The sequence below is a fragment of the Saccharothrix sp. genome (assembly GCF_031180885.1).
In the GTDB taxonomy this organism is placed as follows: domain Bacteria; phylum Actinomycetota; class Actinomycetes; order Mycobacteriales; family Pseudonocardiaceae; genus Actinosynnema.
On record NZ_JAPSLK010000031.1, the window covers coordinates 1 to 97,095 of the forward strand.

90 protein-coding genes, 4 pseudogenes and 1 riboswitch are annotated in these 97,095 nt (G+C 71.3%); of the genes and pseudogenes, 36 read left to right on the plus strand and 58 right to left on the minus strand.

The genetic code is table 11. The features are described from left to right. From RIN75_RS28070 to RIN75_RS28090, 5 genes are all read left to right on the plus strand, one after another. Window positions 1–1,220, plus strand: a 1,220-nt coding sequence (locus RIN75_RS28070; RefSeq protein ID WP_309115038.1) for a GTP-binding protein, incomplete at its 5' end; no start/stop codon positions are given. Between the two features lie 22 nt (window positions 1,221–1,242). Next, window positions 1,243–2,322 carry an ABC transporter substrate-binding protein gene (locus RIN75_RS28075; RefSeq protein ID WP_309115039.1) on the plus strand — a complete coding sequence of 360 codons (1,080 nt, stop codon included), beginning with the start codon at window positions 1,243–1,245 and terminating at the stop codon, window positions 2,320–2,322. A gap of 21 nt (window positions 2,323–2,343) precedes the next feature. Continuing rightward, complete coding sequence (locus RIN75_RS28080) at window positions 2,344–3,129, plus strand: ABC transporter ATP-binding protein (protein ID WP_309115040.1); 786 nt, start codon at window positions 2,344–2,346, stop codon at window positions 3,127–3,129. Further along, a complete protein-coding gene (locus tag RIN75_RS28085) occupies window positions 3,110–3,988 on the plus strand; it encodes an ABC transporter permease (protein ID WP_309115041.1) in 879 nt (292 codons plus the stop codon). The genes RIN75_RS28080 and RIN75_RS28085 overlap by 20 nt, the downstream gene beginning before the upstream one ends. Then, complete coding sequence (locus RIN75_RS28090; protein WP_309115042.1) at window positions 3,985–4,716, plus strand: sirohydrochlorin chelatase; 732 nt, start codon at window positions 3,985–3,987, stop codon at window positions 4,714–4,716. Before RIN75_RS28085 ends, RIN75_RS28090 begins: the two co-directional genes overlap by 4 nt. On the opposite strand, the gene RIN75_RS28095 is transcribed toward RIN75_RS28090, so the two are convergent. Both RIN75_RS28095 and RIN75_RS28100 read right to left on the minus strand, forming a co-directional pair. After that, entirely contained in the window at window positions 4,713–5,141 is a 429-nt protein-coding gene (locus RIN75_RS28095; protein ID WP_309115043.1) for a MarR family transcriptional regulator, read from the minus strand. The genes RIN75_RS28090 and RIN75_RS28095 overlap by 4 nt on opposite strands. Before the next feature lie 29 nt (window positions 5,142–5,170). Then, window positions 5,171–5,794: a type 1 glutamine amidotransferase family protein gene (locus tag RIN75_RS28100; protein WP_309115044.1), complete on the minus strand. Its 624-nt coding sequence runs from the start codon at window positions 5,792–5,794 to the stop codon at window positions 5,171–5,173. Between the two features lie 62 nt (window positions 5,795–5,856). Between RIN75_RS28100 and RIN75_RS28105 the strand changes: the two genes are divergently transcribed. Then, on the plus strand, window positions 5,857–6,633 hold the full coding sequence (locus tag RIN75_RS28105; RefSeq protein ID WP_309115045.1) for an enoyl-CoA hydratase family protein: 777 nt from the start codon (window positions 5,857–5,859) through the stop codon (window positions 6,631–6,633). Here the strand turns inward: RIN75_RS28105 and RIN75_RS28110 are convergent. Genes RIN75_RS28110 through RIN75_RS28120 form a run of 3 tightly spaced genes read right to left on the minus strand, consistent with a single transcriptional unit; the run spans window position 6,630 to window position 7,589 of the window. Next, the gene (locus RIN75_RS28110) at window positions 6,630–6,890 is read right to left on the minus strand and encodes a barstar family protein (RefSeq protein ID WP_375296036.1); all 261 of its coding nucleotides are present in this window, start codon (window positions 6,888–6,890) and stop codon (window positions 6,630–6,632) included. The two genes, RIN75_RS28105 and RIN75_RS28110, sit on opposite strands and share 4 nt — an antisense overlap. Next, entirely contained in the window at window positions 6,887–7,354 is a 468-nt protein-coding gene (locus RIN75_RS28115; RefSeq protein WP_309115046.1) for a ribonuclease domain-containing protein, read from the minus strand. Before RIN75_RS28115 ends, RIN75_RS28110 begins: the two co-directional genes overlap by 4 nt. A gap of 10 nt (window positions 7,355–7,364) precedes the next feature. Then, window positions 7,365–7,589 (minus strand): hypothetical protein, encoded by a 225-nt coding sequence (locus tag RIN75_RS28120; protein WP_375296039.1) that lies wholly within the window; start codon window positions 7,587–7,589, stop codon window positions 7,365–7,367. 72 nt (window positions 7,590–7,661) lie between these two features. On the opposite strand from RIN75_RS28120, the gene RIN75_RS28125 reads away from it, so the two are divergent. After that, entirely contained in the window at window positions 7,662–8,627 is a 966-nt protein-coding gene (locus RIN75_RS28125; protein WP_309115048.1) for a zinc-binding dehydrogenase, read from the plus strand. 4 nt (window positions 8,628–8,631) lie between these two features. Here RIN75_RS28125 and RIN75_RS28130 read toward each other — a convergent pair whose 3' ends face one another. Further along, complete coding sequence (locus RIN75_RS28130) at window positions 8,632–9,483, minus strand: LysR family transcriptional regulator (protein ID WP_309115049.1); 852 nt, start codon at window positions 9,481–9,483, stop codon at window positions 8,632–8,634. A gap of 149 nt (window positions 9,484–9,632) precedes the next feature. Here RIN75_RS28130 and RIN75_RS28135 point away from each other — a divergent pair. Beyond that, window positions 9,633–9,911: pseudogene (locus tag RIN75_RS28135) on the plus strand (EamA family transporter); the annotation flags it as partial. Window positions 9,912–10,057: 146 nt separating this feature from the next. Here RIN75_RS28135 and RIN75_RS28140 read toward each other — a convergent pair. Next, a complete protein-coding gene (locus RIN75_RS28140; protein ID WP_309115123.1) occupies window positions 10,058–10,192 on the minus strand; it encodes a hypothetical protein in 135 nt (44 codons plus the stop codon). A gap of 92 nt (window positions 10,193–10,284) precedes the next feature. Between RIN75_RS28140 and RIN75_RS28145 the strand changes: the two genes are divergently transcribed. Further along, window positions 10,285–11,727: an amino acid permease gene (locus RIN75_RS28145; RefSeq protein ID WP_309115050.1), complete on the plus strand. Its 1,443-nt coding sequence runs from the start codon at window positions 10,285–10,287 to the stop codon at window positions 11,725–11,727. Here RIN75_RS28145 and RIN75_RS28150 read toward each other — a convergent pair whose 3' ends face one another. Together RIN75_RS28150 and RIN75_RS28155 are read right to left on the minus strand one after the other, a co-directional pair. Beyond that, window positions 11,728–13,359 (minus strand): DUF885 domain-containing protein, encoded by a 1,632-nt coding sequence (locus tag RIN75_RS28150; protein ID WP_309115051.1) that lies wholly within the window; start codon window positions 13,357–13,359, stop codon window positions 11,728–11,730. It lies immediately after the preceding gene. Between the two features lie 26 nt (window positions 13,360–13,385). After that, entirely contained in the window at window positions 13,386–14,423 is a 1,038-nt protein-coding gene (locus tag RIN75_RS28155) for a nitronate monooxygenase (protein ID WP_309115052.1), read from the minus strand. A 120-nt stretch (window positions 14,424–14,543) separates the two neighbouring features. Between RIN75_RS28155 and RIN75_RS28160 the strand changes: the two genes are divergently transcribed. Further along, window positions 14,544–16,145 carry an alkaline phosphatase D family protein gene (locus tag RIN75_RS28160; RefSeq protein ID WP_375296037.1) on the plus strand — a complete coding sequence of 534 codons (1,602 nt, stop codon included), beginning with the start codon at window positions 14,544–14,546 and terminating at the stop codon, window positions 16,143–16,145. Window positions 16,146–16,184: 39 nt separating this feature from the next. Here RIN75_RS28160 and RIN75_RS28165 read toward each other — a convergent pair whose 3' ends face one another. After that, window positions 16,185–17,663, minus strand: a complete 1,479-nt coding sequence (locus RIN75_RS28165; protein WP_309115054.1) for a carbohydrate binding domain-containing protein — start codon at window positions 17,661–17,663, stop codon at window positions 16,185–16,187. A 101-nt stretch (window positions 17,664–17,764) separates the two neighbouring features. On the opposite strand from RIN75_RS28165, the gene RIN75_RS28170 reads away from it, so the two are divergent. Together RIN75_RS28170 and RIN75_RS28175 are read left to right on the plus strand one after the other, a co-directional pair. Then, a complete protein-coding gene (locus RIN75_RS28170; protein WP_309115055.1) occupies window positions 17,765–18,205 on the plus strand; it encodes an HD domain-containing protein in 441 nt (146 codons plus the stop codon). 100 nt (window positions 18,206–18,305) lie between these two features. Continuing rightward, window positions 18,306–18,527, plus strand: coding sequence for a hypothetical protein (locus RIN75_RS28175; RefSeq protein ID WP_309115056.1), 222 nt, complete (start codon window positions 18,306–18,308; stop codon window positions 18,525–18,527). A gap of 51 nt (window positions 18,528–18,578) precedes the next feature. On the opposite strand, the pseudogene RIN75_RS44245 reads toward RIN75_RS28175, so the two are convergent. Together RIN75_RS44245 and lepA are read right to left on the minus strand one after the other, a co-directional pair. Next, window positions 18,579–19,117 (minus strand): annotated as a pseudogene (locus RIN75_RS44245) (Uma2 family endonuclease). Window positions 19,118–19,245: 128 nt separating this feature from the next. After that, on the minus strand, window positions 19,246–21,087 hold the full coding sequence (lepA, locus tag RIN75_RS28185) for a translation elongation factor 4 (protein ID WP_309115058.1): 1,842 nt from the start codon (window positions 21,085–21,087) through the stop codon (window positions 19,246–19,248). 105 nt (window positions 21,088–21,192) lie between these two features. On the opposite strand from lepA, the gene RIN75_RS28190 reads away from it, so the two are divergent. Continuing rightward, window positions 21,193–21,627, plus strand: coding sequence for a type II toxin-antitoxin system PemK/MazF family toxin (locus RIN75_RS28190; RefSeq protein ID WP_309115059.1), 435 nt, complete (start codon window positions 21,193–21,195; stop codon window positions 21,625–21,627). 10 nt (window positions 21,628–21,637) lie between these two features. On the opposite strand, the gene RIN75_RS28195 is transcribed toward RIN75_RS28190, so the two are convergent. The 3 genes from RIN75_RS28195 to RIN75_RS28205 are packed head-to-tail and all read right to left on the minus strand — an operon-like array spanning window position 21,638 to window position 25,073. Next, window positions 21,638–22,480 (minus strand): transglutaminase family protein, encoded by an 843-nt coding sequence (locus tag RIN75_RS28195; RefSeq protein WP_309115117.1) that lies wholly within the window; start codon window positions 22,478–22,480, stop codon window positions 21,638–21,640. A gap of 2 nt (window positions 22,481–22,482) precedes the next feature. After that, the gene (locus tag RIN75_RS28200) at window positions 22,483–23,427 is read right to left on the minus strand and encodes an alpha-E domain-containing protein (RefSeq protein WP_309115060.1); all 945 of its coding nucleotides are present in this window, start codon (window positions 23,425–23,427) and stop codon (window positions 22,483–22,485) included. Next, on the minus strand, window positions 23,427–25,073 hold the full coding sequence (locus RIN75_RS28205; RefSeq protein WP_309115061.1) for a circularly permuted type 2 ATP-grasp protein: 1,647 nt from the start codon (window positions 25,071–25,073) through the stop codon (window positions 23,427–23,429). Before RIN75_RS28205 ends, RIN75_RS28200 begins: the two co-directional genes overlap by 1 nt. Window positions 25,074–25,195: 122 nt before the next feature. Between RIN75_RS28205 and RIN75_RS28210 the strand changes: the two genes are divergently transcribed. After that, entirely contained in the window at window positions 25,196–25,792 is a 597-nt protein-coding gene (locus RIN75_RS28210) for a methyltransferase domain-containing protein (protein ID WP_309115062.1), read from the plus strand. Here RIN75_RS28210 and RIN75_RS28215 read toward each other — a convergent pair. After that, window positions 25,769–26,137, minus strand: coding sequence for a VOC family protein (locus RIN75_RS28215; RefSeq protein ID WP_309115118.1), 369 nt, complete (start codon window positions 26,135–26,137; stop codon window positions 25,769–25,771). The two genes, RIN75_RS28210 and RIN75_RS28215, sit on opposite strands and share 24 nt — an antisense overlap. A 267-nt stretch (window positions 26,138–26,404) precedes the next feature. Continuing rightward, a complete protein-coding gene (locus tag RIN75_RS28220) occupies window positions 26,405–27,496 on the minus strand; it encodes a winged helix DNA-binding domain-containing protein (RefSeq protein WP_309115063.1) in 1,092 nt (363 codons plus the stop codon). Window positions 27,497–27,616: 120 nt separating this feature from the next. Between RIN75_RS28220 and RIN75_RS28225 the strand changes: the two genes are divergently transcribed. From RIN75_RS28225 to RIN75_RS28235, 3 genes are all read left to right on the plus strand, one after another. Next, window positions 27,617–28,540 carry an SPFH domain-containing protein gene (locus RIN75_RS28225; protein WP_309115064.1) on the plus strand — a complete coding sequence of 308 codons (924 nt, stop codon included), beginning with the start codon at window positions 27,617–27,619 and terminating at the stop codon, window positions 28,538–28,540. Between the two features lies 1 nt (window position 28,541). After that, a complete protein-coding gene (locus RIN75_RS28230) occupies window positions 28,542–28,796 on the plus strand; it encodes a hypothetical protein (RefSeq protein WP_309115065.1) in 255 nt (84 codons plus the stop codon). Window positions 28,797–29,025: 229 nt separating this feature from the next. Next, window positions 29,026–29,805: a VOC family protein gene (locus tag RIN75_RS28235; protein ID WP_309115066.1), complete on the plus strand. Its 780-nt coding sequence runs from the start codon at window positions 29,026–29,028 to the stop codon at window positions 29,803–29,805. Here RIN75_RS28235 and RIN75_RS28240 read toward each other — a convergent pair. After that, window positions 29,774–30,574: a TSUP family transporter gene (locus RIN75_RS28240; RefSeq protein ID WP_309115067.1), complete on the minus strand. Its 801-nt coding sequence runs from the start codon at window positions 30,572–30,574 to the stop codon at window positions 29,774–29,776. The genes RIN75_RS28235 and RIN75_RS28240 overlap by 32 nt on opposite strands. Window positions 30,575–30,790: 216 nt before the next feature. On the opposite strand from RIN75_RS28240, the gene rpsT reads away from it, so the two are divergent. Further along, the gene (gene rpsT, locus RIN75_RS28245; RefSeq protein ID WP_121222256.1) at window positions 30,791–31,051 is read left to right on the plus strand and encodes a 30S ribosomal protein S20; all 261 of its coding nucleotides are present in this window, start codon (window positions 30,791–30,793) and stop codon (window positions 31,049–31,051) included. 378 nt (window positions 31,052–31,429) lie between these two features. Here rpsT and holA read toward each other — a convergent pair whose 3' ends face one another. Continuing rightward, on the minus strand, window positions 31,430–32,410 hold the full coding sequence (gene holA / locus RIN75_RS28250; protein WP_309115068.1) for a DNA polymerase III subunit delta: 981 nt from the start codon (window positions 32,408–32,410) through the stop codon (window positions 31,430–31,432). 97 nt (window positions 32,411–32,507) lie between these two features. Continuing rightward, window positions 32,508–32,625, plus strand: a riboswitch (SAM riboswitch). 11 nt (window positions 32,626–32,636) lie between these two features. Between holA and thrC the strand changes: the two genes are divergently transcribed. Then, complete coding sequence (thrC, locus tag RIN75_RS28255; RefSeq protein ID WP_309115069.1) at window positions 32,637–33,899, plus strand: threonine synthase; 1,263 nt, start codon at window positions 32,637–32,639, stop codon at window positions 33,897–33,899. Between the two features lie 296 nt (window positions 33,900–34,195). Here the strand turns inward: thrC and RIN75_RS28260 are convergent, their stop codons facing one another. The 10 genes from RIN75_RS28260 to RIN75_RS28305 form a co-directional block, all read right to left on the minus strand. After that, complete coding sequence (locus RIN75_RS28260) at window positions 34,196–34,651, minus strand: hypothetical protein (protein WP_309115070.1); 456 nt, start codon at window positions 34,649–34,651, stop codon at window positions 34,196–34,198. A 12-nt stretch (window positions 34,652–34,663) separates the two neighbouring features. Continuing rightward, a complete protein-coding gene (locus tag RIN75_RS28265) occupies window positions 34,664–36,955 on the minus strand; it encodes a DNA internalization-related competence protein ComEC/Rec2 (RefSeq protein WP_309115071.1) in 2,292 nt (763 codons plus the stop codon). A 203-nt stretch (window positions 36,956–37,158) separates the two neighbouring features. After that, a complete protein-coding gene (locus tag RIN75_RS28270) occupies window positions 37,159–37,869 on the minus strand; it encodes a ComEA family DNA-binding protein (RefSeq protein ID WP_309115072.1) in 711 nt (236 codons plus the stop codon). Window positions 37,870–37,955: 86 nt separating this feature from the next. Beyond that, window positions 37,956–38,798: a DegV family protein gene (locus tag RIN75_RS28275; protein WP_309115073.1), complete on the minus strand. Its 843-nt coding sequence runs from the start codon at window positions 38,796–38,798 to the stop codon at window positions 37,956–37,958. A gap of 11 nt (window positions 38,799–38,809) precedes the next feature. Next, window positions 38,810–39,541, minus strand: a complete 732-nt coding sequence (octT, locus tag RIN75_RS28280) for a diglucosylglycerate octanoyltransferase (RefSeq protein ID WP_309115074.1) — start codon at window positions 39,539–39,541, stop codon at window positions 38,810–38,812. Beyond that, window positions 39,538–40,152 carry a histidine phosphatase family protein gene (locus RIN75_RS28285; RefSeq protein WP_309115075.1) on the minus strand — a complete coding sequence of 205 codons (615 nt, stop codon included), beginning with the start codon at window positions 40,150–40,152 and terminating at the stop codon, window positions 39,538–39,540. Before RIN75_RS28285 ends, octT begins: the two co-directional genes overlap by 4 nt. Continuing rightward, entirely contained in the window at window positions 40,149–40,541 is a 393-nt protein-coding gene (gene rsfS / locus RIN75_RS28290) for a ribosome silencing factor (protein ID WP_121222264.1), read from the minus strand. The genes RIN75_RS28285 and rsfS overlap by 4 nt, the downstream gene beginning before the upstream one ends. 70 nt (window positions 40,542–40,611) lie before the next feature. After that, window positions 40,612–41,205: a nicotinate-nucleotide adenylyltransferase gene (gene nadD, locus RIN75_RS28295; RefSeq protein WP_309115076.1), complete on the minus strand. Its 594-nt coding sequence runs from the start codon at window positions 41,203–41,205 to the stop codon at window positions 40,612–40,614. Window positions 41,206–41,433: 228 nt separating this feature from the next. Then, complete coding sequence (locus tag RIN75_RS28300) at window positions 41,434–41,652, minus strand: ferredoxin (RefSeq protein ID WP_309115077.1); 219 nt, start codon at window positions 41,650–41,652, stop codon at window positions 41,434–41,436. A 120-nt stretch (window positions 41,653–41,772) separates the two neighbouring features. Next, the gene (locus RIN75_RS28305) at window positions 41,773–43,038 is read right to left on the minus strand and encodes a glutamate-5-semialdehyde dehydrogenase (protein ID WP_309115078.1); all 1,266 of its coding nucleotides are present in this window, start codon (window positions 43,036–43,038) and stop codon (window positions 41,773–41,775) included. A 99-nt stretch (window positions 43,039–43,137) separates the two neighbouring features. Between RIN75_RS28305 and RIN75_RS28310 the strand changes: the two genes are divergently transcribed. From RIN75_RS28310 to RIN75_RS28320, 3 genes are all read left to right on the plus strand, one after another. After that, window positions 43,138–45,231, plus strand: a complete 2,094-nt coding sequence (locus tag RIN75_RS28310; RefSeq protein WP_309115119.1) for a RecQ family ATP-dependent DNA helicase — start codon at window positions 43,138–43,140, stop codon at window positions 45,229–45,231. Beyond that, window positions 45,231–45,755, plus strand: coding sequence for a GNAT family protein (locus RIN75_RS28315; protein WP_309115079.1), 525 nt, complete (start codon window positions 45,231–45,233; stop codon window positions 45,753–45,755). Before RIN75_RS28310 ends, RIN75_RS28315 begins: the two co-directional genes overlap by 1 nt. A gap of 98 nt (window positions 45,756–45,853) precedes the next feature. Next, the gene (locus RIN75_RS28320; RefSeq protein ID WP_309115080.1) at window positions 45,854–47,128 is read left to right on the plus strand and encodes an MFS transporter; all 1,275 of its coding nucleotides are present in this window, start codon (window positions 45,854–45,856) and stop codon (window positions 47,126–47,128) included. 389 nt (window positions 47,129–47,517) lie between these two features. On the opposite strand, the gene proB is transcribed toward RIN75_RS28320, so the two are convergent. From proB to RIN75_RS28350, 6 genes are all read right to left on the minus strand, one after another. Then, on the minus strand, window positions 47,518–48,633 hold the full coding sequence (proB, locus tag RIN75_RS28325) for a glutamate 5-kinase (protein WP_309115120.1): 1,116 nt from the start codon (window positions 48,631–48,633) through the stop codon (window positions 47,518–47,520). Between the two features lie 11 nt (window positions 48,634–48,644). Then, window positions 48,645–50,102, minus strand: coding sequence for a GTPase ObgE (obgE, locus tag RIN75_RS28330; RefSeq protein ID WP_309115081.1), 1,458 nt, complete (start codon window positions 50,100–50,102; stop codon window positions 48,645–48,647). 104 nt (window positions 50,103–50,206) lie between these two features. After that, on the minus strand, window positions 50,207–50,470 hold the full coding sequence (rpmA, locus tag RIN75_RS28335) for a 50S ribosomal protein L27 (RefSeq protein WP_309115082.1): 264 nt from the start codon (window positions 50,468–50,470) through the stop codon (window positions 50,207–50,209). 14 nt (window positions 50,471–50,484) lie between these two features. Then, the gene (gene rplU / locus RIN75_RS28340) at window positions 50,485–50,799 is read right to left on the minus strand and encodes a 50S ribosomal protein L21 (protein WP_121222273.1); all 315 of its coding nucleotides are present in this window, start codon (window positions 50,797–50,799) and stop codon (window positions 50,485–50,487) included. 285 nt (window positions 50,800–51,084) lie between these two features. Beyond that, window positions 51,085–54,228: a translation initiation factor IF-2 N-terminal domain-containing protein gene (locus tag RIN75_RS28345; protein WP_309115083.1), complete on the minus strand. Its 3,144-nt coding sequence runs from the start codon at window positions 54,226–54,228 to the stop codon at window positions 51,085–51,087. A gap of 174 nt (window positions 54,229–54,402) precedes the next feature. Then, window positions 54,403–55,173: a TIGR03936 family radical SAM-associated protein gene (locus tag RIN75_RS28350; RefSeq protein ID WP_309115121.1), complete on the minus strand. Its 771-nt coding sequence runs from the start codon at window positions 55,171–55,173 to the stop codon at window positions 54,403–54,405. Between the two features lie 222 nt (window positions 55,174–55,395). On the opposite strand from RIN75_RS28350, the gene RIN75_RS28355 reads away from it, so the two are divergent. Next, window positions 55,396–56,904, plus strand: coding sequence for a S8 family serine peptidase (locus RIN75_RS28355; protein WP_309115084.1), 1,509 nt, complete (start codon window positions 55,396–55,398; stop codon window positions 56,902–56,904). Here RIN75_RS28355 and RIN75_RS28360 read toward each other — a convergent pair. Next, complete coding sequence (locus RIN75_RS28360; RefSeq protein ID WP_309115085.1) at window positions 56,901–59,567, minus strand: LuxR C-terminal-related transcriptional regulator; 2,667 nt, start codon at window positions 59,565–59,567, stop codon at window positions 56,901–56,903. The two genes, RIN75_RS28355 and RIN75_RS28360, sit on opposite strands and share 4 nt — an antisense overlap. Before the next feature lie 263 nt (window positions 59,568–59,830). After that, the gene (locus tag RIN75_RS28365; protein WP_309115086.1) at window positions 59,831–60,376 is read right to left on the minus strand and encodes a sigma-70 family RNA polymerase sigma factor; all 546 of its coding nucleotides are present in this window, start codon (window positions 60,374–60,376) and stop codon (window positions 59,831–59,833) included. A 271-nt stretch (window positions 60,377–60,647) separates the two neighbouring features. Between RIN75_RS28365 and RIN75_RS28370 the strand changes: the two genes are divergently transcribed. Continuing rightward, a complete protein-coding gene (locus RIN75_RS28370; RefSeq protein WP_309115087.1) occupies window positions 60,648–61,469 on the plus strand; it encodes a ferredoxin in 822 nt (273 codons plus the stop codon). Here RIN75_RS28370 and RIN75_RS28375 read toward each other — a convergent pair. From RIN75_RS28375 to RIN75_RS28395, 5 genes are read right to left on the minus strand one after another with little or no spacing between them, the layout of a single operon-like run. Then, window positions 61,456–63,420, minus strand: coding sequence for a TIGR03960 family B12-binding radical SAM protein (locus tag RIN75_RS28375; RefSeq protein ID WP_309115088.1), 1,965 nt, complete (start codon window positions 63,418–63,420; stop codon window positions 61,456–61,458). The two genes, RIN75_RS28370 and RIN75_RS28375, sit on opposite strands and share 14 nt — an antisense overlap. 31 nt (window positions 63,421–63,451) lie before the next feature. Then, window positions 63,452–63,862: a DoxX family protein gene (locus tag RIN75_RS28380; RefSeq protein WP_309115089.1), complete on the minus strand. Its 411-nt coding sequence runs from the start codon at window positions 63,860–63,862 to the stop codon at window positions 63,452–63,454. A 45-nt stretch (window positions 63,863–63,907) separates the two neighbouring features. After that, window positions 63,908–64,729: an ABC transporter permease gene (locus RIN75_RS28385; RefSeq protein WP_309115090.1), complete on the minus strand. Its 822-nt coding sequence runs from the start codon at window positions 64,727–64,729 to the stop codon at window positions 63,908–63,910. Window position 64,730: 1 nt separating this feature from the next. Beyond that, entirely contained in the window at window positions 64,731–65,486 is a 756-nt protein-coding gene (locus tag RIN75_RS28390; protein WP_309115091.1) for an ABC transporter permease, read from the minus strand. After that, window positions 65,486–66,403, minus strand: coding sequence for an ABC transporter ATP-binding protein (locus tag RIN75_RS28395; RefSeq protein ID WP_375296038.1), 918 nt, complete (start codon window positions 66,401–66,403; stop codon window positions 65,486–65,488). The genes RIN75_RS28390 and RIN75_RS28395 overlap by 1 nt, the downstream gene beginning before the upstream one ends. 57 nt (window positions 66,404–66,460) lie before the next feature. Between RIN75_RS28395 and RIN75_RS28400 the strand changes: the two genes are divergently transcribed. Then, complete coding sequence (locus RIN75_RS28400; protein WP_309115093.1) at window positions 66,461–67,057, plus strand: N-acetyltransferase; 597 nt, start codon at window positions 66,461–66,463, stop codon at window positions 67,055–67,057. Window positions 67,058–67,109: 52 nt separating this feature from the next. Here the strand turns inward: RIN75_RS28400 and ndk are convergent, their stop codons facing one another. Continuing rightward, window positions 67,110–67,520: a nucleoside-diphosphate kinase gene (gene ndk / locus RIN75_RS28405; protein WP_309115094.1), complete on the minus strand. Its 411-nt coding sequence runs from the start codon at window positions 67,518–67,520 to the stop codon at window positions 67,110–67,112. A gap of 71 nt (window positions 67,521–67,591) precedes the next feature. Between ndk and RIN75_RS28410 the strand changes: the two genes are divergently transcribed. Beyond that, complete coding sequence (locus RIN75_RS28410; protein WP_309115095.1) at window positions 67,592–67,735, plus strand: hypothetical protein; 144 nt, start codon at window positions 67,592–67,594, stop codon at window positions 67,733–67,735. A gap of 101 nt (window positions 67,736–67,836) precedes the next feature. On the opposite strand, the gene pulA is transcribed toward RIN75_RS28410, so the two are convergent. Continuing rightward, a complete protein-coding gene (gene pulA, locus RIN75_RS28415) occupies window positions 67,837–73,356 on the minus strand; it encodes a pullulanase-type alpha-1,6-glucosidase (RefSeq protein ID WP_309115096.1) in 5,520 nt (1,839 codons plus the stop codon). 253 nt (window positions 73,357–73,609) lie between these two features. Next, window positions 73,610–74,380: pseudogene (locus tag RIN75_RS28420) on the minus strand (alkaline phosphatase D family protein); the annotation flags it as partial. Window positions 74,381–74,454: 74 nt separating this feature from the next. Here RIN75_RS28420 and RIN75_RS28425 point away from each other — a divergent pair. From RIN75_RS28425 to RIN75_RS28440, 4 genes are read left to right on the plus strand one after another with little or no spacing between them, the layout of a single operon-like run. Further along, window positions 74,455–74,955 carry a YbaB/EbfC family nucleoid-associated protein gene (locus tag RIN75_RS28425; RefSeq protein WP_309115097.1) on the plus strand — a complete coding sequence of 167 codons (501 nt, stop codon included), beginning with the start codon at window positions 74,455–74,457 and terminating at the stop codon, window positions 74,953–74,955. Window positions 74,956–74,966: 11 nt separating this feature from the next. Next, the gene (locus RIN75_RS28430) at window positions 74,967–75,269 is read left to right on the plus strand and encodes a type VII secretion target (protein WP_309115098.1); all 303 of its coding nucleotides are present in this window, start codon (window positions 74,967–74,969) and stop codon (window positions 75,267–75,269) included. Then, window positions 75,266–76,543, plus strand: a complete 1,278-nt coding sequence (locus RIN75_RS28435; protein WP_309115099.1) for a WXG100 family type VII secretion target — start codon at window positions 75,266–75,268, stop codon at window positions 76,541–76,543. The genes RIN75_RS28430 and RIN75_RS28435 overlap by 4 nt, the downstream gene beginning before the upstream one ends. Before the next feature lie 5 nt (window positions 76,544–76,548). After that, window positions 76,549–76,779 (plus strand): hypothetical protein, encoded by a 231-nt coding sequence (locus tag RIN75_RS28440; protein ID WP_309115100.1) that lies wholly within the window; start codon window positions 76,549–76,551, stop codon window positions 76,777–76,779. A 69-nt stretch (window positions 76,780–76,848) separates the two neighbouring features. Here RIN75_RS28440 and RIN75_RS28445 read toward each other — a convergent pair. The 5 genes and pseudogenes from RIN75_RS28445 to RIN75_RS28465 form a co-directional block, all read right to left on the minus strand. Continuing rightward, window positions 76,849–77,157 (minus strand): annotated as a pseudogene (locus tag RIN75_RS28445) (alkaline phosphatase D family protein); the annotation flags it as partial. 219 nt (window positions 77,158–77,376) lie between these two features. Then, entirely contained in the window at window positions 77,377–78,216 is an 840-nt protein-coding gene (locus RIN75_RS28450; protein ID WP_309115101.1) for a hypothetical protein, read from the minus strand. Further along, window positions 78,213–78,596: a DUF4233 domain-containing protein gene (locus RIN75_RS28455; protein WP_309115102.1), complete on the minus strand. Its 384-nt coding sequence runs from the start codon at window positions 78,594–78,596 to the stop codon at window positions 78,213–78,215. The genes RIN75_RS28450 and RIN75_RS28455 overlap by 4 nt, the downstream gene beginning before the upstream one ends. Further along, entirely contained in the window at window positions 78,593–79,951 is a 1,359-nt protein-coding gene (locus tag RIN75_RS28460) for a folylpolyglutamate synthase/dihydrofolate synthase family protein (protein WP_309115103.1), read from the minus strand. The genes RIN75_RS28455 and RIN75_RS28460 overlap by 4 nt, the downstream gene beginning before the upstream one ends. Beyond that, window positions 79,948–82,578, minus strand: a complete 2,631-nt coding sequence (locus tag RIN75_RS28465) for a valine--tRNA ligase (RefSeq protein WP_309115104.1) — start codon at window positions 82,576–82,578, stop codon at window positions 79,948–79,950. Before RIN75_RS28465 ends, RIN75_RS28460 begins: the two co-directional genes overlap by 4 nt. A 140-nt stretch (window positions 82,579–82,718) precedes the next feature. Between RIN75_RS28465 and RIN75_RS28470 the strand changes: the two genes are divergently transcribed. Together RIN75_RS28470 and RIN75_RS28475 are read left to right on the plus strand one after the other, a co-directional pair. Beyond that, entirely contained in the window at window positions 82,719–83,690 is a 972-nt protein-coding gene (locus RIN75_RS28470) for a hypothetical protein (RefSeq protein WP_309115105.1), read from the plus strand. Between the two features lie 346 nt (window positions 83,691–84,036). Beyond that, complete coding sequence (locus RIN75_RS28475) at window positions 84,037–86,328, plus strand: FdhF/YdeP family oxidoreductase (protein WP_309115106.1); 2,292 nt, start codon at window positions 84,037–84,039, stop codon at window positions 86,326–86,328. Window positions 86,329–86,335: 7 nt separating this feature from the next. Here the strand turns inward: RIN75_RS28475 and RIN75_RS28480 are convergent, their stop codons facing one another. Continuing rightward, window positions 86,336–86,524 (minus strand): hypothetical protein, encoded by a 189-nt coding sequence (locus tag RIN75_RS28480; protein WP_309115107.1) that lies wholly within the window; start codon window positions 86,522–86,524, stop codon window positions 86,336–86,338. A gap of 10 nt (window positions 86,525–86,534) precedes the next feature. Then, entirely contained in the window at window positions 86,535–87,101 is a 567-nt protein-coding gene (locus RIN75_RS28485; RefSeq protein WP_309115108.1) for a helix-turn-helix domain-containing protein, read from the minus strand. Between the two features lie 108 nt (window positions 87,102–87,209). Here RIN75_RS28485 and RIN75_RS28490 point away from each other — a divergent pair, with 108 nt between their 5' ends. Then, window positions 87,210–87,725 carry a hypothetical protein gene (locus tag RIN75_RS28490; protein ID WP_309115109.1) on the plus strand — a complete coding sequence of 172 codons (516 nt, stop codon included), beginning with the start codon at window positions 87,210–87,212 and terminating at the stop codon, window positions 87,723–87,725. On the opposite strand, the gene RIN75_RS28495 is transcribed toward RIN75_RS28490, so the two are convergent. Next, window positions 87,722–89,236, minus strand: coding sequence for an NAD(P)/FAD-dependent oxidoreductase (locus RIN75_RS28495; RefSeq protein WP_309115110.1), 1,515 nt, complete (start codon window positions 89,234–89,236; stop codon window positions 87,722–87,724). The two genes, RIN75_RS28490 and RIN75_RS28495, sit on opposite strands and share 4 nt — an antisense overlap. Before the next feature lie 110 nt (window positions 89,237–89,346). Continuing rightward, a complete protein-coding gene (locus tag RIN75_RS28500; RefSeq protein WP_309115111.1) occupies window positions 89,347–90,669 on the minus strand; it encodes an OFA family MFS transporter in 1,323 nt (440 codons plus the stop codon). 67 nt (window positions 90,670–90,736) lie between these two features. Between RIN75_RS28500 and fdhD the strand changes: the two genes are divergently transcribed. Genes fdhD through RIN75_RS28515 form a run of 3 tightly spaced genes read left to right on the plus strand, consistent with a single transcriptional unit; the run spans window position 90,737 to window position 93,769 of the window. Next, window positions 90,737–91,657, plus strand: coding sequence for a formate dehydrogenase accessory sulfurtransferase FdhD (gene fdhD / locus RIN75_RS28505; RefSeq protein WP_309115112.1), 921 nt, complete (start codon window positions 90,737–90,739; stop codon window positions 91,655–91,657). A gap of 44 nt (window positions 91,658–91,701) precedes the next feature. Next, a complete protein-coding gene (locus RIN75_RS28510; protein ID WP_309115113.1) occupies window positions 91,702–92,850 on the plus strand; it encodes a CaiB/BaiF CoA-transferase family protein in 1,149 nt (382 codons plus the stop codon). A gap of 58 nt (window positions 92,851–92,908) precedes the next feature. Beyond that, window positions 92,909–93,769 (plus strand): alpha/beta hydrolase-fold protein, encoded by an 861-nt coding sequence (locus tag RIN75_RS28515; protein WP_309115114.1) that lies wholly within the window; start codon window positions 92,909–92,911, stop codon window positions 93,767–93,769. A gap of 4 nt (window positions 93,770–93,773) precedes the next feature. Here the strand turns inward: RIN75_RS28515 and RIN75_RS28520 are convergent, their stop codons facing one another. The 4 genes from RIN75_RS28520 to RIN75_RS28535 form a co-directional block, all read right to left on the minus strand. Next, the gene (locus tag RIN75_RS28520; protein WP_309115115.1) at window positions 93,774–94,361 is read right to left on the minus strand and encodes an alpha/beta hydrolase; all 588 of its coding nucleotides are present in this window, start codon (window positions 94,359–94,361) and stop codon (window positions 93,774–93,776) included. Continuing rightward, complete coding sequence (clpX, locus tag RIN75_RS28525; RefSeq protein ID WP_309115116.1) at window positions 94,358–95,638, minus strand: ATP-dependent Clp protease ATP-binding subunit ClpX; 1,281 nt, start codon at window positions 95,636–95,638, stop codon at window positions 94,358–94,360. The genes RIN75_RS28520 and clpX overlap by 4 nt, the downstream gene beginning before the upstream one ends. 206 nt (window positions 95,639–95,844) lie before the next feature. After that, window positions 95,845–96,471, minus strand: a complete 627-nt coding sequence (locus RIN75_RS28530) for an ATP-dependent Clp protease proteolytic subunit (protein ID WP_121222304.1) — start codon at window positions 96,469–96,471, stop codon at window positions 95,845–95,847. 31 nt (window positions 96,472–96,502) lie between these two features. Next, entirely contained in the window at window positions 96,503–97,081 is a 579-nt protein-coding gene (locus tag RIN75_RS28535) for an ATP-dependent Clp protease proteolytic subunit (protein WP_309115122.1), read from the minus strand. Between the last annotated feature and the right edge of the window lie 14 nt (window positions 97,082–97,095).

Sequence of the window (97,095 nt, forward strand, 5' to 3'; positions counted from 1 at the left end):
ACCGGGCCAGCGCCGACCGCGGCCTGACCACCCCGGACCTGTCCCTGTTGGTCGACGGCCTGCGCTCCGAGCGCGAGCAGGGCATCACGATCGACGTGGCCTACCGCTACTTCGCCACCCCGAAGCGTTCTTTCGTGCTGGCGGACACGCCCGGGCATGTCCAGTACACGCGTAATACGGTGACCGGAGCGTCCACGGCGCAACTGGGTGTGCTCCTGGTGGACGCGCGCAAGGGTGTGGTGGAGCAGACGCGCCGCCACGCCGCCGTGCTCGCGCTGCTGGGGGTGCCGCGCTTGGTCCTCGCGGTGAACAAGATCGACCTGGTCGACTACGACGAGGTCACGTTCTCCCGCATCGCCAAGGAGTTCACCGCGCACGCCACCGCCCTCGGCTTCCCCGAGGACGCCGTGGTGGAGATCCCGGTGTCCGCGCTGGCCGGCGACAACGTGGTGGAGCGGTCCGACAAGACGCCCTGGTACGACGGGCCGACCCTGTTGGAGCACCTGGAGACCGTCCCGGTCGAGCCGGACCCGCACGACGCGCCGTTCCGGTTCCCGGTGCAGTACGTCATCCGGCCGCGCACCGCCGAGTACCCGGACTACCGGGGCTACGCCGGTCAGGTCGCGGCGGGCACGGTCCGCGTCGGCGACGAGATCACCGTCCTGCCCAGCGGGCTGCGCAGCACCGTCGAGAAGATCGACACCGCCGACGGTCCGCTGGACGAGGCCGCCGCCGGCCAGTCCGTGACCCTGCTGCTCGCGCACGACCTGGACATCTCGCGCGGCGACCTGATCACGGCCGGCGACGCGCCGCGGGTCACCGACGAGTTCGAGGCCACCGTGTGCTGGCTGGCCGAGAAGGCGCTCACGCCGGGCGCGCGGGTGCTGGTGAAGCACGGCACGCGCACCGTCCAGGCGATCGTCACCGAACTGCGCAACCGGTTCGACGAGCAGAAGCTCGCGAGCACCGCGAGCCCGGGCTCGCTGGGCCTCAACGAGATCGGCCAGGTCTCGGTCCGCACGGCCGAGCCGGTCCCCGTCGACGACTACACGCGGGACCGCCGCACCGGCGCGTTCCTGGTCATCGACGCGTCGGACGGCAGCACGCTGGCCGCGGGCCTGGTCGGTGCGCCGCTGCCGGAGCTGGACGGCGTGGACAGCTGTACGGAGGGCGGGAGCACCGCCCAGGACAGCCACGCCCTCGTCTCCCCCGGACCCTGACCCAGAAAGGCCACACGCCACCGTGAGCAGCAAACGCGGGATCCTGACCAAGTCACTGGCCGCACTGACCGCTTTCCTGGCACTGACCGCCTGCTCACGGGCGGACCGCGGCAACGACGCCGCCACCACCGGGGACCAGGGTCCCGCCGCCGAGCTGCGGCTGGGCTACTTCCCGAACGTCACCCACGCCGCCGCCCTGGTCGGCGTGGAGCAGGGCCTGTTCACCAAGGAACTGGGCGGCACCAAGCTGACCACCCAGACCTTCAACGCCGGTCCCGAGGCGGTCAACGCGCTGCTCGGCGGCTCGCTGGACGCCACGTTCATCGGGTCCGGCCCGGCGATCAACGCCTACGCGAAGTCGGGCGGCGAGGCCGTGCGGCTGATCGCCGGCGCCACGTCCGGTGGGGCGCAGCTGGTCGTGAAGCCGGAGATCGCCTCGGTGAACGACCTCAAGGGCAAGGTCGTCACCACGCCCCAGCTGGGCAACACGCAGGACATCGCGTTGAAGAAGTGGCTGTCCGACCAGAAGATCGGCATCGGCGCGGGTGCCGACCAGGTCAACGTCACCAACACGGAGAACGCGCCGTCGCTCGACCTGTTCAAGAAGGGCGACGTGCAGGGCGCGTGGGCGCCGGAGCCGTGGTCGTCGCGGCTGGTGCTGGACGCGGGCGCGAAGGTGCTGCTGGACGAGAAGACCCAGTGGGAGGGCGGCGAGTTCCCGACCACCGTGCTGCTGGTGCGCACCCAGTTCCTCAGGGAGCACCCGCAGACCGTCGAGGCGCTGCTCAAGGGCCACCTGGCGGCCACGGACTTCGCGCTCAACAACAAGCCGGACGCCAAGAAGGTCGTCAACGACGCCCTGAAGAAGCTGACCGGCAAGTCGCTGGGCGAGCCGGTGCTGGACCGGGCGTTCGACAACATCGAGCTGACGCTGGACCCGCAGGCCAAGACGTTCCCGCGGCTGGCGGAGGACGCGGTCACCGCGGGCGTCGCCAAGGAGGCCGCGGACGTCGCCGGGCTCGCGGACTTCACGCTGCTGAACAAGGTGCTCGCGGCGGCCGGCAAGCCGACCGTGGACACCGCCGGGCTGGACAAGAAGTAACTCGGGGAAGGCAGGCACACCATGACCGCCACGCTTGAGTCCGCCGTTCCGTCCTCTGTGGACGCAGCTGTGACCCTGTCCGCGGTGCGCAAGACGTTCGGGCACGGACCGAACGCGGTCACGGCGCTCGACGGCGTCGACCTGCGGGTCGCGCCGGGCGAGTTCGTGTGCCTGCTGGGCGCGTCCGGGTGCGGCAAGTCGACCTTGCTCAACCTGGTCGCCGGGCTGGACGCGCCCACCTCGGGCTCCATCGCGCTGACCACCTCGCGGCCCGCCGTGATGTTCCAGGAGGCGGCCCTGATGCCGTGGCTGACCGCCGCGCGCAACGTGGAGCTGCCGCTGCGGCTGGCCGGGGTCAAGCGCGGCGCGCGCCGGGAGAAGGCCGGTGAGCTGCTGGAACTGGTGCGGCTGTCGGAGGCCGGGCACAAGCGCCCGCACGAGCTGTCCGGCGGTATGCGCCAGCGCGTGGCCCTGGCGCGGGCCCTGGCCTCGACGCTGGGCAGCGCCGAGGAGGGCACGCCCGGCCTGCTGCTGATGGACGAGCCGTTCGCGGCGCTGGACGCCATCACCCGGGACGTGCTCCAAGCGGAGCTGGTGCGGGTGTGGCGGGAGACCGGGACGGCGATCGTGTTCGTCACCCACGACGTGCGCGAGGCCGTGCGGCTGGGCCAGCGGGTCGTCCTGCTGTCCTCGCGGCCCGGTCGCGTCGTGCGCGAGTGGTCCACAGTGGACGGTGACGAGCCCGCGCTGGTGCAGGACATCACGAGCCGGCTGCGAGAGGTGATCAGTGGCCACGCCGCAGCTTGACAACGACCTGGCGGCGGTCGGCGCGGGCCTGGACGCGCTCGACGCGCCGTCGCAGGAGCAGCGCCCGTCGCTGGGCAGGCGGTTCGTCCGCACGGCCCTGCCGCCGCTGATCGCGTTCGCGCTGCTGCTGGGCGTGTGGCAGGCGCTGTGGGCGGCGGCGTTCTGGCCGGAGTACCAGCTGCCCTCGCCGGCGTCGGTGTGGGCGGCGGTGGCCGAGGCGGTGGAGACCGGGCGCGCGTTCGACGTGCTGTGGACGTCGGTGCACCGCGCGGTGCTCGGCTTCCTGACGGCGGTGCTGATCGCGACCCCGTTGGGGTTGTTGATCGCCAAGGTGCGCGTGGTGCGGGCGGCGATCGGGTCGCTGCTGACCGGTTTGCAGTCGCTGCCGTCGGTGGCGTGGGTGCCGGCGGGCATCCTGTGGTTCGGCGCCACCCCGTCCACGATCTACTTCGTGGTGCTGATGGGTTCCGTGCCGTCGATCGCCAATGGTCTGGTGTCGGGCGTCGACCAGATCCCGCCGCTGCTGCCGCGCGTCGGGCAGGCGCTGGGGGCGGGTCGGTTGGCGGCGGCCCGGCACATCCTGCTGCCTGCGGCCTTGCCGGGCTACCTGGCCGGGTTGAAGCAGGGGTGGGCGTTCTCGTGGCGGTCGCTGATGGCGGCGGAGATCATCGCCACCTCGCCGCAACTGGGTGAGGGTCTGGGGCAGTACCTGCACAACGGGTCTTCGTTGAACGACATCTCGATGGTGATCGCGGCGATCTTCCTGATCCTGCTGGTCGGCATCGGGATCGAGCTGCTGGTGTTCCGGCCGTTGGAGCGGGCGGTGCTGCGGGCACGCGGCCTGTCGGGTGCGCTGTGACCGCTTTGGTGGCCGTGGCGCACGGCAGTCGTGATCCGCGTTCGGCGGCGACCGTGCACGCGTTGTTGGACGTGGTGCGGGCTTTGCGGCCGTCGCTGGACGTGCGGGCGTCGTTCCTGGACCTGTCCGCGCCCCGGTTGGGTGACGTGCTGCACGCGGTGCGCGGGGACGGGCACCGTTCGACGGTGGTCGTGCCGTTGTTGCTGGGCAAGGCTTTTCACGCGCGGGTGGACGTGCCCGGGGCGGTGGCCGAGGCCCGGCTGCCTTCGCTGGACGTGACGATCGCGGACGTGCTGGGGCCTTCGCCGTTGCTGGAGTCGGCGGCGTTGCGGCGGTTGGCGTCGATCGGCGTGCAGTCCCATGACCGGACTTTGGGTGTGGTGCTGGCGGGTGCCGGGTCTTCGCACGAGCCCGCGAACGCGGCGGTGCGTTCTATTGCCGCGCGGTGGGCTTCGGGGGCCGGTTGGGCGGGCGTGGAGGCGGCTTTCGCGTCGATGGCTGCGCCGGACGTGCCGGCGGCGGTTGAGCGGCTGAAGGCCCGGGGCGCGCGGCGGATCGCGATGGCTTCGTGGTTCCTGGCCCCGGGCTTCCTGCCGGACCGGGTCGCGCGGTTGGCCGAGACGGACCTGGTCGCCCCGCCGCTGGGCGCGGACCCGGAGGTGGCGGAACTGATCCTCCACCGCTACGAGGCCGCGCTCGCCGCCGACCTTTTGACGCGATCCGCCTAGACCCGGGGTGGGTTCTCGTCGACCGCTTCGACCAGTTGGCGCATGACCTTCAGGGTCGTCTTCAGCTCGTCCAGGTCCACCTGGGCCGACACCTTGTTGGTGAACGCGTGCTGGGCCGCGCGCAGGCTTTCGACGGCCTCGTAGCCGGCCTTGGTCGGCCGGAAGAGCTTGGCGCGGCGGTGGGCCGGGTTGGGCAGGTATTCCGCCAGGCCCTTCTCGACCAGCAGGTCGGCGATGCGTTGCACGCTCTGCCGCGCCAGGCTCATCTCGCGGGCGATCCCCGCGACCGGCAGGGGCTCCTTCAGGACCGCGCCCAGGACCTGCCACCACGCCGCCGTCAGGCCGACCGGTTTGGTCATCACCTCGGCGGCGTCGAGGAAAGCGCCGTAGAGGCGGAAGGTGCGCATGATGACTTCCGTCAGCACGTCTCCCGCCTCCGTGCGCGGTTCCACGGTCACGACACCGCCGCCATGAGCTTGCCGAACCACTGCGGGTCGCCCGTGCTGAACAGGCCGTACCAGGCCTCCAGCACCGCCGGCTCGTAGACGTCCAGCTCGGCGAGGATTTCGCGGGCGAACTCCAGGGCGCTGTGCGCGCCGGCCGTGATCAGGCCGCCCTCGCGGACCGCGCGGACGTTGCGGTAGTGCTCGGCGCCGGCGTAGGTCTCGACGGACTGGAGTTCTTCCGGCATGTTGCCGGTGTGCGGGCGGTCGTCGAGCAGGCCCTCGGCGGCCAGGCCGACCGTCGCGCCGCAGATCGCCGCCACCGGCACGCCCGCGTCCAGCCAGCGCCGCGCGGCCTTCGCGAACTCGGCGTTGGCGCCCTCGGCCCACGAGTCGGCGCCGGGCAGGAGAAGAAGCGCGCTGTCGGCCGGGTCGATGTCGGCCAGCGCCAGGTCGGGCGTGATGGTCAGGCCGCCGATGCTGGTGATCGGGTCGCGGGTGAGGCCGACCGTGCGGACCCGGTAGCGGCCGGGCTCCTTCTGGAACGCCGGGTCGTTGATGCGCGCCGTGGCGTAGCCGAACTCCCAGTCGGCGAGCGCGGGATAGAGGGCGAGGTGGACCGTCTTCGTCGTCATGACAGCATCCTGTCATGTTGACAGCGTCCTGTCAATTGGGCGTCCTGGTTAGAGTGCGCCCCATGGCAGACGAGCTGGTCCACTACGAGGTGCGGCGTGGCATCGCGACGATCACGCTGGACTCCCCGCACAATCGCAACGCCCTGTCCGCGCAGCTGCGCGCCGAGCTGACCGGGCACCTGAAGGCGGCCATCGCCGACGACGCCGTCCGGGTCGTCGTCCTGACCCACACCGGGCCGGTGTTCTGCTCGGGCATGGACCTCAAGGAAGCCGGCGGGGCGAGCGCGTCCCAGCAGGGGGTCAACGAGTTCCCCGCGATCCTCGAACAGCTGTGGACCAGCCCGAAGCCGGTCGTCGCGCGGCTGGCGGGGCCCGCGCGGGCCGGTGGTGTGGGGATCGTGGCGGCGTGCGACATCGCGGTGGCGGTGGAGTCGGCGACGTTCGCGTTCAGCGAGGTCCGGATCGGTGTGGTGCCGGCGGTGATCTCGGTGACGGTCCTGCCTCGGCTGTTGCCGCGCGCGGCGCACGAGCTGTTCCTGACCGGCGAGACCTTTGACGCGGGGCGCGCCGTGGCGGTCGGGCTGATCAACTCGACGGTTGCCGCCGACGAGCTGGATGCAGAGGTCACCCGCTACACCGACATGCTTGCCCTCGGTGCACCTAACGCCCTCGCCGCCACGAAACGGATGTTGCAGCAGGAGCGGTCGAGCAACCTGGGTGAGGTGTTCGCGGACATGCTGGAGCTGTCGGCCAGGCACTTCGGTGGACCTGAGGGGCAGGAAGGCATCGCGGCGTTCGTGCAGAAGCGCAAGCCGAGCTGGGTGCCGTCCGAGGACTAGCGTTCCCACCGAAAAGTGCGTGGGCCGTCGGCGGTGGCGGATTCGGCGTCGGCCAGGACGGCTGCGACCGAGGCGTCACCGCCGGTCCACACCAGGACGTGCTCGCCTTCCGGCAGCCAGGACAGGTCGGTCAGGCAGTCGTACAGGGCGTCGAGGTTCTGGCCGTAGTAGTCCGGGAACTCCATCGCCTCGCCGATGGCGGCCAAAGCCGCGCTCTTGGTCCGCGCACCGGGGCGCGCCACGTGCCGGTGGATCATCCGGTCACGTCCACGACGACGAACGACTCGTAGTGGTCACCCGTGTAGTAGACCTCCCGCTCGCGCCCCGTCACCAGTCGGCGGGCGCCGCGGTCGTCACTGCCCGGGGTCGGCACCGTGTACTCGCGGTAGTAGTCGCCGGACTTCGCGGGCAGGCGCTTCTCGCGGTTCTGGAAGGTCGTGCCGTCGTTGCGCGGGTACGGGAACGGGCCGCCGCGTTCGATCAGCTCCCACGTCGCCTTGGCCTCGCCGGGCAGGCTGGTCAGGGCCTTGACCGGCAGCCCGGAGGCGGCCCCCGGCACCTGGGCGGGCTTGCCCGACGCCGTGCCGGACGCGGCCGACCCGGTGGTCGTGGTGGTGGGCGAGGGCTCGGTGGAGCCGCCGAGGTCCTTCGCGAGGTAGCCGATCACGACCAGCGCGATCAGGCCCACCAGCGCGACGGTGAGGCGCCGTGCGGGAGTCACGGTGGTCAGCCTACGAAGGCGTGCCCGCGTCCACCTTCTCGGGCTCGGTCGCCGCGGGCACCTTGGGCACCGGGTTGAACCGGCCCGCGGCCTGGTCAACGACCCGGTCGATCAGCCGCGCCACGCCCAGTGCCGCGGGCAGCAGAACGGCCATGACCAGCGCGAACTGGAACGGGAACGGGAGTTGGGCGAGCCACAGCTCGACCCCGTCCCACCACTGCGCGAAGGCTTCCAGCACGCCACCGAGCCTACTGCCGTGACGTGGTTCACCGCACAGGACTCCCTACCTCTGGGTAAGTTCGCCCCCATGTTCGCCGTCTACGCAGCCGAGCCGAGCCCGCAGGACCCCCTCGCCGCACTGCGCGTGGGTGACCGCCCCGATCCCGAGGTGCCGGCCGGCTGGGTCCGCGTCGGCGTGAAGGCCGCCAGCCTGAACATGCACGACCTGTGGACGTTGCGCGGTGTCGGCATCAAGGCGGACAAGTTCCCGATGATCCTGGGCTGCGACGGCGCGGGCGTGCTCGACGACGGCACCGAGGTCGTCCTGCACTCCGTCATCGGCGACCCGAACTGGACCGGTGACGAGACCCTCGACCCGGGCCGCACCCTCCTGACCGAGAAGTACCAGGGCACCTTCGCCGACTACGTGGTCGTCCCGGCCCGCAACGCCCTCAAGAAGCCGGAGGGCCTGTCCTTCGAAGAGGCCGCGTGCATGGGCACGGCGTGGCTGACGGCCTACCGGATGCTGTTCGTGAAGTCCGGCCTGCGCCCCGGCCAGACCATGCTGGTCCAGGGCGCGTCCGGTGGCGTCGCCACGGCGCTCATCCAGCTGGGCCGCGCGGCCGGTTACCGCGTGTGGGTGACGGGTCGGAGCGAGGAGAAGCGCGCCCTGGCCGAGCAGCTGGGTGCGCACGCCACCTTCGAGTCCGGCGCACGCCTGCCCGATCGGGTGGACGCGGTCTTCGAGACGGTGGGCAAGGCGACCTGGTCGCACTCCATGAAGGCGCTCAAGCCGGGCGGCATCGTGGTCATCTCGGGTGCGACCAGCGGCGACGCCACCGCGGCCGAACTCCAGCGCCTGTTCTTCCTCCAGCTCCGGGTGGTCGGTTCGACCATGGGCACGCGCGAGGAGCTGGGCGACCTGCTGGCGTTCTGCGCCCTCAACGGCCTGCGCCCGCAGATCGGCACGACCCTGCCGATGGACCAGGCCGAGCAGGGCTTCAAGGCCATGCTGGACGGCGAGACGGCGGGGAAGATCGTCTTCACCCGGTGACGGTTCACCCGGCGGTCACGGAGCCGACCAAGGCTTTGACCGCCGGGTGCCACTCCTTTCCCGGCGGGCCGCTGATCACCAGGCGGCGAACCACGCGTCGGCGCAGCGGGACCAGCACCAGGCCCGGTGGCAGCATGGCGGAGATCAGGCCGGGCACGATGGTGATGCCCACGCCGGCCCGCACCATCGCCAGCAACGTCCCCAGCTCGCGGACCCGGTGCACCGGCTTGAACGGCAATCCCTGGTGGGCCTGCCGCACGTGCCGCTCGCAGCCCCCGCACGACAGCAGGAACGGGTCGTCGGCCAGCTCCGCCACGTCCACGTCCGCCTCACCGGCCAACGGGTGGTCGTCGCGCAGCAACGCGTGGAACGCGTCCTCCCCCACCTCGACGCCGGGCCCCGGGGGCGGGTCGACGACCACCGCCACCTCGACGGTCCCGTTCGCCAGCCAGTCGGCGACCTCGTCGTCCTCGCCCTCGAAGACCCGGATGCGCACGTGCGGGAACTCCGCCTTCCACCGGGACAGCAGCTCGGGCAGCAACCCCTGGCACACCGTGGGCGGCGCGGCGAGCTTGATCGTGCCGCGCGCCAGGCCGCCCCGCCGCGCGGCCAGGTCGGTGATCGCGCTGGACGCCGCGACCGCGCTGCGCGCGTGGCCCAGCAGTTCGGCGCCGAAGGCGGTGGGCGTCGGCCGGCCCTGGCGGTGCAGGACCGGGTGGCCCAGGGTGCGTTCGAGCGCGGCGACGGCGTGGGAGACTGCGGACTGGGTGATGCCCAGGGTGTCGGCGGCGGCGCCGAAGCCGCCCTCGTCGACGACCGCCAGGAACGCTCGGAGCTGCGCGAAGTTCAGTGCCATGAGCGTCCCTCATGTCCCGGTTGCGTGGTGCTTGTTGGACTCATCCTCTTCGTTGACGTGATTGTGCTCCCGTGCAGTCGACTTGGGTGGGAAAGTTCGCACTCCTGTCCGCCATCTGGGGCGCGAGTTTCGCCTTGATCAAGCTTTCGGTGGACGCCGGCGTGCCACCCGTCTGGGTGGCGTTCGGCCGGTGCTTCTTCGGGGCGCTCGCGTTGGCGCTGGTGTGCCTGGCCACCCGGACGCCCCTGCCGCGCGACCGCCGCACCCGGGGACACGCGCTGGTGGTCGCCACACTGCTCAACGCGGTGCCGTTCACGTTGCCGGCGTTCGGCGAGACGCTGGTGACGTCGGTGCTGGCCGGTGTCTTCAACGCCACCATGCCGTTGACCACGCTGGTGTTCGTGCTGCTCGTCGTGCCGTCCGAGAAGGTCACCGGGGCGCGGCTCGCGGGACTCGCGATCGGGTTCTCCGGTGTGCTGGTGGTGCTGGGCGTCTGGGACGGGGTCGGCGGCGACGTGCTCGTCGGCGGGTTGGCGTGCCTCGGGGCGACGACCCGCTACGGCACGGGGTACGCCTACACGCGGCGGTTCTTCTCCGGTGGGTCGCAGTCGGCCAGTGCGCTGTCGGCGGTGCGGATCATCTGCGCGGCGGGTGAGCTGGCGGTCGCCGCGCCGGTGATCGGCGGGTGCACAATGGTGAGATCGCACAAAGAGTGCACGTCAAGTGGTGCGATCGAACAAACCCCGGTGACAGTTGACGCGCGTACGGTTCGCCGCACAACACCACCGAGGGAGCAAAGGCATGACCTCCGTGCAGGGCGGCTTCGGCCAGGGCTCCGGCGTGTTCCGCCGCAAGCCCATCGAGCAGATCACCGAAGAGAAGACCGGACTCACCCGGACCCTGGGCCTCTGGCAGCTCACCGCGATCGGCATCGGCGGCATCATCGGAGCGGGCATCTTCTCGCTCGCGGGCGCCGTGGCCAACAAGACCGCAGGCCCGGCGGTGCTCATCTCGTTCCTCATCGCGGGCATCGCCAGCGCCGCGGCGGCCTTCTCCTACGCCGAGTTCGCGGGCCTGATCCCCAAGGCGGGCTCCGCCTACACCTACGGCTACGCGGTGCTCGGCGAGATCGTCGGCTGGTTCATCGGCTGGGACCTGCTGCTGGAGTACACGGCGATCGTGGCGGTGGTCGCGATCGGCATCTCGGGCTACTTCAACGAGTTGCTCAACCTGCTCGGCCTCGACCTGCCCGTCTGGATGCTCGGCGCACCCGGCACGGAAACCGGTGACCTCGCCGCGGGCAGCTACAAGGTCAACCTGTTCGCGGTCGTGCTGTGCCTGCTCATCGCCTGGATCCTCAACCTGGGCATGAAGAACGCCGCCCGCTTCGAGACCGCCCTGGTCTACCTCAAGGTCGGCATCGTCCTGCTGGTGATCATCGTCGGCGCGTTCCACATCAACACCGGCAACTACAACCCGTTCTTCCCGTTCGGCATCGCGGGCGCCATGACCGGCGCGGCCACGGTCTTCTTCGCCGTCTTCGGCTACGACGCGATGTCCACCGCCGCCGAGGAGTCCAAGGACTCGCAGCGGCACATGCCCAAGGCGATCATCTACTCGCTGGCCATCTCGATGGTGCTGTACGTGCTGGCCTGCCTCGTCCTGACCGGCATGGTCAACTACAAGGACGTCGACACCGAGAGCGCGTTCGCCACGGCGTTCGCCGACGTCGGCCTGCCCGCGCTGGGCATCATCATCTCCGTGGGCGCGGTCCTGGGCATCACCACCGTGCTGTTCACGTTCCTCATGGGCGCGGCGCGCGTCGGCTACTCGATGTCCCGCGACGGCCTGCTGCCGAAGTGGTTCGCCAAGACGCACCCGGTCAAGCACGTCCCGACGCGCACCACGTGGGTGCTGGGCATCGCCTCCGCCGTCATCGCGGGCTTCCTGCCCATCGCCGAGGCCGCCGAGCTGACCAACATCGGCATCCTGCTGGCGTTCGTGGTGGTCTGCGTCGCGGTGATCGTGCTGCGGTACAAGCAGCCCGACCTGCCGCGCACGTTCAAGACGCCGGGCATGCCGATCGTGCCGATCATCGGCGTCGTGTTCTCGATCTGGCTGATCACCTTCCTCGCGCCGGAGACGTGGCTGCGCTTCGCCGCCTGGTTCGCCCTCGGCCTGATCATCTACTTCGCTTACAGCAAGCGGAACTCCGCCATGGAGAAGAACCGCACCGAGAGCTGATCAGGGACCGACGTGGTCGACCCACCGGTCGACCACGTCGGCGAGCACGGCCATCGGCAGCGGACCGCCGCCGATCACCAGGTCGTGGAAGGCCCTGATGTCGAAGCGGTCGCCCAGGCGCCGCTCCGCGTCCCCGCGCAGGCGTTGGATCTCCAGTCGTCCCACCATGTACGACAACGCCTGCGCGGGGTTCTCGATGTAGCGGTCCACTTCTGAGTGGATGTCCACGTCCGGCATGACCGCGTTGTCCCGCAGGAAGTCCACCGCCCGCTGCCGGGTCCAGCCCAGGGCGTGCAGGCCGGTGTCCACCACGAGCCGCGCGGCGCGCAGCGAGTCGCCCGCCAGCATCCCCAGGCGGGCCACGTCGTCGCTGTAGAGGCCCATCTCGTCGGCCAGCCGCTCGGCGTAGAGCGCCCAGCCCTCCAGGTATGCCTCGATGGAGGCGAACCGGCGCAGCGTCGGCAGGTCGGTGCGGCCCTGGGCGAGCGAGATCTGGAAGTGGTGTCCGGGCACGCCCTCGTGGAACGCGGTGGACTCGGCGCTGAACCGGTCGCGTTCGGTGGCCTGGAAGGTGTTCACGTAGTAGACGCCCGGGCGCGAGCCGTCCAGCGCCGGGTCCATGTAGAAGGCCAGCGGGGCGTTCGGCGCGTCCGCCTCGGGCACCGCCCGCACCTCGCACCCGTCGGCGGGCACCGTGCCGAACCAGTCCGGCGCGACGCGTTCCGCGCGCTCGATGGTCGCCTTGGCCAGCGCGGTCATCTCCTCGGCGCTGGTCCAGCGCATCGCGGGGTCGGCCAGCAGTCGCGCCCGGACCTCCCGTGCGGGCAGCGGGCCGAAGACCCGTGCGCCGATCTCCTCGTACTCGCGGTCCAGCGCCTTGATCAGGTCCAGACCGATGCGGTGCAGTTCCTCCGGTGTGTGCGCGGTCGTCGTGTAGAGGGGGACGAGTTGCGCGTAGATCTCCGCACCGCCCTCCAACGCGCACAATCCCGGTTCGTCTTCCGAACGGCCGCGCGGGGCGATCTCCGCGCGCAGGAAGTCCCGGTAGCGCTCGAACGCGGGCCGGACCTCGGCGGTCAGCAGGGCGGCGCACTCGTCGTAGAGGTCGGTGGCGCGCAACGGGTCCGCGAGCGGGTCGACGGGGTCGGCGAGGTGCCGGTCCAGCCGTGCGGCGGCGGCCTCCACCAGGTGCGCGACGGGGCGCTTCGGGGAGTCGCGCTGGCGGCGGGCGAGGGCGTCGAGGTAGGCGGGGAAGGCGGCCAGGCGGGTCAGGTAGTGGCGGGCGGCCTGCGCGTCCACGGGCCGGACCAGCGGCAGGGCGGTCAGCAGCAGCGGGATGGGGGCGTTGAGGCCTTCGGCGTGGGTGTGCTCGACCAGCCCGGCGCGCGCCCGGCCCGCGACCGCGTCGGCCTGCTGCGCCACCACCGCGCGGGTCACCGGGTCGTCGTCACCCCCGGACCGCGCCCGGCGCGCGATGTCCTCGGCGCGGCGGGCGATGTCGGCGGCGGCCTCCGCGCTCGGGTCGGGCAGCCGGTCGTCCCACCCGGGCACCCCGCGCAGGGTCGCCTCGACCGGGTCGGCGTCGAAGGCGACGGTCAGCAGCTCGTCGGACAGCTCGCGGGCAGTCGTCATCGGGCCATTCTGACCGCAAACCCTTGCTACAGCGGCGGAATCCGCATTGCGGCGGAGTCCAGCGCGGCCCGTGCCTCCGCGCGGAGGCGCTGAACCAGCTCCGCCGCCGGGGCCGGTCGGACCAGCGCGTAGGTCTGCCCGGCCCACAACGACATCAGCTCCGGGTCGCCGGTCGCGCGGACGGGTTTGGTCAGGTGGTGCACGTCCGGGTAGGCGGCCGGGGCGTGCGGCGAGTTCTCGACGAGGAACCGGTTCACCAGCCCGCGCGCCGGACGTCCGCTGAACGCCCTGGTCAGCGCGGTGCGCCGGGTGCCGGCGGCGAGGGCCTCGCGGTACGCGGCGGCGGTGCCCGCCTCCGGGCAGGACAGGAACGCGGTGCCCAGCTGGGCCGCGACCGCTCCCGCGGCGAGCACGGCGGCCACGTCCGCGCCGTGCACGATCCCGCCCGCGGCGATCAGCGGAAGGTCCACCCGGGCCGAGACCAGGCGGAGTGCGGCCAGTAGCCCGAACAGCTCGCCGCCACCCGGGGACACGCCGTCGTCGGTGAACGTGCCGCGGTGCCCGCCGGCGTCGCAACCCTGCACGCACAACGCGTCCACGCCGACCGCCGCCGCCTGCCGGGCCTCCGCCGGGGTGGTCACCGTGGCGACGACCGTCGAGCCGGCCGCGTGCAGCCGGTGCACGTCGTGCGGCTCGGGCAGGCCGAAGGTGAAGGAGACGACCGGCACCCGCATCGCCATGACCAGCTCCAGCTTGGCCGCGTACGAGTCGTCGTCCCAGCGCGGTTCGCCGGGCTCGGCGGGCGCCTGCGCGCGGACCCGGTCCCGGTACGCACTGAGGTCCACAGTGGACTTGACGCCGGGCACGAACAGGTTGATGCCGAACGGCTTGTCCGTCAGCGCCATGGTCTCCTTGATCTGGGTGGCCACGGCTTCCAGGCTCTGGTACCCGGCCGCGAGGAACCCCAGACCACCCGCGCGACCCACCTCCGCGACCAGTTCGGGGGTGGACGCGCCACCCGCCATGGGCGCGGCGATCACGGGCACTTCCAGTCGGTCCAGCATGACAACGACGATAACCCGCCATTTGGCGGAATACCCGCGACGCGGCACGTGATCCGCACGGCGAACTCCGGGTGAACTCCCCCGCCCGGTGGTTCCGCACCGCCCGTCGACGCCCCTGGAATGGACGCCGTGCCGCACACACACCCCCGCCGGGACGCCCTGAGACTGGGCGCCATCGCCGGCGCCGCCCTGCTGACCGCCCCCGCCCTGCCCGCCTTCGCGGCCACCGCGCACTTCCGCCACGGCGTGGCGTCCGGCGACCCCCTGCCCGACCGGGTCGTCCTGTGGACCCGCGTCACCCCCACCGACGACGCCCTGCCCGGCTCAGGTGTCGGCCCGACCGTGACGGTGTCCCACGAGGTCGCCGAGGACGCCGCGTTCACCCGGGTCGTGGTGCGCGGCAGCACCACCACCGGCCCCGACCGCGACCACACCGTGAAGCTCGACGTGGCCGGCCTCCAGCCCGGCCGGCACTACTTCTACCGGTTCGCCCTGGACGGCCAGACCTCCCCGGTCGGCCGCACCAAGACCGCGCCCGCCGCCGGCGCTGCCGTCGCAGGTCTGCGGTTCGGCGTGGTGTCGTGCTCGAACTGGCAGTCCGGCCGGTTCGCCGCCTACCGGCACCTGGCCGAGCGCGGCGACCTCGACGCCGTGGTCCACCTCGGCGACTACCTCTACGAGTACGGCCCCGGCGAGTTCGGCAGCGGACGCCCGCACGAGCCCGCCCGCGAGGTGCTGTCGCTGTCGGACTACCGCGTCCGGCACGCCCAGTACAAGACCGACCCGGAACTCCAGCAGCTGCACGCCGCCTACCCGTGGGTCATCACCATCGACGACCACGAGGTGGCCAACGACGCCTGGTCCGGCGGCGCGGAGAACCACACCGAGGGCGCGGAGGGTGCGTACGTCACCCGCCGGGCGGTGGCGATGCGGGCCTACCGGGAGTGGATGCCCGTGCGGACCGGCGCGGACGGCCGGATCTACCGGCGACTGCGGTTCGGCACGCTGGCCGAGTTGACCATGCTGGATCTGCGCACCTACCGGTCGCAGCAGGTCGGCACCGACATCGGCCGCGCCGACGACCCGGACCGCAGCATCACCGGCGCGGAGCAGCTCGCGTTCGTGCGGGACGGCTTGGTCGGCTCGGACGCCCGGTGGAAGCTGGTCGGCAACCCGGTGATGTTCTCACCAGTGCTCGTCCCGGCCCTGCCGCAGGCGATCGGCCGGCCGTTGGCGGAGCTGATCGGCGTGCCCGCGGACGGCGTGCCGATCAACGTCGACCAGTGGGACGGCTACCAGCACGACCGGCGCGTGCTGATCGACGCGCTGGCCGCCAACGGCGTGCAGAACACCGTGTTCCTGACCGGTGACATCCACACGTCCTGGGCGTTCGAGGTGCCCTACGACGCGGCGCTGTACCCGTTCACCCGGCGGACCGTGGCCACCGAGTTGGTGGTCCCGTCGGTCACGTCGGACAACATCGACGAGCTGACCGGCGCGCCGCCGCGCTCGGTGTCCCTGGCCGCCGAGGCCAGCCTGACCACGCTCAACCGGCACCTGAAGTGGGTCGAGCTGGACTCGCACGGCTACACCGTGCTGGACGTGGCGCCGGAGCGGGTCCGGATGGACTGGTACTTCCTGGCCGACCGGTCGCGCGCCGACTCGCCCGCGACCCTGGCCCGGACGTTCACCGTGCCGGCGGGCACCCAGCGGTTGAGGTGAGGGTGTGGTGCTCCCCGTCGTGGGGAGCACCACCTTCCGCTACGGCAGGGTGTCCAGGTGCGGGGCCACCGTGTTGGCGAACTGCCAGTTGTTCGAGGCGTCCCAGTTGATCGACCACGTCATCGCGCCGCGGATGCCCGGCCACGTCTGCGCCGGCTTGAACGAGCCGCAGTTCGTGCCCTTCGCGAGGCAGTTCAGCGCCGCGTTGACGTTTGCCGGCGACTGGTAGCCGCCGCCCGCGCCGGAGGGCGAGGCGGGCAGGCCGAGGCCGACCTGGTCGGGGCGCAGGCCGTTCTGGAGCTGGATGCAGGCCAGCGCGACCAGGAAGTCCACCGTGCCCTGGGCGTAGACCTTCTGGTCGCAGCCGAGCATGGTGCCCGAGTTGTAGTACTGCATGTTGACCACCGTGAGGATGTCCTTCACGGCCAGCGCCAGCTTGAAGTACTCCTGGCCCGTCGACTGCATGTCGATGGTCTGCGGGGCCATGGCGATGATCTTGCCGCCGGCGGCGTGGATGCTCCGGAGCGCAGGTGCCATGTGGGTGGAGTTGATGCCGTTCTCCAGGTCGATGTCCACGCCGTTGAAGCCGTACTCGGCGATGAGGGACTTGACGCTGTTGGCGAAGGCGGTGGACGCGGCGCTGTCGCCGACCCAGATGGTGCCCTTCTCGCCGCCGACGGAGATGATCACCTTCTGGCCGCGGGCCTGGAGGGTCTTGATGTCGGCCTTGAACTGGGCGTCGGTGTAGCCGCCGAGCTTGCTCGACAGCGTCGGGTCGAGGGTGAAGTCGACCGCGCCCCGGGTGGCCGGGACGGCGTCGGCGAACGCGACCGCGACGATGTCGTAGGTGGTCGGGACGTCGGCGAGCTTGAGCAGGCGGGAGCCGTTGTCGAAGTTGTGCCAGTAGCCGGTGAGGACGTGCTTGGGCAGCGTCGGGTCCGGCGGCGTGGTGGTGGTCGTGGTGGTTGTGGTCGTTGTCGTTGTGGTGGTCGTGGTGGTGGTGGTGGTGCTGGTCGGCGGGGTGCCGGGGCCGTCCAGGGCGACGTCGTCGGCGTAGTAGGTGGGCTGGCCGTACCAGCCGTGGATGTAGATGGTGACGCTGGTGGTGTTGCCGGTGGTGAAGTCGATCGAGAGCCGGCTGAAGCCGCTCGACCCCGGCGTCCAGGTGCTCTTGTCGCCGCTGCCGGTGCCGGTGACGCCCAGGTACACGTAGCTGCCCTGGACCCAGGCGGACAGCTTGTAGGGGGTGTTCGCCTGGACGCTGATGGTCTGCGAGCAGCGGGCGTTGTCCGAGCCCGCCGGGGTCGCGGACAGGGCGTGCGTGCCGCTGCGCTTGGGCGTGGTGACCGCGCTCGCGGTCCCGGTGCAGGTCCAGCCGCCCAGGTCGCCCGCGTCGAAGCCGGGGTTGGCGACCAGGTTGGCGGCCGAGGCGCTGCCGACCACCACCAGGGTCAGGCCCGCGAAGGCCAGCACTCCGGCCAGTGCCGCGACCAGAGCGCGTCTCGTCCTCGAAGCCACGTCCACCTCCATAGAAGTCCCAGTCGGCGGCCTTGCCCAGCAGGTGACGTGGGCCACTGGCAAAATGGACTAGACCACTGGGCCTTGTCAAGGGTGTGACCATGGTCGGCGTGACCTTCACAGTCGAGGACGCCGTCCGCATCGCCCGGTCCGCGCACGAGGGGCAGGTCGACAAGTCCGGCAAGCCGTACATCGGGCACCCGTTGCGCGTGATGGGCGCGGTGTCCGGCGAGCACGCCCAGATGGCCGCGGTCCTGCACGACGTTGTCGAGGACACCCCGGTCACGGCGGCGGACCTGCTCGCGGCCGGCTGCCCTGCGCACGTGGTGGACACCGTCGTCGCCTTGAGCCACCTGCCGGGCGAGTCCCAGGAGGACTACCTGACCCGCGTGGTGGCCGACCCGGTGGCTGTTGTGGTGAAGCGAGCCGACATCGCCGACAACCTGTCCCCGCACCGCATCGAGCAGCTCGATCCGTTGACCCAAGATCGCCTGCGGGCCAAGTACGCGCGCGCCCTTCACCTGCTCGACACGCTCGCGTAGGAGTTGTCTCCAAGGTCACGTGCGATCTGGTCGAAACCTGCTCTGACATGCGGCATCATAGTAGGTGAACCGATACAGAACGACCGACCAGAAAGGCGACATGACCAAGGCACTGGAGTCCGTTCGCACGTACTTCGCCACCCGGCGGGAGCTTCGCAGGCGCGAGGCGGAACTGTCCCGCGAGCTGGCCGCCTACGACACCCCGAGCGCCCGGCAGGACCTGGAAGCGATGCTCGCCCGCCACCCGGAGCACGAGACGCGGGAAATCGAAGCCATCCTCCGCCGCCACACGCTCGACCGCCTGGTCCGCAACTACAGCTGACCGGCAGCATTGTGAGGGCCTTCGGGACAGGGGCGTCCTGAAGGCCCTTCGTCATTTCAGCGAGCCCAGCAACTCCGCCGGCACGATCCGCACCGGAAACGGCCGCACCGCGTCGAACGCATCATCGTTCTTGACCTCGGCCAGCAGCTCGTACCGGCCCGTGTCGTCCAATTCGAACACCGTCAGCTTCGGCTCGCGCGGATCGATGATCCAGTAGCTCGCCACACCCAAGCGTTCGTATACGGCCTTCTTGGTGTGGAGGTCGACCAGCGTCGTACTGGGTGACAGGACCTCCACCGCCAGCAGCGGCCCCACCGGCAGCACCTTGTCGGTGAAGTCCTCGTCCCGCCCACCAGTACATCCGGCTGCAGCTCTGTCGACTTCGACGGCCGCACCGCGAACGGGGCGGGCAACACGTGCATGTTGTCCGGACACTTCCGGACGAGGGCTGCGGTCAGCATTGCCACGATCTTCTGGTGCCGGAGGCCGAGCGCGGGGCTCACCAGAAGCGCTCCGTTGATGAGTTCGTAGCGCCGGCCGTCATCAGGCACCCCCTCCAGGTCGTCGACCGTGTAGGGACGCCCACCCATGTCTTTCCGGCATGGCGGTCATGATCCCCCTTTCGACTCGGTACGCCAACCGTCTCAGAGGTGATCACTTATTCCACTATTGATCTCCGCGAACCACTCGAAAGTGGTCAGCGGAGATCGACAATGCGCTACTTCTTCTTGTCCTTGCCCGAGTCCTCGGTCGACAGCGCCGCGACGAAGGCTTCCTGGGGCACCTCCACGCGCCCCACCATCTTCATCCGCTTCTTGCCTTCCTTCTGCTTCTCCAGCAGCTTCCGCTTCCGCGTGATGTCACCGCCGTAGCACTTGGCGAGCACGTCCTTGCGGATCGCGCGAATCGTCTCGCGAGCGATGACGCGAGAACCGATGGCCGCCTGGATCGGGACCTCGAACTGCTGCCGCGGGATCAACTCGCGCAGCTTCGTGGCCATCTTCGTGCCGTACCCGTACGCGTGGTCCTTGTGGACGATCGCCGAGAACGCGTCCACCGGCTCGCCCTGCAGCAGGATGTCCACCTTGACCAGCTCGGCGTCCTGCTCGCCCGACTCCTCGTAGTCCAGCGACGCGTACCCGCGCGTGCGCGACTTCAGCGCGTCGAAGAAGTCGAAGATGATCTCGCCCAGCGGCATGGTGTAGCGCAGCTCGACGCGGTCCTCGGACAGGTAGTCCATGCCGCCCAGCTGACCGCGCTTGGACTGGCACAGCTCCATGATCGCGCCGATGTAGTCGCTGGGCGCGATGATGGTGCACTTGGTGACCGGCTCGTACACCTCGGCCCGCTTGCCCTCCGGCCAGTCGGACGGGTTGGTCACGACGTGCTCGGACCCGTCCTCCATGACGACCCGGTACACCACGTTGGGCGCGGTGGAGATCAGGTCCAGGTTGAACTCTCGCTCCAGGCGGTCCCGGGTGATCTCCAGGTGCAGCAGGCCCAGGAAGCCGCAGCGGAAGCCGAAGCCCAGCGCGGCCGACGTCTCCGGCTCGAAGGTCAGCGCCGCGTCGTTGAGCTGGAGCTTCTCCAGGGCCTCGCGCAGGATCGGGTAGTCCGAGCCGTCCACCGGGTACAGGCCGGAGTAGACCATGGGCTTGGGCTCGCGGTACCCGGCCAGCGGCTCGGTCGCGCCCTTCTTCTCCCAGGTCACGGTGTCGCCGACCTTGGACTGCCGCACGTCCTTCACACCGGTGATGAGGTAGCCCACCTCGCCGACGCCCAGGCCGCGCGACGGCTTCGGCTCGGGCGAGATGATGCCGACTTCCAGCAGCTCGTGGGTCGCGCCGGTGGACATCATCCGGATCCGCTCGCGCGGGGTGATCTTGCCGTCGACCACGCGGATGTAGGTGACCACGCCCCGGTAGGTGTCGTACACCGAGTCGAAGATCATCGCCCGCGCCGGGGCGTCCGAGTCGCCGACCGGGGCCGGGACGCGGCGGACGACCTCGTCGAGCAGGTCGCCGACGCCCAGGCCGGTCTTCGCCGAGACCCGCAGCACCTCCTCGGGCTCGCACCCGACGATGTGGGCCAGCTCCTTGGCGTACTTGTCCGGGTCGGCCGCGGGCAGGTCGATCTTGTTCAGCACCGGGATGATGGTGAGGTCGTTCTCCATCGCCAGGTACAGGTTGGCCAGCGTCTGCGCCTCGATGCCCTGCGCGGCGTCGACCAGCAGGATCGTGCCCTCGCACGCCTCCAGCGCCCGGGACACCTCGTAGGTGAAGTCGACGTGGCCGGGGGTGTCGATCATGTGCAGGACGTGGTCCTGGCCGTCGACCTGCCACGGCAGGCGGACGTTCTGCGCCTTGATCGTGATGCCGCGTTCGCGCTCGATGTCCATGCGGTCGAGGTACTGCGCACGCATCGCACGCTCCTCGACCACGCCGGTGAGCTGCAGCATGCGGTCGGCCAGGGTCGACTTGCCGTGGTCGATGTGCGCGATGATGCAGAAGTTCCGGATCAGCTCCGGGGGCGTGAACGTCTGATCGGCGAACGTGCTCACTCAGGTTCCTCGCACGGTACGGACAAAGGGGATCGGCCCATCATCTCATGCCGCGCCGACGTGCTGCCCCACCCGGACGTGACCCGGGCCATAAGCTTCCCGGCCGTGTACACGAACGGTGAGGACCCGCGGCCGGCGCGCGGCGCGGTGCGCGAGGTCTACTCGAAGGCCGTGGCGGCCACCCTGGAGTACTCCCCCGACCTGGACGGGCTGGCCGACCCGGGCGAGGTCGTGTGGGCGTGGGTGCCCTACGAGGAGGACGCGAGCCGCGGCAAGGACCGCCCGCTGCTGGTGGTCGGCCGCCACCGCCGCGCCCTGCTGGCCCTGATGCTGACCAGCAAGGACCCGCGCCCGAACGAACTGGACGACTTCCTGCCGCTGGGCTCGGGCCGGTGGGACCGCGACGCCCGCGTCTCCTACCTGCGCCTGGACCGCGTCTTCGAGCTGGACGAGGACGACATCCGCCGCGAGGGCTCGGTGCTGGAGCCGGAGCGGTTCTCCCTGGTCGTGGACGCCCTCCGCCGCCTCGGCTGGCGCTGATCACCGCAGGTCAGGCCAGCCGGGTGACCTCCACCGTGACCTCCAGCGCGGACGCCGCCCCGCCCGAGTAGATGCCCTTGAGCGGGGCGACGTCGGCGTAGTCGCGCCCGTGCGCCAGCCAGATGTGCCGGGGTCCGACGGGGATCGCGTTGGTCGGGTCGTACCCCCACCACCCGCCGGTCCACGCCTCGATCCACGCGTGGCTCTCCCCGCGCACCGTCTCGCGCACCGCCCCGTCCGGCTTGGTGTGCAGGTACCCCGACACGTACCGGGCCGGCACGCCCATCGCCCGCAGCAGCACCAGGCTCAGGTGGGCGAAGTCCTGGCACACCCCTTCCCGGGCCTGCCAGGCGTCCACCGCCGAGCTGTGCACCCCGGTGGTACCGGACTGGTACCGCAGCTGCTCGTGCACCCAGTTGCAGGCGGCCAGCACGGCTTCCGCCGGCGCCAACCCCTTCCGCAGCCCCCGCGCGACCGCGGACAGCTCCCGGTCCCGGGGCACGTACCGCGTCCAGTCCAGGAACTCGGTGTACCGGTCCACCAGCGAGTCGGCCCGCAGGTCGGCCCACGAGGCCGTCCGCACCGGCTCCTCCTCCGCCCCGGTCTCCACCACCGACGACGCCACGACCTTCAGCTCCACGTGCGGCGCGTGCAGGTCGAACGACGTCACCTCGGTCCCCCAGTAGTCGGTGTACCGGTAGGCCCGCGTGGCCGGGGTCGTCTCGACCCGGCTGACCACCACGTTCTGCCGCCGGTCCGCCCGGGGCGTCATCCGGGCCTCGTTGAACGACTGCGTCACCGGCTGCTCGTACCGGTACCCGGTCGTGTGCACCACCCGCACCCGCCACGACACGCTCACACCACCTCCGCGTTCGTCCACGCGACCCAAGGCGCGGTGTGGAAGTACTGCAACGACACGGCCTCGCCCACGTCCCGAACGGTCGCCTGCAACGCCTTCAACCGCCGGGGCAGGTCGTCCAGCAGGTCGTGGGGCCGCAGGAACTCCAGGTCGCTGCGCGCCCGCCCCAACAGCCGCAACGCCTCCGCCCGCGCTCCGACCCGCACCGACGGCTGGTGGTCCAACTGCTCCAGACACGCTTCGGCCTGCCGCAACGCGTGGAACACCGACCTGGGGAACAGCCGGTCCAACAGCAGGAACTGCACCACCCGCGTAGCGTCCAAAGCCCCGCGATAGGTCCGCAGGTACGTGTCGTGCGCACCCGCCGAGCGCAGCACGGTCACCCACCCCGGCGAGGACGCCTTGTCCCCCACCCGCGCCAGCAGCAGCCGCACGATCATGTCCACCCGCTCCACCGAGCGCCCCAGCACCAGGAACCGCCACCCGTCGTCCCGGCTCATGGTCGAGTCGGCCAGCCCGGCGAACATCGCCGCCCGCTCCTCCACGAACGCGAAGAACGCGTGCGGCCCCAGGGTTCGCGCGTAGGCCTGCCGCTCCTCGACCGCGTTGTACATCGCGTTGAGGCACTCCCACATCTCCGCGGACACCACCTCGCGCGCGCCCCGCGTGTTCTCCCGCGCACTGGTCACCGAGGCGACGATGGACGCCGGGTTGTCCGGCGCATAAGCCACCAGTTCGGTCAGCGACCACACGTCGAACGAGGCGTCCCGGGGCGCGTCGATGCCCAGCACCGACAGCAACCCCCGGCTCGCCGCGTCCGGGTCGACGGTCGCGTCCTCCAGCAGTTGGTGCACGGTCACGTCGAGGATGCGCGCGGTGTCGTCGGCGCGTTCGACGTACCGGCCGATCCAGTACAGCGACTCGGCGTTGCGGGCCAGCATCACGCGTCCCTCCCCGACTGCTGCTGTTGCTGTTGTTGCTGTTGCGAGACGGTCAGCTCGGGACCCTGCTCGGCGGCGGGCGAGTCCATGGTGGATCGCTCAACCAGACCCGGCTCGGCCAACTCGCGGTCCACAGTGGACGATCGTGGCGCGAGCACCCAGGTGTCCTTGGAACCGCCGCCCTGCGAGGAGTTCACCACCAGGCTGCCCTCGGGCAGCGCGACCCGGGTCAGGCCGCCGGGCAGCACGAAGATGAAGTTGCCGTCGTTGACCGCGAACGGCCGCAGGTCCACGTGCCGGGGCACCAGCCGGTCCCCGACCTTCGTCGGCACGGTCGACAGCTGCACCACCGGCTGCGCGATCCACCCGCGCGGGTTCCCCCGGATCCGCCGCTTCAAGGAGGTCAGCTCACGCGGTGAAGCCTGCGGTCCGAACACGATCCCGTACCCGCCGGACCCCTCGACCGGCTTGACCACCAGCTCGTCCAGGTGGTCCAGCACGTGCGCGCGTTCCTCGGGCAGCCAGCAGCGGAACGTGTCCACGTTGGGCAGCAGCGGTTTCTCGCCCAGGTAGTACTGCACGATCTCGGGCAGGTAGGTGTAGACGAGCTTGTCGTCGGCCACGCCGTTGCCGACCGCGTTGGCGATGACGACGTTGCCCGCGCGGGCCGCGTTGATCAGGCCCGCCACGCCCAGCACCGAGTCCGGCCGGAACTGCACCGGGTCCAGGAAGTCGTCGTCGATGCGCCGGTAGATCACGTCCACCTGCCGCTCGCCCTCGGTGGTGCGAAGGTAGACGACGTTGTCGCGGCAGAACAGGTCCCGGCCCTCGACCAGCTCCACGCCCATCTGCCGGGCCAGCAGCGAGTGCTCGAAATACGCCGAGTTGGCCACGCCGGGCGTGAGCACGACGACGTTCGGGTCGGCCACGTTGGGCGCGGCGGCGTTGCGCAGGGACCGCAGCAGGTGCACGGCGTAGTCGCCGACGGACCGGACGCGGTGCCGGGCGAACAGGTCCGGGAAGACCCGCGCCATCGTGCGCCGGTTCTCCATCACGTAGGAGACCCCGGACGGGCAGCGCAGGTTGTCCTCCAGCACGCGGAACACGCCGGCCTCGTCGCGCACCAGGTCCACGCCGGCGACGTGGATGCGCACCCCGTTGGGCGGGTTGACCCGCGCGGCCTCGCGGTGGAAGTGCTCGCACGAGGTGATCAGCCGGCGCGGCAGGACGCCGTCGCGCACGATCTGGGCGTCGCCGTAGATGTCGGCCAGGAACATCTCCAGCGCCCGCACCCGCTGCACGATCCCGCGCTCCAGCTTGGCCCACTCGGACGCGGTGATCACCCGCGGGATCAGGTCCAGCGGGAACGGCCGCTCCTGGCCGGACAGCGAGAACGTGATGCCCTGGTCGACGAACGCCCGGTCCAGGGCCTCCGCGCGGGCGGTCAGCTCGGCCACCCGGGACGGCGCGATCGACTCGTACAGCGCGCGGTAGGCCGAGCGCACCGACGAGTCGTCGCCGAACATCTCGTCGTAGGCGCCGGCGTGCGGGCGGTGCGGGTCGAGGTAGCCGTCGAACAGCTCCCCGAGACGCGCGACCGCTCGGGCAGGGGTCCGGCGCAGGCTGGACGTGCGGCTCGTCGTCATGGTCCACATCTTGACTGCGCAAACATCCGACGTCACTACCCCGAACCCGACAGAAACGCCCCGGAAACAACTTCAGGGCGATCCCCGATGCCGTCTCGTTTCGCCGCGCGGACCCTGGAGGCATGGCGACGAGGCTGATGAAGGCGTTCGACGCGGCGTTCGGCCACCCGCGCGGCAAGGTGGGCGAGCTGGGCGGCCGGGTCATGGCGAAGGTCAACGCGAAGGTCGAGGCCCACGTGGTCGAGGTCGCGAACCCGGCCGCGAACGAGACGGTGCTGGTCGTCGGTCCGGGGCCGGGTGTGGGGCTGCGGCTGGCGGCGGAACGGGCGTTCAAGGCGATCGGCGTGGACCCGTCGCGGGTCATGCTGGACGAGGCGCGGGAGCGGTGCGCGGACCTCATCGCGGCCGACCGGGTCGAGCTGCGCGAGGGCACGGCGGCGCGCACCGGGCAGGAGCCGTCGTCGGTGGACGTCGTGGTGTCGGTGAACAACGTCCAGCTGTGGGACAACCGGCCGGCCGCGTTCCACGAGCTGTTCCGGGTGCTCAAGCCGGGTGGCCGGCTGGTCGTGTCGGTGCACCGGATGGTGCTGGACGTGTCCGAGTTCGAGCTGGTCCGCGAGGCCGAGGCGGCGGGCTTCACCGGCGCGCGCACGACGTTGCGGCACCACGGCGGGGTCGTGCCGCCCGCGATCGAGCTACTCGCGGACGTCCCGGCGTAGCGGGTGCGCGGCGGGGACCTCGACCAGCACGATCCGCAGCCCGTCGGGGTCCTCGATCCACATCTCGTCGAGCCCCCACGGCTCCCGACGCGGCTCGCGGACCACGTGCTCGGCGAGTTCTCCGGCGGCTTCGCGCAGGTCGCGGACCTGGAGCCACAGCTGGACCGCGCCGGTCGGACCGTCGTCGGACCGACCGGACACCTCCAGGAACCCGCCGCCCAGGAAGAACACCGTGCCGCCCGGGAACTCCCGGTACACGGCGAGCCCCAGCACGTCCCGGTAGAACGCCCGCGCCCGCTCCGGGTCGCGGGACCGCACCAACACCCGGCTGCCCAGCACCTCCACGCGTGCCACCCGATCACGCCACGGCGATCGCCGCCACTCCGGCGACCACGATCACCGCACCGGACAGCCGCCGAACGGGGTCGGGCTCGCCCAGCACCAGCACCCACCACGACCGCCGCCGCGCCGGCCAGCCCCAGCGGGTGCGGGCGTTCCCCGATCACCGCCACAACCAGCACGACCGGCGCCGCGCACGCGGCAACCGGGTCCTGGCTCGGCGTGCGGATGATGATCCCCATAACCATCAGGACGCTCACCGCCCGCCGAGGTTCAGCACACGAGCCGGACGTCGTGCTTGGGCACGTCGTGCGCCAGGAACTCCAGCAGCGCCGCACCCTCCCGCTCCAGTTCGTCCACAGTGGACAGCCGGTGGAACGGCCGCAGCTCCAGGGTCGCGACCTCCTTGGTGCGCTCGACCCGCCAGTCCCCCGCGGTCACACCGTCCACCAGGAAGAACTGCGGGACCGGCCCGTGCGGGTCGTAGTCGCGCGCCTTCACGTCCGGGGTGACGACGCGGCGGCGGTCCGCGTAGGACAGCAGCAGGTTGTCGAAGTCGTACAGGAACCGCACGGGCGCTGGAGTGTCCTCGTCGGGCCGGGGCGCGTCGGGCAGGTCGAACAACTCCTGGCCGTCCTCGTCGAGCAGCCGGACCAGCGGCAGCCGTTCGACCACCTCGCGCAGCCGGGTCAGGCCGGACCACGTCTGGACGTCCTTCACCGTCGCCGGGCCGAACGCGGCGAGGTAGCGCAGCACCATGTCCTCCACGGACGGGTGCTCGGTGACGCCCTCCCCCAGCCACTCCTCGACACTGGTGTGCGCGATGGTGCCGCTGCGACCCCACAGGCCGCGCGGCGGCACCTGCACCAGCGGCACCTGGCAGCGGATGGCGTAGGCCAGCGCGGACGGCGCGCGGTCGGGCCACCGCTCGTGAAGCAGCGCGCCGAGTTCCTTGTTGGTGCGGGGTTTCTCGGCGAGCAGGGCGCGGCCGGCGGCGACCACGGCGTCCACGTCGAGGCCGCGCATGTCCGGGCCATGGGTGAAGTTGCGGAACAGGTCGCGGTCGAGCACGGGCTGGACGAGCGGGCGCAGCGCGAGGGCGTCGGACGCCGTCACCAGGTGGATCGTGGAGCGCATCACGGCGATGCGGACCAGCGTGCGGTCGACGAGCAGGTCGGCGGCGTCCTCGGGGCGGAAGTCCGCGATCCGCGACCACAGACCGGTGTACCAGGTGTGCGGGGTCTGGGCCTGGAGCCCTACGAGGTGCGCGACGACCTCGGGCACCGGCCGCGCGGTGCGCTCCAGCAGGAACTGCCGGGCCAGCGTGGCGCGGTTGACGGCTCGACGGCTCAGAACCTCGGTCATACGCCCACGGTAGATGGCATTGCGGACAGGTTCGGTCCTCATGCGTTACCCGGCTTGGCACCGCCCGGGAAAAAGTGATATCACTTTGCTAAGCAAGCGATAGACCGTGAGGGGTGCGAGATGGATACGTCGACCGATGTGAGCGTCCGGATGCCGGCGCCGGCCGTGCGGGAGCGCGAGGCGTCCGAGGTCTCGGGGTGGACCATGCTGCTGGTGGCGGTGGCCCTGACGCTGGCCGGCGCGGCCGTGGTCGTGCTGGGCTTCCTGCCCGTCACGGACGGCCCGAACGCGCCGGTGATCGTGACCGGCGTGATCTTGACCGGGGCCGGCCTGGTGACCGGCAGCGGCCTGTTCACCGTCGCGCCCGGCGAGGCGCGGGTGCTCCAGTTCCTGGGCCGGTACACCGGCACGGTGCGGCGGGACGGCCTGCGCTGGGCCAACCCGTTCACCACGAAGGTCCGGGTGTCCACCCGCATCCGCAACCACGAGACGGCGACGCTGAAGGTCAACGACGCCGACGGCAACCCGATCGAGATCGCCGCCGTCGTGGTGTGGCAGGTCGACGACACGGCCCGGGCCAAGTTCGAGGTGGACGACTTCGTCCGGTTCGTCGGCATCCAGACCGAGACCGCCGTGCGGCACATCGCCACCAGCTACCCGTACGACAGCCACGACGACGCGAGCCTGTCGCTGCGGGAGAACGCCGACGAGATCACCGAGACGCTGTCGGTCGAGATCGCGGCCCGGGTGCAGGCGGCGGGCGTGAAGGTGATCGAGTCCCGGCTGACGCACCTGGCCTACGCTCCGGAGATCGCGCAGGCGATGCTCCAGCGCCAGCAGGCGGGTGCGGTGGTCGCGGCGCGGCAGCGGATCGTGGAGGGCGCGGTCGGCATGGTGGAGCTGGCGCTGGCCCGGCTCGCCGAGCAGGACGTGGTGGAACTGGACGAGGAGCGCAAGGCGGCCATGGTGTCGAATCTGCTGGTGGTGTTGTGCGGTGACCGGTCGACGCAACCCGTCGTGAACGCCGGGTCGCTGTACCACTGACGTGGCCGAGCGCAAGAGCGTCCTGCTCCGCCTGGACCCGGCCGTGCACGACGCGCTGACCAGGTGGGCCAACGACGAACTGCGCAGCACCAACGCGCAGATCGAGTTCCTCCTCCGCCGCGCCCTGGCGGAGGCGGGACGGGCCCCCTCCGGCGCGGCGGCGCCACCGAAGCGGGGCAGGCCGCGCAAACCTCGCGACGACGTGACCGGCGAGACCGGCAAGACGGACAAGACCGACGGACAAGATCCCGGGTGATCACCACCCACCAAGACCCGGCCGTGCACTCAGGGGGAGGCACGGCCGGGCCTTCCGCCTGACCACCGCCAGTCGTCGGAGATCAGGTGGTCTCGCCTCCTGATCAGGTGGTCTCGTCGTCGGCGATCAGGCGGTCTCGTCATCGGGATCAGGTTGTCGGGATGCGCGCTCCGCCCGTCGTCCCGTGATCAACTCGCGGGTCCGGGTGCGCGGTGCAACCGTTGTCGGGGTGAGCGAGCTGAGCACCCCGTACGCGCCGGGCACGCCCGCGTGGGTGGACATGATGACCACCGACCGCGTGGCCACCATGGACTTCTACGGCGGCCTGTTCGGCTGGGACTTCGAGATCGGCGGCCCCGAGACCGGCTACTACACGATGGCGCTGGTGCGCGGGAAACCGGTCGCGGGCTTCGGCGAGATGCCGCGCGACGTGATGTTCCCGGTGGTCTGGACGACCTACCTGGCCACCGACGACCTGGACGAGTCGATCGAGCTGATCGGCGCGAACGGCGGCAAGGTCCTGGTGCCGGAGTTCGACACCGGCGGACCGGGGCGCGGCGCGGTCGCCGTGGACCCGAGCGGTGCCGCGTTCGGGTTGTGGGAGGCGGGGACGCACATCGGCGCGTACGTCGTGAACGAGCCCGGCACGGTGATCTGGAACGAACTGGCCACCCGCGACGCCTTCAGCGCGGCCGAGTTCTACCAGCAGGTGTTCGGCCTGGGCCTGGACCCGCTGCCGGACTTCCCGTACACGCAACTCAAGGCCGACGGCCGGGTCGTGGGCGGGATCTTCGGGATGGCGGCCGACATCCCGGCCGAGATCCCGCCGCACTGGATGACCTACTTCGCGGTGACCAGCCTGGAAGCGGCGGTCGACAGGGCGCGGGAACTGGGCGGCATCCCGGTCGGGGACGTGGCCGAGTCCCGGTTCGGCCGGTTCACCACCGTCGGCGACCCGATGGGCGCGACCTTCAAGGTCATCCAAGCGCCGCCTTCCACCCCAGACTGACCACCAGCGCCACGACCACGGTCAGGAACACCCGCCGAACGAACGCCGACCCGCGCCGCACCGCGAGCCGAGCCCCGAACACCGACCCGGCGACGTTGCACGCGGCCAACACCAGCCCAAGCCCCCACAGCACCTTCCCAGCCGGGATGAAGTACATCAACGCGCCCAAATTCGTGGCGACGTTCACGATCTTCGCCGTAGCCGAGGCCCGCAGAAACGCGAACCCCACCACCCCCACCAGCAAGAACACCAGGAACGCCCCGGTACCCGGCCCCGCCAGCCCGTCGTAGAACCCGATCACCGCCCCACCCAGCGCCATGACGCCGATCTGCGCGACCCGCTTGAACCGAGGCGTCTCCGCAACCCCCAACTCAGGCTTGCGCCACGTGTAAAGCCCCACCCCGACCAGCGCGACCAGGACCACACCGTTCAACACCCCGGGCGCCAACGCCCCAGCGAACGCCGCACCCCCAACCGCCCCACCGAACGCCGCAAACGCCATCGGCAAGGCCGCCCACCAGTCAATGGTCGTCTGCCGCGCATAAGTAGTAACCGCCGACGCAGTCCCCACCACAGCGGCCACCTTGTTCGTGGCCAACGCGTACAACGGCTGCCCACCAGGCGCGATGAGCAACAAGGCGGGCAGTTGGATCAACCCACCTCCGCCCACCACGGCGTCCACAGCCCCCGCGAGGGCAGCCGCAAGACAGAGGAACAGCAACCCGGCGACGGTGATCTCCCCGAACCCCGGCCAATCGAGTGCGCTCATCACCCGATCAGCTTAACGGGACACCCGTACTGTTTTTCCCACCGTGGCCACGCCCACACCCAACCGCCCTGGTTGGGAGGGCGGCACCGCCCCCTGTTAACCTAGTCAGCCGTACCGCGCGGCATTCCGCTGTGGAGGAAGACCGCCCTCGAGAGGGGGCGGAGCCGACGACAAGCGCGGTGCGACTCCGAACTCGAAGGAAAAGGTGGCTTTCGCGTGGCGAACATCAAGTCCCAGATGAAGCGGATCAAGACGAACGAGAAGGCGCGCCTGCGCAACAAGGCCGTCAAGTCGTCCCTCAAGACCGCCATCCGCAAGTTCCGTGAGGCCGCCGAGGCCGGCGACAAGGACAAGGCCATCGCCTTGGCCCGCGAGGCCTCCCGCAAGCTGGACAAGGCCGTCACCAAGGGCGTGATCCACGCCAACCAGGCCGCCAACAAGAAGTCGGCCCTGGCGAAGCGCGCCAACCAGATCTGACGGCCCGGGCCTCCAGCCCAGCCGCACTCCCGAAGCGCCGCCCCACAACCGGGGGCGGCGCTTCGCGTTTGTCACCCACCCAGGCGCCCTTCCCTCAGCCTGAGGACACCCAGCCCCACCCACTACTCAGCGCCACCATCCAGCGCCCCACTCACCGCACAGCACCCACCGGCCCACAGTCCACTCCGCCCCACCAGCCCGCGGCCCGCCAGTCCACTCCGGCTCACCGGCCCGTTCCGGCCGGCCGCAACCACCGCGCCCGCCAGCCCAGCACCCGCCGACCTAACGCCCGCAAGCCCACGGCCAGCCCAGCGTCGGCCGACCCAACGCCCGCCTGCCCAGCGTCGGCCGGCCCAGCGTCGGCCATCCGGTATCCGGTCAGCGGCGGCCGTGGGCAGCGACGATCTTCAAGACCGCCCGTTCCAGCGCGTAGCCCGAGTCCGCCGCGACACCCTTCACGTCCGCGTTCAGGTCCGCGACCACCGACATCGCCGCCGCCAGCCCGGCCCCGTCCCAGCCCCGCGCCTGCCCCTGCGCCTTCTTCACCTTCCACGGCGGCATGCCCAGCTCACCCGCCAGCTTGAACGGGTCACCCCGACCCACCGCCGACACCCGCGCGATGGTCCGCACCGCGTCCGCCAGCGCGTCGGCGACCAGGACGTGCGGCACACCGAGGTGGATCGCCCACCGCAACGCCTCCAGCGCCCCCGCCCGGTCGCCCATGACCGCCTTCTCCGCCACCGCGAACCCGGTCACCTCGGCCCGGCCCCGGTGGTAGCGGTGGACGGCCTCCACGTCCACCTTGCCGCCGGTGTCCGCGACGAGCTGCGACGCCGCCGCCGCCAGCTCCCGAAGGTCGGACCCGACCGCATCGATGAGCGCACCGACCGCCTCCGGGTCGGCCTTGCCGCCCGCCGTGCGGATCTCGTTGCGGACGAACGCCTCGCGGTCGGCGGCCTTGGTGATCTTGGGGCACTCGATCACCTCGGCCCCGGCCTTGCGCAAAGCCGTAGGTAGTTCCTTCGCCACTTTGCTGCGCCCGCCGCCCGTGTGGACGACCACCAGGGTCACCCCGTCCGCCGGCGACTTCGCGTACGCGAGGACCGCGTCCGCGATCTCCTTGCCGGCGTCCTGCGCACCCTCCAGAGCGATCACGCGACCCTCCGCGAACAGCGACGGGCTCACCAGTTCGGCCAGCTCAGGAGGGGTGAGGTCGGTCACCTTCACGCGGGTCAGGTCGGCCTGCGGATCGACCCGGCGGGCCGCGGCCAGCGCCCTGCGGACAGCACGCTCGACCAGCAACTCCTCCTCGCCGACCACCAGTTGCACGGGGGCCGGGGCGACTGCGGACGCGCTCACGGACCCGATCCTCCCACGCCGCCGTCGCCGTCCGGATGGTGGACGGATCTGGCTGAAGCTCGGGACGGTGTCGTAAGTTGAGGGCACAACCGAATACCGCTCATCCAGAGGGGCAGAGGGATCGGCCCGAAGAAGCCCCGGCAACCCGTCGTTGCAGTGCTGCGCACTGCCGACCACGGTGCCAATTCCGACCCGCCTCGCGGGAAAGATGAGGAGAAACCTCGCGATGACCGCTGTCAGTGTGCCCTCGACCGCCACCTCCTTCGACCTCGGCCCGGCCCGTGCCCTGTCGTGTCGCGAGTGCGGTCACGAGACCCCGCTCGCCCCGGAATACGCCTGTCTCGAGTGTTTCGGGCCGCTGGAAGTCGCCTACGACTTCGGCCGCGTCCGCCGCGAGGACATCGAGGCGGGCCCCCGGTCGATCTGGCGCTACCGCGGCCTGCTCCCCGTGCCCTCGGACGTCGAGTCGCACCCCAACACCAACCCCGGCCACACCCGCCTGGTCGAGGCCGACAACCTCGCCAAGGCCCTGGGTGTCCGGAAGGTCTGGGTCAAGGACGACACCGGCAACCCCACCCACTCGTTCAAGGACCGCGTCGTCGGCGTCGCCTTGGCGGCGGCCCGCGAGCTGGGCTTCAAGGTCCTCGCCTGCCCCTCCACCGGCAACCTCGCGAACGCCGTCGCCGCCGCCGCGGCCCGTGCGGGCTGGCAGTCGGTCGTGCTCGTCCCCTCCTCCCTCGAGCGCGCCAAGATCCTCATGACCGCCGTCTACGACGGCAACCTGATCACGGTCGACGGCAACTACGACGACGTGAACCGCCTCGCGCAGGAACTCGCCGCCGAGCACGAGGACTGGGCGTTCGTCAACGTCAACGTCCGCCCCTACTACGCCGAGGGCTCGAAGACCCTCGGCTACGAGGTGGCCGAGCAGCTGGGCTGGCGCCTGCCCGACCAGATCGTCGTCCCGATCGCGTCCGGCTCCCAGCTCACCAAGGTCGACAAGGCCTTCCGCGAACTCGGCGAGCTGGACCTGGTCGAGGCCACCCCGTACAAGGTGTTCGGCGCCCAGGCCACCGGCTGCTCCCCCGTGTCCGCCGCGTTCAAGGCAGGCCACGACGTGGTCTCCCCCGTCCGCCCGGACACCATCGCCCGCTCCCTGGCGATCGGCGCCCCCGCCGACGGCCCGTACGTGCTCGACGCGGTCCGCCGCACGGGCGGCGCGATCGAGGACGTCACCGACGAAGAGGTCGTCGAGGGCATCCGCCTGCTCGCCCGCACCGAGGGCATCTTCGCGGAGACCGCCGGCGGCGTGACCGTGGCGACCGCGAAGAAGCTCATCGAGTCCGGACAGCTCGACCCCGAGGCCGAGACCGTGCTGCTGATCACCGGCGACGGCCTCAAGACCCTGGACGCCCTCGGCGACCGCGTGGGACCGCGCGCGAACGTCCCGCCGTCGGCCGAAGCCGTCATCAACGCCCTCAAGGACTGACCGCCGAGCAAGGTCCACAGCAGACCCCGCCGTGGCTTGCGCGCCAGGGCTTTTCGACCGAAAGGCCTTGGCGCGCAAGCCAAACGCGGTCCCAGCCGGCCATCGAACGGCCAAACTGCCAACCGCACGGCCAGCCGCCCAACGCACGGCCAAACTGCCAACCGCACAGCCGGCCGCCCATCACACGGCCCAGCCGCCCATCACACAGCCCAGCCGCCCATCACACAGCCCGGCCGCCCATCACACGGCCCGGCCGCCCAACGCACGGCCCGGCCGCCCAACGCACGGCCCGACTGTCACAAGGTGAGGCGGGCGGTGCGCAGCCACCCGCTGCGCGGGAACGAGGACAGCTCCGGCATCACGTGCGGCTCCACCTCCTCGACCTCCGCACGCCAGGCGGTGACCAACTGCGGCCACGGCACCGCGGACTTGTGCCCGTTGTAACGATTGGCCCGCCAGTTCTCCGGCGGGATCGTCAGCTCGTCGTCGAACAGCGCGTCCGCGATCCGGCGATACGCGGCCTCCGGCGACTTCACCTCCGTGGTCGGGACCATCTTGGTGACCTTCGCCTTCGCCACGATGGCACGCCCGTCCCGCCCGACGTCGTCGCAGATGTAGAAGACGAAGTCGGGCCCCAACTCGTCGCGCGGCCAGGGATGGGCCACGTACCCGGGCTGCCACAGCGCCCACCCCACCTCACGCGGTTCCCAGCCGGTGTGCAGGCGGATCCAACTGTCGTTGTCGTTGCTCATGGTTTCTCCCCTTCACTTGTTGTCGATCGGGTCGCCGCGCCGGGCGACCCGCGGCCCGTCCGGGCCGGGTAGGACGGCGGTGTCGCCGTCCCGGTCGGTGCGCAGGACCAGCGCACCCTGACGTGCGAGCGAGTCGACCAGCACGCCGCTGGGGTGGCCGTAGCGGTTGCCCGCGCCAACGCTGACCAGCGCAACCTTCGGCCGCACCGCCGCGAGGAACGCCGGCGACGAGTAGCGCGACCCGTGGTGCGGCACCTTCAGCACGTCGGCCCGCAGGTCGACCGGCGCGTCGAGCAGCCCGGCCTGGCCCGCGAGTTCGACGTCCCCGGTCAACAGCACCCGCCCGGCCGGGGTCGACGCGCGCAGCACCAGCGACGCGTCGTTGACGGCCGTGTTCTCCTCCCCTCTCGGGACCACCCGCGGCCCCAGCACGTCCAGCTCCAGCCCCGGCCAGCTCAGCCGCTGCCCGGCGGCCAGCTCCACCACGCGGACACCCGCCGCCCGCGCCTGTTCCCGCACCTCCCTCCAAGCCCATCCCGGATTGCGCGACGGACCCACCGCCACCGCGCCCACACCCCGCTCCGCCAGCACCGCCGCCAACCCACCGATGTGGTCGGCGTGCAGGTGGCTGAGCACCACCAAGGGCACTTGCCGCACGCCCAGCCGCCGCAGGCACCCCAACACCGGCACCGGATCGGGCCCGGTGTCGACCAACACCGCCCGGCCGGGCTCGGCCGTCGCGAGGACGACCGCGTCGCCCTGCCCCACGTCGCACGCGACCACCGCCCAGCCGGACACCGGCCACCGCGGCGCGAACACCCCGACCGGAGCCAGCACCGCGACCAGCCCGACCACGACCGCCACGAGCAACACCCGCACCCGCCGCCACCGCAGCAGCAGGTAGCCGACCAGCACCGCGGCGGCCAACGCGGCACCGCCCGCCCAGCCCTGCGGCCACGAGACGGCCGACCCCGGCACCGCCGCCGCGTGCCGCCCGACCGCCACCAACCAGCTCGCCGCCGGACCGGCCACCTCCACCACCAGCCGCGCCAGGCCCTCGTGGACCTGGGCGACGCCGGCGGCCACCACCCCGAGCACCGTCACCGGCGCGACGACCGGCGCCACCAGCAGGTTCGCGGGCACGGCGACCAGGCTCACCTCACCCGCGAACCCCGCGATGAGCGGAGCGGTGGCGACGTGCGCCGCCGCGGGCACCGCCAGCGCCTCGGCCAGCCCGACCGGCACGCCCCGGTCGCGCAGCCACCCCGCCCACGACGGCGCCAGCAGGACCAGCGCCGCCGTGGCGACGACCGACAAGCCGAACCCGACATCGACCGCCAGCCCCGGGTCGTGGAGCACCAGCACCACCACGGACGCGGCGAGGGCGGGCAACGCCGACCGCTCCCGCCCGAGCACCAGGGCGAGCAACGCCACCGCACCCATCACCGCCGCCCGCAGCACGCTCGGCTCCGGACCGGCGAGCAGCACGAACCCGACCAGCGCGGCCATCGCCCCGACCGCACGCCCGCGGGGCCCCACGGGGAACAGCCGCAGCAGCAACAGCACCGCGCCGCACAGGATCGCCAGGTTCGCCCCGCTGACCGCGAGCAGGTGCGCCAGCCCGGCCGTGCGGAACTCCTCCACCACCCTGGACGACAACCGCGAGGTGTCGCCGACGACCAGGGCGGGCAGGAGCCCCGCCGGTTCCGGGTCGAGCGCGCCGCTCGCGTCCCGCAGGCCCGACCGGAGCGCCTCCGCCCCGCGCTGCCACACCGGTGCGGGCGTGACCTCGCGCGGCGGACCCCGGACCCGCAACAGGGCGACGGTCGGCTCACCGGGCCGGGCCGGTGCCAACGAGCCACGTGCCAGGACGCTCTGCCCGGGCAGGAGCGTCCGCCACGTCGCCGCCGGCGCCAGCACGACCACCCGGCCGCCGTCTTCGAGCGTCGCCTGGGCTCGGACCAGGTCGACCCCGCCCTGCCGCGAGCCGAACCCGCTGGTGCGCAGTCCGTGCGGCCGGTCGTCCAGCTCGAACCGGAGGGTGGTGGGCCCACCGTGCTCGGCCGCCGAACGCAGCGGGTGGTGGGCCGACGCGTGCAGCTGGAGACCGATCCAGCACGCCGCCACCGGCCCGGCCACCACGACGGCCACCGCCGTGGGCCGCACCCGGCGGAGGACCAGGCCACCGATCCCGCCGGCCGCGAGACCGATGACCACGGCCCACCACCAGGCCCACAGCAACCCGGTCAGGGCCGCCGCCCACACGGCCAGCGCCGCGGGAACCAGGTGGGCGCGAGGGCTCACGGCCCGCCGCGCCGTTCAGGGCCGTGATCGACGCCCTTGGAGCGGTGGTCGGCCCGTCGCCCGGCCAAACGCCCGACGACGGTGTGGTCAATGGACATGGGTGCCTCCAGGTGTTCGAGGGTCGGAGTACGGACGGTGTGGCGGACCCGCGTGGTGGACGGGACGGGACTCGTGGGCGGGGTTGAACCGCCCAGGTGGGGTCGTCAGAGGCGGACGAGGTCGCCGAGCCGGGCGAGCTTCGCCTCGCCGATGCCCTCTATCTCGCCGAGTTGGTCGATGGAGGTGAACGGGCCGCGTTTCAAGCGCCTCTCGACGATGCGCTGCGCTGTCACGGGCCCCACGCCGGGCAGTTGGTCGAGTTGCTCCTTCGTCGCGGTGTTGAGGTTGACGGGTTCGACGGTGGTGTCCTGGTGCTGGAGCGGGATACCGACGGCGATCTGCTCCCCGTCGGCGACCTTGCGCGCGAGGTTGAGGCCCTGGAGATCGGTGCCGGGGTGTGCACCGCCCGCCGCCTCCACGGCATCGGCCACCCGCGCGCCGCTGGGCACGGTGACCAGACCGGGCCGGGGCACCGCGCCCACCACGTTGACCACGAGCTCTTCGGGCAGGCGCGTGACCTCTGCGGCGGCCATGGGGAGCGGCGGTGGCGTCTCCGGCTCGGGCCGCTGCCACCACAGGCTGAGCGCGACCGCCAACAGCACGCCCAACAACATGCCGACCAGGACCACGCGCCGACGCGGCACGGAGCCCACCGGCAGCCGGCTCAGGAGGGCGCGCAGCCCTCCCGGTGGGTCGACGCCCGCGGACGAGGTGAAGACGACCAGCGGCTCCTCGCGAGCCCGGTGCCTGCCCTGGCTCTTCGCGATCAGGGCGCGGAGTCGCGCGGCTGAGGTTTCGGATCGGTTCTCGAACATGTGGTCGACGCTAGGCCGGATGGCGCAAGGGCCGCGACCACCGAATCCGGATCTGTGGACAACTCGGGGCCTGTGGACAACTCCGGCTACTCGTAGCCGCCGGGCAGTACCACGACGCCCAACACGCCCGGCCCGGTGTGCGCCCCGATCACCGCGCCGACCTCGGAGATCAGGCAGCCGGTCGACCCCGGCACGCGCTCGTCCAGCAGCGTTGCCAGCTCGGCGGCGCGCTCGGGAGCGGCCAAGTGGTGCACCGCGAGCCCCACCGGTCCGGTGCCGGCCGCGGCCGCCGCCAAGTCGACCAACCGGCCGATCGCGCGGCCCATCGTGCGCACCTTCTCCAGCGGCACGATCCGCCCGTCGTCCACGTGCAACAGGGGCTTGACGGCGAGAGCCGTGCCCACCAGCGCCGCCGCGGCCCCGATCCGGCCGCCCCGCCGCAGGTGGTCCAACGTCTCCACGCAGAAAAACATCTTCATCCGCTCGGCCGCACGTGCGGCCGCCGCCTCCACGCAGGCGGGATCGTCGCCGGCGGTGCACGCGGCGAGCACCGCGAACCCCAGCCCCATCCCGGTCGCCCGCGAGTCCACCACGCGGATGCGCGCCGGATCGACCTCCTCGGCCGCCAGCCGCGCCGCCTCCCACGTCCCCGACAGCTCCCGGGACAGGTGCACGGACACGATCCCGTCCACGCCCTCGTCCAGCACCTGCCGGTACACGTCGGCCAACTCGCCGGGAGTCGGCCGGGAAGTGGTCACCCGCCGGTGCTCGCCCAGGGCCGCCGCCAGCTCCTCCGGGCCGAAGTCCACGCCGTCCAGCACGCTGCGCCCGTCCACCGCCACGTGCAGCGGGACGACGCGGATGCCGTGCCGCTCCGCGAACCCTTCCGGCAGGTAAGCCGTCGAGTCGGTGACGATCGTGATGGACACGAGTGCCGAGACTACGGCTCCGCCGTGCCCGAGTGGCTGACCGCCACGGACCTGATGAGATCGGCCATGGCCGCGCCGACCAGCGCGTGCCCGTCCCAGCCCCAGTGCATGCCGTCCGGGTTGCCGCGCCGTGACCGGACGTGATCGCCGACCAGCTCGGGCACGTCCAGCAGCGGCACGTCGGCGCCCTCGGCCCATGACCGCACAGCGCGCTCCGCGGCCGGACGTCCGCTGTGCACGTTCGCGTAGGCCGGGGAGCGGTGCACGGACGGGGTCATCCCGACCGCCCGGATACCCGGCTGCAACGCGTGCACCGACCGCACGCACGAGTCCAGGTAACGCACGGTCAAGTGCGGCGGCAACGCCACCGGATACCCGCCGAGCAGGCGCGACAGGTGGGGTTGCAGCGTCCGGTAGGTCGACCGCGCGTGCCGGCGGAGCCCGTCGGGACGCAGGTAGCGCAGCCCCTGCCGCAAGAAGGTCGGCAGAGGCGACGGCAACGTGTCCATGTGCCCCACGGCGAGCACAAGGACGTCCGTGCGCGGCAACAACGACCACACGCGCGGATCACCGGTCAACGCCCACCAGGCGTCCCGCGCGGTCCACCCGAACCCGGCGACCAGCTCCGTGTGTCCGCCCAACGCCGCCGCGGCCACGTTCGGCCACAGCTGCGGGTGGTCCGCGGGCAACGGCCCCTGCGGACCGTGGAACGTCAGCGAGTCGCCGAGGACGAGCAGTCTCACCGGGTGGTTCCGGCGTTGTACGACGACAGGCGCCACGACCCGTCGCCGTGCGGGCGCCGGGTGAACACGGTCCAGTGGCAGTTGCCGATGCCGCCGAGCAGGCCCCACCGGTCCACCGGCAGGTCCAGCAGCCGCCCGGTCAACGCGCTGATCAGGCCGCCGTGCGCGCACAGCATCACGGTGCCGGCGAACTCCGCGTCGACCGCCGCCACGACCTCCAGCGCCCGTTCGGCGACCTCCACGCGGGTCTCGCCGTCGGGCGGCGCGATCGTCCCGTCCGCCCGCCAGGCCTCCAACATGCCCGGCCACTCGACCTCGATCTCGTCCGAGGTCAGGCCCTGCCACTTGCCGAGGTTGGTCTCCCGCAGCCGTTCGTCGACCCGCAGGCCGATGCCGGTGGCGGTGGTGAACACGGTGGCCGTGTCCCGCGCCCGGCGCAGGTCCGAGGCCACCACCAGCTCGGGCGCGAACCCGGCGAGCACCGGCACCGCGAACCGCGCCTGGTTCCACCCGGTTTCGGTCAACGCCGAGTCCAGGTGTCCCTGCATGCGACCGGTCGCGTTGTAGTCGGTCTCACCGTGCCGCCACAGCACGAGCCGGTTCAGGGTCATGCCTCGGCGACCTCGTCGGTCACGGCGTTCGGCCCGGCGTCGAACTCGATGCGCGGGCAGTCCTTCCACAGCCGCTCAAGGCCGTAGAAGCTGCGCTCCTCCACGTGCTGGACGTGCACGACGACGTCCACGAAGTCCAGCAGGACCCAGCGGCCTTCGCGCGCGCCCTCGCGGCGGACCGGCTTGCGGCCCGCTTCGCGCAGCTTCTCCTCGATGTTGTCCACGATCGCGCCGACCTGCCGCTCGTTGGGAGCGGACGCGATCACGAACGCGTCCGTGATCACGAGCTGGTCGGACACGTCGAGCACGATCACGTCGTGCGCCTTCTTGTCGGCTGCCGCGTTAGCGGCGACCAGCGCCAACCGTCGTGCCTCGTCGGTGGCTGCCACGTCTCTCCTCATCACCCTCGGCGGGTGCCGATACACCCGCACGAGTCAATGAGGGTACCGGCGTCCGGCGTCAGTCAAGCACCGAGTAAAGCCTGCGCTTGGAGATGTACTGAACGACACCGTCCGGCACGAGGTACCAAATGGGCAGCCCAGTGGCGTTGCGGGCGCGCACGTCGGTGGAGGAGATGGCCATCGCGGGCACCTCGATGAGCGACACCGCGCCGGGCGGCAGGTGGGTGTCGTCCAGGTCATAACCCGGTCGGGTGACGCCGATGAAGTGCGCCAGGTCGAACACGTCGTCCGCGCGCCGCCAGGACAGGATCTGCTCCAGCGCGTCGGCGCCCGTGATGAAGAACAACTCCGCGCCCGGGTAGGCCGCCTTGAGGTCGGTGAGCGTGTCGACCGTGTACGTGGGGCCACCTCGGTCGATGTCGACCCGGCTGACGGAGAACCGCGGGTTGGAGGCGGTCGCGATGACCGTCATCAGGTAGCGGTCCTCGGCGGGGCTGACCTCGCGCGCGCTCTTCTGCCACGGTTCGCCGGTGGGCACGAACACGACTTCGTCCAGGTCGAAGCGGGCCTGGACCTCGCTCGCGGCCACGAGGTGGCCGTGGTGCACCGGGTCGAAGGTGCCACCCATGACGCCGATGCGGCGGTTGGACATGAGACGTGAGCGTAGTTCGCGCGGTGCGCGGGCGGCCGTTCAAGTCCCCGTCGGCCGCCCGCGCACCTCGACTCCCCGTCCGCGGCCCTGGGGGAGGAGGCCGCCTCCGCGGAAGCGCGGCCCACCCCGAAACAGAGCCGCGCAACGGTGAAACGGACCACTTCAGCGGCTATGACGCGATCGACCGAAGATTTTTTGACTAGTTCGAGTGACGCCGGTCACGAACCGTCAGGCCGACGGGGCGACGACCGCGCCGTCCGAGCCGCGCACCAGGATCGCCTCCACGGGGCACGACTCGGCGGCTTCCACCACGACCTCGTCCGGGTCGACGGAGGGGTCGATCGGCTGGGAGACGCCGTCGAGCCGGAAGTGGTCGGGCGCGATCGCCTCGCACATCCCGCTGGCGACGCACTTGCCACCGTCGACTTGCAGCTGCCACTTCCCCATCGGGCTACCACCTCACCGCAACGGCTGATCGGACTCGACCAGTCTGCCCGTCCTGAGGCCGGCGTCACCGTCCTTTCGGGGTGCAGTTACGCCTCGATGGGTGACGAGTGGATCACTCGGTCACGACGACGGCCGGACGTGCCCCTCGCCCCACGCGACCCACTTCGACGAGGTCAGCTCGGCGAGCCCCATCGGACCGCGCGCGTGCAGCTTCTGGGTGGAGATGCCGATCTCCGCGCCCATGCCGAACTCGCCGCCGTCGGTGAATGCCGTGGAGGCGTTGACCATGACCGCCGCCGCGTCGACCCGGGCGGTGAAGCGGCGGGCCGCGGCGACGTCGCTGGTCACGATGGCTTCCGTGTGGCCGGAGCCGTGCTCGGCGATGTGCCGCACGGCCTCGTCCAGCGAGTCGACCACGCGGGCGGCGATGTCCAGGGACAGGTACTCGGTGTCCCAGTCCTCGTCGTTGGCGGCCACGACGCCCTCTTGGCGCGCGAAGGTCTCATCGCCGTGCACGGTGACTTCGTGGTCGCGCAGCGCGGCCGTGATGCGCGGGACGAACTCGTCCGCGATGGCGGCGTGCACCAGCAGGGACTCAGCGGCGTTGCACACGCTCGTGCGGCGGGTCTTGGAGTTGAGGACGATCGTCTCCGCCATGTCCAGGTCGGCGGTCGCGTCGACGTAGACGTGGCAGTTGCCGACACCGGTCTCGATGGTCGGCACGGTCGCCTGCCGCACGACCGCGTCGATCAGGCCCGCCCCGCCGCGCGGGATCACCAGGTCCACCAAGCCGCGCGCGGTGATGAGGTGGGTGACCGAGGCACGGTCGTGGCACGGCAGCAGCTGCACGGCGTCGGCGGGCAGACCGGCCGCCTCCAGGGCGTCGCGCAGGATCGCCACGAGCGCGGTGTTCGAGTGCTCGGCGGACGACGAGCCGCGCAGCAGGGCGGCGTTGCCGGACTTCAGCGCGAGACCGGCGGCGTCGACGGTGACGTTCGGGCGGGCCTCGTAGACCATGCCGACCACGCCCATCGGGACGCGGATCTGCCGCAGCTCCAGGCCGTTGGGCAGGATCGAGCCGCGCAGCACTTCGCCCACCGGGTCGGCCAGACCGGCCACCGTCTCCAGGCCCTTGGCCACGCCGTCGATGCGCTTCTCGTTCAGCGCGAGGCGGTCCAGCAGGCCCTCCGACAGGCCGGCGGCGCGGCCCGCCTCGATGTCCTTGGCGTTGGCTTCCAGGACCTCTGGCGCACGGGCGCGCAACGCGGCGGCCATCTCGTGCAGCGCGGCGTCCTTGCGCTCGCGGGTGGCCAGGACCAGGTCGTCGGCCGCGACACGGGCGCGCCGGGCGGCGGCGTGCACCTGTTCGCGCAGGTCATCAGTCACGTGAACCAGACTACGGTCACCCGTCCGTGGCTGTCGCGGAGGTTCCCGCGACCTGGAACTCCGGCACCCGCGACGCCTGGATTGTCGGTGGTCTCTGGGATGGTGTTCGGCGTGGACGAGATGGCGTTGCGCGAACTGGCCGAAGAACGGCTGCGGGCCCTGGCGGGGCCCGCCGCGGTGCTGCGCGAGGACCAGTGGACAGCCATCCGGGCGCTGGTCGCCGAGCGGCGGCGGGCGCTGGTCGTGCAGCGGACGGGGTGGGGCAAGTCAGCGGTGTACTTCATCGCCACGGCGTTGCTGCGATCGCTGGGCGAAGGTCCGACGGTGATCGTGTCGCCGCTGCTGGCGTTGATGCGCAACCAGGTCGACGCGGCGGCACGGGCGGGCGTGCACGCGGCCACCATCAACTCGGCCAACACCGACGAGTGGCACGACGTGCAGGACCGGGTGGCGGCGGGCGAAGTGGACGTCCTGCTCGTTTCGCCGGAAAGGCTGAACAACCCGGATTTCCGTGACTCCGTCCTGCCTTCGCTGACACAATCGGCAGGGCTGCTGGTGGTCGACGAGGCCCATTGCATCTCCGACTGGGGTCACGACTTCCGGCCCGACTACCGGCGGCTGCGGACGTTGCTCACAGAGCTTCCGACCGGGGTGCCGGTGCTGGCGACGACCGCGACGGCCAACGACCGGGTGGTGCGGGACGTGGCCGAGCAACTGGGGTTGGGCGCGGGTTCGGACACGCTGGTGTTGCGGGGCCCGCTGGACCGGGAGAGCCTGCGGCTGTCGGTGGTGCGGCTGCCGGGGGCGGAGGCCAGGCTGGGGTGGCTGGCCGACAGGCTCCACGAGCTGCCGGGCTCGGGGATCGTCTACACGCTGACCGTGGCCTCCGCGGACGACGTGGCGGCCTTCCTCCGGGAACGCGGGTTCGAGGTGGCGGCCTACTCGGGGCGCACGGACCCGGCGGAACGGCAGCGCGCCGAGCAGGACCTGCTGGAGAACCGCGTCAAGGCACTGGTGGCCACGTCGGCGCTGGGCATGGGGTTCGACAAGCCGGACCTGGGGTTCGTGGTGCACCTGGGCGCGCCACCCTCCCCCATCGCGTACTACCAGCAGATCGGGCGTGCGGGCCGCGGGGTGGAGCGGGCCGAGGTCCTGCTGCTGCCGGGTCCGGAGGACCGGGACATCTGGGCGTACTTCGCGTCCCTGGCGTTCCCGCCCGAACGGATCGTGCGGCAGGTGCTGGACGCGTTGGCCGACGCGGGGCGGGTGCTGTCGACGGCGGCGCTGGAGCCGTTGGTGGAGCTGTCCCGGACACGGTTGGAAGTGGTGTTGAAGGTGCTCGACGTGGACGGCGCGGTGCGGCGGGTCCGCGGCGGGTGGGAGTCGACCAGGCGGCCGTGGTCCTACGACGCGGACCGGTACTCGCGGATCGAGGCGGCGCGGCAGGTCGAGCAGCGCGCGGTGCTCGACTACCTCGCCACCGACGGCTGTCGCATGGAGTTCCTGTTGCGGCAGTTGGACGATCCGCACGCCGCGCCGTGCGGGCGGTGCGACAACTGCACCGGCCGGCGGTGGTCGGCGGAGGTGTCGTCGGCCGCGGCCGAGGCGGCGCGGGAGAAGTTGCTGCGGCCCGGGGTGTCGGTCGAGCCGCGCAAGCAGTGGCCGACCGGGATGGCGGCGGTCGGCGTGGGGTTGTCCGGGCGGATCCCGGCGGGCGAGGCCGCCGAGACCGGTCGGGCGCTGGGCCGGCTGACCGACATCGGGTGGGGCAACCGGCTGCGGTCGCTGTTGAACGAGGAGGACCAGGAGGTACCGGATGACGTTTTCGCGGCGTGCGTGAAGGTGCTGTCGGCGTGGGGCTGGAGCGAGCGGCCGGTGGGTGTCGTGGCGGTGGGGTCGCGAACACACCCGCTGCTCGTGGACAGCTTCGCGCGGCGGATCTCCTCGGTGGGGCGGCTGCCGCTGCTCGGCCGGGTGTGGCTGGGTGAGGCCATGCGCCGGGCGAACAGCGCGCAGCGGCTGGCCGGTCTCGTGCGGGCGACCGAGGCACCCGATCTGTCCACAGTGGACGGACCGGTGCTGTTGGCGGACGACCGGATCGACACCGGGTGGACCATGACGGTCGCGGCGCGGCTGCTGCGGCAGGCGGGTGCGCGGTCCGTGCTGCCGTTCGCGCTGGCGGTGACGGCCTGATGCTCACCACGGAAAGGTTGGTGCTGCGCCGTTTCCGCCCGGAGGACGCCCCGGAGTTCGCCGCGTACCGGTCGGATCCCGGTGTGGCGCGCTACCAGTCCTGGGAAACGCCGTTCCCGTTGGCGCTGGCGGAGGAGTTCGTGCGCGAGGTGGCGGGTCTGGACCCGGCCGAGCCGGGCTGGTTCCAGTACGCCGTCGAGGCGGACGGGGTGCTCGTCGGCGACGTCGGGGTGAACCTGCACGAGAACCGGCGGCAGGCCGAGATCGGCTACACGGTCGCGGCCGCGCACCAGTGCAAGGGGTACGCGTCGGAGGCGGTGCGGCGCGTGCTGGACCACCTGTTCACCGAGCGCGGCCTGCACAAGGTGTCCGCCGAGTGCGACGCGCGCAACGAGCCGTCGACGAAGTTGCTGGCACGGCTGGGTTTCCGCCGCGAGGGACACCTGGTCGAGCACACGTGGATCAAGGGTGAGTGGACCGACGACCTGCTGTTCGGGCTGCTGGCCCGGGAATGGAGGAGTTGACGACCGAACAGGGCCGTTCGCCGGCTCTTCCCCAACCTCGATCGGCCGTGGAAAGGTCCCAACATGGCTGACACGACCGATCCACGGGGAGGTCCGGCGTGAGTGAGGCGACCACCGTCCGGCAGGAACACCGGCTACCGGTCCGCAAACTGGTGGCGGCGAGCATCGGCAACGCCACCGAGTGGTACGACTGGACTGTCTACGCGACCTTTTCGATCTACTTCGCGACCCAGATCTTCCCGAAGGAGAACGAAGGGCTCGCGCTGATCAACACGTTCGCGACCTACGCGCTGGCGTTCTTCTTCCGGCCGCTGGGCGGGTACCTGCTGGGGCGGTTCGCCGACCTGCGCGGGCGGCGGACGGCGATGATCCTGACCATCGTGCTGATGGCGGGCGGCTCGGCGGCGATCGGTCTGCTGCCCACCTACGAGCAGGTGGGCTGGCTGGCGCCGATCCTGCTGCTGCTCGCGCGGATCGCGCAGGGGTTGTCGCTGGGCGGCGAGGTGTCGAACGCGTCGGCGTACTTGGCGGAGATCGCGCCGGCCGATCGGCGTGGCCGGTACTCGGCGTTCTTCTACATCTCCACCGGCAGTGCGCTGCTGGTGGCGTCGCTGCTCGGGCTGCTGCTGGCCCGGACGATGTCCAAGGAGGACCTGGCGGCGTACGGGTGGCGGATCCCGTTCCTGATCGGCGGCGTGCTGGGGCTGGTCGGACTGTGGCTGAGGAGGAGCCTGGAGGAAACGGAACAGTTCGCGCACAACAAGGTGAAGGCCGAACGGCTGCGGCGCCCGCTGGCGACGACCCTGCGGGAGCACCCGAAGGCCGTGGGTCGGCTGGTCGGGTTCACGATGCTGTCGACGCTGTGCTACTACACGTTCTTCAGCGCGCTGACGCCGTTCGCGGTCACCACGCGGAAGGCCGACGCCGGGGACGTGTTCTTGGCGCTGTCGATCGCCACGGTCCTGTTCATCGCCCTCCAGTACCCGATGGGCGCGCTGTCGGACCGGTACGGGCGCAAGCCGCAACTGCTGGTGTGGTCGGCCGCGACGGCGGTGTTGGTGGTGCCGCTGTCGACGTTGATCGGGCCGGGGCTGGGCGGGCTGTTGGTGGTGTTCTGCGTGGGGCTCGGGCTGTACACGGCGATGACGTCGATCGCTCCGGCGGTGATGAGCGAGCTGTTCCCGACGGAGCTGCGGGGTCTCGGCATCGGGGCCTGGTACAACCTGACGGTCGCGCTGTTCGGCGGCACCGCGCCGCTGGTCATCAAGGTGATGCCGGGGACCACGTTCTTCTGGTACGTGGCGGCGGGTGCGGCCGTGGCGTTCCTGGTGATCCTCACGCTGCCGGAGACCAAGGGCACCGAGCTGCGGTAGGGCCGGGCTGCGGTGGGCTGGGCCACCGCGGACCAGGCCACCGCGGACCAGGCCACCGCGGACCAGGCCACCGCGGGCAGGGCCACCGCGGGCAGGGCCACGCCCGGCAAGGGCTGGGCCACCGCGGGCCGGGCAGGGCCACGGCGGCTGAGCCGCAGGGGGCTGGGCCGCGGGGGCTGGGCCACAGGGGCTGGGCCACAGGGGCTGGGCCACAGGGGCTGGGCCACAGGGGCTGGGCCACGGGGGCTGGGCCACGGGGCTGGGCCACGGTCGGGCGGGCCACGGTCGGGCGGGCCACGGTCGGGCGGGCCACGGTGAGGCTGGGCCGCGATCGGGTAGGGCCGTGGCGAGGCTGGGCTGTGGTGGGGCCGGGCTGTGGTGGGGCCGGGTTAGTGGCGTGGGAGGGGGACGAGGTCGTCGGCGTGGACTACCTCGCGGCGCTGCTCTGCGGGCAGGTCGTGGCTGGAGCGGCCGATCAGGGCGGGTAGTTCCGTGGCGTCGAAGCCGACTACGCCGCGGGCGACCACGTGGCCGGTCAGGTCGACCAGTTCGACGACGTCACCCGCTTCGAACACGCCGTCGACCGACGTGATCCCTGCCGCCAGCAGGGAGCGGCGGCGGTCGACCACGGCGGCTACCGCGCCGTCGTCCAGGGTCAGGCGGCCGGTGGCGTCGGCGGCGTGGCCGAGCCAGAAGCGCCTGGCGGACAGGCGTGGGCCGGTGACGGCGAACGCCGTGCCGACGTCGGCCTGGTTCAGGGCGCGGACGGCGTCGGCAGCACCTGCCAGGAGGACGGGGATGCCTGCGGAGGCGGCCAGGCGGGCGGCGGCGAGTTTGGAGGCCATGCCTCCGGTGCCCAAGCCGGAGGCGCCTACCGAGCCTGCGCGGACGCCGTCGACGTCGGAGGCGCCGGCGACCTCGGTGATGCGCTGCGCGCCGGCGCGGCGGGGGTCGCCGTCGTAGAGGGCGTCCACGTCGGAGAGGAGGAACAGGGCGTCCGCGCCGACCAGGTGGGCGACGAGCGCGGCCAGGCGGTCGTTGTCGCCGAAGCGGATCTCTTCGGTGGCGACGGTGTCGTTCTCGTTCACCACCGGCACCGCGCCCAGGGCGAGCAGGCGGGAGAACGTGCGCTGGGCGTTGCGGTAGTGCGAGCGGCGGACGACGTCGTCGGCGGTGAGCAGGACCTGGCCGACCGTGAGCTGGTAGCGGCCGAAGGAGTTGGCGTAGGCGTGCGCCAACGCCAGTTGGCCGACGCTCGCGGCTGCCTGCTGGGTCGCCAGGTCGCGGGGGCGGCGGGTCACGCCCAGGGGTGCCAGGCCGGCCGCGATGGCGCCGGACGACACCAGCACCACCTGGCTGCCCGCCGCGCACCGGGCGGCGACCGCGTCGACCAGGGCGTCCAAGCGGGAGCGGTCCAGGCCGCCCTGCGCCGTGGTCAGCGACGACGACCCGACCTTGACCACGACCCGGCCCGCCGCCGCGACGGCCTGCCGGGCCTGGGACAACACCGACCCGATCACTCTTCCTCTTCGAGGTCCTCGTCGTAGGCACCGGGCAGGCGACGCGCCTTCTTGGCCGCGAGGCGCTCGGCGGCGCCCACCCGGTTGTGGGGTTCGAGGCGTGCGTCGGTACCGCGACCGGTCATGGCCACGGCGGCGATGCCGGCCGGGGTGGACGGCTCCCAGTCGAACACCAGGTCGCCGATGGTGACCTGGGCGCCGGGGACCGCACCCATCTTGACCAGCACGTCCTCCACGCCCAGGCGGGCGAGGCGGTCGGCGAGGTAGCCGACGGCCTCGTCGTTGCTGAAGTCCGTCTGCCGGATCCAGCGCTCCGGGCGCTCGCCGCGCACGATGAACCCGCCCGGTGTCTGCGGGTCCTCGACGACGGTGAAGCCGGAGTCGTCCACGGCGGTCGGCCGCAGGACGATCCGGGTCGCCTCCTGCTTGGGCCGCGAGGCCCGGTACTCCTCGACGATCCGCCCGAGGGCGAACGTCAGCTCCCGCAGGCCCTCCCGGCTGGCCGTGGAGACCTCGAACACCGGCAGGCCGCGGGCCTCGATGTCGGGCTTCACCATGTCCGCCAGGTCGCGGGCCTCGGGGATGTCGATCTTGTTCAGCACCACGACGCGGGGGCGCTCGGCGAGGTCGTCCGCCAGGGAGGGCGTGTACTTCGCCAGCTCCGCCTCCAGCGCGTCGATGTCCGACAGCGGGTCGCGGTTGGCCTCGTAGGTGGCGCAGTCCACGACGTGCACGAGCACCGCGCAGCGCTCGATGTGCCGCAGGAAGTCCAGGCCGAGGCCCTTGCCCTCGGACGCGCCCGGGATCAGGCCGGGGACGTCGGCCATGGTGAACACCGTCTCGCCCGCGGTGATCACGCCGAGGTTCGGCACGAGCGTGGTGAACGGGTAGTCGGCGATCTTCGGCTTGGCCGCGGACAGCACCGAGATCAGCGACGACTTGCCCGCGGACGGGAAGCCCAGCAGGCCCACGTCGGCGACGGACTTCAGCTCCAGGACGAGGTCGTGCTTCTCGCCGGGCTCACCCAGGAGAGCGAATCCGGGGGCTTTGCGGGCCTTGGAGGCGAGTGCCGCGTTGCCGAGGCCGCCCCGGCCGCCCTGGGCGGCGATGAGGCGGGTGCCCTCGCCCACGAGGTCGGCGACGACCTCGCCGTCCGGGGTGAGCACGACGGTGCCGTCGGGGACGCGCAGCTCCAGGTCGGCGCCGTTCGCGCCGTCCCGGTTGCCGCCCGCGCCGCCCTTGCCGTTGCCGGCCGCGGCGTGCGGGCGGAAGTGGAAGTCCAGCAGCGTGTGGACCTGCGAGTCGACGATGAGGACGACGTCGCCGCCCTTGCCGCCGTTGCCGCCGTCCGGGCCGCCGAGCGGCTTGAACTTCTCGCGGTGCACGGAGGCGACCCCGTTGCCGCCGTCACCGGCGGCGACGTGGATCACCACCCGGTCGACAAAACGGGACACGGGACTCACTTCCAAAGCGCTAGGTGTGGAACGTCTGCTCTAAACACTACTGAGCGCCGTGGTCCGCGCATTCCCGCGGACACACGGCGCTCAGAGGTGGTGACTCAGGCAGCAGCCTCGACCGGAACGATGTTCACGGTCTTGCGGCCCCGCTTCACGCCGAACTCGACCGCACCCGGGGCGAGCGCGAACAGCGTGTCGTCCTTGCCGCGACCCACGTTCACACCGGGGTGGAACTTGGTGCCGCGCTGGCGGATCAGGATCTCGCCGGCCTTGACGACCTGACCGCCGAACCGCTTGACCCCGAGGTACTGGGGGTTCGAGTCACGGCCGTTGCGGGAGCTGGATGCACCCTTCTTGTGTGCCATGGCTAGTCAGATCCTCACTTACCGGTGATGCCGGTGACCTCGACGCGGGTCAGCTTCTGGCGGTGACCCTGGCGCTTGTGGTAGCCGGTCTTGTTCTTGAACTTGTGGATGCGGATCTTGGGACCCTTGGTCTGCTCGACGACCTTGCCGGTCACCGAGATCTTCCCCAGGGCGTCGGCGTCGGCGGTGACGTCGGAGCCGTCCACGACGAGAAGCGGCGCCGGGAAGGTGATTTCGGTGCCCGGCTCGCCTTCGAGCTTCTCGACCTCGACGACGTCGCCGACAGCCACCTTGTACTGCTTGCCGCCGGTCTTGACGATCGCGTACATCGGGACGGAAGTCTCCTGCTACTCGACGGACGGGGCCACGCGCGCCACAGTGCCACTGAAGGTCTTCGTGGACTGGGCTTCGCACGACAGGGCCCACCGGACGGCGGGCCGTGTATCAGGTTACGTGGCGGTGGACTGCGGGGTCAAACCGGGGTGGGTGTCCGGTGATCTGCCTGCTCACCGCCGATGCGGCACCCCTGTGGACGCGGGCCGCGACCGGGCATGCGGACGTGCCCTGCCCGCCCCGCGAACGGGGTGGGCAGGGCACGGGTGTCCGCTGCTCGCTCAGCTCTCCTTGACGGCACCCAGCGGCGGCCCGGCCGGGCGCGAGGCGGCGCGGCGGGGACGGCGGCGGGCGGTCGGGGCGGGCTCGACGTGGCCGTTGAGCGACTGGTCGGCCGCGTTGGCCTCGGCGGTGCCGACCTGGGTGGGCGGCTGCACGTCGGCGCGCACGACCGCCTCGGTGCCGTCACCGGGGACGACCGCTTCGGTGCCGGACGGTGCCGCGGTGGCGGCCTCGGTGGTGCCGGACGCCGCTGCCGCGGTGCCGGGCGCCGCCGGGGCGGTGTCCGAGGGTGCTTCGGCGGGCGTGGGCGCGGCCTGGGCGACCCCAGTGGCCGGCTGGGCCTGGGCAGCCGGCTGAGCGGTCGCCTCGGCCTCGGCGGCCGGCTGAGCGGTCACCGGGGCCTGGGCGGTCGGCTGAGCGGTCGCCTGGGCCTCGGCGGCCGGTTGGGCGGTCACCGGGGCCTGGGCGGTCGCCGCATGAGCGGGCTCGGGCTGGGCAGCCGGGGCCTGTCCGGGCTGGGCCTGAGCCGGGGCCGCGGCCTGGGCGGGCTCGGGCTGGGCCTGGGTGGGCTGGGACTCGTGCTTGGTCACCGCGCCTGCTTCTCGGCGGGCTCGGCGGCGTTGGCGGCGCTTCGGCTCGGGGGTCGTGTCCTCTTCCACGATCGCGGCCAGGGGCTCCGCCGACGTGGGCTGCTCGGCGACCGCCTGGGGCTCCTCGGTGGGCGGCACGACGACCTCGGCCACCGGCTCCGGGGTCACCGGGGGTGCGGTAGCGGGGGTCGACGTGGCGGCCGGGGACTCCGCGGGAGTGGCGGCGGCTGAGGCGGCTGCGGGAGCGCCGGCCGCAGCGGTAGCAGTGGCAGCGGGAGCAGTGGCAGGGGCAGTGGCGGGCGCTGGTTCCTGGGAGTCGCCGCCCTTGCCGCGGCGGGACTTGCGGCCGCCGCTCTGGCCCTGCTGCTGTTGCTGCTGCGCACCACCACCGTTGGACGGGCCGTGGGTGTGGACCGGCTCGGTCGACACGATCAGGCCTCGGCCGCGGCAGTGCTCGCACGTCGTCGAGAAGGCCTCCAGCAGGCCCGTGCCGACGCGCTTGCGGGTCATCTGGACCAGGCCCAGCGACGTCACCTCGGCCACCTGGTGCCGGGTCCGGTCGCGGCCCAGGCACTCGGTCAGCCTGCGCAGCACCAGGTCGCGGTTGGACTCCAACACCATGTCGATGAAGTCGATCACGATGATGCCGCCGACGTCGCGCAGCCGGAGCTGGCGGACGATCTCCTCCGCCGCCTCCAGGTTGTTGCGCGTCACCGTCTCTTCGAGGTTTCCACCCGATCCGGTGAACTTGCCGGTGTTCACGTCGATGACCGTCATCGCCTCGGTGCGGTCGATGACCAGGTAGCCGCCGGAGGGCAGCCAGACCTTGCGGTCCAGGGCCTTCAGCAGCTGCTCGTCGATGCGGTACTCGACGAAGGCGTCGTTGTTGCCGACGTGCCGGCGCAGGCGTTCCTGCAGGTCCGGGGCCACGTGGCGGACGTACCCGTCGATGGTGTCCCACGCGTCCGAGCCCTGGACGACCAGCGCGGCGAAGTCCTCGGTGAACAGGTCGCGGACGACCTTCACCAGCAGGTCCGGCTCTTCGTAGAGCAGCTGGGGGGCCTGGGCCTTGGGCGTGCTCGCCTTGTCCTTGATGACCTGCCACTGCGCCTGCAGGCGGGTCACGTCGCGGGCCAGTTCCTCCTCCGAGATGCCCTCGGAGGCGGTGCGGATGATCACGCCGGCGTCCTCGGGGACGACCCGCTTGAGGATGTCCTTGAGGCGCTTGCGCTCGACGTCGGGCAGCTTGCGGCTGATGCCGGTCGCGCCGCCGCCGGGCACGTACACCAGGAAGCGGCCGGGCAGGCTGATCTGGGTGGTCAGCCGGGCGCCCTTGTGGCCGACCGGGTCCTTGGTGACCTGCACCAGGACGCTGTCGCCGGTGGACAGGGCCTGCTCGATCTTGCGCGCCTTGCCCTCCAGGCCTGCCGCGTCCCAGTCGACCTCGCCCGCGTACAGCACCGCGTTGCGGCCCCGGCCGATGTCGATGAACGCCGCCTCCATGGACGGCAGCACGTTCTGCACGCGGCCCAGGTAGACGTTGCCGACCAGCGAACCGGTGCCCGAGGAGGTCACGAAGTGCTCCACGAGCACGCCGTCCTCCAGCACGCCGATCTGGGTGCGGTCGCCGCGCTCGCGCACGACCATGGTGCGCTCGACGGCCTCGCGGCGCGCCAGGAACTCGGCCTCGGACAGCACCGGGGCGCGGCGGCGGCCGGCCTCGCGGCCGTCGCGGCGGCGCTGGCGCTTGGCCTCCAGCCGGGTCGAGCCGCGCACGCTGCGCACCTCGTTCTGGGCGGCCTCGGAGTCGGCCTTGTCGTCGCGGGCGTCGCGCGTCTCGCGGACGTGCACGACCGTGTTCGGCGGGTCGTCCTCGCTCGGGGCGGCCTCGTCGTCCGCGCCGGTCTTGCGGCGGCGGCGACGGCGCCGGCGGCGGCTGGTGCCGCCCTCCTCCTCGGCCTCGGCGGTCTCCTCGACCTCGGCCTCGGCTTCGGCCTCCGCGGCCTCCTCGGCGACCTCGTCCTCGGTGGACGCCTCGTCGCCCGCGCCCTTGCCGCGACCGCGACCACGCCGGCCACGACGGCGGCGGCGGCGGCCTTCGCCCTCGTCACCGGCGTCGTCGCCGTGCGGCGCCTCCTCGACGTCGTCCTCGTGCTCCTCCTCCACCTCGAGGGTGGACGCGGCGGGCGCGACCACCGGGGTGGGCGGCAGGAACACCGCGGACGGCGGCGCGAACAGCGGGGTGAGCGCGGCCACCTCGCGCGCCGGGACGGCGGGAGCCTCGGTGGTCTCGTCGATGTCGCCGGACTCGATGTCGTCCCAGGTCAGCAGGCTCTCGGCGACCTTGATCGCCAGGTCGCGGCTCACGCTCGACTGCGCGCCCTTGACCGGCTCGCCCAGGTCGGCGAGCGCCGCGACGACGTCCTTGCTGCTCGTGTTCAGCAGCTTCGCCAGCGCGTGCACCCGCAGCTTGTCCGGCAGGTCGGCGAGCACGGGGTGTGCGGATGTGGCGTTACCCCCGCCGGCGCCGGCGGGCTTGTTCGTGTTCGACATGCAGCTCCTCCGCCCCCGGGCGCGTCCGGTTCGACGCCGCCGCTCAGGGGCCTCTCTTGTCCACTCACCGCCGCGGCTGGCGGCGGGAATCCTTGCCTTCGCCGTGCGCACGGGCACGGCAGGTCTGTCTTCTCCCGCGACGACGCCGTCAGCGCCGCTCCGGCGGCTTCCGGGTCAGACCTCCGCCGCCCGGTCAAGGGCGAGCGGGTCGACCAGGCCGCCTTCGTCGTCGAGCCGCCCCTGCGCCATCCGGGTCGCCTTCGCGGGCACCGGCGGAACCAGGTCGGCGACGACTCGGAGCGCGCTCAGCACGTCGTCGGGTCGAACGGTAGGGGTTGTCTGCCGAACGACCATCACGAGTATCCCACACGGTTGTGACAAATCCCGTGCATCGTGTCCCGCGTCGCTTGAATACGCCTGGACCTGCGCCGTTCCCGCGTCCCCCGGCTCGGCGGCGACGACCTTCGCCGACACCACCGCGGGGCGGACGTCGATCACCTTCCGGCCGTCCTTGGTGAGCCGTTCCACCTCGACCGACTCGGCCGCGAGGAACGCCTCGACCGCCGCCCCCAACGCCTCCGGCGACACGCTGGGCAGCTCCACCTGCCAGGTGCTCGCCTCGATCCGCTCGGGCAGCGACCCGCCCGCCGCCTGCACGACCTCCAGCACGTCCAGCCCGGGCGGCAGCACCGCGTCCAGCGCGTCGCGCAGCGCCGCCGGGTCGACCGCCTCGACCACCGAGACCTCGACGTACTCGGCCTCGCTGGCCACGCCGGTGGGCGCGGCGCCGACCCACGACACCTTCGGGTGCGGGCTGAAGCCCTGGGAGTAGGCCATGGGTACGCCGGCCCGCCGCAACGCCCGCTCGAACGTGCGGGCGATGTCACGGTGTGAGGTGAACCTCAGCCGTCCGCGCTTGGCGTAGCGCAGCCGGAGCTTCTGCACCGGTGCGGCCGACGGGTTGGGCTGCTGCTGGCGACTCAGTGCTACTCCCCTTGGGTACCGGGTGGCGTCCGTCGGGGTAAGCATCCCAACGGTCCACGCTCCTACTCCAGCGGGACGGTACCTTGATGCCGTTCCGCGCCGTTGAGCTTGTCTGCTTCGACGCACGTGGCTACCGTCCGGCACCAGAGGACCACCCCCGACGGCCGCTCTTGGAGGTCACCCGTGCCTCTGCTCCGCCGCGTCCACGCGGTCGCGGTCAGCACGGCGCTGCTCGCGACCGGCTGCTTCGCGGTTTCCGCGCACGCCGCCGCCCCGGACGGCGTCCCCGCGAGCACCGGGTGCATCCAACCGGGTCCGACCCTGCGCTACCTGGTCGTGCTGGACCAGGGCACGAGCGCGCCGCTGGCCGACGCCACGGTCGCCGCCGCGTGCGGGATCACCCTCGGCTACTACCCGCAGATCGCGGTGGCCGTCGCGGTGTCCGCGGACCCGGGCTTCGCGCGCAAGATCGGCTTGCACCGGGCGTACAGCGCGCAGGCGGACGGGCTCTCCCGCCGCACGGGCGCGCCGGCCCGCAAGCAGGACGAGACGCCCGCCCGGTCCGGCACGCCCGACACGCGCGACCGCACCGCCGAGCAGTGGGACATGGACCTGATCCGGGCCGCCGAGGCGCACGCGATCAGCAAGGGCAGCCGGGACGTGGTGGTCGGCGTCCTGGACTCGGGCATCGACCCGACCCACCCGGACCTCGTGCGCGCGCTCGACCCGACCCTGTCGGCGGGCTGCACGACCGGCGTGGCGGACCCGGCGCGCACCGCGTGGTCGCCGACGACGTCCGCGCACGGCACGCACGTGGCGGGCACCATCGCCGCCGCCGACGACGGCCTGGGCACCACGGGTGTCGCGCCGGACGTGCGGATCGCGTCGGTCAAGGTCGTGGACGACGCGGGCTTCATCTACCCCGAGTACGCGGTGTGCGGGTTCATGTGGGCCGCCGAACGGGGCATGACGATCACCAACAACAGCTATTTCATCGACCCGTGGGTGTTCACCTGCCAGAACAAGATCGGTCAGGCCGTCGTGTACGAGGCCGTCCGGCGGGCCGTGGACTACGCGAGCCGGCGGGGCGTGCTGACCGTCGCGGCGGCGGGCAACGGCGGCGTCGACCTCACCCGACCGGGTCGGGACACCCAGAGCCCCACGAACGCCGCCACCGAGGACGTCAAGCCGCGCGCGGTGGACAACACCTGCCTGGTGCTGCCGGCACAGCTGCGCAACGTCGTTGCGGTGTCGTCCGTGGGCGCGGCCAAGGTGAAGGCCGGCTACAGCTCCTACGGGCTGGGCGCGGTGGACGTGACCGCGCCGGGCGGTGACCGCAGGCAGCAGCCGGACGGCGCGCAGGCGTGCGTGCTGTCGACGGTGCCGGCGGGCTACGACTACTCGTGCGGCACGTCGATGGCCGCGCCGCACGTGTCGGGCGTGGCTGCCCTGCTGGCGTCGACCCACCCGGACGCGACCGCGGGCGAGCTGAGCCGGATGCTCAACGCGCAGGCCGAGACCCTGGCGTGCCCCGCCGACTACGACCTGAACGGCACGGGCGCCCAGGACGCGTTCTGCACCGGGTACTCGGAGTACAACGGCTTCTACGGCCACGGGCTGGTGGACGCGAAGGCAGCCGTGCAGAAGGGCGGCGCGGACGGCCCTCCGGCGGTCCCGGGCAAGCAGCGCTAGTCGCCCCGGTGCAGCGCGGCGGCGAGGTCCGCGCGGCCGGTGATGCCGAGCTTGCGGTACGCGCCGGACAGGTGCAGCTCGACCGTGCGGCGGGTGAGGAACAGGGCCTCGGCGATCTGCCGGTTGGTCAGGCCCTGGGCGGCCATGCCGGCGACGCGGGTTTCCTGGCGGGTGAGGCCGTGGACGGTGCCCCGGGCGGTCGCGGGTTCGCAGGCGCGCAGTTCGTCGGCGGCCAGTCCGATGAGCGGCTTGGACTCGCACCGGGCGCTCAGCTCGACGGCCCGGCGCAGGTGCGGGATGGCCCGTTCCGGCTGGCCCCGGCGGCGCAGGCGGGCGCCGAGTTCGAACAGGGCCTCGGCGTGCAGCAGGCGCGCGGCGGATTCGGTGAGGTACTCGACGGCTTTGCGCAAGGCCCGCACGGCGGGTTCGTCGTCGCTGGTGAGGCCGACGGAGATCAGGGCGGTGCCCATGGCCCGCGGTGTGCCCCAGCGCTTCGCGCGTTCCAGGTCTTCAAGGGCGAGCCGGGCGGCTTCCTCGCGCATTCCCAGGGCGAGTTGGGCCCGCACGGCGAGCGCACGCCACGGCAGGATCGCCGGACTGTCTATTTTGGACGCCGTAAGTCTTCGCCCGCATTCGGAGACGTCTTCCAGCGCGCCCGCCGCGTCGCCGGTGGCGAGCTTGAGCTTGCCCCGCGCGAAGAGCGTGACGTTGTGCTGGAACATCTCCGGGAGTTCGCCCGCGAAACCGTGGCGCGCCAACAGGTCCCGTGCCTCGTCGAACCGCCCGAGGTCGACCAGGACCTCCGCGAGCCTTGCCGCGCACAGGATCGCCATCGGGCACACGTCCACCGCGTGCAGCTCGTCGAACAGCCGGAGCTGCCACTTGAGGAACGTCTTGGCGCGCACCAGATCGCCCTTGGCGAGGTAGTCCATGCCGTGCGCGAGCGAGACGACCGTGCCCTTGCGCAGGTGGTAGTCGTGCGGCTCGGCCTCGCTGCCGATCATGCGGCGGAACCGGTCGGACAGGTCCGGCGCGTCGGCCATGAAGCACGTGCTGACGGTGAACACGAACGGCTGGGTGAACACGTCCACGCGGTCGCCGTCGAGCGCTTCCGCCGCGTACTGCACGGCCTTCTCCGCCGAGTCGCCGCGCAACGCGTGCCCCAGCGACATCAGCGCGGAGTGGACCTGGCGCAGGCGCGGCGAGTTCGGCACCTCCGACTCCAGCTCGTCGGTGAACATGCTGGCGCGCAAGGCGAGTCCGACGTTGTTGCCGACGCCCGCGAGGTAGGACATGGTGCGCAGCTCCCACGACTCGTCGTGCTCCTGGGAGCTGAGCCGGGACACCAGTTGCAGGCCGATGGACAGCGCCAGCCGGGCTTCCGGCGCGCTGCACAGCCGCAGCAGCATCGACACGGCCTGGCCGGCGGCGGACCGGGCGTCGTCGGCGTGCGCGAGGGCGTCGCGCAGCTTCGCCATGCCCTCGGCCTGGTCGACGATGTAGGTGACGTGCACCAGTTCCAGCTGCACGGCAAGGCGTTCGTCGCTGGTGAGGCGTTCTTCGAGGGCGCGTTCGAGGTAGTCCTGGGCGGCGTCGAGGCGGCCGTCGTGGGTGGCCTGGCGGGCGGCGCGGCGCAGCACGTCCACCGCCCACGGCAACGGGATCGCCCGCGCCTCCCGCAGGTGCTCGGCGACACGGGCGTCCGGCGCACCGGCGTCGGCGAGGAGCTTCGCGGCGCGGGCGTGGTCGGCGGCGCGGGTGGCGACCGGGAGGTCCGCGAGCACCGAGTTGCGCAGGAACGGGTGCACGAACGCGATCGGGTAGTCGTCGCGGAAGACGTGCAGGCGCACCAGCGCGTCGATGATGCGCAGGGCGCGGCGGGGTTCGACGCCGGCCATGGTGGCGACGCGGTCCACGGTGGCGTCCGGACCGAGGACCGCCGTGGCGCGGACCAGTTCGGTCGCGCCCTCGTACGGCCGCAGGCGGACGCGGAGGATCTGGCCGATGTCCGACGAGCCGAGGGTCGCGATGTCGGCGTCGGGCTTGAGTTCAGCGCGCAGTGCGCGCAGGAGGTAGGGGTTGCCGCCGGTGACCTCGTGGCAGGCACGGGCGATGCGCCGGTCGTCGAGCAGTTCGGCGACCGCGTCGACGTCGAGGCCGTCGAGTTCGATCGTGGTGGTGTGGCCGCCGGTCAGCTCGGGCAGCGCCACCTCGCCCGCGGGCGAATGGCCGGTGGCGGCGGAGAGCAGGACGGCCAACGGCTCGTCGCAGATGCGGCGCAGCAGGTAGGCCAGGCAGCGCAGGGACCAGCTGTCGGCCAGGTGCACGTCATCGACCACCAGGAGCAGCGGTCCGCGTGCCAGAGCGCGGCGGACGGCCTTGTGCAGGTCGCCCAGGGACTCGACCGGGTCGGCGCGCAGCCCGTCCGCGAGCTGGCCTGCGACACCGCCGCGCAGGTCGCTCTCCAGCCGGGTGGCACGGGCGGTCGCGACCGCGAACCCCAGCGCGCGGGCCTGGCCGGTGACCGCGTCGAGCAGGGTGGACTTGCCGACGCCGATCTCCCCCGTGACGAAAGCCGTCGTCGTGCGGCCCGCGGCGGCGCCGACCAGCAGCGCGCGGGTCGTGCACAGCTCGGGGTCGCGGCCCACTGTCGGCGTTCGCACGGTTCCTCCGATCCGCTTTCGGGGTGGACCACCGTAGGACACCCGGGGTACCGAAGGGTTCGCACCTGTGGGGGCGGCATTTCCTTCGGTACCCACCGTAGAGACCGCCGGCCGGGGTTCGGCCAGACTTGTTCGGCAGCCGCGGGAGGGTTCACCCGCCACCGCACTGCCGCAATGTGTCCGGGAATTGTTCTCAATTGCTGCCGACCGGACCGGGACGCGCGTTCGGAGCAGACTGCGCGTGCAATTCGCGGCGGGCTCTTTCAGTGCCACTCCCGCAATGCGCGGCGCAGGATCTTCATCGCGTTGTAGACGCGCGACTTCACGGTGCCTTCCGGAATGCCCAGCACTTGCGCCGCCTCGCGGATGGTGCGACCCCGGACGTAGGTCTCGTAGATCGCGGCGCGGTGCTCCTCGCCGAGCCGGCCGATCACGTCGGTGATCACCATGATGGACAGCCGCTGCTCGGTCTCGTCGTCGGCGTGCACGGCGTCCGGGCTGGTCAGCTCCACTTCCTGCGGTCGGGCCCGGCGGGTGCGCCAGCCGTCGATGACGATGCGGCGGGCCACGGTCAGCAGCCAGCCGCGCAGCATGCGCGGGTCGCGGACGAGGGTCTCGGCGTTCTGCCACGCGCGGATCAACGTCTCCTGGACGACGTCCTCGGTCCATTGCCGGTCGTGGTTGGTCAGGCCGAGGACGTGGGCGAACAAAGCGCCTTTGAACTGGCCGTAGAGCTGGGTGACGAGTTCCTCGCTGGGCCGCCGGCGGACCTGACTGCCGTCCACCCACACTCCACCCAAGGAATTCATGCGAACCGAACCTCCTCGAAGTTGGCGCGCGGCGGGGCGAACGAGACGTGCCGTGAACGTACTACACACGATGGCGTTAATCCACAGTTGCGCGGAAGGGTTGTGAGAACTTTTCAGGGTTGTAGGGGGTGCAACGTATTGATCGAGTCAGCGGTTCTACGACATCGGTGTGACACGGATCACATATCCGATTTGAACCGGCGGTCGAACCGGCGGCACCGGGGTTCGTAGTACCCCTATGGAGACCCGCGACTTGAGGGGGAGTCGAATCGTGTCCTCGACTGTGGCGCCGTGGTCCGGGCGGCTCGCGTACGTGGCGATGTGCCTGACGATCTGCCTGGGCGTGCTGACCGCGACCGGGTGGGTGCGGGGGCTGCCGGGCGGGCGGCGGGCGTTGCGGGTGACGCACCAGGCGCTGGCGACGTTCAGCCTCGTGCTGGGGTTGACGCACGCCCTGGCGCTGACGGCGTCCGGCGTCATCTCGCCGCTGGCCGTCGTGCTGCCGCTGGGGGCGCCACGCCACGTCCTGGGGGTGTTGGGCTTCGAGCTGATGGTGGCGGTGGCCGTCACGGCGGCGCTCCAGGGTTCGACGTTCTACCGGAGCTGGTTACCCCTGCACCGCTTGGCGTACGTGGCGGTGTGGCTGTGCGCGATGCACGCGTGGCTGGGCGCGGCGGCGGCCGGCACGGTGCCGGTGCTGTGGCTGGGCGGCATCACCGTCCTGGTCCCCGCCATCACGCTGACCCTGCTCCGCTTCCTGCCGCCGCGGACGTTGGTGCGCCTGGGGATCATCGCCCCCTCCCCCGCACCGCGCCACCGCCGGCTCGCCCCGGTCCGGACCCCGGCGGCGGGAAGCCCGGCCGCCGGCGAGCCCGCGGCCGGGGTGCGGGTCGAGGTCGACCACGGGTTGTGCCGGCACTTCGCGATGTGCCAGGTGCAGGCGCCCCGGGTGTTCCGGGTGCTGGCCGACGGGACCTTGCGGTACGCGCGGAACCCGGACCCCGAGGAGGGGCCGCGGGTCGCCGCCGCCGCACGGGCCTGCCCGATGCGCGCCGTCCGGGTCGTGTCCGATCGAGGGGCTACTGCCGGGTGAGGGCCGGGTTGCGGACCGGGGAGCCCTTGCCCACCGGGGAGATCGGGAGCAGGGTGCGGCCGGTCGGGCCGACCTCGATGTCCGTCCCCATCGCCGGGCAGACGCCGCAGTCGAAGCACGGGGTCCAGCGGCAGTCGTCCTGCTCGCGCTCGTCCAGCGCGTCCTGCCAGTCCGACCAGAGCCATTCCTTGTCCAGGCCCGAGTCCAGGTGGTCCCAGGGCAGGACCTCCAGCTCCTCCCGCTCCCGGGTGGTGAACCAGTCCAGGGACACGCCCAGCGGGGTCAGCTCGGCTTCCGCCGCGGCCACCCAGCGGTCGTAGGAGAAGTGCTCGGACCAGCCGTCGAACCGGCCGCCCTCGCGCCACACGCGTTCGATGACCAGACCGACCCGGCGGTCGCCCCGGGACAGCAGTCCCTCGATCAGCGACGGCTGCCCGTCGTGGTAGCGCATGCCGATGTTGCGGCCCAGGGAGCGGTCGGAGTTGACCGCCTCGCGCAGCTTGCGCAGCCGACTGTCCACAGTGGCCGGATCGCACTGCGCCGCCCACTGGAACGGCGTGTGCGGCTTCGGCACGAACCCGCCGATCGAGATGGTGCAGCGGATGTCCTTGCGGCCGCTGACCTCCCGACCCGCGCGGATCACGTTCTTGGCCATCTCGGCGATCTGCAGGACGTCGTCGTCGGTCTCGGTCGGCAGGCCGCACATGAAGTACAGCTTCACCTGCCGCCAGCCCGCGCCGAACGCCGCGCTGACCGTCCGGATGAGGTCCTCCTCGGACACCATCTTGTTGATCACGCGCCGGATCCGCTCGCTGCCGCCCTCGGGCGCGAAGGTCAGGCCCGAGCGGCGGCCATTGCGGGACAGCTCGTTGGCCAGGTCGATGTTGAACGCGTCGACCCGGGTGGACGGCAGCGACAGCGAGGTGTTCGTGCCCTCGTACCGGTCGGCCAGCCCCTTGGTGATCTCGGCGATCTCCGAGTGGTCCGCGCTGGACAGCGACAGCAGGCCGACCTCTTCGAACCCGGTCGCCTCCAGGCCGCGCTGCACCATCGCGCCGATGCCCTCGATGGACCGCTCGCGCACCGGCCGGGTGATCATGCCCGCCTGGCAGAACCGGCACCCGCGCGTGCAACCGCGGAAGATCTCCACGCTCATCCGCTCGTGCACGGACTCCGCCAGCGGCACCAGCGGCTGCTTCGGGTACGGCCACGCGTCGAGGTCCATCGTGGTCCGCTTGAACACCCGGTACGGCACCCGCTCGCGGTTGGGCACCACGCGCTGGATGCGCCCGTCGGGCAGGTACTCCACGTCGTAGAACCGGGGCACGTACACGCCACCGGTCTCGGCCAGGCGCAGCAGCAGCTCGTCCCGGCCGCCGGGGCACCCCTCGGCCTTCCACGTGCGCACGAGATCGGTGATCTCCAGGACGGCTTCCTCGCCGTCACCCAGCACCGCCGCGTCGATGAACGGCGCGATCGGCTCGGGGTTGAACGCCGCGTGCCCGCCGGCCACCACCACGGGGTCGTCGTCACCGCGCTCGTCGGCGTGCAGCGGGATGCCCGCCAGGTCCAGCGCGGTGAGCAGGTTCGTGTAGCCCAGTTCGGTGGCGAAGCTCACCCCGAGCAGGTCGAACGCCTTCACCGGCCGGTGCGCGTCCACGGTGAACTGCGGCACGCCGTGCTCGCGCATGAGCGCTTCGAGGTCCGGCCACACCGCGTAGGTCCGCTCGGCCAGGACGTCCGGCTGCTCGTTGAGCACTTCGTAGAGGATCATGACGCCCTGGTTGGGCAGCCCGACCTCGTAGGCGTCCGGGTACATCAGGGCCCACCGCACGGCGGCGGAGTCCCAGTCCTTGACGGTCGCGTTCAGCTCCCCGCCGACGTACTGCACGGGCTTGGACACCCTCGGCAGCAGGGGCTCCAACGCGGGGAAGACGGACTCGACACTCACGCATCCAGGGTAACGGCACCGCCGGCAGTGCTCAGAACAGCGGTCCCGTGACGGTCAGGCCCAGCTCGGAGCCCGCGCCCGCGTAGAGGCCGAAGAACATCAACGCCGCGCCCGCCAGCGAGACGTCCTTGCTGAACTGGACCATCTCGCCCTGCCTGGCCTGCGGGTCCCGCTCCTTCCAGAACGGGTGCATGAGGAACGCCGTGGGCAGCAGGAACAGCACCAGCAGCAGCGCTCCGAGGTCCGCCCACACGCCCAGCAGCACCATCAGCGCGGCCACGAGCTGCACCGCGCCGCTGGCCTGGGTGGCGAGCTTCGGCGACGGCACGCCCTTGGACTCGGCGTACCCGGCCATGCCCTCGGTCTTGGTGAAGTGGCCGAACGCGGAGCTGAGGAAGAGCAGGACGAACAGGATGCGGCCGACGAGCACGATCACGTCCATGACGACCTCCCGTGAAGGGATGACTGCGTCCAGTGTTGGACCAGCTCAGGAGGTCAGCAACTTGCCCAGCCGGCGGGCCGCGACCAGCACCCCCACAGCGCCCATGACGACCAGGTAGAGCACGTGCGCCAGCACACCCCAGCCGACCGAACCCGTGGTGAGGGCCCTGAGCAGCTCGATCGAGTGGTACAGCGGGGTCCACTGGACGATCGCCTGGAGCCACGACGGGTACACCGACAGCGGGTAGAAGGTCGTCGAGAACAGGAACAGGGGCAGCACCACCAGCTGCACCATGTCGAAGTCCTGCCACGACCGCATGAACGTGCTGCCGGCCATGCCCACCGCCGCGAACGCCAGCGCCACCAGCAGGCACGCCGGCAGCGCGAGCAGCGCCCACGCCGAGGTGACGAGCCCGAAGCCGAGCATCACGACGAGGAACCCGGCCGAGTACAGGCCACCGCGCAGCAACGCCCAGGTCGCCTCGCCCACGGCGATGTCGATCGGCCCCATCGGGGTGTTCAACATGGCCTCGTACACCTTGGAGTACTTGACCTTGAGGAACAGGTTGTACGTCGTGTCGAACACGGCACCGTTCATCGCCGAGGCGGCCAGCAGGGCGGGCGCGACGAACGCCGGGTACGGCAGGCCGTCCACCGCGCTCACCAGCTGCCCGAAGCCGAAGCCCAGGGACAGCAGGAAGAACAGCGGTTCGAAGAAGCCGGAGACGAAGGACGTCCAAGCCCGCCGGTACACCAGGTGGGCGCGTTCGACGATGACGTGCGGGCGGCCCGCGTACAGGCCGGGCGGCACGATGCGCAGCAGCAGGCCCCGGCTCTCGGGGACGCCGCGGTCGAGCGTTCGGGTCACGTCACACCGCCAGTCGTCGGTCGAAGGACCGGCGGCCGAGGAGCACTCCCGCGGCGACCAGCGCGGACAGGTAGGCGAGGTGGCCCAGCGCGGGCAGCACGTGCAGCGTGCCGAACGCGGCGCCGCGGGCCAGTTCGATGCCGTGCCACACGGGCGTGAGCCACGCCAGCGGGTGCAGCCAGCCGGGGAGCTGGCTGATCGGGAAGAACGCGCCGGTGAACAGGGTCATCGGGATGACCAGGAACCGGAAGAGGCCGGTGAACGAGTCCGGCTTCTCCACGGTCGCGGTGTAGGCGACGAGCAACGCGCTGAACGCCATGCCGGACAGCACGCCCACCGGCAGCGCGACCACCGCCCACGGTGACCTCAACGCCCCCAGCGCGCCCGCCACCAGCAGGAACGCCGTGCAGCCGAAGGCGAGCTTGAGCGCCACCCACAGCAGCTGCCCGTAGAGGACCTGCGCGGGCGTGACCGGGGTGGCGACCATGCCGAAGTACGTCCGCTGCCACTTGAACTGGGAGAACACCGCCCAGGACGACTCGAACATCGCGGTCTGCACGGCCGTGGTCACCACCAGCGCCGGGGCGAGGAACACCACGTACCGCTCGCCGCCGGTGGCCGGGCCGGCCGCGACCTGCGAGCCGAAGCCCATGCCCATCGCGAGCAGGAACAGCAGCGGGTTGACGAACGTGGTGACCGCCGAGGACCGCCAGTTCCGGCGGTACCACGTCCACTGGTACTCCAGGACGGCGAACATCAGTCCACCAACGTCCGGCCGGTGAGGCGGAGGAACACGTCCTCCAGCGAACTGCGGCGGACCAGGCTGGACGCCGGCCGCACGCCCCGGTTGTGCGCGGCGGACAGGGCCGCCTCGCCGTCGTCGGTGTAGAGGAGCAGCCGGTCGGGCAGCACCTCGACCCGGTCGGCGAGGCCTTGGACCGCGGCGGCGTCCTGCTCACCCGGCGGGAAGCGCAGCTCCAGCACCTCGCGGGTGGAGTAGCGGCGGATCAGGTCGGCCGGCGAGCCCTCGGCGACGATCTTGCCGCCGTCCATGACCACCAGCCGGTCGCAGAGCTGTTCGGCCTCGTCCATGTAGTGCGTGGTGATGATGAGCGTGACGCCGTTCTGCTTGAGCCGGAACAGCCGGTCCCACAGCAGGTGGCGGGCCTGCGGGTCGAGACCTGTGGTGGGTTCGTCGAGGACGACCAGTTCGGGGTCGTTGACCAGGGAGCGGGCGATGGTGAGGCGGCGCTTCATGCCGCCGGACAGCGGTTCCACCTCGTCGTCGGCGCGTTCGGTGAGCTGGGCGAAGTCGAGCAGCTCCTCCGCCTTCTCGCGGACGCGGGCGCGGGACATGCCGAAGTAGCGGCCGTAGATCTCCAGGTTCTGCCGGACGGTGAGTTCGGTGTCGAGGTTGTCCAGCTGCGGGACGACGCCGAGCCGGGCGCGGATGCGCGGGCCGTCGCGGTTGGGGTCCATGCCGAGGACGGTCAGCTCGCCCCCGGTGCGCGGGGACACGCAGGACACCATGCGCATGGTCGACGACTTGCCCGCCCCGTTGGGGCCGAGGAACCCGAACGCCTCGCCCCGGTGGACCTCGAGGTCGATGCCCCGGACGGCTTCGAACGTGCCGAAGTGCTTGGTCAGGCCCCTGGCGGCGACGAGGGTGGTCACGTTCGTCACGTTAGCGGCGGGGTACGACAGTCCGGGAACGGTTTTAGGGTGGGCGGCATGGGGATCGAGCTGGTGTGGCCGACCGTCGCGGACGAGTCGCTGCGGGTTTCCGTGCACTCCGTGCTGCACGACGTGGTGGCCGCGGGCGGGGCGATCGGGTGGCAGGTGCCGCCGTCGCGCGCGGAGACCGATGCCTGGCTGGACATGGTGCTGTCCCGCGTTTCCACCGGTGACGGCGCCTTGGTGGTGGCTGTTGTGGACGGTGTGGTGCGGGGGACGGCCACGTGGCTGCGGTCCACCAGCGCGGTGTTCACGCACTCGGCGGAGGTCGGCCGGGTGACGGCCCACCCGTCCGCGCGGGGCCTGGGGTTGGGGCGGATGCTGGTGTCCGCGGCGGTGTCCCACGCGCGTTCGGCGGGGCTGGAGATGCTGACCCTGGGCGTGCGCGGCAACAACCACGGGGCGATCGAGCTGTACGAGAGCCTGGGCTTCCGGGAGTGGGGCCGGCTGCCGTACGCGATCGCGGTCGGCGACGTGCGGTTCGACGAGGTCCGCATGGCCCTGCCGCTGGGGTTCCGCGAGGGCGTGGTCCTGCACGGCTCGGCCCCCGGCGGCAACGGCTCCTCACCGCGCCGGTCGAAGCAGTCTGTCTGAATACGCGAACGGCCCGGCCCCTTGCTTGCAGGGACCGGGCCGCTGTTCTGGTTCAGAGGTTCGGGAACCAGAGCTTGATCTCGCGCTCGGCGGACTCCGGCGAGTCGGAGCCGTGGACCAGGTTGAACTGGACCTCCAGCCCGAAGTCACCGCGGATCGTGCCCGGCGTCGCCTTCTCCACCGGGTCGGTGCCACCGGCCAGCTGGCGGAACGCGGCGATGGCCCGCGTGCCCTCCACCACCATGGCCACCAGCGGCCCGCCGGTGATGAACTCGACCAGGTCGTTGAAGAACGGCTTGCCGTCGTGCTCGGCGTAGTGCTGCTCGGCGGTCGCGCGGTCGACGGTGCGCAGTTCGAGGGCGGCCAGGTTGAGGCCCTTGCGCTCGATGCGGGAGATGACCTCGCCGATCAGGCCGCGGCTGACGCCATCGGGCTTGACCAGGACCAGGGTGCGCTCGCTCACGGCCGTCGGTACTCCTTCGTACGATTTCTTCCGTCGGGTGAAGGGTAGCCGGAGCTGCGATGGTGCCCGCCGTGAGCACCCGGAACGGCGAGGACTCCCACCTCGGCACCACCCTGACCGGCGCGGCTCTCAAGGTGCTGCTCGCGGAGGATCGGGAGTTCCGGATCCTCAAGGACGACGAAGTTCGGTCACGAGTCGAGCCGGCTGACCACTGACGCGGGTTCCACGCGGTCACCATGGCCGACCGCGCGATCGCGGCCGGCCATGGTGACGAGCGCTACCCGGTCCCGGTCGAGGAGTTCGGCAAGCCGAACCGCTAGCGGGTCAGGACGACCACCGAGCGCGGCGGGATCGAGGTCCCGTTGTCCAGGACCGCCTTGTCGCTGCTCAACGGGTGGTTGGCCCAGGCACCGGGCACCGACACGGTCTTCGTCGTCGGGAACGGGTTGACCACCACGAGGACCGCGTTGAGCGCCGGGTCGACGTCCGGGCCCACCGTGTCGTCGAGCAGCGCCACGACCAGGCCCGGCTCGGCGGCCGGGAACGACAGCTTCTGCTGCACCAGGGCCGCGTCGTTCAGGGTGAACAGCGGCGACGAGCGGCGGATGCGGAGCAACTCCAGGGTGTTGTCGACGCCCTGCCGCATGTCGGCCGTCGAGGGCTTCAGAGCCCCGTTCGACAGCAGCGGAGTGGCGTACGGCCACTTGTCGCGGTTGTCCGCCGCCGGGGGCAGGCCGCGGCCGAAACCGTTGTCGCGCAACGACGGGTCGTACCGGTTGAACCAGTCACCCGAGTCGTAGCTGTTGCGGTCCAACGACTTCGAGCGCAGGAATTCCGCGCCCGCGTGCAGGAACGGCTGGCCCTGGCCGAGCAGCACCGGTGCCAGCGCCACCTTCTGCATCCGCACCCGGTCCGCCATCGACGTCGCCACCGGCAGCTTGTAGGTCTGCGAGTCGAACAGCGTCTCGTTGTCGTGTGCGTCGACATAAGTGATGACGTCGGAGGGCGCGCCCGTGTACCCGGCCGGCGAGCCGTTGTAGGTCACGTCCCGACCGCTGATCACCCCGCCGGACGTGGACTCGAACCGGTAGTCCGCCATGTTCCCGGCCATGCCCAGCTTCACCAGGTCGCTGTAGTTGGCCAGCCGCGCCGCCACGTCGCCGTTCACCGGAGCACCGTTCAGGTCGCCCGCCAAGCCCGACGCGAGACCCTGCGCGCGCGGGTCGGCGTCGAACGGGCCACCGCCGCGCACCGCGTCACGCAGCCGGTCGCTGAACGTGCCGATGCCGGTGCCCGCCAGGTTGGCCTGCGTGGCCTGCTCGAACCGGGCGTTGCCGGCGACCTCGCCGAAGTCCCAGCCCTCGCCGTAGACGCGGATCTTGCGCCCGTCCACGCCGTCCTTCTCCACGGTCAACGCGTCCAGCGCCGCCCGCACGGCCAGGACGTTCGCCTTCGGGTGGTGCCCCATCAGGTCGAACCGGAACCCGTCGACCTTGTACAGCCGCGCCCAGCGGACCACCGAGTCCACGACCAGCTTGCCCATCATCGCGTTCTCGGACGCGGTGTTCGCGCAGCACGTCGAGTTCGCCACGGTGCCGTCGAGGTTGAGCCGGTGGTAGTAGCCGGGCACGACCTTGTCCAGCACGGACGTGGGCGCGTCCCCGTAGGCCGCGGTGTGGTTGTAGACCACGTCCACCACGACCCGGTTGCCGTTGTCGTGCAACGACTTCACCATCTCGCGGTACTGCTTCGACCGGGCCCAGCCGGACTGGGCGTCGTCGGTGGCGTACGAACCCTCGGGCACGTCGTAGTGGAACGGGTCGTAGCCCCAGTTGAAGCCGTCCTTCGCGGCCGTCGCCGCCACGCACTCCTGCTGCGCGGCCGAGTCGGCGGGCAGGGCGGCCAGGTCGCACGCCGGTTCCCGCCGGTCCGAGCGCTTCTCGGGGATGGTCGCGATGTCGAACGTGGGCAGCAGGTGCACGGTGTCCAGCCCGACCGACGCGAGCTGCCGCAGGTGCGTCATCCCGATCGAGTCGCGGTGCGTGAACGCCTTGTACGTGCCCCGCTCGGCCTCGGGCACCGACTGGTCGTTGATCGAGAAGTCCCGGACGTGCAGCTCGGTGATGCCGTGCTCGGTCGGGTCGTCCAGCCCGCGGGCCACGTCCTGCCGCCAGCCCTCGGGCATGGTGCGCGCGTCGGACAGGTCCGCGAACTGCGAGTGCGTCGAGCCGACCGCCAGCGCCACCGAGTACGGGTCGGTGACGACCACGGACTTGCCCGCCACGGTGACCTCGAACTGGTAGTACCGGTCCTTCCACCGCCCGCTGCCCGACCACGAGCCGGACGCGTCGTCGCGCCGCAGGTCCAGCACCCGGGTCGGCTCACCGGTCGGCTGGTCGAACAGCCGCAGCTTCACCGAGGACGCCGTGGGCGCCCACAGCCGCACCGACACCTTGTCCCCGTCGAACACCGGCCCGTAGGCGAGCTTCGCCGCCGCGCCCGCGTACCGGTCGTCCAGCACGCCCGCGATCTGCACGCCCGTCCGGTGCCGCAGACCACCGCCGGAGTCGACGTGCACCGCGGACAGCTTGTCCCGCAACGCCTCGTCCACCCGAGCGCCGTCGAGCACCTTGAACACCGGCTTGCCGCGCAGGTGCGGGAACTTGGCCGGCACCGGCTCACCCGAGGGCGCGAGGCGCAGCACCTTCCCGCCGTACTCCAGCCGGTAGCCGTCGGACGCCACCACCGGCACGTCCCACACCACCAGGTCGCGGGACACCCAGATCGCCTTGGCCTTGGTCAGGTCGTCGTCCACGCCCGGCCCACCGGACGGCGGCAGCACGTAGGACGCCTGCCCGTCCGGCCGCACCGAGCCCGACACGTACCAGACCTCGTGGCCGGTGCCGGACACGTCGAGGAACTGGTCCGGACCGGGGTCCTTGGTGTCGCCGCGGTGGATGATGTTGCTCAACCCGGCCGCACCCGGCGCCAGCGGCACCGACCAGTACACGCCGAACCCGTCCGAGCCGTCCGGCACGCGCGACTGGTTCCACCCCGGGCTCGGCTCCAGCGACCCGGTCCAGTGGTACAGCGTCCAGTCCGCGTAGTCGCCCGCCGGCCGGTGGTAGTGGATCACCGCCCGGTTCTCCAGCGCGGCCCGCGTCGCGTAGACCTTCGGGTCCCCGGACTTCGCCCACGCGTGACCGGAGTTGCGGCCGGACGCCTCCACGGTTCCGTTGCGCACCAACGAGAAGTCGACCGGACCAGTCGCCGGGATGCGCGCCGCTCCCCCGCTGAACGGGACCTCCGAAGTGCCCGCACGCGCCACGAGACCGGTGGTGTCGCCGCTGTAGTGCACGACCGCCTCACCGGTGGCCGCGACCTCGTTCGTGTGGACCGCGGTCTGCCCTTGGCGCAACCACACCTGCGGAGACACGCTCGGGTCCACGAACCGGTCCGCGTCCGTGTCCTTCTCGTCGCCGCGGTGGGCGATGATGCCGACGTTCTTCGCGCCCGGCTTGAGCTTCACCCACGCGAACCGGCCGTACGGGGTCTCGCCCGCGAACGGCAGCGGCTGCTGCCAGGTCGGCCCGTCCACGACGTCGCCCCAGACGTGCAGGCCCCAGCCGTCGTAGTCGCCCGCCGGGCGGTTGTAGTGCACGACCAGCCAGTCCGAGGCGACCGCGCCCGGCGGCTGCACCGGCGGCGCGGCCACCAGCGTCAGGACCGCGCCGTCCGCCCCCAGGGCACCGGCGTTGTCCTTGGCCACCACCCGGATCTCGACCTTCTTGCCCACGGCCGCGCCGGGCAGGGACGCCAGGTCCGCGAACACCCGGTACGGGGCAGCGTCGTCGGTCCCGAGGACGGTCCAGTCGGATTGGCCCTCCACCCGAGCCGCGAACGTGGCCTGCGCGAACGCCGAGGTCACGCCGTCGGCCCGCAGCTCCACCCGGTCGTCCAGCACGGTGCCGGCAGGAGGAACCACCAACGTCGGCGTCGGAACCCGCGCGGGCAGCTTGCCGGAACCCTTCAGCACCACCGCGGCCAGGGGAGGCACGGTGACCCGGACCTTGCCGTCGACCGCCTGGACGGCCGAACCCGCGGAAGGCCACAGCGGCGCGAGAGCGGTGCTGCCGACCGGCACGTCCACGGTCGCCGCGGCGGTGCCCGCGTTGGCCACCACCAGGTGCTCGACGTGCGCCGACCCGACCCGGCTGAACGCGATCACGTCACCGGAGGCGTACCGCAGGGTCTGGTTGCCCTCGCGCCACACCGGGTCGGTGTCCACGAAGGCGGCCAGGTCCCGCAGTTGCCGGTACAGCGGGTGGTCGGTGGCGAAGTTGTCCACCGCGCCCGTCCGGTCGCTGCCCACCAGGTCCTCGGCCGCGTACTCGGGCGTCTTGGACGCGAACATGTCCTGCCGCGCCAGCTTGTCCCCGCCGGAACCCGCGAAGCCCTGCTCGTCGCCGTAGTAGACGACCGGGTTGCCGCGCCACAGGTACATCAGCGCGTTGCCCAGCTCCAGCCGGTCCAGCAGCTCGGACTCGCCGATGCCCGACCGGTTCTGCCGGATCATCCACGCGATGCGGCCCATGTCGTGGTTGCCCAGGAACGTCGGCAGCGAGGACGCGTTGGAGTCGGCGTCGGTGTACCGGTCGTCGTCGACCAGCACCTCACCGAGGCGCTGAGCGCCCCGCCCGGACAGGAACGACGACGCCCCGCTCTGGAACGGGAAGTCCAGCACCGCCTGCATCCGGCCGGTCGTGGAGTACCGCGAGGTGAACGCCGGGTTGGCGTCGAAGACCTCGCCGAACACGAAGAAGTCCTTCTTGCCGCGCGACTCCGCGTACCGCTTCACGTGCGGCGCGAGCGCCTGCCAGAACTCCATGTTGACGTGCTTGACGGTGTCCACGCGGTAGCCGTCGATGCCCAGCACGTCGATCCAGTTGGTGAAGATCCGCTTCATGCCGGCGACGACCTTGGGGTGCTCGGTCATCAGGTCGTCCAGGCCCGCGAAGTCGCCGTACTCGGTGGACTCGCCGCTGAACGTCGAGTTGCCCCGGTTGTGGTAGAGCGACGGGTCGTTGAGCCAGTCCGGGGTCTTCTTGCCGCGCACCACCGGCGTGTAGGGGGCGGTGAGCTTCGGGAAGTCCTTCTGCCCGGCGATCTCGGCGATGTCGACCAGCCGGCCCTCGGCGTCCAGGTACGGCACCGCGCCCGTGGACACGTAGTCGTACTTGCCCTCGGCGTGGTCGATCAGGTCCGCGGTGTGGTTGGCGACGATGTCGAAGAACACCTTCATGCCGCGGCTGTGCGCGTCGCGGATCAGGCGGCGCATGTCGTTGGTGGTGCCGAAGTGCGGGTCGAGCCGGGTGAAGTCGGTGGTCCAGTAGCCGTGGTAGCCGGCGGAGACGTCCGCGCCCTCGCCCTGCACCCAGCGGTTGGCGAACATGGGGGTGAGCCAGATGGCGGTGACACCCATGCCGTCGAGGTAGTCGAGCTTGTCCCGCAGGCCCTTGAGGTCGCCGCCGTGGTAGAAGCCCTTGTCGGCGGGGTCGAACCCGGTCTTGAGCCGGTCCGGGTCACTGGTGCCGCCGCGGTCGTTGCGGGGGTCGCCGTTGGCGAACCGGTCGGGCATCACGAAGTAGAACCGCTCACCCGACAGGTCGGCGCGGACCGCGTCGCGCGCCAGATCCCGGTCACCGTCCCGCACACCGGGTGCGATGTCTTCCACGGAGCCGACGGCGAGCCGTTCGGCGGGTGCGGCGGCGGCCTGGGTGACCGGCAGGACGAGCCCGCCTATCAGCAGGGCGACCAAGCCCAAGCGGCGGCGCATGGGGCGACCTCCTCGTCTTCGGAGCCGCCTCCGGCGGCTCGAGGAGGTCGCCTGAGAGCCGGGTGTCCGACCCTGATGTCACGACGAATCGGGCAAGCCCGGTTGCCGTGACATCAGGGTCGGACACCCGACGCGACCTCCTTGTCGCAAGTTCTTGCAAACCTCGCCCGGCGACAGGACCGGGCGAGGGCTCACAAAACCACGACTGTCTTGCTTCTACAAGGGGCCAGCCGCCGCAAACTCTTGCAAGAACTTACCGGTGCTCGGGCGCGAGCGTCTTCGACCAGAGCGAAACGCCCTTGATGTCCCGCAGGAACACGGTCAGCTCGCCGTCCCGTGACACCTCGACCTCGCCGAAGTGCTGGAAGCCGTCCAGCGGGGTGGTGTTGGCCGCCGGCGGGGCGTTGACGAACACCGCCTCCGGCCCGAACGTCGGGTCCAGCTTGTTCGGCCCGAACGCGCCCGCGTGCGCCGGACCGGACACGAACTCCCAGAACGGGTCGAAGTCGCCGACCGCCGCGCGCTCGGGCGAGTAGTGGTGCGCGGCGGTGTAGTGGACGTCCGCCGTCAGCCACACCGTGTTGCGCACGCGCCGGTTCTTCAGCTCCCGCAGGACCCACGCCAGCTCGTGCTCACGCCCGCCCGGCACGCCCGGCAGGCCGTTGGCGACGCCCTCGATGTCCACGCCGTCCGGCACGGTCAACCCGATCGGCAGGTCGGCGGCGATGATCTTCCAAGTGGCGTGCGAGCGGTCCAGCTCCCGCACCAGCCAGCGCGCCTGCTGCTCGCCCAGCACGTGACCCGGGTCGGTCTTGGACGAGGTGTTGGGGTCCTTGTAGGAGCGCATGTCGAGGACGAAGACGTCGACGTGGCGGCCGAAGGAGAACTTGCGGTAGATCCGCCCGTCCACCGCCTGGCGCGGGTCGATCGGCTGCCACTCGTGGAACGCCTGGAACGCCCGCGCCGCCAGCACGTCCACCCGCTTCTCGGTGTACTGCGGGAGGGTCAGTGTTGATTCAGGGTACGCAGACACTCTGTGATCTCCGGGCAGTCGCGCTCGCTGCACGAGTCGCATCCGGTGGGATATCTCCCGATCGCATGATCACCTCGATGGCATCCGGCTATAACCTTCATATGGCGGAGCCACGTTGGGACGGACTGCTGAGCGGAGACCCGGGGCAGGCCGAGCGCGGCATCGACGACTGGGTCGAAGGGATGCGCAGCCGGGCAGATCGCTTGCAGGCCTTGCGTGACCAGGTGGAACGGATCCGGGTGACGGAGACCAGCGTCAACGGCGCGGTTGTCGTGACCGTCGACTCCACCGGCTCCCCGGTGGACGTCCGGTTCACCGATCGGGCGGCCTCGGTGCGACCGGACGACCTCGGCCCCCTGTTCATGAACACCTTGAACGCCGCTCGCGCGCGGATCGCCGGTGAGGTTCGAGCCGCCACGGAGTCGCAGGTGGGCGACGACCTGCCGGATACCCGCCGGATGGTCGTGGACGCATACCGCGATCGGTTCGGTGACGCTCCACCGCCCGCACCACGGACCCGCAGGCTCGATGACGACGACTTCGGCGACGACTCGTACCTCAGGTGAAGGAGCCGGCAGTGGACGGATACGACGTTCTGCCCGATGAACTGCGTGCGCACGCCGCCAAGCTCGAAGCACTGGCTGAACGGCTGGGTGAGGCGGTGCACGCCGCCCGCACGGTGAGCATGGCCGACGGCGCTTACGGACAGCTGTGCCAGTTCCTGCCCTCGGTCATGCGTGATATCGAAGATCAGGCCAGTGACGCGTTGACGGCCGGCACCAAAGGGATGGCCGACATCGCCACCCAGGTGAAGTACACGGCCGACGAGTACGAGCAGCGCGAGGACGACGCGGCGGTCACGTTCGGGAGCCTGCGGTGACCGGCACCAATCCGCTCATCGCGCCCGTTCAGGACAGCACGCGGTGGTACTCCGGCATCGGGATCGCCGAGTCCGCCGCCGACCTCAAGTCCGGCATCGAGAGCGGCAGCTGGATCGACATCGGCCTGGGTGTCGCGGGTGTCGGACTCGAGGCGCTGAGCATCGTCATCGACCCGTTGGGCTCGCTGCTGTCGGCTGGCGTCTCGTGGCTGATCGAGCACGTCAAGCCGTTGTCCGACGCGTTGGACTGGCTCGCGGGCAACGCCGACCTCGTCGCCTCCCACGCGGCTACGTGGAAGAACGCCGCCAAGGCCGTGGCCGACGTCCGTGACGACTACACGCGCGACGTGGCCAACGACACCGCCGGGTGGCAGGGGCAGGCGGGTGACGCCTACCGGGCCGCCGCCCGGAACACCGCCGAGGTGCTCGGCGGTGCGTCCACCGCCGCCGACGGATTCGGTTCGGCCGTGGAGATGGCGGGCGTCGTGGTCGCCGTCGTGCGCGAGTTCGTGCGGGACCTGATCGCCGATCTGGTCGGACGGTTGATCGCCTGGGCGCTGGAGGTCGCGTTCACCGTCGGTCTGGCCACGCCGGTCGTGGTCGCGCAGGCATCCGCGGCCGTGGCGCGGTGGGGCGCGAAGATCGGCGACATCCTCAAGAAGCTGGTGCGGACGATCAGCAAGCTCGTCCCGCTGCTGCGCAAGCTCGGCGACGTGTTCGGCAAGGTCCGCAAGGTGCTGGACGACCTCAAGACCCCGGCCCGATCGGGTGATGAACTCCCCCGCCCCGGCCAGACCGGCGGCGCACGACCGGTGGACGACGGGTCGTTGCGCGCCTACGACCGCATCGACCGCTGGTCGGAGAACGCGTACCAGTCGATCCGAGGCTCCGACGACATCGACGACGTCGCGGGCCACGTCGCGGACGTGCCCCGGGTCGGGGGCGGCACCGGGTTCACCCGTGCCGAGATCGAGCAGATCAAGAACCACGTGTTCGAGGACCTGCACCCGTTGGAAGGCGTTGACGGGGGCACGGTCATGGCTCGCTTCGACCCGAACCCGGACATGGCGGAGGCGTGGCTGAGGCTGCGCTCGGGCCGGGCGCAGCCATCGGACATCGCCCTGCTCGAACACGAACTCGCCGAGGCGCGATACTGGCAGCAGAACCCGAACGCCTCGTACAAGGACGCTCACGCGGCGGCGAACGAGGTGTCGCGGTGGGAAGCCCAGATCCCACCCGCGTCCAATGAGGACTACAGCAAGCCTTGGAGGTGATCGCGTTGGCGATGCTCGTGTACCTGCACAAAGAGGCCGAGACCGAAGCCGAGGCGCGCTACCGGTTCCACACCGACGGCGGCTCGGACCGGTACCTCGTGCTGGACAAGCGGTCGGAGGTCATCACGCCCGACGACGGCAACCGCGACGGTGTGTTCCGCGCGGCGGCGGGCAAGTTGGCCAGGGCCTGGCTGGACACGAAGGCCGCGCCCGATCGGCTGATCCACCAGAGCTGACCGCGTCGGCGGAGCTTGATCAAAGAGGTAGTGATCGATTGGGTGTTACTGTGCCCCTGGTAAGCAGTAGTCCAGGATCTCGCCCGGGTACCAGTTGTTGACGACCTCGTGGTCGTCCCACTGCACGAACATGGGGACCTGGGAGGCGGACTCGCGGTACTTCGGGTCGAGCAGGTTGTAGGCGAATTGGCCGCGGTACTCGTCCAGCGTCTCCGCGACCTTCAGCTTCTCCGGGGTGACCACGTTGCGCCAGATCCGGCCGTCCGGCAGGGTCACCGTCTCCTTAAGCGGGTTGTCCGCGTACACGGTGTCGCCGCTGTTGACGAAGAAGTCGGGCCGGCGGGCGGCCATGGCCGCGAAGATCGGCATGCCGCCGAGGACGTCACGTCCCCGGACTGCACGCCGTGCGTCAACACCGGCCGCCCGCTCTGCGCCAACGCCACCCCGGGCACGAACACGCCCGCCGCACCGATCGCACCGGCGCGCAGCAGCGTCCGCCGGTTCACTCCACCTTCGCTCATGGCGGGTTTCTAACCGCCGGATACGAATGCCGGGTGAACACGACCCCTACGCCCCCGGAACACCCGATCCCGCCGGTCAGGGCGCTTTGGGCCGCATCTTCCGGGCCCGCGACTCCAGCTCGGCGATGATCGTCCGGGACAGCAGATACCCGCCACTGGCGTCGAACAGGAAGCGCTCGGCGTCCTTCCGCCGGTCGCCCACCAGGTCGTGCGCGAGGAACTCCGGGTCGAAGGCCAGCCCCTCGGCGAACTCGCCCAACCGCTCCCGCATCCGGTCCTCGACGAGCGCCCGAGCGGCCTCCACCCGCTCCCACGCCAGCGCGACCGCCTTGCCGGCTCCCACCCGGTCCTGCGGGGAAGCCAACAACGGCCCCACCACGGCGTGGTCGGCCAGCTTCCGCTCCACCGCCGAAACGCTGTAACCGGGTGGCAGCAGGCGCAATTCCGCGTCCTGCGCCAGTTGCCCGGCCAACTCCGCGATGCGCTCGTCCGGCCACAGCGCCACCCGGGCCAGTTCCTCCGCCGCCCGCCGCAACGCCTCCCGCCAAGGCGCGACCGCGACCCACGTGTGCACCACACCCTGGTGCGCGAACCCGACCCGAACCGACATCACCCGCCCGGCATACCGCTCGGGCTCGTCCGCCAACTCCTCGCCCACGCCGCCGTCGAGGACGCTCCACGGCCCGCCGGCCAGGTGCTCCGGGGTCACCACCTCGACGTCCCGGTACAGCAGAGTGGCCCCGACCCGCACGGCGACGGCGAAGAACTCGTCCACCCCCATGCGATCGGCGGTCACGACCACCTGGGACCGGACGTCGGCGGGCAACGCCGGCAGGCACGGCACCCGCCGCGCCGCGACCAGCGCGTTGACCCGATCGGCCCACGCCCCGACCGCGTCGTCCCCGGGAACGGTCACGACTGCTGGCTGGGCAGCCGGCCCTCGGCCATCCGCTTTGCCACGTCCCGGCGCAACCACAGCAGGTACGCCCACACCAGCGTGAACAACACCCCGATCACGCCCAACGCGGTCATCAGCACCCACGAAGCGATCATCACCACGTGCAGCAAGGCGATGATCCACACCGCCCACGGCCGCTTCAACAGCCCGCAGGTCACGATGAACGCGACGATCAACCCGAGCACCAGGTACCCGGTCCCCGAGGCGACCCCGCCGCCCAGGTTCGCCACCACCGGCAGGGCCAGCGCGACGACGATCGCCTCCAGGATGAGCGTCCCGGCCATGATGCCGCGGAACGACTTCATCGGGTCCTTCTTGGGAGCCGGAGGAGTGGTCATGCCGGTGCCTTCCCGAACAGGGCGCGGGCTTCGCCGGCGGTGACCACCGAGCCCGTCACCACCACGCCCCCACCGGAGACCACGCCGCCGTCGTCGTCCTCCTCGGCCAGCCGCACGGCCTCCTCGATCGCGTCGACCAGGTGGGGCTGCACGACCATGCGGTCCTCGCCGAAGATCGGGATCGCCACGCCGGCCAGCAGGTCCGGGTCCATCGCGCGCGGCGAGGAGTTGGTGGTCAGGACGACCTCGTTCACCACCGGTTCCAGCTCGGTCAGGATGCCCACGGCGTCCTTGTCGTCCATCACGCCAACGACCGCGACCAGCTTGCGGAACCCGAACTCCTCGTCCAGCGCCCGCGCCAGCGCCTTCGCGCCGTGCGGGTTGTGCGCGGCGTCCACGAGCACGGTCGGAGCCGAGCGGACCCGCTCCAACCGGCCCGGAGAGGCCACCGTGGCGAACGCCTCGCGCACCGCCTCGACGTCCAGCTGCCGGTCCGCGCCCGCACCGAAGAACGCTTCCACCGCGGCCAGCGCCAAAGCGGCGTTCGCGGCCTGGTGAGCGCCGTGCAGCGGCAAAAAGATCTCGTCGTAGACGCCACCCAGGCCCTGCAGGCGCAGCATCTGCCCGCCCACCGCGATGTCGCGCTGGAGCACGCCGAACTCCGAACCCTGCCGGGCCACGGTCGCGTCCACCTCGGCCACCCGCCGCAGGAACACGCGTTCGACCACCGGGTCCTGCTCGGCCAGCAAAGCGACCGCGCCGGGCTTGATGATCCCGGCCTTCTCCTCGGCGATGCCCTCCAGCGACGAGCCGAGGTAGTCGGTGTGGTCCAGGCCGACCGGGCACAGCACGGCGATCTTGCCGTCGGCGATGTTCGTGGCGTCCCACCGGCCGCCCATGCCGACCTCGATGACCGCCGCGTCCACGGGGGCGTCCGCGAAGGCCGCGAACGCCATGCCGGTGAGCACCTCGAACTTGCTCATCGGCACCTCGGACCGGCTGTCCACGATCCCGATGTAGGGCTCGACGTCCCGGTACACCTCGACGTAGCGCTCGGGGCTGATCGGCGCGTTGTCCACGTTGATCCGCTCGGTCACCAGCTGGAGGTGCGGGCTGGTGTACCGGCCGGTGCGCAGGCCGACGCGGGTGAGCAGCGCGTCGACCATGCGGGAAGTGGACGTCTTGCCGTTCGTGCCGCCGATGTGGATCACCGGGTAGGACGTCTGCGGGTCGCCGAGGATCTCCGCCAGCGCCTTGATCCGGTCCACGCTCGGGTCGAGCTTGGTCTCCGGCCAGCGCTGGTTCAGCTCCGCCTCGACCTGGCGCAGCTCCTCCAGGGCTTCGGGCGCGGTCACGACTGCGGCAGGGTCTCGAGGCGGGCGTGGATGCGCTCGATCTCGGCGGTGGCCGCGGCCAACCGGCCCTTGATCTTCTCGACCACCTCGGCGGGCGCCTTGTCGGTGAACGCGGGGTTGTTGAGCTTGCCCTCGCACTGGGCCCGCTCCTTCTCCGCCACCGCCAGGTCCTTGGCGAGCCGCTTGCGCTCGGCGGCCACGTCGATCGCGCCGGACAGGTCCAGCTCGACCTTCACCGCGCCCTTGGGCAGGCCGACCTCCAGCGACACCGACACCTGGAAGGCGTCGTCCGGCTCGGTCATCCGGGTCAACGACCGCACCGCCGGGACCTGGTCGGTCAAGTCCACGCAGCACGCGCCGCGCACCTTGCCGGCGACCCTCTGCGCGGGCTTGAGGCCCTGGTCGGAGCGGAACCGGCGGATCTCGGTGACCAGCTTCTTCAGGCCCTCGATCCGCTGCGCCGCGACCTCGTCCCGCTCGCCCCCGCGAGCCTTCGGCCACTCGGCGACGACCAGCGACTCGCCGCCGGTGAGCGTGGTCCACAGCGTCTCGGTGACGAACGGCGTCAACGGGTGCAGCAGGCGCAGCAGCACGTCGAGCACGTGGCCCAGCACCAGGCGGGTGGACTCGGCGCGCGCGCCGCCCTCGGCGAGCTGGACCTTGGCCAGCTCCAGGTACCAGTCGCAGAACTCGTCCCACGTGAAGTGGTAGAGCGCCTCGGCCAGCTTGCCGAACTGGAACTGCTCGAACTGGCCGTCCACATCGGACACCAACTCGTCGAGCAGGTCCAGGACCCAGCGGTCGGCGTCGGTCAGCGCGTCGCGCGCGGGCAGCGGCGCCTCGACGTTGGCCCCGTTGCTCAGCGCGAACCGGGTGGCGTTCCACAGCTTCGTGGTGAAGTTGCGGGACCCGGCCGCCCACTCCTCGGCGATCGCCAGGTCCGAGCCCGGGTTCGCGCCGCGCAGCAGCGTGAACCGGGTGGCGTCGGCGCCGTAGGTGTCCATCCAGTCCAGCGGGTCGATGCCGTTGCCGCGCGACTTCGACATCTTCTTGCCGAACTGGTCGCGGATCAGGCCGTGCAGGAACACGTGGTCGAACGGCTGCTTGCCGTCCATCGCGTACAGGCCGAACATCATCATCCGGACGACCCAGAAGAACAGGATGTCGTAGCCGGTGGACAGCACGCTGGTCGGGTAGAACTTCGCCAGGTCGCTGGTCGGGGTCGGCCAGCCCAGCGTGGAGAACGGCCACAGGCCCGAGGAGAACCACGTGTCCAGCACGTCCTCGTCCTGGACCCAGCCCTCGCCCGGCGGCTCGTCGTCCGGCCCGACGCACATGACCTTGTCGTCGGGGCCGTACCAGACCGGGATGCGGTGGCCCCACCACAGCTGGCGCGAGATGCACCAGTCGTTGAGGTTGTCCACCCAGTCGAAGTATCGCTTGGCCAGCTCCGGCGGGTGGATCGTGGTGCGGCCGTCGCGGACCGCCGCCGCGGCCTCGCGGGCCAGCGGCTCGACCTTGACCCACCACTGCATGGACAGGCGCGGCTCGATGACCGTGTCGCAGCGCGAGCAGTGGCCCACGGCGTGCGTGTACGGGCGCTTCTCGGCCACGATCCGGCCCTGCTCGCGCAGCGCGGCGACCACGGCGGGCCGGGCCTCGAACCGGTCCAGGCCCTCGAACGGGCCGTGCGCGGTGATGTTGCCGCGGCCGTCCATGACGGTCAGCGCGGGCAGGTCGTGGCGCTGGCCGATCTCGAAGTCGTTCGGGTCGTGCGCCGGGGTGACCTTGACCGCGCCGGTGCCGAACTTCGGGTCCACGTGCTCGTCGGCCACGACCGGCACGAACCGGCCGGTCAGCGGCACCTCGACCTCGGTGCCGATCAGGTGCTGGTAGCGCTCGTCGTCCGGGTGCACGGCCACCGCCGTGTCGCCCAGCATGGTCTCGGCGCGGGTGGTGGCGACGACGATCGAGTTCTTGCCCTCGCCGTAGCGGATGGAGACCAGCTCGCCGTCGTCGTCGGAGTGGTCGACCTCGATGTCCGACAGCGCGGTCTGGCAGCGCGGGCACCAGTTGATGATGCGCTCGGCGCGGTAGATCAGGCCGTCGTCGAACAGCTTCTTGAAGATCGTCTGGACGGCCCGGGACAGGCCCTCGTCCATGGTGAAGCGGACGCGGTCCCAGTCGACGCCGTCGCCGAGGCGGCGCATCTGGCCGAGGATCTTGCCGCCGACCTCCTCGCGCCACTGCCAGACCCGCTCCACGAACTTCTCGCGGCCCAGGTCGTGCCGGGACATGCCCTCGCCGGCCAGCGCGCGCTCGACCGCGGTCTGGGTCGCGATGCCCGCGTGGTCGGTGCCGGGCAGCCACAGGACCTCGTAGCCCTGCATGCGGCGGCGGCGGGTGAGGGCGTCCATGACGCTGTGGTTGAGGGCGTGGCCCATGTGCAGGCTGCCGTTCACGTTCGGCGGCGGCAGCACGATGGTGAACGGCGGCTTGTCGCTGGTCGCGTCGGCCTTGAAGTAACCGCGCTCGACCCACCGCTCGTACAGGCCGGCCTCTACCTCGGCCGGGTTCCAGGCCGGCGGGAGTTCGGAGCGCTGCGGGGTGGTGGGCGTTTCAGTCACGAGCGAAGTCTACGGAGGTCCGGGTATCGACTTCGAACCAGATACCTGCTACCGCGCCGGCCCGCGGGCAGCCTCGGCTAACGCGCGATCGCCTTACTCCGATCGAGTGAACGACTTCGATCGGGACATGAGGGGCGCACGTGGACATCGGCGACATCGACAACCACCCTGACCTGCGGGACGAGAAGTGGATCAGGGACGCCAACCGCCGGGCGCGGCGCGAGATCCGCCGGAGGCGGCGGAAGGCCCGGTGGCGAGCGCGCAGCGGGAAGGTCGTCTCGGCGGTCGCGCTGGTGGCCATCGCGGCCCTGCTGTTCGGGCTGTACCGGCAGGGCGTGCTCGGCTTCGGCGAGGCCGGCAACACCGCGGCGGCACCCACCACGACCGGCAAGGTCGCGCCCGTGGCGCGGGTGGACCCGGAGCGGCCGTTCGAGGGGACGCCGGCGGCGGGCTGGGCGGACGGCGCGGCCGGGATCGTGGTGCCCGAGGCCCAGCCGGTGGGCGAGTTCTCCGCCGAGCAGGTCGCCGACGCCTACCAGCGGACGAAGGCGGCGCTCATCGCCTCCCGGCTGGACCGGAAGGCCGTCGAGGGCCACGACGTGTCCGCCTTCATCGACCTGTTCGCCGAAGACCAGCAGGAGCACCTGCGCACCGATTTCGACGGGACGCACGACCCGGAGGTGAGCATCGTGGTGACCCGAATCGCCAAGGGGCAGCAGTTGCTGCCCGTCGAGCCCAAGGTGAGCGGGACGATGCGGGCCGAGGCCGGCGAGGAGGGCGAACTGGTCGTCCGCACCAACTACGTGGTGGCCTACGCGTTCGCCACCGCGCTGCCCGTCGTGGACCCGATGGAGATCGTCTCGGTGGTGCGTGTGGAGGCGGACTACCTGGTCCGGTCCGGCAACCGGTTCCGACCGGCCAGCCGGGGCCTGTGGCGGGGCGCGATGAAGGGCTTCAACTACTCGATCGCCTGCGAGGCGTCCAAGACGGGCTTCATCGCCCCCTGGATCACGGAGGTCGCCCGCCGGTCCGGCGACCCGGCCGAGCACGAGCGCGAGTACTACTTCGACCACACGAAACCGCTGGGCACGGAGGACGGGTGCCCGGACTGAGGCCGTCACCCGTTCGGCCGATGCCGGGCCTTGTGGCGCCGCTCACAATTGACGTTGATCAACCGGTTCGCGGCCGGGAGCGACGCCGGATTCACGGGCCGTTCTCAACCCCTTGGGGCCCGTGACAGCGGTCCCGCGTCACCCGGCGGCCACGGTCGATCGCGGTAGGCGCTGGTGCGCTCGCGCGGGGCGCGCCAGCGCTCGCGCGGCCCGCGGCGAGGCCACGTCGGCTTGTCGCGTCGATCGGAAAAGCTGATCGGTGGGAAAGCGACGCGATGAGCCCACTTTCAGGCGGCCTCGCCGCCGCGACGGAGTCGCGGCCATCAACACAGCGCACAATGACCGCATGAGCAAGCCTCCTCCCCAGCAGGACGTCGACGAGTCCCAGCTCGAGGTCACCGGACCCAAGACGTGGGCGGCCGGGTTGCCCGGTGTCGCCGTGTCGCTCAAGCGCGGGGTCGAGCAGATGGGGGTCGGGCGGACGGTCACCACGCTCCGGCTGCTCAACCAGCGCGAGGGCTTCGACTGCCCGGGCTGCGCCTGGCCCGAGCCGCAGGGGCACCGCAAGCTCGCCGAGTTCTGCGAGAACGGGGCCAAGGCGGTCGCCGAGGAGGCCACCCGGCGGCGCGTCGGGCCGGAGTTCTTCGCTGCGCACCCGGTGGCGGAGCTGGCCGAGAAGACCGACTACTGGCTGGGGCAGCAGGGCCGGCTCACCGAACCGATGGTGCTGCGCGAGGGCGGCACCCACTACGAGCCCATCTCCTGGGCGGACGCGTTCTCACTGGTCGCTTCCCGGCTCAACGGCCTGGCCGGCCCGGACGAGGCTGTCTTCTACACGTCCGGGCGCACCAGCAACGAGGCCGCGTTCCTCTACCAGTTGTTCGTGCGGTCGTTCGGCACGAACAACCTGCCGGACTGCTCCAACATGTGCCACGAGTCCTCCGGCGCCGCGCTGTCCGAGACCACGGGCATCGGCAAGGGCTCGGTGAGCATCGACGACTTCGCCCGCGCCGACCTGATCGTGGTGGTGGGCCAGAACCCCGGCACCAACCACCCCCGGATGCTGTCCGCGCTGGAGGACGCCAAGAAGGCGGGCGCGAAGGTCGTCGCGGTCAACCCGCTGCCCGAGGCCGGGCTGCTGAGGTTCAAGAACCCGCAGAACGTGCGCGGGCTCGTCGGCACCGGAACGCAACTGGCCGACGAGTTCCTGCAGATCCGGCTGGGCGGCGACCAGGCGCTGTTCCAGGCCGTGGGCAACCTGCTGCTGTCGTGGGACGCGGTGGACCGGCCGTTCGTGGAGGGCTTCACCGACGGGTTCGAGGCGTACGCGGCGCACGTCCGGGGGCTGGACTGGGACGCCGTGGACGTGGCCACCGGGCTGCCCCGCGCCCAGGTCGAGCTGCTGGCGCGGATGCTGGCGTCCTCGGAGCGCACGATCTTCTGCTGGGCCATGGGGTTGACCCAGCACAAGCACGCCGTGGCGACCATCAAGGAGATCGCCAACGTGGCCCTGCTGCGCGGGATGATCGGCAAGCCGGGGGCGGGGTTGTGCCCGGTGCGCGGCCACTCGAACGTCCAGGGCGACCGGACCATGGGCATCTGGGAGAAGATGCCGGAGAAGTTCCTGTCCGCGCTGGAGACCGAGTTCGAGATCGAGGTGCCGCGCAAGCACGGGTTCGACACCGTCGACTCGATCCGCGCGATGCGGGACGGCAGGGCCAAAGTGTTCTTCGCGGTGGGCGGGAACTTCGTCGCGGCCACCCCGGACACGGCGGTCACCGAACGGGCCATGCGGTCGTGCGACCTGACGGTGCACGTGTCGACCAAGCTGAACCGGTCGCACGTGGTGCACGGGCGGGAGGCGTTGATCCTGCCCACGCTGGGGCGCACGGAGAGCGACCTCCAGCACACCGGCGAGCAGTTCGTGACGGTCGAGGACTCGATGTCCGTGGTGCACCGGTCGCGCGGGCGGCTGGAGCCTGCGTCGGAGTTCCTGCTGTCCGAGGTGTCGATCGTGTGCCGGCTGGCGCGGGCGGTGCTGGGGGCCGGGCACCCGGTGCCGTGGGAGGAGTTCGAGAAGGACTACGACCTGATCCGCGACCGGATCGCCCGGGTGGTGCCGGGGTGCGCGGACTACAACGCGCGGGTCCGGCAGCCGGACGGTTTCGTGCTGCCCCACGCGCCCCGCGACGCCCGCGAGTTCACCGGGACGCGGAGCGGGAAGGCGCACTTCACGGCCAGTGAGCTGACCGTGCTGCGGGTGCCGCCGGGGCGGTTGTTGTTGCAGACCATGCGCAGCCACGACCAGTACAACACGACCATCTACGGGTTGGACGACCGGTATCGCGGGGTCAAGGACGGCCGGCGGGTGGTGTTCGTCAGCCCGGCCGACCTGGACGAGCTGGCGCTGGCGGACGGTGACTTCGTGGACGTGGTCAGCGAGTGGCCGGAGGACCCGACGGGCGTGTTCGAGCGGCGGGCGGAGCGGTTCCGGGTGGTGTCTTACCCGACGGCCAAGGGGTGTGCGGCGGCGTACTTCCCGGAGGCGAACCCGTTGGTGCCGTTGGACTCCACGGCGGAGAAGTCCGGGACGCCGACGTCGAAGTCGATCGTGGTGCGGTTGGAGAAGTTGGGGTAGCGGCGGGTCATGCCGGGCGTCGTCGCCACGCGAAGGCGATTGAGGCGACCAACCGGCGGTCGTCGCGGGCCACGGTCCAGTCCAGCTTGAGCGTGCCGGAGAGCAGGTGGAGGCGGCGGCGGGTCAGGCGGTGGCGGTGGGCCGTGGCCTGGTCTTCGCGCATCCGTTGGTGTGCCACGAAAAGTAAGTCGTGCATGGTCTTCCCCCTAGTCGCGTTGCGGTGACACCGTGGTGGAGAGCAGGAAGCGGACCGGCCGGGCGCCCTCGGGCCGGGCGGACTCGTCGTCGTTGCGCTCGCTGTAGCGGCCGATGATCGCGAGGACCTCGGTGGTGATCTCCTGCAGTTCTTCGGCGGTCAGGAACTCCAGCCGGCCGTTGAGCGCCAAGGCCTCCCGCCACTCGGCGGGCTCCAGGGACTTGCGCCGGTTCGCGGCGCGGATCTCGGCGAACTCGTGCTCCAGGAAGGCCTCGCTCGCCGCCTCCCCCGCCAGGGCCGTCTCGACGTCGACGCCCTCGCCCGACCAACGCTGCATGTGCTGGACGAGCCGCCACGGCTTCTGCTTGCCCTTCACCCCCGGCACCTCGGCCACGAAGCCGTACTTGGCCAGCGTGTTGAGGTGGTACGAGCAACTGGCGACGCTCTCCCCGGTCGCCTCCGCGCACTGCGTGGCCGTGCGCGGTCCCTCGGTACCCAAAAGCATGATCAGCTTCCACCGGAACGGGTGAGCGAGCGCCCGAAGGGCCTTGGGATCTCTGATCAGGTCGTCGGCCACCACACCACCGTACGCGTATCAAGAAGTCTTTAGCAAGGGTCATTGCTAAAGACTTCTTGCTATAGCGCCCAGGGTAACGCCGGCGTCCGTCCGGGCGAACCTCCGGGCATGAAGAAGGCACTGGTGGCCGCGGTCGGCCTGCTCGGTCTCGTCGGCTGCACGGCCACCCCGGTCCCCACCCCGCCCCAGCCGACCACCGCACCACCCTCCGCCTCGACGACCGCGGCCGAAGCGGCCCCCGGTGGCCTCGACTGCTCGAAGGCGCCGGAGGAGGTGGTCGGCGCGGCGCTTCAGCTCAACCTCGTGCACCCCAAGCAGACCGTGAACCAGAACGTCGTCGTCTGCCAGTACGAAGGCGGCGGCGTCGACACGATGGTCCGCTTCCAGACCGAGTCGGACGCGGACGCCTTCGCCCGGGGCAAGAAGGGCTTCACCGACAGCGGACAGCGGGTCACCGACCTCGGCGGGTTCTTCGACGAGGCCTACACCAGCACGCTCGGCGCGGGCGAGGTCGTGCAGAACACGCTCGTGGCGCGCAAGGGTGACATCGAGATCCTGGTGACCTCCGCCGCCAACTTCGAGCAGGAGAAGAAGCTCGTCACCGAGCTGTTCGGCAGGCTCTAACGCTCAAGAACCGCCATGGCCGCGTTGTGGCCGCCGATCCCGCTCACCCCGCCGCCCCGACGCGCACCGGCACCGCAGACGAACAGGTTCGCCACCTCGGTCTCCACGCCCCACCGACCGACCTCGTCCGCCGCCTCCGCGAACGGCCACGCCAGGTCACCGTGGAAGATGTTGCCGCGCGGCAACCCCAGTTCGGCTTCCAGGTCGAGCGGGGAACGGGCCTCCAGGCACGGGTTGCCCTCGGCGTCACGGGCCAGGCAGTCCTCGATCGGCTCCTCCAGGTGCTCGTTGAGCGCCTTCAGGTACCGGGACACGAGCTGGTCGCGGGTGGTGTCGTCCGGGACGAGGCTCGCCGGGGTGTGCAGGCCGAACAGGGTGAGGGTGTGCCAGCCCTTCTCGACCAGCTCCGGGGCGAGGATCGACGGGTCGGTCAGGGTGTGGCAGTACATCTCCGCCGGCAGCACGTCGGGGACCTTGCCCTCGACCGTCTGCCGGTACGCGGATTCGAGCTGGCTGTAGGACTCGTCGAGGTGCAGGGTGCCGGCGAACGCCTGGGTCGGGTCGACGCCGGACCGCAGCCGGGGCAGGCGTTCCAGCAGCATGTTGACCTTGAGCTGGGCGCCCTCGGCGGCCTCGGGCCCGGGCTGACCGCGCAACGCGTTCAGGGTCGACGTGGACACGTTGGAGAGCACGAACCGGGTGCCCACCGTCCGGCCGTCGAACTCGACCTCGGCGGTCTTGCCGTCAACGTCCACTCTGGACACCTCAGCCCCGGTGACGATCTCGGCACCGGCTTCCCGTGCGGCACGTTCGAGTTCGGCGGTGACCGCGCCCATCCCACCGGCGGGCACCTTCCACTCCCCCGTGCCGTTGCCGATCACGTGGTACAGGAAGCACCGGTTGGCGCGCAGGTCGTGCAGTGACGTGTGGGTGCCGATGAGGGCATCGGTGGCCACCACGCCGCGCACGATGTCACTGGCGAACAACTCCTCCAGGGTCTCCCCCAGCGGACGTTCGAACACCTGCTCCCACAACCGCATCCGGGCCACGGCGTCCACGCGGATGCGGGCGTGGTCGCGGGACACCAAGGGCTCCAAGAGGGTCGGTGACAGCGCGCCGGCCAGCAGTTCCAGGTCGGCGTACCAGCGCTGCCAGCGCTCGAACTCCGCGTCGGAACCGGTCAGGGCGCGGAACGAGTCGGCGGTCGCCTGGCCCGGCGTGCGCTCCACCAGGAGATCACCCGCCGGGGTGTAGGAGGACACGGCCCGGGAGCGCAGGTCGACGCGGAGACCCAGGTCGGTGACGATGCGGTCGGGCAGCAGGCTCACCAGGTAGGAGTAGCGCGACAGGCGGGCCGGGACGCCGGCGAACACCTGTTCGCTGACGGCCGCGCCACCCACGTGGTCGAGCTTCTCCACCACCAGCACCGACCGGCCGGCCCGGGCCAGGTACGCCGCGGCGACCAGGCCGTTGTGCCCGCCGCCGACCACCACCACGTCGTAGGAGTCCACCCGACGACCCTAGCCGGTGAACAGCGCGGTCACCTTGCGGATCAACTCCACGAGGCCGTAGGTGAGCGGCAGGCCCACCCACAGCCACGCCAACACGACCAGGGCGCGTTTCACCGGGCCACCTCCGCCAGTTCCGGCTCGTGGTGCTTCGCCGCCACCGGCCGCACGAGTTCGTTGGCGACGAAGCCCGCGGCCAGCAGCGCGATCATGATGTAGAGGGACGTCGTGTACAGGTCGGGTCCGGTCTTGCCGGCCGCCTTCTGGCTGTCGGCGATGGCGTTGACGATCAACGGCCCGAGGACACCGGCCAGCGACCACGCGGTGAGCAGCCGACCGTGGATCGCGCCGACCTGGTAGGTGCCGAACAAGTCCTTGAGGTAGGCCGGGATCGTCGCGAAACCGCCGCCGTAGAAGGACAGGATCAGCATGGCGCACAGGACGAACAGCACCTTGGACTCGTTGCCCGCCAACGCCAGGACCAGGTACGTCAGCGCGCCCACACCGAGGTACAGCCGGTAGATGTTCTTTCGCCCCACCAGGTCCGAAGTGGACGACCACGTGATCCGGCCCGCCATGTTGGCCAACGACAGCAAGGCGACGAAACCGGCCGCCGCGCCGGCCGCGACCGGGGTCGAGGTCTCCGCGAAGAAGTCCCGGATCATCGGCGACGCCTTTTCCAGGATGCCGATGCCGGCGGTGACGTTGAAGCACAGCACGACCCACAGGCACCAGAACTGGGGCGTGCGCAGGGCGTTGCGGGCCGAGACGTTGACGACCGAACGGGTCACCCGCTGCTCCACCACGGTCGGCGGCACGCGGATGAGCAGCACTCCCACCGACATGAACACCGCGTACACGACACCGTGGACGAGGAACGTCTGGGCGATGCCGCTGTGGTCCTTGCCGAACGACTCCAGCATCTGCGCCGACCACGGCGAGGCGATCAGCGCGCCGCCGCCGAACCCCATGATGGCGATGCCGGTCGCCATCCCCGGCCGGTCCGGGAACCACTTGATCAGCGTCGACACCGGCGAGATGTACCCGATGCCCAGGCCGACGCCGCCGACGAACCCGTAGCCCAGCACCACCAGCCAGTACTGCTGCGTCCACGCGCCCAGCGCCGAGATCAGGAAGCCGGACGAGAAGCAGGTGGCGGAGACGAACATCGCCCAGCGCGGCCCGTTGCGCTCGACGAGCGTGCCGCCGAACGCCGCCGACAGGCCCAGCATGACGATCCCGAGCTGGAACGGGAGCGCGCTCTGGGTGCCGGACAGGTCCAAGGCGCCCTCCAGGGGCGGCTTGAAGACGCTCCACGCGTACGCCTGCCCGATCGCCAGGTGCACCGACAGCGCCGCGGGCGGCACCAGCCAGCGGTTCCAGTCCGGTGGGGCGACGGTCCGAGAGCGGTCGAGGAAGCCCACCCGGGAACCCATTGGCCGACACCTCCGTAACCTGGTTGGTGGCTCACGCCGAAACTTAGCGTCGGGAAGGAGTTCCACGATGGGGCGAGTCACCGTCCGTCGCCCAGTGGTCACGTATTCGCGACGAACGCACCGGACGCGGGTCGATTCGCTGGCCGCCGAGGAGCCGTTGGAGCTGCGCGTGGGAGGCACGGCGTTGACCGTGACCATGCGCACACCCGGCCACGACGTCGAGCTGGCGCACGGGTTCCTGCTGAGCGAAGGCGTGATCGGGGGTCTGGCGGACGTGTCGGTGGCCCGGTTCTGCGAGGGCACCGGGCCGGACGGGCTGAACACGTACAACGTGCTGGACGTGGCGCTGGCCGACCACGTCCCGCCGCCGCAGACCGGGGTGGAGCGGAACTTCTACACGACGTCGTCGTGCGGGGTGTGCGGCAAGGCGGCGCTGGACGCGGTGAAGCTCAAGACCCGCTTCTCCCCCGCCCGCGACGACGTCCGGGTGGACGTGGACGTGCTGGGCGGGCTGCCGGACGCGCTGCGGGCCAAGCAGAAGGTGTTCTCGTCGACGGGCGGGTTGCACGCGGCCGGGCTGTTCACCGGGTCTGGTGACGCCCTGGTGGTGCGGGAGGACGTCGGGCGGCACAACGCGGTGGACAAGGTGCTGGGGTGGGCGGTCCTGAACAACCGGGTGCCGCTGGCCGGGACAGTGCTCATGGTGTCCGGGCGGGCGTCGTTCGAACTGGTCCAGAAGGCGGCCATGGCCGGCGTGCCGGTGCTGGCGGCAGTCTCCGCGCCTTCTTCCTTGGCTGTTGAACTGGCCGATGAGCAGGGAGTGACCCTGGTGGGCTTCCTGCGCGGGGACTCCATGAACGTCTACTCGCACCACGAACGGATCACCGCTGTGTTGGATGGCCGCGACTCCGTCGCGGCGGCGAGGCCGCCCGAAAGTCGCCAGGTCGACCCTCGTTCAAGCGCGAACGAAAGGCGTGATCGCGCTTGAACGAGGGTCGACCTACCGACGCGGCCTCGCGACCGCTCGACGGAGTGCTGGTCGTCAGCCTCGAACAAGCCGTTGCCGTGCCGTACGCGACCAGGTTGCTGGCCGACCTGGGCGCGCGGGTGGTCAAGGTGGAGCGGCCCGACGGCGGTGACTTCGCCCGCCACTACGACCACGCCTGCGGGGACGTCTCGTCGTACTTCGCGTGGACCAACGCGGGCAAGGAGTCGCTGACGCTCGACCTCAAGCACCCGGCCGGGCGCGAGGTCCTGGCCAGGCTCGTGAGCAGCGCGGACGTCGTCCTGTGCAACCTGTCGCCGGGCGCGGCGCGTCGCATCGGTGTGGACGCCGCCACGCTTCGCGCGCAGCACCCGACGCTGGTCGTCGGCGAGCTGTCCGGTTACGGCGACGCCGGTCCGTACGCCGAGCGCAAGGCGTACGACGCGCTCGTGCAGTCCGAGGCGGGTCTGGTGGAACTCACCGGGGAGGGTGACGTCACGGCCCGCGCCGGCATCTCCGTGGCCGACATCGCCGCCGGTGTGCAACTCCAGTCCGCCGTGCTCGCGGCCCTGCTGCACCGCGCCCGCACGGGTGAGGGGGCGACGCTGCGGTTGTCGCTGTTCGAGGCGATGGCCGAGTGGATGCACCAGCCGATGCTGTACGCGGCGGGCACCGGGCGGGCCGCCCCGCGCACCGGCGCGCACCACCCCAGCATCGCCCCGTACGGGCCGTTCGCCTGCCGCGACGGCGCGGTCCACCTGGCCGTGCAGAACGACCCGCAGTGGCGGCGGCTGTGCGCCGTGCTGGGCCGGCCGGACCTGGCCGACGACCCGCGCTTCACCACGGTCAGCCGCCGCGTCGAGCACCGCCCCGCCCTGCACGCCGAACTGGACTTCACCGCTTGGGCCGCAGCGGACCTGCTCAAGGCGCTGGACGACGCCGACGTGCCCGCGGCCCGGACTCGAAGCGTCGCCGAACTCCCCGACCACCCGCAGTTGGTGGCCCGCGACCGGGGCGTGCGGGTGGCCGTGCCGGGTGGCGAGGTGGGCATGTTGCGGCCGTCGGTGGACTCCTCGGCGTGGGTCGCCTCACCCGGGGCTGTGCCCGCGTTGGGCGAGCACACCGACCACGTCCTGCGCACGCTCGGTTACACGGAAGCGCAGATCACGGACCTCCGATTGCGGAAAGCGGTCTAGGCGAAACACCCGACCGGTCGCCGGCGATGGGTCATGGGGGAATTCGCTGGAGGGGGACATGGTCAGCAGGCGCACTGTGCTCGGCGCGCTCGGGGTCACCGGGCTCGCGGCGGCGGGTCTGGCGCTCAACGGCAAGGCACCGGCGGGTGAGGCGCTGCGGCACGCGCTGGGCGTGGCGGGACCCGTGCCGGTGCCGAAGCGGGCCGTGGTGAAGGTCGACCGGGTGTTCTCGCGTCAGCGGGGCCGCGAGGTCGGCCTGCTCACCCTGGTCCCGCCGGGCGTCGACACGCGTGGTCTGCCCATGTCGGTCCTGCTGCACGGGCGGTACGGCAGCGCCGGGTACGCGGCCGTCGGTGGTCTGCCCGAGGCGCTGGTGTCGGCCGTGTCGAGAGGGTCTGTTCCCCCGTTCGGCTTCGTCGCGGTGGACGGCGGCGACCACTACTGGCACGAGAACGTCCCGGGCGACGACCCGTTGGGGATGTTGCTGGAGGAGATCCCGGGGTGGCTGTCCGAACGCGGCTTCGGACCGGTGTTCGCGGCCACGGGCGTGTCGATGGGTGGTTTCGGGACGCTGCTCTACGCCAGGCGGAGGCACGAGCGTCGAGAGCCGCTCAAGGCGGTTGCGACCATGGCTCCAGCGCTGATGACGTCGTGGGACGAGATGAGCAAGCGGAACGCGTTCGACGACGAGGCCGAGTGGGCGTCCTTGGATCCGCTGCGCAACGTCGACAAGCACGGGCCGGTGCCGTTGGGCGTGTGGGTCGGTGACAAGGACTGGTTCATCGAGGGAACGCGGCGGTTCATCGCGGCGATCAAGCCCGCAGTGGCCGTGATCGTGCCTGGTGGCGGGCATGACGACTCGACCTATCGCAAGGTCGTGCCCGACGTGGTCCGCTTCCTGGGTCGCCGCGTCGGCTGAGGTCTCAGCGGGGCGTCAGCGGGGTGCGGTCGCTGCGGACCCACTTCAGGACTGCGGGCCATGGGCCGTAATCGGCTGCCACGTTCAGGTGACCGCCGCCCACGATGACGTCCAGGTCCAGGCGCAGCGCCTCCGCCAGCTCCTTGCCCTGCGCCAAGGTGCAGTACTCGTCGCCCTCGCCCAGCACCAGGCGGGTGGAGGCGGCGGCGCGGCGGACCAGGGTCGGGTCCAGGGGCGGGTTCAGGAAGTCCGCGATCGCCGGCTCGTCCCGGAAGTCCGGGAACACCGGGGCGACCAGCAGCACCCGGTCCACCCGCAGGGCCGGGTCGAAGTCGCCGGCCGCGTGGTGCAGCCACAGCAGGCACGCGAGCGAGTGGGCGAGGACCACCCGTTCACCCTCCCGGGGAGCGGCCGCGAGGTGTTCGCGCAGCTCGGCGAGCCACACCGCGAGGCGTGGCTCATCCGGGAGGGTGAACTGGGGCACGTCCACCTGGCCACCGTGGTGGGCGAGTTCGCCCGCCAGCCAGTTCTGCCAGTGCGTCGGCCCGGAACCGCCCAGGCCGTGCAGGATGAGCGTGTACGGGAGGCTCACGCCGACTTCTCGCGACGCTCCCGGCGGGACGGCTGCCGGGCCACGATGGTCGGGTTCACGTTCTCCTTCACCGTCTGCTCGGTGATGACCACCTTGGCGACGTCCGACCGGCTCGGGATGTCGTACATCACCGGCAGCAGGACTTCCTCCATGATCGCCCGCAGGCCGCGGGCGCCGGTGCCGCGCAGGATGGCCTGGTCGGCCACGGCCTCCATGGCGGTCCGGGTGAACTCCAGCTCCACGCCGTCCATCTCGAACAGCTTCTGGTACTGCTTGACCAGGGCGTTCTTCGGCTCGGTGAGGATGCGGACCAGCGAGTCCTTGTCCAGGTTGGTGACGCTGGCCACCATCGGCAGGCGCCCGATGAACTCGGGGATCAGGCCGAACTTGATCAGGTCCTCGGGCATCGACTCGGCGAAGTAGTCCGCCGCGTCGACCTCGGCCTTCGTGCGCACCTCGGCGCCGAAGCCCAGGCCGCGCTTGCCGATCCGGTCCTGGATGATCTTCTCCAGACCCGCGAACGCGCCCGCCACGATGAACAGCACGTTCGTGGTGTCGATCTGGATGAACTCCTGGTGGGGGTGCTTCCGGCCGCCCTGCGGCGGCACGGAGGCTGTTGTGCCCTCCAGTATCTTCAGCAGCGCCTGCTGCACGCCCTCGCCGGACACGTCCCGGGTGATCGACGGATTTTCACTCTTTCGAGCGATCTTGTCGACCTCGTCGATGTAGATGATGCCGGTCTCGGCCCGCTTGACGTCGTAGTCCGCCGCCTGGATGAGCTTGAGCAGGATGTTCTCGACGTCCTCGCCCACGTAGCCCGCCTCGGTGAGCGCCGTGGCGTCCGCGATGGCGAACGGGACGTTGAGCATCTTGGCCAGCGTCTGGGCCAGGTAGGTCTTGCCGCAGCCAGTGGGGCCGAGCATGAGGATGTTCGACTTGGCCAGTTCCACGCCGTCGTCGCGGCCCTCACGCCCGCGGTCACCCGCCTGGATGCGCTTGTAGTGGTTGTAGACCGCCACCGAGAGCGTCCGCTTGGCCTCGTCCTGGCCAATCACGTACTGGTCGAGGAACTCGTGGATCTCGGCGGGCTTCGGCAGCTCGTCGAGCTTCACGTCGCCGGCTTCCGCCAGCTCTTCCTCGATGATCTCGTTGCAGAGGTCGATGCACTCATCGCAGATGTAGACACCGGGGCCGGCGATGAGTTTTTTCACCTGCTTCTGGCTCTTCCCGCAAAAAGAGCACTTCAGCAGGTCGCCGCCGTCACCGATACGCGCCATGACCGCTGACCTCTGTCCCCTCCGGCGCACGACCTGGTGAAGTGCGCCTGACTGCTGTTCGGCTTACGCCCGCCGGCTGCGGGGTCAACCCGTTCCCCTCGACGGTACCTGGCCCACCCGCCTGTGCGGGAGGACCAGCGTGCCCCCGACACCCCGAACCACCCGGTATCCCTGGTCGGCTCGGCGTGTCGGGCGACACGCGGGACTCACTTGGCGGAGAGCTTCCGGTACGGCAGGACGCTGTCCACGATGCCGTAGTCCTTGGCCTCTTCGGCGGTGAGGATCTTGTCGCGTTCGATGTCCGTGCGCACCTGTTCGGGCGTGCGGCTGGTGTGCTTGGCCAGCGTGGTCTCCAGCAGCCGGCGGACGCGCTGGATCTCGTTGGACTGGATCTCCAGGTCCGACACCTGGCCGTACACGCCCTCGGTGGCCGGCTGGTGGATCAGGATCCGCGAGTTCGGCAGCGCGTGCCGCTTGCCCGGGGTGCCCGCCGCGAGCAGCACGGCGGCGGCCGAGGCGGCCTGGCCCAGGCAGTAGGTCTGGATGTCCGGGCGGACGAACTGCATGGTGTCGTAGATGGCCATCAGCGAGGTGAACGAGCCACCCGGCGAGTTGATGTACATCAGGATGTCGCGGTCCGGGTCCTCGGACTCCAGCACCAGCAGCTGGGCCATCACGTCGTTGGCCGACGCGTCGTCCACCTGCACGCCGAGGAAGATGATGCGCTCCTCGAACAGCTTGTTGTAGGGGTTGGACTCCTTGATGCCGTAGCTGGTGCGCTCGACGAACGACGGGAGCACGTACCGGGACTGCGGCGCGTGGAACTGGCTCACTTGGTCTCTCCTGGTCGGTGTGCTCGCCGGGTCAGTTGGTGTTGGCCTGGCTGGCGCGGGTGATCACCTTGTCCACGAAGCCGTACTCCAGGGCCTCCTGGGCGGTGAACCAGCGGTCGCGGTCGGAGTCCGCGATGATCCGCTCCACCGGCTGACCGGTGTGCTCGGCGATCAGCTCGGCCATCTCCCGCTTGGTGCGGGTGAGCATGTCCGCCTGGATGGCGATGTCGGCCGCGGTGCCGCCGACGCCCGCCGAGGGCTGGTGCATGAGGATGCGGGCGTGCGGCAGCGCGTGCCGCTTGCCGGGGGTGCCCGCGGAGAGCAGGAACTGGCCCATGGAGGCCGCGAGGCCCATGGCGTAGGTCGCCACGTCGGGCTCGATGAGCTGCATGGTGTCGAAGATCGCCATGCCCGCGGTCACCGAGCCGCCGGGCGAGTTGATGTAGAGCGTGATGTCCTTCTCGGGGTCCTCGGCCGCGAGGAGGAGCAGCTGTGCCGTGATCTGGTTGGCGATGCCCTCTTCGACCTGCGACCCCAGCACGATGATCCGCTCGCGGAGCAGGCGCTCGTAGACCGAGTCGTTGAGGTTCATCCCCGTGGCCGACCGCATCTCGGGCGTCGGGA

Excerpts from the sequence above, each read along its gene's own strand:
- RIN75_RS28080 (WP_309115040.1), top strand. The coding sequence starts at position 2,344 with ATGACCGCCACGCTTGAGTCCGCCGTTCCGTCCTCTGTGGACGCAGCT.
- RIN75_RS28100 (WP_309115044.1), bottom strand. The coding sequence starts at position 5,794 with ATGACGACGAAGACGGTCCACCTCGCCCTCTATCCCGCGCTCGCCGAC.
- RIN75_RS28105 (WP_309115045.1), top strand. The coding sequence starts at position 5,857 with ATGGCAGACGAGCTGGTCCACTACGAGGTGCGGCGTGGCATCGCGACG.
- RIN75_RS28110 (WP_375296036.1), bottom strand. The coding sequence starts at position 6,890 with ATGATCCACCGGCACGTGGCGCGCCCCGGTGCGCGGACCAAGAGCGCG.
- RIN75_RS28125 (WP_309115048.1), top strand. The coding sequence starts at position 7,662 with ATGTTCGCCGTCTACGCAGCCGAGCCGAGCCCGCAGGACCCCCTCGCC.
- RIN75_RS28130 (WP_309115049.1), bottom strand. The coding sequence starts at position 9,483 with ATGGCACTGAACTTCGCGCAGCTCCGAGCGTTCCTGGCGGTCGTCGAC.
- RIN75_RS28145 (WP_309115050.1), top strand. The coding sequence starts at position 10,285 with ATGACCTCCGTGCAGGGCGGCTTCGGCCAGGGCTCCGGCGTGTTCCGC.
- RIN75_RS28150 (WP_309115051.1), bottom strand. The coding sequence starts at position 13,359 with ATGACGACTGCCCGCGAGCTGTCCGACGAGCTGCTGACCGTCGCCTTC.
- RIN75_RS28155 (WP_309115052.1), bottom strand. The coding sequence starts at position 14,423 with ATGCTGGACCGACTGGAAGTGCCCGTGATCGCCGCGCCCATGGCGGGT.
- RIN75_RS28160 (WP_375296037.1), top strand. The coding sequence starts at position 14,544 with ATGGACGCCGTGCCGCACACACACCCCCGCCGGGACGCCCTGAGACTG.
- RIN75_RS28170 (WP_309115055.1), top strand. The coding sequence starts at position 17,765 with ATGGTCGGCGTGACCTTCACAGTCGAGGACGCCGTCCGCATCGCCCGG.
- RIN75_RS28175 (WP_309115056.1), top strand. The coding sequence starts at position 18,306 with ATGACCAAGGCACTGGAGTCCGTTCGCACGTACTTCGCCACCCGGCGG.
- RIN75_RS28200 (WP_309115060.1), bottom strand. The coding sequence starts at position 23,427 with ATGCTGGCCCGCAACGCCGAGTCGCTGTACTGGATCGGCCGGTACGTC.
- RIN75_RS28205 (WP_309115061.1), bottom strand. The coding sequence starts at position 25,073 with ATGACGACGAGCCGCACGTCCAGCCTGCGCCGGACCCCTGCCCGAGCG.
- RIN75_RS28210 (WP_309115062.1), top strand. The coding sequence starts at position 25,196 with ATGGCGACGAGGCTGATGAAGGCGTTCGACGCGGCGTTCGGCCACCCG.
- RIN75_RS28220 (WP_309115063.1), bottom strand. The coding sequence starts at position 27,496 with ATGACCGAGGTTCTGAGCCGTCGAGCCGTCAACCGCGCCACGCTGGCC.
- RIN75_RS28225 (WP_309115064.1), top strand. The coding sequence starts at position 27,617 with ATGGATACGTCGACCGATGTGAGCGTCCGGATGCCGGCGCCGGCCGTG.
- RIN75_RS28240 (WP_309115067.1), bottom strand. The coding sequence starts at position 30,574 with ATGAGCGCACTCGATTGGCCGGGGTTCGGGGAGATCACCGTCGCCGGG.
- thrC (WP_309115069.1), top strand. The coding sequence starts at position 32,637 with ATGACCGCTGTCAGTGTGCCCTCGACCGCCACCTCCTTCGACCTCGGC.
- RIN75_RS28260 (WP_309115070.1), bottom strand. The coding sequence starts at position 34,651 with ATGAGCAACGACAACGACAGTTGGATCCGCCTGCACACCGGCTGGGAA.
- RIN75_RS28270 (WP_309115072.1), bottom strand. The coding sequence starts at position 37,869 with ATGTTCGAGAACCGATCCGAAACCTCAGCCGCGCGACTCCGCGCCCTG.
- RIN75_RS28285 (WP_309115075.1), bottom strand. The coding sequence starts at position 40,152 with ATGACCCTGAACCGGCTCGTGCTGTGGCGGCACGGTGAGACCGACTAC.
- nadD (WP_309115076.1), bottom strand. The coding sequence starts at position 41,205 with ATGTCCAACCGCCGCATCGGCGTCATGGGTGGCACCTTCGACCCGGTG.
- RIN75_RS28300 (WP_309115077.1), bottom strand. The coding sequence starts at position 41,652 with ATGGGGAAGTGGCAGCTGCAAGTCGACGGTGGCAAGTGCGTCGCCAGC.
- RIN75_RS28310 (WP_309115119.1), top strand. The coding sequence starts at position 43,138 with ATGGTGTTCGGCGTGGACGAGATGGCGTTGCGCGAACTGGCCGAAGAA.
- RIN75_RS28315 (WP_309115079.1), top strand. The coding sequence starts at position 45,231 with ATGCTCACCACGGAAAGGTTGGTGCTGCGCCGTTTCCGCCCGGAGGAC.
- rpmA (WP_309115082.1), bottom strand. The coding sequence starts at position 50,470 with ATGGCACACAAGAAGGGTGCATCCAGCTCCCGCAACGGCCGTGACTCG.
- rplU (WP_121222273.1), bottom strand. The coding sequence starts at position 50,799 with ATGTACGCGATCGTCAAGACCGGCGGCAAGCAGTACAAGGTGGCTGTC.
- RIN75_RS28345 (WP_309115083.1), bottom strand. The coding sequence starts at position 54,228 with ATGTCGAACACGAACAAGCCCGCCGGCGCCGGCGGGGGTAACGCCACA.
- RIN75_RS28365 (WP_309115086.1), bottom strand. The coding sequence starts at position 60,376 with ATGAATTCCTTGGGTGGAGTGTGGGTGGACGGCAGTCAGGTCCGCCGG.
- RIN75_RS28380 (WP_309115089.1), bottom strand. The coding sequence starts at position 63,862 with ATGGACGTGATCGTGCTCGTCGGCCGCATCCTGTTCGTCCTGCTCTTC.
- RIN75_RS28390 (WP_309115091.1), bottom strand. The coding sequence starts at position 65,486 with ATGTTCGCCGTCCTGGAGTACCAGTGGACGTGGTACCGCCGGAACTGG.
- RIN75_RS28400 (WP_309115093.1), top strand. The coding sequence starts at position 66,461 with ATGGGGATCGAGCTGGTGTGGCCGACCGTCGCGGACGAGTCGCTGCGG.
- pulA (WP_309115096.1), bottom strand. The coding sequence starts at position 73,356 with ATGCGCCGCCGCTTGGGCTTGGTCGCCCTGCTGATAGGCGGGCTCGTC.
- RIN75_RS28425 (WP_309115097.1), top strand. The coding sequence starts at position 74,455 with ATGATCACCTCGATGGCATCCGGCTATAACCTTCATATGGCGGAGCCA.
- RIN75_RS28455 (WP_309115102.1), bottom strand. The coding sequence starts at position 78,596 with ATGACCACTCCTCCGGCTCCCAAGAAGGACCCGATGAAGTCGTTCCGC.
- RIN75_RS28475 (WP_309115106.1), top strand. The coding sequence starts at position 84,037 with ATGAGCAAGCCTCCTCCCCAGCAGGACGTCGACGAGTCCCAGCTCGAG.
- RIN75_RS28480 (WP_309115107.1), bottom strand. The coding sequence starts at position 86,524 with ATGCACGACTTACTTTTCGTGGCACACCAACGGATGCGCGAAGACCAG.
- RIN75_RS28490 (WP_309115109.1), top strand. The coding sequence starts at position 87,210 with ATGAAGAAGGCACTGGTGGCCGCGGTCGGCCTGCTCGGTCTCGTCGGC.
- RIN75_RS28500 (WP_309115111.1), bottom strand. The coding sequence starts at position 90,669 with ATGGGTTCCCGGGTGGGCTTCCTCGACCGCTCTCGGACCGTCGCCCCA.
- fdhD (WP_309115112.1), top strand. The coding sequence starts at position 90,737 with ATGGGGCGAGTCACCGTCCGTCGCCCAGTGGTCACGTATTCGCGACGA.
- RIN75_RS28515 (WP_309115114.1), top strand. The coding sequence starts at position 92,909 with ATGGTCAGCAGGCGCACTGTGCTCGGCGCGCTCGGGGTCACCGGGCTC.
- clpX (WP_309115116.1), bottom strand. The coding sequence starts at position 95,638 with ATGGCGCGTATCGGTGACGGCGGCGACCTGCTGAAGTGCTCTTTTTGC.
- RIN75_RS28535 (WP_309115122.1), bottom strand. The coding sequence starts at position 97,081 with ATGCGGTCGGCCACGGGGATGAACCTCAACGACTCGGTCTACGAGCGC.